The 115343-nt window shown below is 48.1% G+C and carries 98 protein-coding genes (2 of these 98 cut by a window edge); 55 read left to right on the forward strand and 43 right to left on the reverse strand.

All coding sequences use genetic code 11. From position 1 onward, the window contains the following. Both EWA64_RS14660 and nspC read left to right on the forward strand, forming a co-directional pair. Window positions 1-898, forward strand: partial view of a carboxynorspermidine synthase gene (locus EWA64_RS14660; RefSeq protein WP_061893932.1) — the 3' portion only. Its footprint begins 347 nt before the window's first position; only the last 898 of its 1245 coding nucleotides appear in the window; the start codon falls outside the window, past its left edge; the stop codon is at window positions 896-898. 77 nt (window positions 899-975) lie between these two features. Beyond that, window positions 976-2109, forward strand: a complete 1134-nt coding sequence (gene nspC / locus EWA64_RS14665) for a carboxynorspermidine decarboxylase (RefSeq protein ID WP_061893933.1) — start codon at window positions 976-978, stop codon at window positions 2107-2109. Between the two features lie 92 nt (window positions 2110-2201). Here nspC and EWA64_RS14670 read toward each other — a convergent pair whose 3' ends face one another. Further along, window positions 2202-2714 carry a glycine cleavage system transcriptional repressor gene (locus tag EWA64_RS14670; protein WP_061894098.1) on the reverse strand — a complete coding sequence of 171 codons (513 nt, stop codon included), beginning with the start codon at window positions 2712-2714 and terminating at the stop codon, window positions 2202-2204. A 195-nt stretch (window positions 2715-2909) separates the two neighbouring features. Continuing rightward, entirely contained in the window at window positions 2910-3821 is a 912-nt protein-coding gene (locus EWA64_RS14675; protein WP_061893934.1) for a DUF3943 domain-containing protein, read from the reverse strand. A gap of 172 nt (window positions 3822-3993) precedes the next feature. Between EWA64_RS14675 and EWA64_RS14680 the strand changes: the two genes are divergently transcribed. Next, window positions 3994-5229, forward strand: coding sequence for a CinA family nicotinamide mononucleotide deamidase-related protein (locus EWA64_RS14680; RefSeq protein ID WP_061893935.1), 1236 nt, complete (start codon window positions 3994-3996; stop codon window positions 5227-5229). Between the two features lie 102 nt (window positions 5230-5331). Here EWA64_RS14680 and EWA64_RS14685 read toward each other — a convergent pair whose 3' ends face one another. From EWA64_RS14685 to ubiG, 4 genes are all read right to left on the reverse strand, one after another. Continuing rightward, complete coding sequence (locus EWA64_RS14685) at window positions 5332-5610, reverse strand: 2Fe-2S iron-sulfur cluster-binding protein (RefSeq protein ID WP_039444250.1); 279 nt, start codon at window positions 5608-5610, stop codon at window positions 5332-5334. Further along, window positions 5610-6743 carry a class Ia ribonucleoside-diphosphate reductase subunit beta gene (gene nrdB / locus EWA64_RS14690; RefSeq protein ID WP_061893936.1) on the reverse strand — a complete coding sequence of 378 codons (1134 nt, stop codon included), beginning with the start codon at window positions 6741-6743 and terminating at the stop codon, window positions 5610-5612. The genes EWA64_RS14685 and nrdB overlap by 1 nt, the downstream gene beginning before the upstream one ends. Before the next feature lie 80 nt (window positions 6744-6823). Next, complete coding sequence (gene nrdA / locus EWA64_RS14695) at window positions 6824-9106, reverse strand: class 1a ribonucleoside-diphosphate reductase subunit alpha (RefSeq protein ID WP_061893937.1); 2283 nt, start codon at window positions 9104-9106, stop codon at window positions 6824-6826. A 467-nt stretch (window positions 9107-9573) separates the two neighbouring features. Continuing rightward, window positions 9574-10281: a bifunctional 2-polyprenyl-6-hydroxyphenol methylase/3-demethylubiquinol 3-O-methyltransferase UbiG gene (ubiG, locus tag EWA64_RS14700; RefSeq protein ID WP_061893938.1), complete on the reverse strand. Its 708-nt coding sequence runs from the start codon at window positions 10279-10281 to the stop codon at window positions 9574-9576. Between the two features lie 287 nt (window positions 10282-10568). On the opposite strand from ubiG, the gene gyrA reads away from it, so the two are divergent. The 11 genes from gyrA to EWA64_RS14755 all read left to right on the forward strand — a co-directional run bounded on the left by gyrA (window position 10569) and on the right by EWA64_RS14755 (window position 23465). After that, a complete protein-coding gene (gene gyrA, locus EWA64_RS14705; RefSeq protein WP_061893939.1) occupies window positions 10569-13247 on the forward strand; it encodes a DNA topoisomerase (ATP-hydrolyzing) subunit A in 2679 nt (892 codons plus the stop codon). Window positions 13248-13524: 277 nt separating this feature from the next. After that, a complete protein-coding gene (locus tag EWA64_RS14710; protein WP_061893940.1) occupies window positions 13525-13770 on the forward strand; it encodes a hypothetical protein in 246 nt (81 codons plus the stop codon). Between the two features lie 580 nt (window positions 13771-14350). Beyond that, entirely contained in the window at window positions 14351-14527 is a 177-nt protein-coding gene (locus EWA64_RS14715) for a hypothetical protein (protein WP_039444264.1), read from the forward strand. Between the two features lie 225 nt (window positions 14528-14752). Further along, window positions 14753-15352, forward strand: coding sequence for a GTP cyclohydrolase II (locus tag EWA64_RS14720; RefSeq protein ID WP_139045649.1), 600 nt, complete (start codon window positions 14753-14755; stop codon window positions 15350-15352). Window positions 15353-15531: 179 nt separating this feature from the next. Further along, a complete protein-coding gene (locus EWA64_RS14725; RefSeq protein WP_061893942.1) occupies window positions 15532-16794 on the forward strand; it encodes an imelysin family protein in 1263 nt (420 codons plus the stop codon). A gap of 86 nt (window positions 16795-16880) precedes the next feature. Next, a complete protein-coding gene (locus EWA64_RS14730; RefSeq protein ID WP_061893943.1) occupies window positions 16881-18263 on the forward strand; it encodes a di-heme oxidoreductase family protein in 1383 nt (460 codons plus the stop codon). A 22-nt stretch (window positions 18264-18285) separates the two neighbouring features. Continuing rightward, complete coding sequence (locus tag EWA64_RS14735) at window positions 18286-19323, forward strand: imelysin family protein (RefSeq protein WP_425315131.1); 1038 nt, start codon at window positions 18286-18288, stop codon at window positions 19321-19323. Next, window positions 19313-20386: a DUF1513 domain-containing protein gene (locus tag EWA64_RS14740; protein WP_061893944.1), complete on the forward strand. Its 1074-nt coding sequence runs from the start codon at window positions 19313-19315 to the stop codon at window positions 20384-20386. Before EWA64_RS14735 ends, EWA64_RS14740 begins: the two co-directional genes overlap by 11 nt. An 88-nt stretch (window positions 20387-20474) precedes the next feature. Further along, entirely contained in the window at window positions 20475-22025 is a 1551-nt protein-coding gene (locus tag EWA64_RS14745) for a L,D-transpeptidase family protein (protein WP_061893945.1), read from the forward strand. Window positions 22026-22186: 161 nt separating this feature from the next. Then, on the forward strand, window positions 22187-22741 hold the full coding sequence (gene mepK, locus EWA64_RS14750) for a peptidoglycan L,D-endopeptidase MepK (RefSeq protein WP_081946584.1): 555 nt from the start codon (window positions 22187-22189) through the stop codon (window positions 22739-22741). A gap of 67 nt (window positions 22742-22808) precedes the next feature. Next, the gene (locus EWA64_RS14755) at window positions 22809-23465 is read left to right on the forward strand and encodes an MBL fold metallo-hydrolase (protein WP_061893946.1); all 657 of its coding nucleotides are present in this window, start codon (window positions 22809-22811) and stop codon (window positions 23463-23465) included. A 16-nt stretch (window positions 23466-23481) separates the two neighbouring features. On the opposite strand, the gene EWA64_RS14760 is transcribed toward EWA64_RS14755, so the two are convergent. Then, window positions 23482-24147 (reverse strand): DUF2982 domain-containing protein, encoded by a 666-nt coding sequence (locus EWA64_RS14760; protein ID WP_061893947.1) that lies wholly within the window; start codon window positions 24145-24147, stop codon window positions 23482-23484. Between the two features lie 215 nt (window positions 24148-24362). On the opposite strand from EWA64_RS14760, the gene EWA64_RS14765 reads away from it, so the two are divergent. From EWA64_RS14765 to EWA64_RS14790, 6 genes are all read left to right on the forward strand, one after another. Further along, a complete protein-coding gene (locus tag EWA64_RS14765; protein WP_061893948.1) occupies window positions 24363-24776 on the forward strand; it encodes a hypothetical protein in 414 nt (137 codons plus the stop codon). 393 nt (window positions 24777-25169) lie between these two features. Further along, complete coding sequence (locus EWA64_RS14770; RefSeq protein WP_061893949.1) at window positions 25170-26258, forward strand: TRAP transporter substrate-binding protein; 1089 nt, start codon at window positions 25170-25172, stop codon at window positions 26256-26258. Between the two features lie 121 nt (window positions 26259-26379). Then, complete coding sequence (locus EWA64_RS14775; protein ID WP_061893950.1) at window positions 26380-26919, forward strand: TRAP transporter small permease subunit; 540 nt, start codon at window positions 26380-26382, stop codon at window positions 26917-26919. A 9-nt stretch (window positions 26920-26928) separates the two neighbouring features. Beyond that, entirely contained in the window at window positions 26929-28215 is a 1287-nt protein-coding gene (locus EWA64_RS14780) for a TRAP transporter large permease (protein ID WP_061893951.1), read from the forward strand. A gap of 99 nt (window positions 28216-28314) precedes the next feature. Further along, window positions 28315-29670 (forward strand): cache domain-containing protein, encoded by a 1356-nt coding sequence (locus tag EWA64_RS14785; protein WP_061893952.1) that lies wholly within the window; start codon window positions 28315-28317, stop codon window positions 29668-29670. Then, a complete protein-coding gene (locus EWA64_RS14790; protein WP_061893953.1) occupies window positions 29663-30301 on the forward strand; it encodes a response regulator in 639 nt (212 codons plus the stop codon). The genes EWA64_RS14785 and EWA64_RS14790 overlap by 8 nt, the downstream gene beginning before the upstream one ends. Window positions 30302-30306: 5 nt before the next feature. On the opposite strand, the gene EWA64_RS14795 is transcribed toward EWA64_RS14790, so the two are convergent. After that, entirely contained in the window at window positions 30307-30780 is a 474-nt protein-coding gene (locus EWA64_RS14795; protein ID WP_039425905.1) for a MarR family winged helix-turn-helix transcriptional regulator, read from the reverse strand. A 389-nt stretch (window positions 30781-31169) separates the two neighbouring features. On the opposite strand from EWA64_RS14795, the gene EWA64_RS14800 reads away from it, so the two are divergent. Both EWA64_RS14800 and EWA64_RS14805 read left to right on the forward strand, forming a co-directional pair. Beyond that, window positions 31170-32741, forward strand: coding sequence for a BCCT family transporter (locus EWA64_RS14800; protein ID WP_061893954.1), 1572 nt, complete (start codon window positions 31170-31172; stop codon window positions 32739-32741). Between the two features lie 198 nt (window positions 32742-32939). Then, a complete protein-coding gene (locus EWA64_RS14805) occupies window positions 32940-34823 on the forward strand; it encodes a methyl-accepting chemotaxis protein (protein ID WP_061893955.1) in 1884 nt (627 codons plus the stop codon). A gap of 89 nt (window positions 34824-34912) precedes the next feature. On the opposite strand, the gene EWA64_RS14810 is transcribed toward EWA64_RS14805, so the two are convergent. After that, entirely contained in the window at window positions 34913-35626 is a 714-nt protein-coding gene (locus EWA64_RS14810) for a 3'-5' exonuclease (RefSeq protein ID WP_061893956.1), read from the reverse strand. Between the two features lie 8 nt (window positions 35627-35634). After that, entirely contained in the window at window positions 35635-37518 is a 1884-nt protein-coding gene (locus EWA64_RS14815; protein ID WP_061893957.1) for a DUF294 nucleotidyltransferase-like domain-containing protein, read from the reverse strand. A gap of 226 nt (window positions 37519-37744) precedes the next feature. Here EWA64_RS14815 and EWA64_RS14820 point away from each other — a divergent pair, with 226 nt between their 5' ends. Then, window positions 37745-38383 (forward strand): hypothetical protein, encoded by a 639-nt coding sequence (locus EWA64_RS14820; RefSeq protein WP_061893958.1) that lies wholly within the window; start codon window positions 37745-37747, stop codon window positions 38381-38383. A 72-nt stretch (window positions 38384-38455) separates the two neighbouring features. Here EWA64_RS14820 and EWA64_RS14825 read toward each other — a convergent pair whose 3' ends face one another. The 4 genes from EWA64_RS14825 to EWA64_RS14840 form a co-directional block, all read right to left on the reverse strand. Next, window positions 38456-39646: an amino acid aminotransferase gene (locus tag EWA64_RS14825; RefSeq protein WP_039425939.1), complete on the reverse strand. Its 1191-nt coding sequence runs from the start codon at window positions 39644-39646 to the stop codon at window positions 38456-38458. A 334-nt stretch (window positions 39647-39980) separates the two neighbouring features. Beyond that, window positions 39981-41432 (reverse strand): HD domain-containing phosphohydrolase, encoded by a 1452-nt coding sequence (locus EWA64_RS14830; protein ID WP_061893959.1) that lies wholly within the window; start codon window positions 41430-41432, stop codon window positions 39981-39983. A 220-nt stretch (window positions 41433-41652) separates the two neighbouring features. Next, a complete protein-coding gene (locus EWA64_RS14835) occupies window positions 41653-41952 on the reverse strand; it encodes a hypothetical protein (protein WP_061893960.1) in 300 nt (99 codons plus the stop codon). Between the two features lie 190 nt (window positions 41953-42142). Then, a complete protein-coding gene (locus EWA64_RS14840; protein WP_061893961.1) occupies window positions 42143-42373 on the reverse strand; it encodes a hypothetical protein in 231 nt (76 codons plus the stop codon). Between the two features lie 160 nt (window positions 42374-42533). On the opposite strand from EWA64_RS14840, the gene EWA64_RS14845 reads away from it, so the two are divergent. Next, on the forward strand, window positions 42534-43940 hold the full coding sequence (locus EWA64_RS14845) for an aminotransferase-like domain-containing protein (protein WP_061893962.1): 1407 nt from the start codon (window positions 42534-42536) through the stop codon (window positions 43938-43940). A gap of 77 nt (window positions 43941-44017) precedes the next feature. Next, window positions 44018-44227 (forward strand): hypothetical protein, encoded by a 210-nt coding sequence (locus tag EWA64_RS14850; protein ID WP_039425957.1) that lies wholly within the window; start codon window positions 44018-44020, stop codon window positions 44225-44227. Between the two features lie 55 nt (window positions 44228-44282). Here the strand turns inward: EWA64_RS14850 and asnS are convergent, their stop codons facing one another. After that, window positions 44283-45683, reverse strand: coding sequence for an asparagine--tRNA ligase (gene asnS, locus EWA64_RS14855; RefSeq protein ID WP_039425960.1), 1401 nt, complete (start codon window positions 45681-45683; stop codon window positions 44283-44285). Between the two features lie 168 nt (window positions 45684-45851). Next, on the reverse strand, window positions 45852-47477 hold the full coding sequence (locus tag EWA64_RS14860) for a methyl-accepting chemotaxis protein (RefSeq protein ID WP_061893963.1): 1626 nt from the start codon (window positions 47475-47477) through the stop codon (window positions 45852-45854). Window positions 47478-47769: 292 nt separating this feature from the next. Here EWA64_RS14860 and queD point away from each other — a divergent pair, with 292 nt between their 5' ends. Next, complete coding sequence (gene queD, locus EWA64_RS14865; protein WP_061893964.1) at window positions 47770-48129, forward strand: 6-carboxytetrahydropterin synthase QueD; 360 nt, start codon at window positions 47770-47772, stop codon at window positions 48127-48129. An 89-nt stretch (window positions 48130-48218) separates the two neighbouring features. On the opposite strand, the gene EWA64_RS14870 is transcribed toward queD, so the two are convergent. The 7 genes from EWA64_RS14870 to pabB all read right to left on the reverse strand — a co-directional run bounded on the left by EWA64_RS14870 (window position 48219) and on the right by pabB (window position 57955). Continuing rightward, window positions 48219-49589, reverse strand: a complete 1371-nt coding sequence (locus EWA64_RS14870) for an efflux transporter outer membrane subunit (protein WP_425315132.1) — start codon at window positions 49587-49589, stop codon at window positions 48219-48221. Then, window positions 49590-51548 carry a MacB family efflux pump subunit gene (locus EWA64_RS14875; RefSeq protein ID WP_061893965.1) on the reverse strand — a complete coding sequence of 653 codons (1959 nt, stop codon included), beginning with the start codon at window positions 51546-51548 and terminating at the stop codon, window positions 49590-49592. Then, entirely contained in the window at window positions 51548-52735 is a 1188-nt protein-coding gene (locus EWA64_RS14880; protein WP_061893966.1) for an efflux RND transporter periplasmic adaptor subunit, read from the reverse strand. The genes EWA64_RS14875 and EWA64_RS14880 overlap by 1 nt, the downstream gene beginning before the upstream one ends. A gap of 162 nt (window positions 52736-52897) precedes the next feature. Beyond that, complete coding sequence (locus EWA64_RS14885) at window positions 52898-54259, reverse strand: L-serine ammonia-lyase (RefSeq protein WP_061893967.1); 1362 nt, start codon at window positions 54257-54259, stop codon at window positions 52898-52900. A 105-nt stretch (window positions 54260-54364) separates the two neighbouring features. Then, window positions 54365-55618, reverse strand: coding sequence for an aromatic amino acid transport family protein (locus EWA64_RS14890; protein ID WP_061893968.1), 1254 nt, complete (start codon window positions 55616-55618; stop codon window positions 54365-54367). Window positions 55619-55905: 287 nt separating this feature from the next. Continuing rightward, entirely contained in the window at window positions 55906-56538 is a 633-nt protein-coding gene (locus tag EWA64_RS14895) for a CoA pyrophosphatase (RefSeq protein ID WP_052072678.1), read from the reverse strand. A gap of 16 nt (window positions 56539-56554) precedes the next feature. Further along, complete coding sequence (gene pabB, locus EWA64_RS14900) at window positions 56555-57955, reverse strand: aminodeoxychorismate synthase component 1 (protein WP_061893969.1); 1401 nt, start codon at window positions 57953-57955, stop codon at window positions 56555-56557. 163 nt (window positions 57956-58118) lie between these two features. On the opposite strand from pabB, the gene EWA64_RS14905 reads away from it, so the two are divergent. From EWA64_RS14905 to EWA64_RS14955, 11 genes are all read left to right on the forward strand, one after another. Next, window positions 58119-59642, forward strand: a complete 1524-nt coding sequence (locus EWA64_RS14905; protein WP_039434323.1) for a fumarate hydratase — start codon at window positions 58119-58121, stop codon at window positions 59640-59642. 127 nt (window positions 59643-59769) lie between these two features. Next, window positions 59770-59955, forward strand: a complete 186-nt coding sequence (locus tag EWA64_RS14910; RefSeq protein ID WP_039434321.1) for a hypothetical protein — start codon at window positions 59770-59772, stop codon at window positions 59953-59955. A gap of 142 nt (window positions 59956-60097) precedes the next feature. Beyond that, window positions 60098-61474 (forward strand): YcjX family GTP-binding protein, encoded by a 1377-nt coding sequence (locus EWA64_RS14915; protein ID WP_061893970.1) that lies wholly within the window; start codon window positions 60098-60100, stop codon window positions 61472-61474. Continuing rightward, window positions 61471-62505 (forward strand): YcjF family protein, encoded by a 1035-nt coding sequence (locus EWA64_RS14920; protein ID WP_061893971.1) that lies wholly within the window; start codon window positions 61471-61473, stop codon window positions 62503-62505. The genes EWA64_RS14915 and EWA64_RS14920 overlap by 4 nt, the downstream gene beginning before the upstream one ends. An 86-nt stretch (window positions 62506-62591) precedes the next feature. Beyond that, complete coding sequence (tyrR, locus tag EWA64_RS14925) at window positions 62592-64130, forward strand: transcriptional regulator TyrR (protein WP_061893972.1); 1539 nt, start codon at window positions 62592-62594, stop codon at window positions 64128-64130. A 5-nt stretch (window positions 64131-64135) separates the two neighbouring features. Then, entirely contained in the window at window positions 64136-64711 is a 576-nt protein-coding gene (gene rimJ / locus EWA64_RS14930) for a ribosomal protein S5-alanine N-acetyltransferase (protein ID WP_061894101.1), read from the forward strand. A 2-nt stretch (window positions 64712-64713) separates the two neighbouring features. Further along, window positions 64714-65301, forward strand: a complete 588-nt coding sequence (locus tag EWA64_RS14935) for an HD domain-containing protein (RefSeq protein ID WP_061893973.1) — start codon at window positions 64714-64716, stop codon at window positions 65299-65301. A 9-nt stretch (window positions 65302-65310) separates the two neighbouring features. Next, window positions 65311-65784, forward strand: a complete 474-nt coding sequence (locus tag EWA64_RS14940) for a DUF2947 domain-containing protein (RefSeq protein ID WP_061893974.1) — start codon at window positions 65311-65313, stop codon at window positions 65782-65784. Window positions 65785-65995: 211 nt separating this feature from the next. Next, window positions 65996-67414, forward strand: a complete 1419-nt coding sequence (locus EWA64_RS14945) for an SLC13 family permease (RefSeq protein WP_061893975.1) — start codon at window positions 65996-65998, stop codon at window positions 67412-67414. Window positions 67415-67417: 3 nt separating this feature from the next. Further along, window positions 67418-68776: an ATP-binding protein gene (locus EWA64_RS14950; protein WP_061893976.1), complete on the forward strand. Its 1359-nt coding sequence runs from the start codon at window positions 67418-67420 to the stop codon at window positions 68774-68776. After that, window positions 68745-69221, forward strand: coding sequence for a response regulator (locus EWA64_RS14955; protein ID WP_061893977.1), 477 nt, complete (start codon window positions 68745-68747; stop codon window positions 69219-69221). Before EWA64_RS14950 ends, EWA64_RS14955 begins: the two co-directional genes overlap by 32 nt. Window position 69222: 1 nt before the next feature. Here the strand turns inward: EWA64_RS14955 and EWA64_RS14960 are convergent, their stop codons facing one another. The 3 genes from EWA64_RS14960 to EWA64_RS14970 form a co-directional block, all read right to left on the reverse strand. Further along, window positions 69223-70542: a GGDEF domain-containing protein gene (locus EWA64_RS14960; RefSeq protein WP_061893978.1), complete on the reverse strand. Its 1320-nt coding sequence runs from the start codon at window positions 70540-70542 to the stop codon at window positions 69223-69225. Window positions 70543-70670: 128 nt separating this feature from the next. Next, a complete protein-coding gene (locus EWA64_RS14965) occupies window positions 70671-72383 on the reverse strand; it encodes a putative bifunctional diguanylate cyclase/phosphodiesterase (RefSeq protein WP_061893979.1) in 1713 nt (570 codons plus the stop codon). A 290-nt stretch (window positions 72384-72673) separates the two neighbouring features. Continuing rightward, the gene (locus EWA64_RS14970) at window positions 72674-73549 is read right to left on the reverse strand and encodes an AEC family transporter (RefSeq protein ID WP_061893980.1); all 876 of its coding nucleotides are present in this window, start codon (window positions 73547-73549) and stop codon (window positions 72674-72676) included. Window positions 73550-73891: 342 nt separating this feature from the next. On the opposite strand from EWA64_RS14970, the gene EWA64_RS14975 reads away from it, so the two are divergent. The 4 genes from EWA64_RS14975 to EWA64_RS14990 all read left to right on the forward strand — a co-directional run bounded on the left by EWA64_RS14975 (window position 73892) and on the right by EWA64_RS14990 (window position 80577). Further along, on the forward strand, window positions 73892-75097 hold the full coding sequence (locus EWA64_RS14975) for a cyclic di-GMP phosphodiesterase (RefSeq protein ID WP_061893981.1): 1206 nt from the start codon (window positions 73892-73894) through the stop codon (window positions 75095-75097). Window positions 75098-75223: 126 nt separating this feature from the next. Then, window positions 75224-77977 (forward strand): EAL domain-containing protein, encoded by a 2754-nt coding sequence (locus tag EWA64_RS14980; protein WP_061893982.1) that lies wholly within the window; start codon window positions 75224-75226, stop codon window positions 77975-77977. Between the two features lie 152 nt (window positions 77978-78129). Further along, entirely contained in the window at window positions 78130-79677 is a 1548-nt protein-coding gene (locus EWA64_RS14985) for a YjjI family glycine radical enzyme (RefSeq protein ID WP_061893983.1), read from the forward strand. 3 nt (window positions 79678-79680) lie between these two features. Further along, window positions 79681-80577 (forward strand): YjjW family glycine radical enzyme activase, encoded by an 897-nt coding sequence (locus tag EWA64_RS14990; protein ID WP_061893984.1) that lies wholly within the window; start codon window positions 79681-79683, stop codon window positions 80575-80577. Here the strand turns inward: EWA64_RS14990 and EWA64_RS14995 are convergent. Continuing rightward, window positions 80560-81471, reverse strand: a complete 912-nt coding sequence (locus EWA64_RS14995) for a LysR family transcriptional regulator (protein WP_061893985.1) — start codon at window positions 81469-81471, stop codon at window positions 80560-80562. The two genes, EWA64_RS14990 and EWA64_RS14995, sit on opposite strands and share 18 nt — an antisense overlap. Window positions 81472-81675: 204 nt before the next feature. On the opposite strand from EWA64_RS14995, the gene EWA64_RS15000 reads away from it, so the two are divergent. Then, window positions 81676-82278, forward strand: a complete 603-nt coding sequence (locus EWA64_RS15000; protein ID WP_039426037.1) for a 2OG-Fe(II) oxygenase — start codon at window positions 81676-81678, stop codon at window positions 82276-82278. A 76-nt stretch (window positions 82279-82354) separates the two neighbouring features. On the opposite strand, the gene EWA64_RS15005 is transcribed toward EWA64_RS15000, so the two are convergent. Continuing rightward, window positions 82355-83620, reverse strand: a complete 1266-nt coding sequence (locus tag EWA64_RS15005; RefSeq protein WP_061893986.1) for an HD-GYP domain-containing protein — start codon at window positions 83618-83620, stop codon at window positions 82355-82357. A gap of 333 nt (window positions 83621-83953) precedes the next feature. Beyond that, complete coding sequence (locus EWA64_RS15010) at window positions 83954-84649, reverse strand: substrate-binding periplasmic protein (protein WP_061894102.1); 696 nt, start codon at window positions 84647-84649, stop codon at window positions 83954-83956. A 536-nt stretch (window positions 84650-85185) separates the two neighbouring features. Here EWA64_RS15010 and EWA64_RS15015 point away from each other — a divergent pair. From EWA64_RS15015 to EWA64_RS15030, 4 genes are all read left to right on the forward strand, one after another. Next, window positions 85186-86388 carry an aromatic amino acid transport family protein gene (locus EWA64_RS15015; protein ID WP_061893987.1) on the forward strand — a complete coding sequence of 401 codons (1203 nt, stop codon included), beginning with the start codon at window positions 85186-85188 and terminating at the stop codon, window positions 86386-86388. Between the two features lie 257 nt (window positions 86389-86645). Further along, the gene (locus EWA64_RS15020) at window positions 86646-87785 is read left to right on the forward strand and encodes an HD-GYP domain-containing protein (RefSeq protein ID WP_061893988.1); all 1140 of its coding nucleotides are present in this window, start codon (window positions 86646-86648) and stop codon (window positions 87783-87785) included. Window positions 87786-87935: 150 nt separating this feature from the next. Beyond that, window positions 87936-88412 carry a Dps family protein gene (locus EWA64_RS15025; protein WP_039444346.1) on the forward strand — a complete coding sequence of 159 codons (477 nt, stop codon included), beginning with the start codon at window positions 87936-87938 and terminating at the stop codon, window positions 88410-88412. A gap of 148 nt (window positions 88413-88560) precedes the next feature. Then, entirely contained in the window at window positions 88561-88782 is a 222-nt protein-coding gene (locus EWA64_RS15030) for a hypothetical protein (RefSeq protein ID WP_061893989.1), read from the forward strand. A gap of 56 nt (window positions 88783-88838) precedes the next feature. Here the strand turns inward: EWA64_RS15030 and EWA64_RS15035 are convergent, their stop codons facing one another. The 3 genes from EWA64_RS15035 to EWA64_RS15045 form a co-directional block, all read right to left on the reverse strand. Beyond that, window positions 88839-89387, reverse strand: a complete 549-nt coding sequence (locus EWA64_RS15035) for an MSHA operon transcriptional regulator (protein WP_039426052.1) — start codon at window positions 89385-89387, stop codon at window positions 88839-88841. Window positions 89388-89753: 366 nt separating this feature from the next. After that, on the reverse strand, window positions 89754-91529 hold the full coding sequence (locus EWA64_RS15040; RefSeq protein ID WP_061893990.1) for an ABC transporter transmembrane domain-containing protein: 1776 nt from the start codon (window positions 91527-91529) through the stop codon (window positions 89754-89756). Window positions 91530-91532: 3 nt separating this feature from the next. Next, on the reverse strand, window positions 91533-93275 hold the full coding sequence (locus EWA64_RS15045) for an ABC transporter transmembrane domain-containing protein (RefSeq protein WP_061893991.1): 1743 nt from the start codon (window positions 93273-93275) through the stop codon (window positions 91533-91535). Between EWA64_RS15045 and EWA64_RS15050 the strand changes: the two genes are divergently transcribed. The 3 genes from EWA64_RS15050 (at window position 93258) to EWA64_RS15060 (ending at window position 96551) form a co-directional block, all read left to right on the forward strand. Next, window positions 93258-93482, forward strand: a complete 225-nt coding sequence (locus EWA64_RS15050; RefSeq protein WP_061893992.1) for a hypothetical protein — start codon at window positions 93258-93260, stop codon at window positions 93480-93482. The two genes, EWA64_RS15045 and EWA64_RS15050, sit on opposite strands and share 18 nt — an antisense overlap. Window positions 93483-94242: 760 nt before the next feature. Next, window positions 94243-95250, forward strand: a complete 1008-nt coding sequence (locus EWA64_RS15055) for an ABC transporter substrate-binding protein (RefSeq protein ID WP_061893994.1) — start codon at window positions 94243-94245, stop codon at window positions 95248-95250. Continuing rightward, window positions 95247-96551: a sensor domain-containing diguanylate cyclase gene (locus EWA64_RS15060; protein WP_061893995.1), complete on the forward strand. Its 1305-nt coding sequence runs from the start codon at window positions 95247-95249 to the stop codon at window positions 96549-96551. The genes EWA64_RS15055 and EWA64_RS15060 overlap by 4 nt, the downstream gene beginning before the upstream one ends. Before the next feature lie 33 nt (window positions 96552-96584). Here the strand turns inward: EWA64_RS15060 and EWA64_RS15065 are convergent, their stop codons facing one another. The 4 genes from EWA64_RS15065 to EWA64_RS15080 all read right to left on the reverse strand — a co-directional run bounded on the left by EWA64_RS15065 (window position 96585) and on the right by EWA64_RS15080 (window position 100887). Beyond that, window positions 96585-97562: a cell envelope integrity TolA family protein gene (locus EWA64_RS15065; RefSeq protein ID WP_061893996.1), complete on the reverse strand. Its 978-nt coding sequence runs from the start codon at window positions 97560-97562 to the stop codon at window positions 96585-96587. Continuing rightward, window positions 97562-98887: a sphingomyelin phosphodiesterase gene (locus tag EWA64_RS15070; RefSeq protein ID WP_061893997.1), complete on the reverse strand. Its 1326-nt coding sequence runs from the start codon at window positions 98885-98887 to the stop codon at window positions 97562-97564. The genes EWA64_RS15065 and EWA64_RS15070 overlap by 1 nt, the downstream gene beginning before the upstream one ends. A 183-nt stretch (window positions 98888-99070) precedes the next feature. Continuing rightward, entirely contained in the window at window positions 99071-99757 is a 687-nt protein-coding gene (locus EWA64_RS15075; protein ID WP_061893998.1) for a DNA-3-methyladenine glycosylase I, read from the reverse strand. A 77-nt stretch (window positions 99758-99834) separates the two neighbouring features. Further along, entirely contained in the window at window positions 99835-100887 is a 1053-nt protein-coding gene (locus EWA64_RS15080; protein WP_061893999.1) for a helix-turn-helix domain-containing protein, read from the reverse strand. 187 nt (window positions 100888-101074) lie between these two features. On the opposite strand from EWA64_RS15080, the gene EWA64_RS15085 reads away from it, so the two are divergent. From EWA64_RS15085 to leuE, 3 genes are all read left to right on the forward strand, one after another. After that, window positions 101075-101407, forward strand: coding sequence for a DUF805 domain-containing protein (locus EWA64_RS15085; RefSeq protein ID WP_061894000.1), 333 nt, complete (start codon window positions 101075-101077; stop codon window positions 101405-101407). Further along, window positions 101404-101901: a hypothetical protein gene (locus EWA64_RS15090; RefSeq protein ID WP_061894001.1), complete on the forward strand. Its 498-nt coding sequence runs from the start codon at window positions 101404-101406 to the stop codon at window positions 101899-101901. Before EWA64_RS15085 ends, EWA64_RS15090 begins: the two co-directional genes overlap by 4 nt. Before the next feature lie 94 nt (window positions 101902-101995). Continuing rightward, window positions 101996-102637 (forward strand): leucine efflux protein LeuE, encoded by a 642-nt coding sequence (gene leuE / locus EWA64_RS15095; protein ID WP_061894002.1) that lies wholly within the window; start codon window positions 101996-101998, stop codon window positions 102635-102637. Between the two features lie 64 nt (window positions 102638-102701). Here leuE and EWA64_RS15100 read toward each other — a convergent pair whose 3' ends face one another. Genes EWA64_RS15100 through EWA64_RS15110 form a run of 3 tightly spaced genes read right to left on the reverse strand, consistent with a single transcriptional unit; the run spans window position 102702 to window position 108107 of the window. After that, a complete protein-coding gene (locus EWA64_RS15100; RefSeq protein WP_061894003.1) occupies window positions 102702-105509 on the reverse strand; it encodes an Hsp70 family protein in 2808 nt (935 codons plus the stop codon). A gap of 58 nt (window positions 105510-105567) precedes the next feature. Further along, window positions 105568-107475: an Hsp70 family protein gene (locus tag EWA64_RS15105; RefSeq protein ID WP_061894004.1), complete on the reverse strand. Its 1908-nt coding sequence runs from the start codon at window positions 107473-107475 to the stop codon at window positions 105568-105570. Then, the gene (locus EWA64_RS15110) at window positions 107475-108107 is read right to left on the reverse strand and encodes a DUF2760 domain-containing protein (RefSeq protein ID WP_061894005.1); all 633 of its coding nucleotides are present in this window, start codon (window positions 108105-108107) and stop codon (window positions 107475-107477) included. Before EWA64_RS15110 ends, EWA64_RS15105 begins: the two co-directional genes overlap by 1 nt. A 364-nt stretch (window positions 108108-108471) precedes the next feature. Here EWA64_RS15110 and EWA64_RS15115 point away from each other — a divergent pair, with 364 nt between their 5' ends. Next, entirely contained in the window at window positions 108472-109002 is a 531-nt protein-coding gene (locus EWA64_RS15115) for a 3'-5' exonuclease (RefSeq protein WP_061894006.1), read from the forward strand. Between the two features lie 259 nt (window positions 109003-109261). On the opposite strand, the gene EWA64_RS15120 is transcribed toward EWA64_RS15115, so the two are convergent. The 3 genes from EWA64_RS15120 to EWA64_RS15130 form a co-directional block, all read right to left on the reverse strand. After that, window positions 109262-109711, reverse strand: coding sequence for a tellurite resistance TerB family protein (locus EWA64_RS15120; protein ID WP_039426079.1), 450 nt, complete (start codon window positions 109709-109711; stop codon window positions 109262-109264). 92 nt (window positions 109712-109803) lie between these two features. Further along, a complete protein-coding gene (locus EWA64_RS15125) occupies window positions 109804-111732 on the reverse strand; it encodes an alkaline phosphatase D family protein (RefSeq protein ID WP_061894007.1) in 1929 nt (642 codons plus the stop codon). Window positions 111733-111753: 21 nt separating this feature from the next. Next, the gene (locus tag EWA64_RS15130; protein ID WP_061894008.1) at window positions 111754-112107 is read right to left on the reverse strand and encodes a VC1380 family protein; all 354 of its coding nucleotides are present in this window, start codon (window positions 112105-112107) and stop codon (window positions 111754-111756) included. A 148-nt stretch (window positions 112108-112255) separates the two neighbouring features. Between EWA64_RS15130 and EWA64_RS15135 the strand changes: the two genes are divergently transcribed. Then, window positions 112256-113539: a MipA/OmpV family protein gene (locus EWA64_RS15135; protein ID WP_244881439.1), complete on the forward strand. Its 1284-nt coding sequence runs from the start codon at window positions 112256-112258 to the stop codon at window positions 113537-113539. A gap of 149 nt (window positions 113540-113688) precedes the next feature. Here EWA64_RS15135 and EWA64_RS15140 read toward each other — a convergent pair whose 3' ends face one another. Then, window positions 113689-114276, reverse strand: coding sequence for an FMN-dependent NADH-azoreductase (locus EWA64_RS15140; protein WP_061894010.1), 588 nt, complete (start codon window positions 114274-114276; stop codon window positions 113689-113691). 159 nt (window positions 114277-114435) lie between these two features. Between EWA64_RS15140 and hrpA the strand changes: the two genes are divergently transcribed. Beyond that, window positions 114436-115343, forward strand: partial view of an ATP-dependent RNA helicase HrpA gene (gene hrpA / locus EWA64_RS15145; protein ID WP_170320328.1) — the start only. It continues 3046 nt past the right edge of the window; the window shows 908 of its 3954 coding nt (coding positions 1-908); the start codon lies at window positions 114436-114438; the stop codon falls past the right edge of the window.

Below are 115343 nucleotides of genomic sequence, written 5' to 3' on the forward strand. Positions count from 1 at the left end.
ATGCAGTGAGGGACAGCAAGTCCCTGAAGCGTACGACGAACAGTGGAAATACCGTGCGAAGTTCGAAGAAGCAGGTATCACCGGCATTCTTGGTGCGGGTTTTGATCCGGGCGTGGTGTCGGTGTTTGCTGCCTACGCGGTGAAGCATCTGTTTGATGAAATCGACACCATTGACGTGATGGACATCAACGCCGGTGATCATGGTAAGAAGTTCGCGACCAACTTCGACCCAGAAACAAACCTTTTGGAAATCCAAGGTGACTCGTTTTACTGGGATAACGAAGAGTGGAAACGCGTACCATGCCACAGCCGTATGATGGAATTCGATTTTCCGAAATGTGGGAACTTCAAAGTGTACTCCATGGCGCATGATGAAGTTCGCTCGATGAAAGAGTACATTCCGGCGAAACGCATCGAGTTCTGGATGGGTTTTGGTGACCGCTACCTGAACTACTTCAACTGTATGCGAGATATCGGCCTGCTCAGCCCAGAGCCGTTAACGCTGCAAGACGGCACTGTGGTTCAGCCGTTACAAGTTCTAAAAGCGATGCTGCCAGATCCGACATCTCTTGCACCGGGCTACACGGGGCTAACCTGTATTGGTACTTGGGTACAGGGTAAAAAGGATGGCAAACAGCGCAGCGTGTTTATCTACAACAATGCGGATCACGAAGTGGCTTACCAAGATGTGGAGCATCAAGCGATTGCTTACACCACGGGTGTGCCAGCGATCACCGCAGCGTTGCAGTTCTTCCGTGGTGAATGGGCGGATGCAGGTGTGTTCAACTTAGAACAGCTTGACCCAGATTCATTCCTCGAAACCATGCCAAGCATTGGTTTGAGCTGGGATGTCCAGGAACTGGTTCCGGGACAACCGACCATTCACACACTGAAATAAGTGTGCGTTAAGAATCTTCAGTAATGAACTCAAGCCGGTGCTTTGCGCCGGCTTTATTCCGTTAAAGTGATTGAACAATGAATAAAGAACAATTGAAGACGCCATTTTTCATGATTGACGAAGCGAAGTTGATCAGAAACTTGGAAATTGCCAAACAACTGAAAGAGATCTCAGGCGTTAAACTGGTTCTCGCTCTGAAGTGTTTCTCCACTTGGGGTGTGTTTGACATCATCAAGCCTTATTTGGATGGCACGACCAGCTCTGGTCCGTTTGAAGTGAAACTTGGCTATGAGAAATTTGGCGGTGAAACGCACGCTTACAGCGTTGGCTACAGTGAAGAAGACGTGCGTGAAGTGGCCGATATGTGCGATAAGATCATCTTCAACTCGCAATCTCAGTTAGCGGCCTATCGTCACATCGTGGAAGGTAAAGCGTCGATTGGCCTGCGTCTTAACCCCGGTGTCAGCTACGCGGGGCAAGATCTGGCAAATCCAGCACGTCAATTTTCTCGACTCGGCGTACAAGCGGATCACATTGATCCGGCGGTATTTGAGAACATCAACGGCGTTATGTTCCACATGAACTGTGAGAACAAAGATGTTGATGCGTTTATTGCTTTGTTGGATTCAATCTCACAGCGTTTCGGTCAATACCTAGACAAGCTTGATTGGGTCAGCATGGGCGGCGGTGTGTTCTTCACCTGGCCGGGCTACGATGTAGAAAAACTGGGCTTGGCACTTAAGGCGTTTGCAGAAAAACATGGCGTGCAGATGTATCTGGAGCCGGGTGAAGCGATCATTACCAAAACAACCGATCTGGTGGTGACTGTGGTCGATATCGTTGAGAACGGTATGAAAACCGCTATCGTCGATTCTGCTACCGAAGCGCACCGTCTGGATACCTTGATTTACAAAGAGCCAGCGTCAGTGCTTGAGGCATCGGACACGGGTTCACACGAGTACGTGATTGGTTCTTGCTCTTGTCTTGCTGGCGATCAGTTCTGTGTGGCTAAGTTCGATAAGCCACTCGAAATTGGCCAACGACTGCACATTCTCGATAGTGCGGGTTATACCATGGTGAAATTGAATTGGTTCAACGGTCTGAAAATGCCTTCGGTTTACTGTGAACGTGCCAGTGGTGAGATCGAAAAACTCAACGAGTTTGGCTATGAAGATTTCAAGCGTTCTCTGTCGTTGTGGTCGGTGAGCTAACTGGTTAAAGCCGATGGATCCCCAAAAAACAAAGAGCAGCTTTTGAGCTGCTCTTTTTGTACCTGTAGCAGGGTTATTAGAGAACGAAGTGATTATGACTCTACCATGACCCGCGTATCTTCACTCAGTGATTCAAGCTCGTTAGCAACGTCTTCAATGTCGACTTCACCCGGTAATTTGATCGCTAGGTTTGCGGTAAACAGACTCGAACTGACACCACCACCGCCAGCAATAAATACGCGTTGGCAGTCCATATCGAGAATACTAATACCTTGATTGTCGAGTACATGAGTAATCTCATTGACGATGCCCGCTCGGTCGTTGGAATCGACACGTAACTGATGGATCGTATCGCTTTTATTGGCTGTTAAATCTGTATCAACAAATTGCACAACCAACTCTGGATGGGCGGAAAAAGCCTCTTTGACCAAGGTTTCATTTTGTTTGGGTAACTCAACTTTGATCACTGCTGCTACTTGCTCTTCAATAAAGTTGACTTTGCTAATCAACCATTTACCACCATTCTCGTGCGTGATTGCCGCTAACTGTTTGATGGTCGTCGGTGACGCTTTGCCGATGAAACTCACGATGAATACACTGTTCATAATTTCCCCCTGATACATCAAACAACTCATTGATTCACAGAAATAATCCTTTTCAGATTCAGTGTAGAAGTTTTGCCAACCTGCCTGACTTGATGGAGGTCATATTTTCCAATGAATGTGACAAGCCATCCTAAAAACTCTGTAAAAGAGCACAAAAAAAGCGGCTCGTTAGCCGCTTTCTTGCAAAGTGTTTAGTTAAAACGTGACTTTAAAGTCCAGACCATAAAACTGATTGTCATAGGCGTAGCCTGCGTCTAAAGCAAATTTCGCCGCGTCTTGGTTACCAAACCAAGGGTTGGAGGTGAAGCTCACGTCCGCACTGCCACCCCACAGGTTTGATGCCCAGTGATGAATATGACCGACAGGGTTTAAGAAGAAAAGCGACACATCGCCAGCGGTTTTGGAACCGAGCACTTCGCCACCATCGGCTAAAATACTTTGTTCCGTTTCAAGCATCATTTCACCGACTACCGCGCCAAAAAAGGGTGTGATAAAAATGTCTTGCCAAGAGGGCACTTCCGCAAACGCTTCTACACCATATTCCCAGAAAAAAGTCGACATGGTGGCGGAATAAAGAAATGACTCAAATTCGTTGTAGCCTGCGTGGCGTGCTGCCGTATAGTACACGCCGCCAAAGTAGGGGTGCATGATGTAGTTCAAGACGTGTTCATCTCTATCCCAGACTGGCCCAGAGGTGACGTTGTCTTTCCACTTACTTCCTAAGTTGCTCAGATCGCGCGAGTCGTCATCCCATTTGGTGATGCTTTGCGGCAATAAGGTCATCAAGCCGACGGTTGCTACACTTAAGCCTAAGATGGTGTAGGTTTGGCCCATCAAATAATCCCAGTCTTTATCTTGCGGGACGATCAAATACTTAGGCTGGGTGTTGGCATCAAGATCGAGCTTGGGTTCACTCTCATCTAGAGAGAGAAGCTGGGCGTTGTTGAAGCTATACAAGCCATCGTTAACGCAGTACTCTTGAAGACAATCCGTTGCGTAGGTAGTTTCTGTGTGCTTACTGAAATCAAACTGATTAGCCTGGGCTGAAACAGAAGCGGTAAGAAGAAGTCCACTCAAAGCTTTTGTGAGAGGTAATGGCTTTGGCACGAATGTCTCCAGTATATATTCGTAAATAATTAAGCGCACGATTATCCCTGAATCTTCTGGGGATGGAAACAGTTGCCACAAATTTATCCGAAACAAAGTGCACCGCTTCGGGTCTAAAAAAAGAAAATTCATAGGGTTGCTTAACAAAGCAGCGAGAAAGAGGAAAAAGATCGTGAAAATTGCCATGTTGAGTACCGGTGAAGAAGTGCTTCACGGCGATATTGTCGACACTAATGCCGCCTGGCTCTCTAGCTACTTGTATGAGCATGGCTTTGCTATGGTGAAACGTGCCACGGTTGGTGATCAATTATCTGCTCTTACCGAAGAGCTTCTGATGCTGAGCTTTAACAATGACGTTGTGATTGTTAACGGCGGTTTAGGCCCCACTTCGGACGATTTGAGTTCCGCCGCGGCGGCACAAGCTGCTGACTGTAAACTGGTTTTGTTCAAGGAATGGCTACAGCGCATGGAAACGATGTATAGCCAGCGTGGTAGTAAAATGCCTGAAAGCAACTTGAAACAAGCCATGCTCCCTGAAAGTGCACAAATTATTGATAACCCAATCGGTACTGCCTGTGGATTTAAAATGCTGATCAATGACGCGGTGTTTTATTTCACCCCCGGTGTGCCTAAAGAGTTCAAAGTCATGGTAGAGCAGCAAATTTTGCCTGATTTGCAACGTGATTGGCCAAACAATGCTGCTTTCCAGTGCAGTCGTTTGTACACCTTTGGCCTGTCTGAGTCTGCGATATCAGACAAGCTAGACAGTTTGAAACTACCCGTCGGCTATGAGCTGGGTTACCGCTCTTACTTGCCCTTTATTGAAGTGAAACTGTTTGGTCCTCAGGATGCGTTAGAAGAACGCGTCAGAGTGATGCAACTTATCTACAAGTTGCTTGAAGCGAATGTGGTGAGCGTGGATGAGCCGATGCTTGAACATTTAGGGCATTTACTGGTGGAGAAAGGGTTGACGCTGGCAACGGCGGAACAGTGCAGTTTTGGCTATTTAACCAGTTGGCTGCAAAGCGATGAACAGATCAGTCGGCAAAGTGGTCATAGCTGGATTTTGTCGACCCGAGACAGTGAAGCGATTGATCACAGTAACCCACTGGCATCTACCTTTGCATTGGCTGGGGCGACGCGAGAAAAGTGCGCCACTGACATTGCCTTAGTCACAGGGCGAATGGACGAGAATCAATTCACCATCGCACTTTCTGCGCACGGGGGCGAATGGGGGATGGTACTGGAGTTTAACCGCCCATATGGACGAAAAGAAGCGGTGAAAATCATCAGTGCCGCTGCCGCCGATTTGCTGCGTCGCTATTTAGAACGCAAACCCATGTTTGGTGACTATTTTTCTTTGAAGAAAACCAAAGAGATGTTTTTGCCAAGTAGCGTGGTGAAATAAGCGCAGTAAGACGTCGTGTAAAAAAGAAGCCGGGTGAACAAACCCGGCTTTTTATCGTATCACCGCTGGCCAATATCATGGCTGGTGAGAAAGGACGCCCAACTAGGCGCGTTTCTCTTTGAGGCTGTAATTGACTTGGCTCAGCACCACATCGGTCTTGGCCTTGCAAATGCAGGGCAGGATTTCGTTGCCTTGTGTGTAAGCCATGGCAAAACCAACATACTCGACTTCGCCTGCGTCGAGCGTACAGCGACAGGCACCGCAGTGGCCATCACGGCAATTGTATTCCGGCAGCAGCCCTGCGCTTTCCATCGTCTCCAAAATCGTGTTGGAGCGGTTCGACTCGATGCTGACGAGTTTGTTGATTTTGATCCTCGGCATTAGAGTTCGAAGCCCTCGAAGTCGTCAATGCTCACTTCATTGTCAATTTGGCCAACCAAGTAGGAGGAGATCTCCGCTTCTTGAGGGGCAACTTGCACGTTGTCAGAAGAGAGCCAAGCATTGATCCAAGGAATTGGGTTCGACGTCGCTGCTGGGTAAGCAATCGGTAAACCGACTGCTTGCATGCGGATGTTGGTGATGTATTCTACATACTGACAAAGAATATCTTTGTTTAGGCCGATCATAGAACCGTCTTTGAACAGATATTCAGCCCACTCTTTCTCTTGCTCAGCGGCTTCTTTGAAGAGATCAAAACACTCTTGTTTGGCTTCTTCGGCGATCTGTAGGAAGGCAAAATCATCTTGGCCGTTACGCAGTAGATTGATCATGTGCTGCGTACCAGAAAGATGCAGCGCTTCGTCACGAGCAATCAACTTGATGATCTTTGCATTACCTTCCATCAGTTCACGCTCAGCAAAAGCAAACGAGCAGGCAAAACTGACGTAGAAACGAATCGCTTCTAGCGCGTTAACCGACATCAAACATAGGTATAGCTTTTTCTTCAGATCATACAGGCTAACTTTGACGCTTTCACCGTTGATGGTGTGCGTTCCTTCACCATAGCGGTGGTAGTCATTCGTTGACTGGATAAGGTCGTCATAGAAATGCGCGATATCTTTGGCGCGCTTGAGAATGTGTTCGTTTTCTACAATATCATCGAAGACGATCGCCGGATCGTTGACGATGTTACGAATAATATGGGTGTACGAGCGAGAATGAATCGTTTCTGAGAACGACCAAGTCTCAATCCATGTTTCCAGCTCTGGCAGCGAAACCAGTGGCAATAGTGCCACGTTTGGGCTGCGGCCTTGGATCGAATCCAGCAGGGTTTGGTACTTCAAGTTTGAGATAAAGATATGCTTTTCATGATCGGGCAGTTTGTTGTAGTCGATGCGATCGCTTGATACATCCACCTCTTCAGGACGCCAGAAGAAAGAAAGCTGCTTTTCGATCAGCTTTTCGAAGATCTCAAATTTCTGTTGATCGTAACGAGCAACGTTGACCGATTGTCCTAGGAACATCGGTTCTTTGAGTTGATCATTTTTTGTTTGGTTAAAAGTACTGTAAGCCATAGTGCCTCATTTCCTTTTATACCTCCCCCGCAAGGGAGGTATTCGATAATCTGTCTTTATGGATGGTGTTTTTACGCGGGTTAGATCTTACAACCGCCGCCCGCACAATCATCATCTTGTGGTTGAACCGCATCTTTTTGTTCGTCTTTCGCACCATCACGCGTGTTATGGTAGTAAAGCGTCTTAACACCAAACTTGTATGCAGTGAGCAGGTCCTGCAGCAGTTTCTTCATTGGCACTTTGCCGCTGTCGTAACGCGATGGATCGTAGTTGGTGTTGGCAGAAATCGCTTGGTCAACAAACTTCTGCATGATGCCCACAAGGTGTAGGTAACCATCATTAGCCCCAATGTTCCAAAGTAGTTCGTAGTTGTGTTTCAGCTCTGTGAAATCGGGAACAACTTGTTTCAAGATACCATCTTTAGACGCTTTGACTGACACATAGCCACGTGGTGGCTCGATGCCGTTGGTGGCATTGGAGATCTGAGAAGAGGTCTCTGAAGGCATCAGCGCCGTAAGCGTAGAGTTACGCAAACCATGCTCCATGATCTCAACGCGCAGTGCATCCCAATCGTAATGCAAAGGCTCATCACAGATAAGGTCGATATCTTTCTTATAGGTATCGATCGGCAGCAGACCTTTTGCGTAGTTGGTTTCATGGAACAGTGGGCATCGACCTTGCTCTTTGGCCAACGCCACAGAGGCTTTCAGTAGGTAGTACTGAATGGCTTCAAAAGTGCGGTGAGTCAAACCGTTGGCGCTGCCATCGGAATACTTCACGCCATGTTTTGCCAAATAGTATGCGTAGTTAATTACACCCACACCCAGAGTACGGCGGTTCATAGTTGACTTGTAAGCCGCTGGTAGTGGGTAATCTTGATAGTCGAGCAGTGCATCTAATGCACGTACCACCAGTTCAGACAGCTCTTTTAAATCATCCAGCGAATTAATGGCACCAAGGTTAAATGCCGATAGTGTACAAAGAGCGATCTCACCAGAGTCGTCTTCCACGTTGCTCAGAGGTTTGGTTGGCAGCGCAATTTCCAGACACAGGTTCGATTGGCGTACTGGCGCCACTTCGGCGTCAAATGGGCTGTGTGTATTACAGTGGTCAACGTTTTGAATGTAGATACGGCCAGTTGAGGCGCGCTCTTGCATTAGCAAAGAGAACATCTCGATCGCTTTGACGGTGGTCTTCTTAATCGAGGCATCGTTTTCGTATTTCACATACAGATGTTCGAATTCGGCCTGATCTTGGAAGAAAGCGTCGTAAAGCCCAGGAACATCGGATGGCGAGAACAGGGTAATATTGCCGCCTTCAACCAGACGTTGGTACATGAGTTTGTTCAACTGCACGCCGTAGTCCATATGACGAACACGGTTCTCTTCCACACCACGGTTGTTTTTCAGCACCAGCAGAGACTGCGCTTCACCATGCCAAAGCGGGTAGAATACCGTCGCCGCACCGCCGCGAACGCCACCTTGCGAACAACATTTTACCGCTGTCTGGAAGTACTTATAGAACGGGATACAACCTGTATGGAATGCTTCGCCACCACGAATTTCAGAACCTAGCGCGCGGATACGACCTGCGTTGATGCCGATGCCTGCACGTTGAGAAACGTAACGCACGATAGAGCTGGCAGTCGCGTTGATTGAGTCTAGGCTGTCACCACATTCAATCAGTACACATGAGCTGAACTGACGAGTTGGGGTACGCACGCCAGACATGATTGGCGTCGGCAGCGAAATCTTAAACGTCGACGTCGCATCGTAGAAACGTTTGATGTAAGACAAACGGGTCTCGTGAGGATACTTAGCGAACAGACAGGCGGCGACTAAAATGTACAAGAACTGTGCACTTTCGTAGATCTGACCTGTTACGCGATTTTGTACGAAGTACTTACCTTCGAGCTGTTTTACCGCTGCATAAGAAAAATCGAGATCACGTTTGTGATCGATGTAGCTATCGAGTTCAGCGAGTTCTGCTTGGGTATAATCTTGTAGAATGTGCTTGTCATACTTACCCAGTTCAACCATGCGCGTCACGTGGTCAAGCAGCGTTGGTGGCTCATATTGGCCATACGCTTTCTTACGTAGGTGGAACACCGCTAGGCGAGCCGCTAGGTATTGGTAATCTGGCGTCTCTTCGGAGATCAAATCTGCCGCAGATTTGATAATAGTTTCATGAATATCAGACGTGGTGATGCCGTCGTAAAACTGGATGTGCGCACGCAACTCGACTTGAGAGACAGAGACGTTTTGCAGGCCTTCGGCGGCCCAAGCAATGACGCGGTGGATCTTTTCCAGATCAATATTTTCTTTACGGCCATCACGCTTGGTGACGGTAAGTTGTTGGTTCATTCTGCTTTATTTCCCTAAGAAAACTGATTAAAGCCGCATTTTTGAATCTTTCTTCTGAAACGATTGTAAATATCGTTACGGCTTTGTGATCAAAGTCTATCTATATATTGTAGTACAAACACAACATATAGGGGCACTACGGTTTGCGGGTAACAAGATAGTGCTATTGGCAGGTCATTTCAAGTTATAGCCTTGGGATGACTTGTGGATAAGTGGTGAAATCGAAAAAAACAGTAAGTAAACACTTACCGATGACAAAAGAGCTCAATTGAGTAGAGAAAAATGACAATTTTGGATCGGTTCAATCTTAACCGTCTGCAAAAATATTTTTCTTGATCTTTCAGTCATTTTGTAAGCCGATATTGGATTGTTCAAATTGGAAGCAAAAGCACAAAAATGGCGCAGTGAACAACTAAAAAAGGCAGTAGATTTATGCTACTGCCAATGAAGTTATAGCGACATCGAGATCAGAATTTTTGCGTGTGGACAATGTAGTTGACCTCAACATTGCGTCCGAGCTTGTAGCTGTCAGTCAACGGGTTATAGTGCAGACCTGTGATGCCTTGTTCACAGAGATCGGTTTGGTCAATCATCTTGATGAGCTCTGAGGGACGAATGAATTTTTCATGGTCGTGTGTGCCCTCAGGGACGATCTTCAGCAGTTTTTCCGCACCGACAATCGCGAACAAATAAGACTTGAGATTGCGGTTGAGTGTCGAGAAGAAAACGTGGCCACCGGGTTTAACCAATGCCGCGCAAGACTGAATCACCGACAAGGGGTCCGGCACGTGTTCCAGCATTTCCATGCAGGTCACGACATCATATTCGCCAGCATGCTGTTCGGCGTGGTCTTCAATGGTGCTTTGCACGTAAGTCAGTTTGGTACCCGTTTCTAAAGCGTGCAAACGGGCAACTTCTAGTGGCTCTTTACCCATATCTAAGCCAGTGACAATCGCCCCTTCACGAGCCATGCTTTCGGCCAAAATGCCACCGCCGCAGCCAACATCCAATACCTTCTTGGCAAACAGACCTTGCGCTTTTTCGAGCACGTAATCGAGACGCAGAGGGTTGATCTGGTGGAGCGGTTTAAACTCGCCCTCTAAGTCCCACCAACGGGAAGCCATCTCTTCAAACTTTCTGATTTCATTTGGATCAACGTTTTGTGTTTTATTCATATGCTTCGTCCGCGCTGTGCTGCTTCCGTGAAAAGATGGCGCATTATAACGCCATCGTTCTTTTCCTCCATAGGGAAAGGCATTTTTGGTTGAATATGGCTAAATAATCACCTGCAATCAGCGTGATAGAGAAATAATGTGCAATTTCTCTGCAATTGATTCACAACCAACCTCACAACCTGATAAAAGGAAAGGGAAAGGGATGCCGCAACGGGGAATTGTGTGTTATATTTTTGCACCTTAAACGTATTGTACATACGATCAGAAAATAGAGGGATAATGGCTCTATGAGCGATCTAGCTAAAGAGATCACGCCCGTAAACATTGAAGATGAGCTGAGAGGTTCATACCTCGACTACGCGATGTCCGTTATCGTTGGTCGTGCTCTTCCAGATGTGCGTGATGGCCTAAAACCAGTACACCGCCGCGTATTGTTCGCGATGAGTGTGCTAGGCAATGACTGGAATAAACCATATAAAAAATCTGCCCGTGTAGTCGGCGACGTAATCGGTAAATATCACCCACATGGTGACAGTGCGGTATACGATACTATTGTTCGTATGGCACAGCCGTTTTCGCTTCGTTATATGCTGGTCGATGGCCAAGGAAACTTTGGCTCGATCGATGGTGACTCCGCAGCGGCAATGCGTTATACCGAAGTTCGCATGGCGAAAATTGCCCATGAACTTCTAGCAGACCTAGATAAAGAAACCGTGGATTATGTGCCTAACTATGATGGTACAGAACAGATCCCAGCGGTGCTTCCAACCAAAATTCCTAACCTGCTGGTCAACGGTTCGTCCGGTATCGCCGTAGGTATGGCAACTAACATTCCTCCGCACAACTTGACGGAAGTGATTGATGGCTGCCTTGCGTATATCAATAACGAAGCCATCACGATTGATGAGCTGATGGACTACATTCCAGGCCCAGATTTCCCGACGGCTGCGCTGATTAGCGGACGCAAAGGCATTGTTGACGCGTACAAAACAGGGCGCGGCAAAATCTATATGCGTTCGAAAGCGGATATCGAAGTCGAGAAGAATGGCAAAGAAACCATCATCGTTACTGAGATCCCATATCAAGTGAACAAAGCTCGCTTGATTGAAAAGATTGCAGAGCTAGTAAAAGAGAAGAAAGTCGAAGGCATTAGTGCACTGCGCGACGAGTCTGACAAAGACGGTATGCGTATTGTTATTGAATGTAAGCGTGATGCTGTGGGTGAAGTGGTTCTAAACAACCTTTACGCTCAAACTCAGTTGCAAACGACGTTTGGTATCAACATGGTTGCGTTGGACAACGGACAACCGAAGCTATTCAACTTGAAAGAGATGTTGAAGTGTTTTGTTGATCACCGTCGTGAAGTGGTTACTCGCCGTACCATTTTTGAACTGCGCAAAGCGCGTGAGCGTGCCCATATTCTTGAAGGTTTGGCGCTGGCTTTGGCCAACATTGATGAAATCATTAATTTGATCCGTCAAGCGCCAACACCGGCAGAAGCAAAAGCAGGCCTGATTGCACGTGGCTGGGAACTGGGTAATGTAGCGGCGATGCTGGAGCGCGCGGGTACCGATGCGGCTCGTCCTGAATGGCTAGAGCCTCAATACGGCATTCGTGATGGCCTGTACTTCCTGACCGAGCAACAAGCGCAAGCTATCCTTGATCTTCGCCTGCACAAGCTAACTGGCCTTGAGCACGAGAAGATCCTTGATGAGTACAAAGCACTCCTTGAAGAAATCGCTGAACTGATGCATATCCTTGCCAGCACTGAGCGTTTGATGGAAGTGATCCGTGAAGAGCTAGAAGCGGTTCGCGATGCATTTGGCGATGCTCGTCGTACTGAAATTACCGCGGCAACTCACGATATCGACATGGAAGAGCTGATCGCTCGTGAAGATGTGGTTGTGACACTGTCGCACGAAGGCTATGTGAAGTACCAGTTACTGAGCGACTACGAAGCTCAGCGTCGCGGTGGTAAAGGTAAGAGTGCCACACGCATGAAAGATGAAGACTATATCGAGCGTCTTCTGGTGGCCAACACGCACGATAACATTCTTTGCTTCTCCACTCGTGGTAAAACTTATCGCTTGAAAGTGTATCAATTGCCTCTCGCAAGCCGTACGGCTCGCGGTAAGCCGATTGTTAACTTGTTGCCGCTGGAAGAAAATGAACGTATTACTGCTATTCTGCCAGTAACAGAATTCAGCGCAGACAAATACATCTTTATGGCAACTGGAGACGGCACGGTTAAGAAGACCTCGCTTGATCAGTTCTCTAACGTTCGTGCAAACGGTCTTATCGCGCTTAACCTACGTGATGATGACTCACTGATTGGTGTGGATATCACTGACGGCGAAAGCGAAATTATGCTGTTCTCTAAATTCGGCAAAGTAGTGCGCTTTAAAGAATCTGAGGAAACCGCAGTTGTCGATGAACATGGTCAACCTGTGCTGGATGAAAACGGTCAGCCAGAGATCAAGTTCAAAGGCGTAAGACCTATGGGCCGTACTGCCGCGGGTGTACGAGGCATGAAACTGGCCGATGGTGACCAAGTCGTATCGCTCATCGTACCTAAGACAGAAGGTGACGTGCTAACCGTCACTGAAAATGGTTACGGTAAGCGTACCAGCCTGTCTGAATACCCAACCAAAGGTCGTGGTACTCAGGGCGTGGTTTCGATCAAAGTCTCTGAACGCAACGGCAGCGTTGTCGGTGCGGTTCAAGTTGACGAAGGCGACGAGTTCATGATGATCACCGATGCCGGTACACTGGTTCGTACCCGTGTAGCGGAAGTGAGCCAAGTGGGCCGTAACACTCAAGGTGTCACCCTGATCCGTACTGCAGAAGACGAATCGGTGGTTGGTCTACAACGTATCGAAGAAGTCGAAGAGGTGGAATCGCTAGAAGGCGATGAAGCGCAAGAGACTGATGTGGTTGTCGATGATGCTCAAGACGAGCAGGAATAACGCGCTCTCTTGTTGAGAAAACAAGCGTATATTGATAAAAGCCGGGTAGTTTTCTATCCGGCTTTTAATTTTTGCTCCCATTTTCCAGCGAAAAGTGAACGGCTTGGCAAAATACCAGTTATGCAACTGGACGCTTTTTCTTATTTTTGGAACCCAACCCCGTAATTCCGACATTTCTTGAGCTTAAAACCGCTCGCTCGCCTTTTAATCTGATAGCCTGCACTTATAGGAAAAAGCAGTAAGAGAAAGTAACTGCTTTTGCGCAGGAGATGTACATATGGAATTGCAAGCTGCTTCCTCACTATCGACCTATCTGGCAGTGATGATGGCACTGCTGATTGGTTACCCTTTTGCTTTGGTCGGGGTCAAATTAGCAAATAGTGGCTGTCGTTTAGCGAAACAGAAGTGGGTTAATCGCTTTAATTACTTTTTTGCTCTGATTTTATTGATCTTTATGATCGCGCATATTCATAGCGATACTTTTTTAGCCATTGAACTTTTGCAATGGTTTCAACCAGAGTAAGCTAATAATGCTATTTTATTGGATCGATAAAGATCTTATTTGATGATCTAATCTAATTTTCAGCGCTAAATAAGAAATACAATAGGGGAATTACGAGAAAAGATCATTCCATATGCGATGGAAGATCAATTCTTGCTGTCTTTTTGATCTTGCTATTGAGCTTGGTGAAACTGAGAGGGTGGCCTTTCTTCGTCCAGTAAGGGGCTAAATCGTCAGTCTAAATAGAGCGCTGGACCTGTATTTATTTGCTTGAATTAAATGATTTTTCCTCCGTAGGATTGCTTTAGTAAAGTGCAGAGAAGCAATTTAAATGACTCTTGTGGCAACGAAATTTCTTTTGTCTTAGGAAAATACCTCAGGGTTGAATGCGATCTTTTCTTCAGTAAAAGATCAAAAACATCGCACGCTAGATAGGGATCATTTGTAAGGAGAATAAGATCAAGATCGAAGTTGAAAAATAATGTGATGACTATTCCATTGTCGATAATTAATTGTACAATTATCATGCAAGCTGTTATTATTTTTGAGAATTAACGATTTTATTTCTGGTAATAGTACGTGTGCTGATAGGGTAGTCGCAGTGGATACAGTCAAAACTCAACTAAAAAAAGATTTCTATTCACAGATTTATTCTCTACAGTCTAGTGCTGTGTCTCAATCGACTTCAACGTTAGCGGTATTAACAGAAGAAGAACTCAGCGAGCTGGAAGCCGCATGGATAGAGTTGGTGGTTTGGAAGAAAAACCAAACTCACTAAGATAAAAGAAAGTAAGACATCAGATGAACCTCAAACTTTTGTTTGGGTTTTTTTTACGCCTAAGGGTTGCCACGAGGTTGAATTGTTATAATATAACAAAAAATTCATTTGTGATCCGTATGTTGAATTTCTCAGTATCAGACCTCATATTTGGCCTATAAGTGAGAGCAGATCATGTATGCAATATCAGATAGACAAAAATTAACAAATCAAGTGAGTGTAGGTATGGCGGAAGTTCGAGCCAGGGTCGATTTTAAAGTCGGCGCAAAAAGTGATATTGATGCGGAGATTTTATCGTTTCGCGGTCTTAACTCCGACAAAGAACATGTCGCGGTGATTTTTAAGTCAGCCGACAAGACTCAGTCGGTACCGTTAGTGAGAATGCATTCAGAGTGTCTGACGGGCGACGTATTTCACTCCTCACGCTGTGATTGTGGTGAACAACTCGAAGAAACGATCACTCGCATGGGGCAATCTGGTGGAATTATCCTCTACTTGCGCCAAGAAGGACGTGGTATTGGTTTGTACAACAAAATTGATGCTTACTTGTTGCAAAGCCAAGGGATGAATACCTACGAAGCCAATAATCATTTAGGCTTTGGTGATGACTTGCGTGACTTCACTGAAGCGGCACAAATGCTTGAAGCGCTTGGGGTGAAACAGATACGTTTAGTGACAAATAATCCGAAGAAAATTCGTGAACTGAAAGAATATGGGATTGAGATTGTTGAAGTGGTCAACACCTCTGCGCATATTAAAGATGGCAACGAAAACTACTTACGTGCCAAAGTCTCGCATGGCAAACACAACCTTAAAGTTGACTGAGACAAGCGCTGGTCATTGATTGATATCCAACTTTCTAACAAAAGCCTCACTAAATTGGGGCTTTTTTCGTTTCTGGCTTGCAAAAAAAATGTAAATTTGTATGATCAGCAACAAAAGTGCAAATGAGAATAGTTAGCACTACCAATAATATTAACAAATGCTCAACAAGGATGCTTTCAATGAATGCCAAGAACTTCTTGCTCCACTCTATTACCGCGTCAATCTTGCTTACTAGTGGCGGCGCGCTGGCGGCAAATGTCACTCAACAACAGGTCGTTGCACACTATGCTGACATTGCGCACGCGGTTTTTGCTGATTCACTAACCACGGCACAAGTACTTGAAAGAAAAGTAGAACAGTTCCTTTCTGCGCCGTCAGAAGCAAAACTCAACGAAGTAAAACAAGCTTGGTTTGCCGCGCGCGTTCCTTACCAGCAGTCAGAAGTGTTCCGTTTTGGTAATGCAGTCGTGGATGACTGGGAAGGCCAGTTAAACGCTTGGCCACTTGACGAAGGTTTGATTGACTACGTAGCAGCGGATTACCAACATGAACTGGGTAATGAAGGCGCCAAAGCCAATATTATTGCCAATACCATGCTGAAAATTGGCAACAGCACCTTGGATGCATCGAATATCACCCCAGAGTTGATTGCAGACTTAAACGAAGTCGGTGGCTCTGAAGCAAACGTAGCGTCAGGTTACCACGCGATTGAATTCTTGCTTTGGGGACAAGATCTCAACGGCACCAACGCTGGCGCGGGTCAACGTGCGTACACAGACTTTGTTGTGGGTGAGGCATGTACTAACGGCCACTGTGACCGTCGTGGTGCTTACTTAAAAGCCGCAGCACAGCTTCTAGTGCAAGATCTTGAGTGGATGGAAAAGCAGTGGTCTGCCGAAGGTAAAGGAAACTATCGCCAAGAGTTGCTTGCAGAATCGAGCGAAAATGGTCTACGTAAGATGCTGTTTGGTATGGGGTCTCTCTCTCTCGGTGAGCTAGCGGGCGAGCGTATGAAGGTGGCGCTGGAAGCCAATTCTACTGAAGATGAGCACGACTGCTTCTCGGACAACACGCACAACTCGCACTACTACAACGAACAAGGCATCTACAACGTTTATACTGGGCTGTACAAACGCGCTGATGGCACGTTACTCTCAGGTCCAAGCTTGCATGACTTGGTGAAGCAAAAAGATCCACAAGCGGCAAAAGAGATCCAAAAGCAGTTTGATGTGACTCGTGCACAAGTTGGTAAGTTAGTGACTTCAGCAGAAAAAAATAATCAGCATTTTGATCAACTGATTGCAGCTGGCAACACGCAGGGCCATGCGTTAGTCAATGCAACCATCATGTCACTCGTGGCGCAAACCTCAGCCATTGAACGTGCGGCAGGTATTGTGGGTATTGACAGCCTCAACCCAGATACCGCTGACCACGAATTCTAATCAGCACAGCATGATGTTTTTCAGGGCTCTTTTTTGGAGCCCTTTGCTATTTAAGAATAACAACCTGTTTTTTCAGGAAGTGATCGATGAAGTCTTATTTATTGAGCCTTTTAGTGCTGTCCATTTCAGGTGCTGTGTTTGCAGAGAACGAAAAATCGGGCGGCGACACTAGCGTAAGAAAAGAGGGGCCAAACGCTTTTTCCTTGCCAGCGGCAAATTTGCCGATGAGTGAACGTCTGGATTTTAGTGTAGGAAACAGTTTCTTCCGTAATCCTTGGGTTCAAGCGCCTGCTTCAACGGACGCGAGAGATGGCCTCGGTCCGCTTTTTAATACCAATGGCTGCCAAAATTGCCATATCAAAGATGGCCGCGGCCACCCACCTGAAGCCAGTGACTCGCACTCCGTCTCAATGCTGGTTCGGCTCAGCATTCCCGTACAGACGGATAAGCAAAAACAAGCCTTGCTCAAAGGGCGAGTGGTGCCAGAGCCGACCTATGGCGATCAATTACAAGATTTTGCCTTGCCGGATCAAAAAGCAGAGGGCAAGATCATAGTCACCTATTCGCCCGTGCCAGTCAGGTTCCAAGATGGCAGTGAGGTGGTGCTGCGTAAACCCCATGTGACAATCGGCGAGTTGGGATACGGGGCAATGCATCCTGCTGTCATGCTGTCTGCCCGAGTTGCGCCGCCCATGATCGGTCTTGGCTTGCTGGAAAGCATCCCGGAAGAGACACTGCGCCAATGGGCCGATCCGGATGACGCCAATCACGATGGCATCTCAGGTAAACTCAACCGCGTTTGGGATGTACAAAAGCAAGATTTCGCCATTGGGCGCTTTGGTTGGAAGGCGGGGCAACCCAGTCTGATGCAGCAAAATGCCGCCGCGTTCAATGGAGACATTGGCCTAACCAGTCGTCTCTTTCCACAAGAAAACTGCACCGCAAAGCAAGCACTGTGTGAAACACTGCCAAACGGTGGTGAGCCAGAGGTTAGCGATAATATCCTCGCTTTTGTTGAATTTTATTCACAGCATCTCGCAGTCCCAGTACGAAGGAACTTACTCGATCCTCAGGTTCAGCAAGGTGCAGCTTTGTTTGAGCGAGTGGGTTGTCAGATCTGCCATAAAAAAGAGGTGAAGACAGCCAAACGACCGAATTTACCGGCCTTATCGCAGCAAACCATCCACCCATACAGCGATCTGCTACTGCACGATATGGGCGAAGGATTGGCGGATAATCGCCCCGAGTTTCTGGCTAATGGCCGCGAATGGCGCACGCCGCCACTGTGGGGGATTGGTTATACGCAAGAGGTTAATGGCCATACCTACTTCTTGCATGATGGGCGAGCTCGCAATCTACTTGAAGCCGTGTTGTGGCATGGTGGTGAAGCAGAAGCCGCGAAACAAAAAGTATTGGCGATGAGCAAAGCGGAGAGAGACGCTTTGATCGCTTTCCTCAATTCGTTATAAGAATCGTTATAGGAATTTTAGTGTGAAATATTCTTTCATTGCGCTCATGACGGGCACGCTTGTCACCATGTCGGGATGCGAGTCGTTCGACTCGCAGATGGAGAAGAAAGCAGAGCAAACACATCATGCTAGCCAAGCAGTTTACGAAGTGGAGTTTGCCGCGGCTCAGCAGTTTTATCGCCAAACCGAACTGCTCTCTCAATCGTTTGCTGATTATTGTTCTGCGCCGACGCAGAAAGCCAGCGAAGTGCGCCAGCGGTGGCATCAAACCATGCTCAGTTGGATGGCTCTGCAAGGTCAGGAAAGAGGCCCGGCTGCGGCACTGGAACAGAGCTGGAACGTACAGTTTTGGCCCGACAAGAAAAATACCACTGGAGTAAAAATGTCTGCCTTGATCCACCGTGAGCAGAGTTGGTCGGTGGATGAGATAGCGGTACAAAGCGTGACTGTGCAGGGCTTGGGGGCGCTGGAATGGTTGCTCTACGATAGCCAATCTAACTTATCAAACAATCCGCAGACTTGCGACACTGGTGTGGCGATTGCCGATAATCTTAAGCGCAATGCAGCCAAAATCGCTACGGCTTGGCAACGTAATCCGTGGGTGGCTTTGGATGATAGAGAGTGGCGGTCAGAATACATTTCGCTGCTGTCGAATCAGCTCGAATACGCGATGAAAAAAATGGCGCGTCCACTGGCAAATATTGGTCAGCCACGACCTTATTTTGCGGAATCTTGGCGCTCTGAAACTTCGTTTTCTAACTTGAAAGCGAACATCGAGGCACTTCGTCAACTGTATGTTGCTCATGGGCATGGTTTGGATGCGATGTTGCGCGAAATGGGCAAGCAGGATCTGGCGGATCGTGTGCTGAATCAGTTCGATACTATGCTGGCCACTTGGCCGCAAGAGCGCAGCCTATTTAGTGCATTGCCGACGAAGGACGGCTACCGCCTAGCATTAGCGCAATATTATAAGCTCGAGCAGTTGAAGTACGTCATTCATGATGAGGTGGCGGTGGAGTTGGGCGTAGTGATAGGGTTTAACGCAACAGATGGTGACTGATTTACAACGCAGAAGCCTGCTGAAAGCCGCTTTAGCAGGCATAGTAACGCCCGTTTTGCCTTTTGGTTGTGCGTCTCTGGCTGCGTCAAAACCAGCCTTAATTGGCTGTGCCATTACCGGGCGTGAGCAGTTTAGTGCGGTGGTGGCGGATGAATATGGCTACCCTTTGCATCAATTGCCGCTTCCGGCGCGCGGACATGGCGTGGCGACGAATCGGGCGGGGCACGCGGCGGTTTTTGCAAGGCGTCCGGGCAGTTTCTTCATGGTGTTCGATTATCAGTGCGGGGAAATGCGTCATCTTAGTTTGGCAGCAGAAAATCGTCACTATTACGGACACGGTGTTTACTCTCTAGACGGAAACTACTTGTTTGCCACCGAAGGAGAGCGCGGCACCAGCCGTGGCATCATCGGCGTCTATGATGTGCAGCATAATTATCAGAAAGTCGACGAGCTGAGTGGGTTTGGCATTGGCCCGCACGAAGTGATCATCATGCCTGATGGCACCTTAGTGATCGGCGTTGGCGGTGTGCATACCAATGGGCGTGAGCCGCTCAACTTAGCGAGTATGCGACCCAGCCTCAGTTACTTAGCGCAAAATGGTGAGTTGCTCGACCAAGTGACTTTAGCCGATCCCAAACTGAGCATTCGCCATCTTGCGCATGACGGCCGCGATACGGTGCTGTGTGGTCAGCAATATCGCGGTGAGCCAGACGAGTACCCGTCATTGCTGGCCATGCACACTCGCGGGAGGGAGATGGTGTCGTTGTACGCAGAGCCAGAGCAGTGGGCGAGGTTCAACCACTACATTGCCAGTATTGCCGCCACGTCTGAGTGGATTCTTGCCACATCTCCGCCGGGCAGTTGCTACGGTATCTGGTCCAAACAGAGTGGCAAGCTGGTGGAACTGGGGGCTTTGCCTGACGCTTCCGGTGTGGTTGTGTATCAAGATCAATTTCGTGTCAGTTCAGGTGCTGGCACAGTTGTGACCACTTCGATTGAGCAAGGTCGAAGAGAAATCCAGTCGAATATTCAATGGGATAATCACTGGTCACAAATTGTTTAAAAAAAACTTCTCACTTTTGCGCTCGTAACCCGGACGAAATTTGCCATACTTAGCCTATGGCAAATTTTGATCTTCGGGAGCGAAAAAGGTGTCTAAGTCTTTGATAGTTTTGTTGCTAGTGTTCTTCGCTCCACCTTTGTGGGCATTAACCCAGCAGGAAGATACCCATTGGCGTATTGAAAATTCTGCTGCTCTTGCCTATGTGCAGTATCCTCATCAAGTGGAGCAGTTGTATCAAGAGCACGGGCACCAACGAATTTGGGCGGATGCGAGAGCGATTGAGCAATTTGAATTTCAACTGGAACTGCTCAAAACGGCCGGAGTGAGTCCTTATTTTGAACATCAAGTTGCTAAACTCAATCGCTATAAAGCGCAGCAACAGTGGTTGGGTTATGACATTCTCGCCACCGACATCTTGCTCTCCTACCTGAGTTATCTCGACAAACTGACGCGCAATGGCAAAGATTGGCTGTTTGCTTCGCCATTAAGTCAAAGTTTACCCGCGCCTCATCCACGATCACTTAGCAATCTCGTACAAGAAATTCGCTCAAATTCGCTTGCCGATTACATTGCCTCTTTGCGCTCTCCGTTACAGCTTAACCCTCAATTTGAGCAGCGTTATCGCAAGTTATGGAAATTACAGCACCAAGTTACGACGGAGTATCCTCCACAAGGTCTCAAAAAAACCGGTGACATCCTTACGGGTAAAGCTATTTTGCTCAGGCGTTTGCAAATAGTCGGTATTGATACCTCCGCAAGCTCAAGCACAGAGGGCATCTATGATGAGTCGCTCGCTAAGGCCATCAAGCAATTTCAAAAGATGCATGGTCTAGCTCAGGATGGAGTCATAGGTCCTGCGACCGTCAAATGGCTGAATGTCTCGCCAGCACAACGCTTGCACTCGATGGCACTGAATGCGGAACGTTCACGCTTATGGCCGCAAGAGCGAGACTTGCTCATTCTGGTCAATGTGCCTGGCTATGAAATGCAATTTTGGTACAAAGGCGAAGAGGTATTCGAATCGAAAGTGGTGGTCGGAAAAATCAGCCGTAAAACACCAATCATGGAAGGAAAAATGGATGGTATCGTGCTTAACCCGGTTTGGAATGTGCCGAACAAAATTATGGTTAAAGATATTTTGCCTAAGCTGAAGCGCGACCAAAACTATCTTAAAAAACAAAATATTGAGATTTTGCCAGCGTGGGACTCTGAGACGACCATCGACCCTGAAAGCATCGATTGGTCACGTGTTTCGCGACACAATTTCCCGTACAAAATGCGTCAGTTATCAGGCAGCACAAACGCCTTAGGCTTGTATAAGTTTAACATTCCCAATAAACGGGCCATTTTCCTACATGACACGCCCTCTAAGCGTCTGTTCTCCAGAGATCATCGGGCGTTTAGTTCCGGCTGTGTGCGGGTGGAAAATGCCGATCAATTTGCCCATTTATTACTGCAAACCCAAGGGCTAGAAGAAGAACTCACGCGACAGTCTGCTTGGCAAGAGCCTAACAACATGATCCCGCTCAAGACTCGCGTGCCTGTGCACATTATTTATCAAACGGTTTGGTTTGATGGTGAAGAGATCAATTATCGTGACGATATTTACCAATTCGATTTGATTCGCCAGCAGGGATGAAATTTGCCAGAAATTTACATAGGTGGAAAAGAGTAGTCACTTCAATCACTAACTTTCATCCCTGATGCAAATGGAACCCGTTACCAACCAGAAAGCTATTTGACGCTGAGCAAGGCATTCGCTATGGTGCCCCGCTGTTATCAATCAGTGTGGGAATTTGAGTGAAGTCGAAATTTGAGCCGCTTTCGCGTCGGCGTTTTATCTGTATGGCGAGTGCGACTGTCGCAGCGGTTTCGTGCATGCCCAGTCGAGCATTTGCTTCGCTGCCTGATGCACCTCGGGAATTGGCAATGAACAATTTGCATACCGGTGAGTGGTTGGAGAGTTGTTACTTCGATGGCGTGAGCTACGTTGAAGAAGAGCTGGCTCGCCTTGACCATTTATGCCGGGACTTTCGCCAAAACGAAGCACATCCGATGGACAGACGTCTGTTTGATCAACTCACGCAAATTCAAGCTCTGATTGGCACACAAAACGAGGTGCAGATCATTTCGGGCTATCGCTCACCCGTGACCAACGCGGCGCTAAGAGCTCGCTCTTCGGCGGTCGCTAAGAAAAGCTATCACATGCTGGGTAAAGCAATAGACTTTCGTATCGACGGCGTTGCCATCGCCACGGTCCATGAGGCCGCCCTAACGCTCAACGCGGGTGGTGTTGGTTATTATCCGCGCAGTGATTTTGTGCACATCGACACCGGCCCCGTTCGTCAATGGTAGCCGCTTCTTGTTTTTCCCCTCTTCAAGTGTCATAGTTCCGGCCAGATTTTCTTGGTCCGAGGTTACTATGGCACTTAAATATCAGATTGTTCCCGTTACTCCTTTCGCGCAAAACTGCTCGATTGTCTGGTGCGATGAAACCATGAAAGGCATTGTGATTGACCCAGGCGGCGATGAGAAACAACTGGCGGCACGTATCAAAGAGCTCGGCGTTGAGGTTGTGCAATTGGTTTTAACCCACGGCCATCTGGATCATGTTGGTGGAACGGAACGTTTGTCTGAACTCTTAGGTCAAGTGGAAATCGTTGGCCCGCACAAAGCCGATAACTTCTGGCTGCAAGGTTTGGAAGGGCAGAGCCAAATGTTCGGTTTTCCTTTGACACAAGCATTTGAACCGCATCAGTGGTTACAGGATGGTGACGAGATCCGCTTTGGACACCAAGTGCTGCAAGTGCTGCATACTCCAGGTCATACACCGGGCCATGTGGTGCTGTTTAGCGAACAAGCTCGTCGCGCTTTTGTCGGCGATGTCCTGTTTAATGGCAGCATCGGCCGTACCGATTTCCCACAAGGGGATTTCAACACCTTGATCGCTTCGATTAAACACAAGCTTTGGCCTTTAGGCAATGACGTGACGTTTATTCCGGGGCATGGACCAGAGTCAACCTTTGGCCATGAGCGCAAAACCAATCCATTCGTCGCTGACGAAATGCCACTCTACTGAGTCTCTCTTCACTCACTTAATCTGGTTCGGCGGCGGCTAAATAGCGCCGGACCAGCCCGACAAAATCGTCGGCTTCCCGGTCCAAATCTTGCGCCGAAATAAAAATGTCGTAATCAAAAAAACGCCGCTGATAACGCATGCGGTTGGCGAGCATCGCTTTTAATCCGGTATACAAACGCTCATCGCCAATGTGGACGGGATCTGAGTTGAGCACCATATCTTCAAATTGGTTTATACACTGATGTTGATGTGCGCCCAAGTAAAGTAGGGCTCGTTGACTGAGGAGAATGTCGCTGGCGAGTCGGGGACAAATTGCATCCAGATAGGGCGTATAGTCTTTGAGTTTAATGCCGATCCAAGGTAGCGGCTGATGCCAACCTTGTGTCTCAACAGTGCAGACGCCAATTTTTTCAATATTGCGCCATTTTACCACCCAACCACCCTTAAACAGATGTTGTTGGAAGTGAGTGGCGGTAAGGGTGTATTTCACTTGGCTGCGCAGCATTAAATAGATGCCAAGTAGTGCTAGAAAAAGCAGCAGCGTGATGGCGACAAAAGCTTGTAACCAACTGGTAGAGAGAGAAAAAAGCAGTAAAGCGGCGGCCAAGAATCCGCCAATCAAGCCCCGACCTTTAGCCGAGTTGAGACTGAGATCGTAGTTGCACAATTGCAGCGTTTGCATACTCACCCCTTTGCATTTTTAGTGATTATTACCACTGTATTTATACTCAGCATTCAATGCTTTGTGCTTGTTTAAATAGTAGTCTTTCTGCCCAAACCACGCATTTTTCATGACCTTTCGCCGCTTAAGCCTACAAATTACCCCTGAAATTTGCTATAAAACGCGCTTCAAAATTTTCATCCCTGCTGACAAGCAGTGAACTGGAGACCAATTCAATGAGACTTTCTCATAAGCGTAACGTGCAGGCAAAACTGCAAAAACGCATTCAAGCCGCTGTAGCAAACTTGGCGACGGCACCGAGAAAAGCGAAGCCAGTGGCGAGCAAAGCAACAGTATCTGCGCTGGTTGCTGAAAAGAAGGTTGCCGCCAGCGAAGTGGCTGAAGTGAAAAACGTTGCCGTTTCAGCGGTGAAAAGCAACCTCACGTTGACCCCAAAACAGCAGCAAGTGCTGGATATTGTCGTGGCCAACGTTGATGGCATCAATCCCAAAAGTATTGGTCTCGCCGCCGGGCAAGACGAAGCAAAAGCGGCTTCATGGGCCACTGGGGCGCTAAAAAAACTGCTTGAAGAAAATCTCGTCACCAAAGAGCAGCTAAGCGGTAATAAAGTGATCTACAAGCGTGCTTAACTTTACTTAGCAGCATACTACTTTGCCTCGGCTTGCCCGGGGCACTTTATCCCATTTCCCCCAATCTTGCGTCTTCTCTGTTGCTCTTAATCAGCCTTATTTGTCACATTTTTGCTAAAAACTGTTAATACTTGACTTGTTTTACTACGTAAGTATCTGTTCAGATCTAAATTTGTTTATAAATTCTTAATATTTATATTAATCAACTAATTAAACTGATAGGTGCCTTTACTCTTACGTACTAATACGTAATACATTGGTCGAGTTGCCTCGCCGAACACGATACAGCTTGCGTGTTCCTGCCGATTACATGTCGTTGGTTTTTGTTACATCTTTAACATGAATAACAAGTGTTCATTGATGTGACATACAATAAAACCAAGGACGTGAAACATGAGTCTTATCCAACAATCTTTAAAACGTGTGCTGAAAAGTACTGCCGTGGCGGCCGCTTTGGCACTGCTTGCGACATCGGCCAATGCGGCAGAAAAAGTGTACCGCCTGAAATTGGCAGAAACTTGGGGGCCCAACTTTCCCATCTTCGGTGATGCGACCAAGAATATGGCGAAAATGGCAGAAGAGATGTCCAACGGACGTTTGCAGATCCGTATCGACTCTGCCAACAAGCACAAAGCACCGCTTGGCGTGTTCGACATGGTGAAGTCAGGACAGTACGACATGGGGCACTCTGCGTCTTATTACTGGAAAGGTAAAGTGCCGAACACGCTCTACTTTACGTCAATGCCGTTTGGTATGTTGCCGATGGAACAATACGCTTGGTTCTATTACGGCGGCGGCATGGAGTTGATGGAGAAAGTGTACGCACCGCACAACATGCTGTCTTTCCCGGGGGGTAACACGGATACCCAAATGGGCGGCTGGTTCCAAAAAGAGATCAACTCGGTGGACGATCTGCAAGGGTTGAAGATGCGCATTCCCGGTTTTGCAGGCGAAATCTTAGCCGAGCTTGGCGCGAAACCGACCAACATTGCACCGGGTGAACTGTATACCTCACTTGAGCGTCGCACGATTGATGCACTTGAGTGGGTTGGCCCATCACTGGATTTACGCATGGGCTTTCACAAAATTGCCCCTTATTACTACACAGGTTGGCATGAGCCAGCGACTGAGTTGCAATTTCTGGTCAACCAGCGTACTTGGGAACGCTTGCCTGATGACCTGAAGGCAATTCTATTGGTATCAATGAAAACCGCGGCGTACGACATGTATACCCAGTCCAAACATGAAAATGGTAAGAACTGGGCATCGATCAAATCTGAATACCCCAATGTTCAAGTGAAAGACTTCCCGTCAGCGGTGATGTCTGCGATGCGTGCAGCCAACGACAAGTTGCTCAAAGAGCATGCTGAGAAAGATGCACTTGCCAAAGAGATCCAAGAATCGCAAGCGGCTTATCTCAAGCAGGTTCGTCCTTGGACCGACATTTCTACCCGCGCATACCTAAATGGTCAGGCGCAATAAAATTCGCCAGTGATTCTGGTGAGGAGCCCAAGAAAGCTCACTCTATCTTGAGATGAGCCAATAACAGAGCTCCGCTGGCTTGCCAAGCGGAGCCATTTTTCAAAATTCCATGGAGTAGGGAATGAGAAGTCTGATCTATATCGAGCGTCTGTTTAATCGTTTCGGGGACTTCCTCGGATGGCTTGCCAGCATATTGTTTGTGGTTCTGCTCGCCAACGTGGTGTACGACGTCATCATGCGTTATGCCTTCAACGATGTGTCTATCGCCTTTCAAGAGTTGGAATGGCACCTGTTTTCCGCGGTTTTCCTGCTGGGTATCCCTTATGCGCTGAAAGCGGGCGGGCATGTTCGCGTTGACCTCTTTTACGAAAATCTTTCTCATCGCGCGCAAGCGATCATTGACTTGCTGGGAACGATCGTTTTCCTCATTCCGTTTTGTCTTCTAGTGACTTGGTTTGGTATCGACTTTGCCAAAGAGAGCTATGCACTGGGAGAAACCTCCGGCGATCCGGGTGGGCTGCCCTATCGTTGGATAATCAAAGCGATGATCCCACTCTCATTTGCCTTCATGGCCATCAGTGGCGTCGGTTTGATGTTGCATTCGCTCAACAAGATCGTCAATCCGCACTTGTTGCACCTTTCAAATTCAGATAAGTCGTAGGAGCTCAGGATGATCGGAATTGTGATGTTTTTTGTCGCGCTGTTTGCGTTGCTGCTCGGCTTTCCTGTGGCGTTCACCTTTGGCGGTATCGCACTTCTATTTGGTGTGTGGGCGGAAGGAGTAGAGATCTTTGCCTTCATGCCATACCGCATTCAATCCATCATGGAAAATACCGTATTGATGGCGGTGCCACTGTTTGTCTTTATGGGCTTGGTGCTGCAAAAGACGCGCTTGGCGGAACAACTGCTGGAATCGATGGGGCGTCTTTTTGGTGGTGTGCGCGGTGGTATCGCGATTTCTACCGTGTTGGTGGGAACGCTGCTCGCGGCATCGACGGGTGTCGTTGGTGCGTCTGTAGTGGCAATGGGCCTTATTTCGTTGCCTGTCATGCTCAAATACAACTATGACAAAGGGTTGGCGTGCGGAACCATCTGTGCGTCGGGCACTTTAGGGCAAATTATTCCGCCATCGATCGTGCTCATTTTATTGGGCGATGTGCTCGGCGTGCCAGTCGGCGACTTGTTCCAAGCTGCCGTTTGGCCGGGCATCGTGCTGGTGGGCGTGTATGTGGTTTACATCCTTATCTACGCCAAACTCAATCCACAAGCAGCGCAGCCGATTGAACGTGATGAAACGATTAGCCGCCGTGAGGAAGTGATCAAAGCGCTCAAAGCGGTCATTCCACCCCTCGCGCTGATCGTGGTGGTTTTGGGGTCGATCTTTGCCGGGGTGGCGACACCAACCGAATCGGCAGCGCTGGGCGGTGCGGGTGCAATCGTCCTGTCACTGCTTTATCGCCAGTTCAGTTGGAAAATGGTGTACGAATCGGCCAAAGAAACGGTCAATGTAACCGCGATGGTGTTTGCGATTTTGCTTGGTGCCACCGCGTTTTCTATGGCCTTTACCTACACTGGCGGTGATCTGTTAGTCGAGGAGTGGATGCTCAATATTCCCGGTGAGAAATGGGGCTTTTTGATCGTCACCATGCTGGTGATCTTAATCCTCGGCTTCTTTATCGATTTCGTTGAAATCTGCTTCATTATTGTACCTATTTTAGCGCCAGTGGCTGAGACGTTGGGCATCAACATGACTTGGTTTGCTATTCTGGTGGCGATGAATTTACAAACCTCCTTCCTGACCCCGCCGTTTGGTTTTAGTCTGTTCTACCTCAAAGGGGTGGCGCCGGCAGGGGTGACCACGCGGGATATTTATCGCGGTGTTGTGCCATTCATCGGCTTACAAATATTAGTACTTGCCTCATTGCTGCTGTTCCCAGAATTTTATGGCATGGGCTAGGGCGCACAATCGTGAGGTAAATCTTGCTAGGTTTGAAACTTAGTTGCTAGAGTAAATGGCTGCCAAGGATGGGCAGCCATTGTTGTATAAGGACACGCTATGCCGCTGAAAATGAAGCTGATCTTGCTAACGCTACTGCCGCTGCTTCTGGTTTCAGCGAGTATCAGTTGGATCTCCATCTATCAGGCGAAAATGTTAGGGCAAAAAGAGGTGGAGATATTTCGTCAAAGCCTGATCCAATCTCGTGAAAATGCGTTGCAAGACAGCGTCGATCTGGCGTTTGACGCGATTGGGTACATCCACAATGATGCTTCTTTGAGTGAGGGGCAAGCGCAGCAGAAAGTAAAAGCCATGTTGACTCAGCTGCGCTATGGCTCCGATGGCTATTTCTTTGCCTACGATAAACAGGGAACCAATCTGGTTCACCCTATCCAACCTGAACTTGTTGGGCAAAATCTCCTCAATCTGCAAGATGAAAATGGTGATCATCTGATTGAAGCGCTGCTGTATCAAGCGCAAACGGGGGGCGGTTTTCATCAATATTTGTGGAAAAAACCCTCGACAGGCGAAACCGTGCCGAAACTTAGCTACGCAGCTTGGCTGAGTAAATGGGAGTGGATGATTGGCACTGGGCTGTATATCGAAGACATTCGCCAAGAAGTTGCCCAAATGCAGGCCGCGGTGAACAAAAACATCGAAACGACTTTTTTTTCTGTGGTGGTGATTTTGTTGGTCACGGTGGCGGTGATCATTGTGCTGACCTTAGCGATCAACTTGCATGAGCATCGTCTCGCAGATAAAAACCTCAAAGAGCTGGCTCATAAAACCGTGATGTTTCAAGAAGATGAGAAGAAGCATCTCGCCCGTGAACTGCATGATGGCATTAACCAGTTACTGGTCTCAAGTAAATGTCACTTAGAGTTATTGAGTAACAAGATCGATCAACCTTCACTGCGCCAACATCTGGAAAAGTCTCAACAATCACTGATGACGGCCATTAATGAAGTTCGGCACATCTCGCATCAATTACGCCCCAGTGCGTTAGATGACATTGGTCTTGAGGCTGCGTTGTCGAGCTTGTTACAAGATTTTCGCGCTCATTCGGGTATCGATACCGATATCCACTTTGATACCCAAGCGCACAAGCTCAAATCAGAAGTGGCAACGACCTTGTACCGTGTGGCGCAAGAGTCACTCAACAACATCGAAAAGCACTCGGCGGCGCGTAAAGTCACGGTGAGCCTGCAGCAGATGGGCAACATACTGCAACTGCTGATCCGCGATGATGGCTGTGGCTTTGCCGTAACCGATGCGCTGCGCAAACAAGGAATTGGCCTAAGGAATATGCGCGAACGGGTCGAGTTCTTAGGCGGAGATTTCGAACTGATGAGTGAACCCGGTTTTGGAACGGAAATTACCGTGTTACTGAATTTGGATGGATTGACCTATGGATAGACCGATTCGAATCGTGATCGTCGATGATCACCAAGTGGTACTCGATGGTTTTATGGCTCGCTTAGAGATAGAACCCGAGATTGAAGTGGTAGGAACGGCCAGCAATGGCTTAGAAGCATTGGATGCTGTTCGTCGACACAAACCCGATGTGGTGCTGATGGACATCAGCATGCCGATTATGAATGGCATTGAAGCCACTCGCTTGATCAAAGAAGAGTTTCCTGAGTGCAAGGTCTTGATGTTGACCATGCACGACAATCGAGAGTACATCATGAAAGTGATGCAGGAAGGGGCGGTTGGTTACATGCTGAAAGAGATTTCGGCAGAGAAAATGGTGCAAGCGATCAAAACCGTCAATCAAGGTTCGACCTATTTTTGCGAGTCGGTGACACAAACCCTTTTTACTCAGGAGATCGTCCCCGCAGCTCAACGGGCTAACCCGCTTAGTCGCCGTGAAGAGGCGGTACTCAAGCTGGTGGCACAGGGGCACAGCAGCAAAAAAATTGCCACCCTACTGGATATCAGCTATCGGACGGTGGAAACCCACCGCCACAATATTAAGCATAAGTTAGATCTGCACTCGACCGCGGAGCTGGCGAAATATGCGTTTGAGCAGGGGCTAGTGCAGTAAACGCCTTACTCTGGCTTGATGCTACCCAGTTCAAGAATGGGGGATACATCAATTTGCTCTGCACTCATCATGCTGGAGATTCGCTGCACAGACGAAAGTAGCAGTGACTGCTCCCAATCTTCCAATTTCTGAAACTCAGAGATGAAATTTTCCTGCAATGGCATTGGCGCTTGCTTGAGAATGCGCTCCCCGTCGGCAGTGAGATGGGCGTGTACTTTGCGTTTATCTTCTTTGCTGCGAACTCGCTCTACATACCCGTTTCTTTCCAAACGGTCCAGAATTGCCGTGGCGGTTGCTTGGCTCATATTGGTATGGTTGGCCAGTTGGCGAATGGTAACTTCGCCTAACTCTTTGATTGCACGCATCAAAATAAGCTGAGGGCCAGTCAGTCCAGAAATTTTATTGAGCTTCTTCGAATGTAAATCGATGGCGCGGATGATCTGTCTGATGGCGATGAGAACTTCTTCGTGTTTTTCCAAAATGTCTGCCCGTCGATGATTTGGTCCCAAAACTACCGCAATTTATCGGTGATTGAAAGCGCTGCAACGCATCAGTGGCTCGAATAGGTCAACAAACCAACGGCGACCCTGGGCCGCGAGTACAGGTTTGGTTTACACCGCGATGTTACCTTAGGATGAATATCGAATAATAATTTGATGACAAAAGATTTGTGAGCATTTTGTTTTGTTGCTTTTTTGTATTGCATTAAGCCATAAGTGCCGATTTAAAAGCCTTTTCTTTGCTGTCAATTTGCATTTATACGATGTTTTCTGTTAGTTTAATAACCGATATTTTGGAAATATGTGTCGTATTCTAACTATTTCCTTGATTGGTACATTTTAGAAAAAGCATTTTTAAGTGAGTGAGAATGACAACAGGTATAGATAAGTACAGTATTGACAGTACAGACTACACGGTTGGTCAGGATAATGTTCAACGATGGGGTTTTGATGTTCACAACCCAGTGTTTGGCATTAGCGCAGGTTTGGTGGCGCTGTTTCTGATTGCCGCATTGGTACTGGACGCCCACACCGCCAAGACGGTACTCGATGGCATCAAATGGCAAATTATTGGGTCATTTGATTGGTTGTTTATCTGGTCCGGTAATGTTTTTGTGGTGTTCTGTCTGGCATTGATCGTTTCACCTATGGGTAAGATTCGTTTGGGCGGTTCTGATGCCGTAGCGGACTACTCTTTTCTATCTTGGCTAGCCATGTTGTTTGCAGCAGGGATGGGAATTGGTTTGATGTTCTGGAGTGTAGCAGAGCCGGTGGCTTATTTTACCGGATGGTATGAAACCCCATTGAATGTTGCTGCGAATTCACCGGAAGCGGCCAAACTGGCTCTTGGCGCGACCATGTTCCATTGGGGTTTACACCCTTGGGCTATCTATGGTGTTGTGGCCTTATCACTGGCCTTTTTTGCCTACAACAAAGGCTTGCCGCTTTCGATGCGTTCGATCTTTTATCCTCTACTGGGTGATCGTGCTTGGGGTTGGGCAGGGCACATTGTCGATATTCTGGCGGTTGTCGCCACCCTATTTGGCTTAGCGACGTCGCTTGGCTTGGGGGCTCAACAAGCAGCAAGTGGTATTCACCATGTGTTTGGAATTGAAGCTGGCCTGACTTTACAGATCATTGTGATTGTCGCGGTGACGCTACTTGCAACCATTTCTGTCATTCGTGGTATCGATGGCGGGGTTAAGGTCATCAGTAACATCAACATGTTGGTCGCTTTTGCGCTGCTTGGTTTGGTGGGTTTGATCGGTTGGGCGGTGAGCCTTGGCTCTGTGCCAACAACATTCATGGCGTATGTTGAGAATATTATCCCGCTCAGTAACCCAATGGGGCGTGAAGATGAAGCTTGGTTCCAAGGCTGGACTGTCTTCTATTGGGCGTGGTGGATCTCTTGGTCACCATTTGTCGGCATGTTCATTGCGCGTGTTTCAAAAGGGCGCACTGTTCGTGAATTCATGACTGCGGTTCTCTTGGTGCCAACCGCGGTAACATTGCTTTGGATGTCGGTGTTTGGCGGTATGGCCATCGATCAAGTGATCAATGGCGTTGGTGAGCTTGGTGCCAAAGGACTAACCGACGTGCCTTTGGCGATGTTCCAGATGTTTGACCAACTGCCATACGGCACTATGTTGTCAGTGATTGCCGTGGTATTGGTGCTGGTCTTCTTCATCACCTCATCTGACTCCGGTTCTCTGGTCATCGACTCGATTACCGCCGGCGGTAAAATGGATGCGCCAGTCCTACAACGTATTTTCTGGGCATTTATGGAAGGCGCTATTGCAGTGGCTCTGCTCTGGATTGGTGGTACAGAGGCGATTCAGGCATTGCAAGCTGGGGCGATTTCGACGGCGTTGCCATTTACCTTTATCCTCTTGGCGATGTGTGTCAGCCTGCTTTTAGGTATGCGTACCGAAAAACAGTAATCGCTACTTTTTATTTGCTCATAAAGCCAGCTTATCAAGCTGGCTTTATTTTTGTCGTACGGTATAAAAATGACGCTAAAATTATCTGGAATACAAGGGGTTACTACTTGGTTGGCGAAGGATAATACGTGCATGTGATTGGGTTTGTGTGTAATATCGCGGGCGAAAATTTGTTCCCCCAACTGAAATTTGACAACAATGAAATTGACACTAAAGCAGAAGCTCATAGGCGCAAGCCTATCAGCGGTAGTGATCATGGCTGCCGCCTTAACTTGGCTGTCCGCAGGACAGCTATCCAATCAAACCCGCAATGGCGTATATGCCCGTGCGCAGAGCCTCGGTGAAGCGGCGGCGCAAGGTATTTCTGACTGGATTTCGATCCGTAAGAATATCGCCAAAGCCTTTAATGACTACAGCGAAGAAAGTGATGTTGTGCCGTATCTACAACAAGCGCGCAAAGCGGGTGGTTTTGACGATATTTTCCTAGGGACACCAGCGGGTGAAATGTACCGCTCACATCCAGAGCGTAACCGTGCCGATTACGATCCTCGCGTGCGTCCTTGGTATAAAGACGCCACTGCAGCGGGTAAGCAGATCATTACCACCGCTTATCAAGATGCGATTACCAACGCGCTGCTGGTGACGATTGCTGAACCTGTGCGTCACAACGGCAAACTGGTTGGTGTGGTGGGTGCCGACGTTCTGATTGATCAATTGATCAATGATGTCATCAGCCTAGATGCGGGCAAAAATGCTCATGCAATGTTGATTGATACACAAGATGGCACTTTCTTAGCACATCCCAATAAAGCGCTTTCGCTTAAGCCTGTGAACACTCTGCTGAAACAATTTACCATGCAGGATATCGAGCGTGCGGCCTCACAAGGCGCAATTGAAGAAGCGATCGTCAATGGCCAGCAAAAGCTGTTCTACTTCGTTAAAGTACCTCAAACCTCTTGGATGTTTGCGATTGAGATGGATCGCGCCACCGAAGAGGCCAGCTTGAGTCAATTGATGCGCGAAATGCTCATCACTGCCACTTTAATCACTGCCGCTGTGATTGCAGCTGTCTACTGGCTGGTGGGCTTTTTGTTCCGCGATCTTGGCCGCGTTTCTCATGCATTGGAAGAAATTGCCTCCGGTGAAGGGGATCTTACTCAGCGCCTAGAGCCGCGCAGTGACGATGAAGTGGGTAAACTGGCGGAGAACTTCAACCGTTTTGTTGGCAACATGCACACTATGGTCAGCAAGTTGAGCGAAGTCTCGGCATCACTGTCTGAACAAGCCAAAATGACCGCACAGCAAGCTGAGGAGCGCAGCCAGCGTATTTCATTGCAGCAAGATGAAATCAACATGGTCGCAACCGCAGTCAACGAAATGGCGGCGGCGACACAAGAAATTGCAGGCAATGCTGATCACACAGCGCAAAATGCGGAAGAAGCGGTGTCTGCGTGTGTTCACGGTTCTTCGCAAGTGACGCAAACGCAAGGCTCTATTCAGAACTTGTCAGAAGAAGTGCAAGTGGCGACCAATGTAATTCAAGAGCTGGAAGCGCACGGCAACAGTATTAATACCATTCTTTCAACCATTCAGGGTATTGCAGAGCAAACGAACTTGCTGGCACTCAATGCGGCGATTGAAGCGGCGCGTGCGGGTGAGCAAGGGCGCGGTTTTGCAGTGGTTGCGGATGAAGTTCGTGTGTTGAGTCAACGCACTCACGCGTCAACGCAAGAGATCCAGCAAACTATCGAGAAGTTGCAGGGCACCACGTCACAGGCGGTTGACATTATGGACGACAGTCGTGCACTGGCGCTGACCAGCGTTGATGATGCCAACTCGGCGGCGGTAAGCTTAACGCAAATTCATACGGCTGTTGTGCGTATTAGCGATATGGCGACGCAAATTGCATCGGCGGCGGAAGAGCAGGCATCGGTAACCACTGAAATCACGCGCAATACCGAAGGCATTCGCGATGTGTCAAACGAGCTGGCTGCCGAGGCGCATGAAGCGGCGGCGCAAGCCAGCATGTTGTCGGATCTTTCTCATGAACTTGAGCAAGAGATCAGACGCTTTAAGCTATAAGATAAAGTCTAATGAGAAGAGGAGCCAAGTGCTCCTCTTTTGTTTTGTTGGGCTTAAAAGCAAAAAACAAAAAGCAAAATGCAAAAAGTCTAAAGCCAGAACTCACCGACGGCACTTTGCGCATCGTAGTGATGGGCAAATTGCGCTTGCAATAGTTCAGCGGTGGCGATGGCATCGGTCAATGCATGATGGGCGCTATAGTCAGGCAAACCATAGCGTCGCCGAGTTTGGGCAAGACGCAGCGAAGGCAGTTTGACGCCTTTTAAGCGCCGCCACCATCCGCCCTTGGTTTGGCTAAGATAATCTGATTCGAGCTGTAATGTATCCAGCAGCGGAAACTCAATCCCTTCACCGATACGCTGTCTTAATGCGGCATCAAAGAAATCGCGTTCGATATGGCGATAATGAACCACCACCACTTTTCCGGCTAACTGTTGCAATACCTCGTCAAGAATCGTCTCGAGATCTGGTGCATGCTCAATATCGCTGTGAGTAATGCGATGAATGACGATCGACTCTTCGCTGAGGTTTTGCCGTGGACGCACCGTCCAATGGTGGGCTTGGTTTAGGTAAATGCGCTGCAGATCAAACGGCACTAAGCCAATCGAGAGAATATCATCACTGCGCGCGTTTAATCCGGTGGTTTCAAAGTCCAACGCCACCATCTCAAGTTCGTTTATGGGGGTGCAAGCGAGTGGCAGTGGCTGAGCATAGAAGCGTTGCAAGCGAGCATCCTGCACACGCTGGCATTTTTGGGCAAATTTTTGCTGCCATTCAAGGGGAGCAGGTTTAAATAACGACATATTTTCCCTTATTTAAAACTGTTGCCAGCTTGATAGCGAAACTTCAGGAAGTTCTGCGCATTGCTTAGGATCTGAAAGGCATCTTTGAGCGTTCTGCGTTCAAAATCCGACAGGTTTTCGGGTTCGATATTGTTATCAGGCTCAATACCGTTTTGCACATCCACTGCTTGGTGACGAATGCGCACCATGGAGATAAATTCCAACGCATCTTTGAGGTTTTGCGCGCGCCCTTTAGGCAGAATACCGGCATCAATCACATCGTCGAGCCTCTCAAATGAGTTTCTGGCACTCGACCCGACCGCCAATGCATGGACGCGAATGAGATCGGCCAATGGCGCAGTACCACGTCGTTTGAGGTTAATCGAATTGTTGTGACGGCCATCTTTCTCCATCACAAAATCTTTAAAAAAGCCTAGTGGTGGCGTGCGATTCAGGGCGTTACGCGCCAAACAGGCGAGAAAACGAGGGGTCTGTTTGGCTTTGTTGACGATAAAATCGGTCAGTTGTGATGCCCATGCGAGCTCTCCGTAAACGCCATCTAAATCAAAGAAAATTGAGGCGTTAAGTAGGGCCTTAGGGTTGGGGTCATCAATCCAGTCGGCAAAGCAATCACGCCACTGCGCACGTGTCATACGCCAAATCGGGTTAGTTGCCATAATATCGCCAGTACAATATTTGTAGCCACACTCGTTGAGTGCATCACACACTAGCTCGGCAAATTGGCTGAAATAAGCGTCGTGTTTTTCGGCTCGATAGCTGTCGGCAAGGATAATCGCGTTATCTTGGTCGGTGACCAACAATTGCTCGTCGCGCCCCATAGAACCCAATGCGAGAAAACAGTAGTCAATGGGTGGTGGGCCGAGACGTTCTTCGGTCAATTCAATGATGCGCTGCTTGAAACTGCGGCCAATTACCGACATGGCACTACCGACCATGTGTGAGTTGGCATCTTCGTTCACTAGGCGGACAAAGCTGTTTTTTACTTCTTGCGCCAGTTGCGCGAGATCCTCAAAGCTCTGCTGTTGAAAAATGCGGCTGACCAAGAGCAGCGAACTCTGAGATTCATAACGGACAATGTCTGTCGCTTCGACAATACCGAGCGGCTTTTTTCCCTGCATGATAGGCAGATGGTGCACATTGTGCCTCAGCATGGTCAACATGGCTTCATAGACATAGGCGTTGTGATCCAGTGAGATCACTTGGTCTGTCATCACACTACCAACGGCATCTTGCGGTGATTTTCCCTGAGCCAATACACGGGTACACAAATCGCGGTCTGTGATGATACCGACCACGGGGGCCAATGAGGAAGAGGCTTGTGTCTTGGAATCTAACACCAGCAGAGAAGAGACGTGTTCATTAGCCATCATCTCCGCGGCACTTTGGATCGACTGAGTGCTCTCAATGGTTGGTGCATCACGGGTCAACAAGGTACGAACTTTTGAGGTCGTGAGGTCGTTCGCTTCTTTAGTTTCAAGGACCGCTTGGCGCAAACGGGTGCTTTTTTCCACCTCAACAAAGTCTGCGAAGGAATCAAAGTGGTCGTAGAGCGATTGGAAAATGGTTTCCGGAATGCAATAGAGCAACGAATCTTCCACTGCTGTGACGGGAAATTTGACTCGGTTGTTGGTGAGTAATGCCATTTGACCAAACAGGGCGCCTTCGTCTAAACGGTTGTAAAGCTCGCCTTTGCGGCGGTAGACTTCCACCACGCCACTGCGCAGCATAAAAAGATCATGAATTTCATCACCACTGCGAATGATAGGCGTCTCTTTACGATAATAAGAAATCTCGATGTGTTGGATGACGTCGAGCAGAGTTTCTTCTGGGAGCTCGCTAAACGGCGCGTGTTGCGAGAGAAAGTTAAGAATTTCGGTTAATTCAGCATCCATATTCAAACCTTTTGGGTTTAGAGCCTATGGTGACCCGTAAACATTGATATGCAGGTGGACTGCTATCTTACCTCAAACTGACCACATTTTCTGCTTTCGTGGCTGAAAGGGAGCGAGGTCTCGTCTTAAGAGTCTGTTTTGAACTAAGATTACCAAAAGTCAGACGTAGGATACCGATGAGTAACCGCGTTGGAACTGGTTTATTACCAATTAAGAAGGATGTCATATGATAAAAAATAATTGGTTAGTATTGGCGATTGTTCTTGGTAGCGTTGGTGTTGCTAGGGCGGAAAGTGACGATGGTTCTGTCGAAGAAGAACAAGTGTATAACCATTTCTCTGCGTTCATTGGATCTGGCACGACAAATAAAAATTGGTTTGATGGCTCGAATGCCTCGTTTTTCGAGATCAGGTTCAACAAGCCGCTCTCTTCTGGTTGGTTGATGGAGGTAGATTACTCTGTGCAGTTTTTCCATCCAGACAACTTTACGGCAAGGGTGGATCGCGTGCTGATTTCCGGTGGGTATCACCATGACATCACAAGCCGATTAGATGTGTATGCGCTGTATGGTGTCGGGCTTCTGGGTTATGAACAACGAGACAATAAAACGGACAAAAAACTCGATTCTCAATCGGATTTACTCCAAGGTGCAAGGTTGGGGTTTAACTATCTGATTAACCGGGAAGTGACGCTCACTTTAGAAGGCGAGTTTACCCGCAGTGACTGGGTGGATGAGGACAACATCAAACTGGCATTCAACTATCAATGGAATGACGTCTTTGGCACAGGCATTTTTTACAAATATCGTGATGCCGGCAAAGATTACATCAGCGAGGGTGGTATCAGTGCACGCGTGATCTATTAGCGCTTTACTCAGTGATTGACATTAAAAAAGGCCGAGAAACTCGGCCTTTGCTTTTGTCTCTTTCGTCACTGATTACAGCACTTGTGTAAGAGCTTTACATAGAGGGCCCATGTTCTCTTTAGTCATACCCGCTACGCTGATACGACCAGAGCCGACGATGTAAATGGCAAATTCTTCTTTGAGGCGCGCTACTTGCTCTTTGTTTAGACCAGAGAAAGAGAACATGCCGTTTTGGCGTTCAATAAAGCTGAAATCAGCATCAACGCCTTCCGCTTTAAGCGTCGCCACGAACAGCTCACGCATCTCTTGAATACGGTCACGCATTTCTGCCACTTCCGCTTCCCACTCAGCACGTAACGCGGCATCACTGAGAATGTAAGTAACCACGGCGCTACCGTGCGCAGGTGGGTTCGAGTAGATAGAACGGATGATGGCTTTCACTTGAGAGAATGCGGTTTCGGCAACGTCTTGGTTTTCTGCCACTAGGGTAAACGCACCCACACGCTCGTTGTACAGGCCAAAGTTCTTTGAGAAGGAACTCGCAACGAGGATCTCTTTGTTGTACTTAGCAAAAGTACGCAGACCTTGCGCATCTTCCTCGACACCTTTAGCAAAGCCTTGGTAAGCGAAATCGAACATCGGCAGCAGACCTTTTTCAGCCACCAGTTTCGCCAGCACTTCCCACTCTTGCTCGGTTGGGTCGATACCTGTCGGGTTGTGGCAGCATCCGTGAAGCAATACCACATCACCAGCACTGGCTTTTTCTAGATCCGCAACCATGGCAGCAAAGTCTTTGTCTTTAGTTTGCGCGTTGTAGTAGCTGTATTCCGTCGTTTCAAGGCCAGCGGCTTTAAACACACCGTGGTGGTTTGCCCAAGTTGGGTTGCTGATCCAGATCTTTACGTCGCCCAGTTGGCGTTTGATGAACTCGCCAGCCACACGCAATGCACCCGTACCACCCGGCGCTTGGGCGGTTTTAGCGCGTAGAGAAGCGAGGATGTCTGAATCCTCACCGAAAAGTAGTTTCTGAACCGCCAGAGCGTATTCCGCGGTGCCTTCGATAGTCAGGTAAGACTTGGTTTTCTCGGTTTCAACTAAAGCAGCTTCTGCTTTTTTCACCGTTGCAAGAACAGGGGTCTCACCTTGTTCATTCTTATAAATACCAACACCAAGGTTAATTTTCCCCTGACGAGGGTCTTTTTTAAACTCTTCAGTCAGGCCAAGGATCGGGTCAGCCGGGGCGGCAACTACTTTTTCAAACATAATCTTCATCCATGTTAAATCGAAGGGGTAGGTCTGTTTATGTTTCAGTGCTAAGGCGCAGAAGTCAATGAAACATAATCAGACCCGCTCGTTTATCTGGAAACGCCTATGTCTGCGAGCATCTGGCAAAGTAGCAGCGAATGCTGACGAATAAGATTGGAGCAGACGGTGTATATTTATACCTTTCTGCCAGATCAGTGACAACACCTAGTGGCAGGAAAAGTTAAAATAATTTTGATTTGATCGCGAAGTGTCAATGAATTGCGAATTTTTATAATAAAACACCTTGGAAACAGCGACTTTCCAAGGTGTAAAAAGGCAACGACTGGTCTTATCAGTCTTGACCATCTTTATAGCGCGCCGCAATCGCGCAGAAATCTTGCTCTACGGCAAGAAAAGCGTCAACTACCTGCGGGTCAAAATGTTTTCCTCGCCCTTCTAAGATAATTTCTCGCGCTTTTTCATGGCTAAATGCCGGTTTGTAAACTCGTTTGGAGATAAGTGCGTCATAAACATCGGCCAGTGCCATCAAGCGTCCGGAAAGCGGGATCTCTTCACCGGAGAGTTGATTAGGGTAACCGGAACCATCCCATTTTTCATGGTGAGTGAGGGATATTTCCTTGGCGACTCGCAGAAAAGAGCTCGAACCCATACGTTTTTCGGCGATAGAGAGTGCATCTGCGCCGATCTGCGGGTGGCCTTTCATGATGGCAAACTCTTCATCGGTAAGCTTTCCGGGTTTGAGCAACACGCTGTCAGGAATGCCCACTTTACCCACATCGTGTAGTGGAGCGGACTTGTATAACAGATCAATGTATTTGGCTGTCAGTAGTGACTGGTGCTGTGGGCTTTGTGCCAAAAAAGTGGCGAGTGCTCGCACATATTCTTGGGTGCGAATGATGTGCGCGCCTGTTTCGTTGTCCCGAGACTCAGCAAGTGCGGCTAAGCTGACGATGGCAACGTCGCGGGTGGTTTGCACTTCATCCTGCGCCGATTTTAAGCTGTCGAGCATTTTATTGGTGAGCGAGGCCATGGCACCCAGTTCGTTGTGCTCAAAAACCGGCAAGCGCTGGCTGATGTCGCCTTGCGTCACGAGTTGTAACTTGCGCTCTTGGCTTAGTAGGACTTTCTTCATCAATTTGCTCCAAAGGAGCAAAATCGCAACAACATAACCGCCAAGAACTAAGGCAAGATAGGTAAACTCTTTGATAATACTGATTCTTCCGCTGCCATCGAGTAATCGCTCTGGGTTGTGTTCCAGCCAGAAAATGTCTTTGACTGCCACCATGGTCAGCATAATAGTTAATGCGCCGATTAAAATAATCATCATTACAATCAACTGTTTAACAATAGAGTGCCGTTGTCCGGTCAGCTCTAACGGGTAAGTATTATCAGACGATAAAGTGTCGAATTGTTTGGTTTTAGCTTCCAATTGCAATAAGAGGCCAGTAAAAAAGCCAAACAGCGTCATACCGAACAGTACCTTGAGGTTACTGTCGATAGTGAAGTCATATTGCAGATTGTAATAGATGGCCAGAGGAAGGCTGCCAACAAAAAACAAACTGGTGTCTAAGCGCGCGAAGAGAAGCGCCTGGCTCCAACGATGATGAATAAGCACAAAGTGGCGCAGGGCAAACAGCAGAGCAAAGACAGACGCGGTTTGTGCCAACACTTCTAGTGGGGTGAGTGAAGCCAGCATCGGGCAGACTCGGCCACCGTAGGTACCAAAAATGAGAGCGGCGAGAAAGTACAGCTTCAATGTAAGAGACGAGTTGTAGTAGGTCATGTGGCTGCCGTGACGGAAAAGGGATCTGTTTAGAGTAAAGCATCTTCTGCCAATAGCGCTAGCGTACCGTTATGCCTGACATGGCAAATAATGGGCACTTTATCGCGTCATGACGCTGACAGATAACGTATAGCTAGGAGTGACGCACAGAAAAACGCCCGTGATTTGGGCGTTTTTTTATATAGCTTGAGCGATTCGTTTCCGCTGGGCCGCTAGGTTGCTATTTTTTCAAGTCAAACTCAGATTCGATTGCGTTGGTTTCTATCTCTGGGTTGTCAGCCAATTTTTTACTCGCCCAATCATTGACTTGCTTTACTATGGCTTTAAGCGCGTGCGTTTTGGTCGCTTGAACACCGCTCTCTATTTCCAGCTTCTGTCTGGGGTGAGACCCTGTCGCATCTTCAGCAATATGCAGCCAATCTGGATGCCAGTAATACGGCTGACCTGAAGGGGTGCTCCAGCTATGTACACCATTCGATTCGCCTTTGTATTGGATATCATCTGCGTTATATTTCTTCATGTTTTCCATCTCTTGGTTAAGGGACAGCCGTGCTTGCTGTCACGCAAATCACAGTAAATGTAACAAAAGAGTATAAAAATAACGTGAAGATCATCTCGTTATTTTTAGGCTAGGCGACGTTAAACCTGCGAAGGTCTCAATTCAGCATTTTTCTCTCTCGAATTTGCATGAGCTATGGAAAAATCACGCCCTATTCGCCGTTGAGATGTTTAACAATCGCTTCTGCAGCATGTTGTTCTGTTGGAGTTTCTCCCTCTGGTATATCTAGCTGACGCTTGATATGCAAGCCAGTAGCGTCTTCGGCGATATGTAACCAGTCGGGATGCCAATAGTAAGGATCCGCTCCTTGAGGGTGATTCCAACTGTGAACGCCTTGGTGAGCTCCGTTATACGAGAGATCGTCTAGAGTAAATACTTTCATTTTGTTCTCCTTGGTTAGAATCAGTCTTTGAAAGTATGGAGTACAAAAGCCTATATTGCTGTTTAAAAAGGCGCTAAACCACGATGAATTAGATTGCAATATTGATAGGTTTTTTTCATTAATAGAGCAACGTTTTAGCACAAATCTACCTGAGGAACTTATGAGTCGTTACCGCCAACTTGCGGAGCTATTTAAAACACAGATCCAACAAAAAACATGGCGAGCGGGGGAGAAACTGCCCTCAGTCCGAGCGACCAGCCGCAGCCACGCTGTTAGCCCTGGTACGGTATTGCAAGCCTACCAGCTGTTAGAGTCGCAGGGGTGGATCAGTGCAAAACCGCAATCGGGCTATTTTGTGACTCCGGACTTAGCGCGTTTTGCCGATATGAAAGCGAGCAATCCTGCCATACGGCAATCGATTGACGACGAGCTGTATGATTTCCTCAAGCACCAAAGTAATAAAGCCTCGGTGCCTTTGGGCTCGGCCTTTCCTGACCCGAGCTTGTTTCCACTCGCGGCACTTAATCGCAACTTGGCCAGTTCGGGGCGCAAGATGTCGGTAGATTTGCTGGCTGATAACCTGCCGCCCGGTTGTGAATCGTTGCGTCGGCTGATTGCGCAGCGCTATATACAACAAGGAATGGACATCTCACACGACGACATTGTGATCACTTCAGGCGCGTTGGAAGCACTAAACCTCAGCCTTCAGGCCGTGGTCAATAAAGGGGATTATGTGGTTATCGAAACCCCGACTTTCTATGGTGCGGTGCAAGCGGTTGAGCGTTTGGGGCTAAATGCGATTGAGGTGCCAGTTGATGCCACTTCAGGGCTCTGTTTAGGCCGTCTTGAAGAAGCCTTTGCCAATCATCCAGTCCGCGCTTGTTGGTTGATGGTCAATTTTCATAACCCGACCGGAACGACATTGGATACAACGAAAAAGCAAGCAGTGCTGGACTTAGCAAACCGCTACGACGTGGTGGTGATTGAAGATGATGTTTACGCGGAACTTTCATTTGCCATGCCAAGGCCGCTGCCCCTCAAAGCGTATGATCAACAAGACCGTGTTTTGCTTTGTGGCTCGTTTTCCAAATGTTTATGCCCAGGTTATCGCATCGGTTGGGTGGTGAATCAAACCTACCACGAGCGCATTCAAAAGTTGCAACTGGTGTCAACCTTGTCAGGCAGTGCGCCTGTGCAACTTGGTGTTGCGCACTATTTGCAGCATGACAGTTATGACAATCACCTGAGAAAATTGCGCAAAAGTTTATCAGCGCGTCAGCAGAAAATGGTCGATGCCATTAAGGTTTCCTTTCCAGCAGAGGTCAGTTTTTTTGTGCCTCAAGGCGGTTATTTTCTATGGATCAAGTTACCCGATGGGGTAAATAGCCTTGAGGTCTACCAAAAGCTACTCGAAACTGGAGTGACTTCCGCTTACGGTGGATTGTTTGCTCGTGATGATCGCCATGACAACTATTTAAGGCTAAATAGCTCATTTTCTGAGCGTGATGACTTTATTTCAATCATGGAAAAAATGGCGCAGGTGATTCGCTCTCTAAGAACTGTTTAGCTATTTTCAAGCGAAACTGTACCAGAGTGATGGCCGTTTTTTGTGCTTCAATGTCAGCACGAACTGAGGAGGTAATCATGGCAAAACAGGCTGTGAAAGATGAAGTGAGATTGATCGGTATCGCTATTTTCAGTGCTTTGCTGTTGGTGTTTGCGCATTTGATCTTGGCGAAATCCTTCGCTCAATTGGTATGGACAGAGTACACCGCGGCGGTGATTCCATTTGTGCTGCTTGCTCTGTGTGTGGTGGGCGTCAGGTACGCACAACGAGCAGATCAAAATGGCTAGTTATGAAAAAGGCCTCCAAATTTGGAGGCCTTTGTGTATTAAGCTTCTGTTTAAATTAGAAGTTTGCAGAGCGTGGTGTGCGTGGGAATGGGATCACGTCACGTACGTTGCCCATACCCGTTACGTAAGAAACCAGACGCTCGAAGCCTAAACCAAAGCCTGCGTGTGGCACGGTGCCGTAACGGCGCAGGTCACGGTACCAACTCATGTGCTCAGGGTCGATACCCATTTCCACCATACGTGAGTCTAGGACATCTAAACGCTCTTCACGTTGAGAACCACCGATGATTTCGCCAATGCCAGGGGCAAGAACGTCCATCGCCGCTACAGTTTTACCATCGTCGTTGAGACGCATGTAGAACGCTTTGATGTCTTTCGGATAGTTCTTCACAATCACTGGCGCTTTGAAGTGTTCTTCTGCAAGGTAACGCTCATGCTCAGAAGACATGTCGATACCCCATTCCACAGGGAACTCAAACTCGCGACCAGAATCCAGCAGGATTTGGATCGCATCAGTGTAATCCACTTGGGCAAAATCAGAAGAGACAAACTGCTCTAGACGGGTGATGGCATCTTTGTCGATACGGCTGGCGAAGAATTCAAGATCGTCACGACGTTCCTCAAGTACCGCGGCGAATACATATTTCAGCATATCTTCCGCAAGCTTCGCGATGTCGTTGAGATCCGCAAACGCCACTTCAGGTTCAACCATCCAGAATTCCGCAAGGTGACGGCTGGTGTTTGAGTTTTCCGCGCGGAACGTTGGGCCAAATGTGTAGATCTTGCTCAGAGCACACGCATACGCTTCGCCGTTAAGCTGACCAGATACGGTTAGGAAAGTCTCTTTACCGAAGAAATCTTCGTTAAAGTCGACATCGCCGTTTTCTTTACGTGGCAGGTTAGCCAGATCCAGTGTGGATACACGGAACATTTCACCCGCACCTTCTGCGTCGGATGCCGTGATCAATGGGGCAGATAGCCAGTAGTAGCCTTGCTCATGGTAGAAACGGTGGATAGCCTGAGACAGCGTATGGCGAACACGAGCGACCGCACCGATGACGTTGGTACGTGGGCGAAGATGAGCCACTTCACGTAAGTACTCAATTGAGTGACGAGTTTTCGCCATTGGGTAAGTGTCAGCATCTTCAACCCAGCCAACCACTTTTACTTCTGTGGCTGCCAGTTCAAACGCTTGGCCAGACGCTGGGGACTCAACAACCTTACCGGTTACTTCAACAGAGCAGCCCGTGGTGAGCTTTAATACTTCGTCGTTATAATTATTCAGATTATTTGGGACCACGGCCTGAATCGGGTCGAAACAAGAGCCGTCGTAGATGGCAAGAAAAGAGATTCCAGCTTTGGAATCACGACGTGTACGGATCCAGCCGCGTACAGTGACTTCACTGTCTACTGCCAGCTTACCGCTTAATACGTCTTTTACAGGCGCGTAAGTCATGTTTTAAATAATCTCCATTGAGGTAAACATTCAACCCAATGCTTTGCTTAGTTGTTCAAAGATTAAGCGAAACATTGGGTTGGGTAGAATTTTACAGATTCAACGAAACATATTACCTGTCAAATCGTCAGCATCAACCTTTAATGTTCATTCCAACAAAGAAATTAGCTATTTTGCTCTGACTTTGTTCTCTGTTAAGGAGAATTGGTTGAGCAGAAGCTCTAAACGCTCAGACAGTTGCTCAAGCTCGATACTAATGTTTCTTGTTTCAGTGGCTGAGCGTGAGGTGTCGTCTGCGTGTCTGGCGATGGTATCGACCGTCGTCTGCACCGACATGCAACTCGCCCCTGCTGATTCAGTTTGCATTTGGATATGCTTGGCGTGTTCGAGCACTTGGTGCATCTCTTCTACCATGTTGCGGATGGTATCGGACAGAGCTTCGACTTCTAATGAACGTTGATGCGCATGCTCCGACACTTTCGCTACAGCTTGCAGCGATTCAGAGCTGCCTTGTTGGAAGTTGGTGATAATTGTGCCGATGTTGCCAGTGGCTTCTGAAGTACGAGAGGCGAGGTTACGTACTTCATCGGCCACCACCGCGAATCCACGTCCTTGCTCACCAGCACGCGCCGCTTCAATCGCTGCGTTGAGTGCCAATAAATTGGTTTGATCAGCAATGCCGTGAATGACGCTTAATATAGAGGACACCTCATCAGTTTGCGCGTTGAGTTGGGTTATGCGATCGCGCACTTTATCAATATCACCCACCAAGTTCTTAATATCTTCACTGGCGTTATGTGCCAATGAAGCGCTGTTGCTTGCAACATCGACAGTGTGGTTAACCAGTTTGGTCGTGTTGACGGTCGCTTGTTCGACTTCCGATTGCTGTTGCTGAACGCCTTCGATCGCCGATTGCACCGCGGTAGTTTCGCGCTGCTGGTTGTTAACCGCATCGTCGGTGGTTTGCGCGACCCGCGTCAAGCGGTTGGCGGAATCAGCCAACGAATGGGAGGTTTCTTGGACTTTATGCAGGCTGTCTGTAACGGTTTCCATAAAGGAGTTGATCGATGTGGCCAGCAAGCCCACTTCATCGTTTTGTTTGGTATCTAGTCGTTGTGAGAGATCTTTGCTTTCACTGACTTTGGTCATAAATTGAGAGGTGAATTGAATAGGACGGACTATGATGCGTCGGATAAGGCTCATGGTAATCAAAAAGCCGACGAAAGCGATCGAAGACATGATAGCCATCGCCAAAAGTGCTTGCTTGTTAATCAGTGAATTAACATGGCTGAGGTTGTATTCCAACCGGATTGCACCCAGCACTTCACCTTCCGGTGCCATGTGGCAGGCAACGCAGTTGGTACCACGATAGTTTTCACTGGATTTCATCGGCAGCGCCACCACAATACCTTGTCCCCAGCTCGCTTCAATCGGCTCTATGACCAATTCGCCCGCCAAGGCCCGTGCATCAATTTCATCGGTGGGCGTCTCATTGGCATTTCCCGGTCCATAGAGCTTGCTGACGGCGTCTGAGCGCAGCACTTTGACTTGCTCTATGCCTTCTTGCGCTAAGGCTTTTTGCCGCAACGTCTCTTTTTGTGCCATGGTGCCTGTCAGCATCATCATGTTGAGGCTGTCAAAATAGTTACTGGCTTTATCGTGCAGTTGTTCGCTCAACACGGAATTTATCAGCAGTTTCTGCTGATAGTATTGATACAGAGTAGACACCGCAAGGACGCAGCTGAAAACCGTAATGAGAGCTATCAGAAGTTTAAACGTAATGGTTGAGCGCATAGGTTTTAATTATGTATGGATAAGACTCTGTTATTTTAGAAGGGATTAGAAAATGTCGCGAATGTGAGATTGTACGAATGTGATGCCATACAAAGTGTGGTTATTGTAAATGTGATGTGAGTGCGTTGTGAATGTGTTATTGACTGTGTGTGTTATTTGACACTATGTGAGCATGTTGGCATTTTGTACAGATAATGGCTTATCGCTGCTTTAGCCAAACCACGAGGTATTTCTTGTCTGACAAGCAAGAAATCCTTAGTATTGCGTCTCTTTTGAAAGCCCGAGAATTACGATGAGAACCGAATTATACAAAGAGTTCATGTTTGAAGCTGCCCACCACCTTCCGCACGTTCCAGAAGGTCATAAATGTGGACGTTTGCATGGCCATTCATTCTTAGTTCGCTTGTATGTGGAAGGTGAAGTGGATCCGTATACAGGTTGGGTGGTCGACTTTGCTGAGATCAAAGCGGCATTTAAACCCATTTATGATCGTTTGGATCACTACTACTTAAACGACATTGAAGGGCTAGAAAATCCAACCAGCGAAGTGTTGGCAAAATGGATTTGGCAGCAGCTCAAACCATCTCTACCACTGCTGAGTAAAGTTGAGATTAAAGAAACCTGTACCGCAGGTTGTATCTACTCAGAATAGTTGAGATACGTTGATAGATAAGGCCTAGCGATTTGCTAGGCCTTTTTATCAAATCTCTCTGAGCCCAAACCCTGAAACCTCGAGAAACTCTACTCCTTGATAAGATCCGCACCGCCCAAACTTTGGTAAAGCGTGGCGAGATTGACCAATTGGTTGTAACGGTTTTCCAGTACGGAAGCCTTAGCGCTGCGCTCGTTCTCTTGAGCATCGAGTAGCGTCGCGATATCAATCGCCCCATATTGGTATTGGCTGCGATAAATTCGCGCCACTTCAGCGGCATTGTCATACTGACTTTGCAACTTTTCGGCTTGGAAATGGTAATTCTCTTTTGCCGAGAGCGCATTCTCTACGTCAGCGAATGCCGTATACAAGGTTTGACGATACGCAATGATCGCAGCTTGATACTTCACGTCTGCAATGTCTCGGTTGAGCTGCATCTCATTCCAGTTGAGAAAGGGTAAAGTCAGATCGGCCCCAAGCGTACCAAGCGGATCGCTTAGCAGTTTACGCAGTTCCGTCGAAGAGCCACCCAAAGCGCCTGTCAAGGTCAACGCAGGAAAGTAGCTGTTGTCACTGTAATCTTTTGTTGCGAGGGCGGACTTAAGCTCTAGCAGCGCTTGTTTAACATCGGGGCGACGGGCGAGCACATCGGCTGGCACGCCAGAAGCGATCTCGGGCAGGGCAGACTCAGGTAACGCGGGGATCTGCGCGGCCAGATCCTGTGGTGGCTGGTCGAACAACAGGCTGAAAGCATTCACGGCCTCGCTTCGTTGCTGCAAATAGTTGCGATGGGTCGCTTCTAAACCCGCCAAAGTTCGTCTGGCTTCCAGTACATGAATTTTGGACACAGAGCCGTGACGATACTGACTTTCACTTAGCGCAAGCGTTTCTTGTGCATCCTGAATGTCATGGCTGCTAAGTGCCACTCGCTGATTCAAATAGCCAATCTGCCAATAAAGCTGAGCGGTGGTCGAAACCAGGCTTTGCGCCGTTGCTTCGCGCTCCTCTTGTGTCGCCAGCGCGGTCCACATCGCGGCATCTTCCGCCGCCGCCAGTTTGCCCCACAAGTCCAGCTCATAACTCACGCCCAGTTTGGCTTGGTAGTTTGCCGAACTGTCTCCGCCTTCAAGGGATTGACTGCGACTGGCCGCAAGGTTGGCTGATAAGTCGGGGTGAGTGTCACTTACCGCCAACCCGGCTTGTAACCTGGCTTGTTTCAGCGTCAAAGTGGCCAAAGCTAAATCATTGTTGCTAGCGAGTACTTTCTCTACCCACTGTTCAAGCTGTGGATCTTGAAAACGCTGCCACCAATGGCTTACAAGTACGCTAGATGGCTGAGAGTGAGTTTGCCACTGCTCAGGGATGTGCAGATTTTGTTCTGGCAAGGTTGAACGAGAAGCGCAGCCACCGAGCAACAGCAGAGAAAGCGCCAAAGTGCAATAACGTGGATCCATCATCATTTACTCCCGTGCCAAGGCATCGATTGGGTTGAGCTGCGCGGCATTTTTGGCTGGTAAATAGCCAAACAGAACGCCAATGAGGGTGGAACAGGCAAACGCAGAAATAATCGACGCCGCGGAATAAATCATGTTGAAACTGCTGCCGAAGGTAGCAAACAGCACACCGATCAAATACGCCACGCCGATACCAATCGCACCACCGCATAAACAGACTAAAACCGCTTCAATCAAAAATTGACGTAGAATGTCGCTTTGCCTCGCGCCAACCGCCATCCGTACGCCAATTTCGCGGGTACGCTCGGTCACTGAAACCAGCATGATGTTCATGACGCCTATCCCACCGACAATCAGCGAAATCAATGCGATGGCTGAGATGAGCAGCGTCATAGTCGCTGTGGTTTTCTGAATGTTTTGCGCAATGGTGTCGGTGTTAATGGTAAAGAAGTCCTGTGTGCCGTGACGCATTTTAAGTAGGGCGATAATCGCCTGTTCAGCGGCATCGCTTGGGGTGTTATCGTTGACACGCACGGAAATGCGGTCGAGATAATTCTTACCAACCATGCGCGCACTGACAGTGGTGTAGGGCAGCCAAATGTTAAGAGAATCGCTGTTGCCAAAGGCACTCTCTTTCGCTTTCGTGACGCCAATAATGCGGATAGGCAAATTGCCGGCGAAGATCACCTCGCCAATCGGGTTTTGATTGGCAAACAGCGATTTCAGCGTGTTGCTGTCAATCACCGCTTCTTGCGCCATCGTGGTGATACTGGACTTGTCCCAAAATTGGCCTCGGCTGAGCTCATAGCCTCGCACACGAAAATAGTCTGGCCCGACGCCTTGCACCGATGCGGTGACGGCTTGATTGCCATACTTCAGAGTGACAGAGGTATTGAGCGACGGAGTGACACTGTCAACAAAAGACAACTGACTCAAGGCATCAGCATCGGCGGCGGTGAGGGTGCGCACTCGCCCAGAGCGCCGATCGCCAAAACCCTTGCCGGGCATCACATCAATGGTATTGGTGCCCATGGAGGAGATGCTATCGAGGATCGACTTTTGCGAGCCGTTGCCAAGAGCGACCACAGAGACCACAGACGCAATGCCAATGATGATGCCGAGCATAGTGAGAAATGTGCGTAGACGGTGGTTCGACATCGCCAGCAGCGCCATTTTTAATGCTTCCCAAATATCGTCAAATAGCCTGCGGCTGCGAGCAAGTGCCGTTGCGTTCTCTGCTTGCGCCAGTGTGTCTTGATTTTGGCTGATTTGTTGTTTTTTGGTGACGTTGTCACTCAAAATTTCGCCGTCTTTGATCTCGATGATGCGATCCGCGTGCTCAGCCACTTGCATGTCGTGGGTGACAAGGATAATGGTGTGACCGAGATGATGCAGTTCTTGTAAAAGCCGCATCATTTCTTCGCCACTTTTACTGTCTAATGCGCCTGTCGGCTCATCAGCGAGGATCACATCGCCGCCGTTGATTAAAGCGCGGGCGACGGAAACTCGTTGCTGCTGGCCGCCGCTGAGCTGGTTGGGCTTGTGATCTAGCCGATCAGATAAGCCAAGGCGACGTAACAGTGCCGCAGCACGCTCTTGACGAGCGTTTTTGTCATAGCCAGCGTAAATGGCAGGGATTTCAACATTACCAAGTGCGGTGAGATCGCCGAGCAGATGATAGCGCTGGAAGATAAAGCCAAAGTATTCGCGGCGCAGTCGGGCAAGTTCATCGCTGCCGAGCAACGACGTATTTTGCCCATTGATCCAGTATTCGCCCTCACTGGCTTGGTCAAGGCAACCCAAAATATTCATTAAGGTTGACTTTCCTGAGCCGGAAGCGCCCACAATGGCGACCATCTCGCCGCGCTCAATGCAAAGGTTGATGTTGTTGAGTACCGTCAGACTCTCTTCTCCGGCGGTAAAGCGGCGATAGACGTTACGAATTTGCAGTAATGGCTGTGACATCAGAAGCGTATCCCCTGTGGTCCCATGCGACGACCTGATGAGGTCGCGCTTTGCCCTGGCATGCCGAGAATCACTTGTTCGCCTTCCTCTAAGCCTGAGGTAATTTGTGCGTTGACTTTGTTGTTGATGCCGACAGTGACATCACGCAGAACCTCTTTGCCATTTTCCAAAACGGGCACTTGGTAACGAGCCTTGGCTCCGGGTTGTCGAATCAATACTTGCGAGGGGACCAACAAAGCATCGTTGGCTTGGTCCAGCACCACCGACACTTGCGCTGTCATACCAATACGCAGAACGCGATCCGGGTTATCAACCTCAAATAGGCCGTGATAGTAGATGGCTTCATCGTTGCTGACTGACAGGTCTTTATCGTCGCCATCCATTAGCGTAGGGCCCGGTTCAATCGCACGCAAAGTGCCGTGATAGCGCTTGTTCGGTTTGCCAAGAATGGTGAAATAGACGGGTAATCCGGGGTGGACATTGACCACATCGGCTTCGGAAATCTGTGCTTTGATGGTCATTTTGTCCAGCTTTGCCAGCTCAATAATGGTTGGCGTGGTTTGGTTGGCATTGACCGTTTGTCCCTCTTCCACCGCGCTATAAACAACGGTGCCGTCAAATGGGGCGCGAATGGTGGTGTAACCTAAATCCAGTTTGGCGTTATCGACGCTAATTTTTGCGCGTTCCAGTTCGGCTTTCAGTTGCTCCAGCTCCGCTTTATAGATGGTTAACGACGCTTCGGCGCTTTCGTAATCCGAGCGTGAACTGGCGTTTTCTGCCAGCATGCCTTTTTGCCGGTTGTACTCAGCTTGGGCTTGCTGGATTTGTGCCTGTTTGGCGCGTATTTGTGCATTGAGGCTGTTTAGTGCTGCATTGGCTTCTTTAAGGCTGTTTTGCTGAGTCAGGCTGTCTATCTGCGCGACCAGATCATCCTGTTTCAGTTCGTCTCCTAACTGGACGGCGAGCTTTTCGATCTGCCCGGAAACTTGCGCGCCGACAGCGACCAACTTGGACGCTTGCAGCATGCCGGTTGCCAGCACCGTTTGTTCTATGTTGCCGCGACGGACGGTTTCGGTCGCAAAGCTCAAAGGTGCTTGTTGCGGATAAAAAAAGTAGCCGACCGTGCTGGCGAGCAGGATGATTGCCAGAAATATCAGCAGTTTTTTCTTGAGGGTGGCTTGTGACATGGGCTTGTTTATCAACGTTGAGGTAGAAAAATCGTGAGCTCTATTTATAAGCCGATCACAAATTGAAACAAGCCGTTAGCAGGTAAAACTAAGTAAAGAAAAGTAAAGCACAAACAAAAAGCCCGACGTTTTCACATCGGGCTTGTGCATTAAAAGGGTGAATTAGCAGATCACTTTGATCGCCAAACCACCTTGTGAGGTCTCACGGTATTTCGCGTTCATGTCTTTACCAGTTTCCAACATGGTTTCGATAACCTTGTCCAGAGAAACGCGGGGTGCCGATGAACGGCGCAAAGCCATGCGAGTCGAGTTGATCGACTTGACCGCCGCAATGCCGTTACGCTCGATACAAGGAACCTGTACTTGACCTGCGACTGGGTCACAGGTGAGGCCAAGGTTGTGCTCCATGGCAATTTCAGCCGCCATACAGACTTGCTCAGGGCTACCGCCCATCAGCTCAGCCAGGCCAGCTGCCGCCATAGAACAAGCAACGCCGACTTCACCCTGACAGCCAACTTCGGCACCAGAGATCGAAGCATTACGCTTGTACAGACCGCCAATTGCGCCAGACGCGGCGAAGTAGCGAATGTAATCTTTCTCCGTCACGGTTTGGATAAACTTGTCGTAGTAAGCCAAAACCGCCGGGATGATACCGCACGCACCGTTGGTTGGTGCGGTGACGACACGGCCACCCGCCGCATTCTCTTCGTTCACGGCAAAGGCGTACATGTTGACCCAGTCAACCACCGCCATTGGATCGTTGGAGGTTTTTTCAGAGGTCAGCAGTTGTTGACGCAGCGCCGCCGCACGGCGTGGTACGCGCAGTGGCCCAGGCAGAATGCCTTCGGTATTCATGCCGCGTTCCATACACTCGCGCATCGTGCGCCAGATGTTGGCGAAGTAAGTGCGTGTTTCTTCATCAGAGTGCAGAGCGTGCTCGTTTTTCATGACGAGTGCGCTGATCGACAGACCGCTCTCTTTACACTGGTTGACCAACTCTTCTGCGCTGGTAAACGGGTAAGGGACTTTGATCGAGCTTTGGGTCTCTTTGCCAAAGTTCTCTTCGTCTACGATAAAACCACCACCGATCGAGTAGTAGGTTTTCGAGTAGACTTTTTCATCGTCAATCCAAGCGTGGATCTGCATGCCATTTTCATGCAGCGCGAGGTTAGTACGATGGAAGTTCATGCCGCCTTCACGAGGGAAGGAGACGGTATGACAGTGCATACCAACAGGCAGGCGTTCAGTTTCTTCTACACGAGCGATAAAGCCCGGAATGGCGTCGATATCGACTTTCTCAGGGGTATTGCCAGCAAGACCCATGATAATAGCGACGTCGGTGTGGTGACCTTTCCCTGTCAGTGATAATGATCCATAGACGTCAACGGTGATTTTAGTGATGTCGCGCAATTTTCCCATTGAACGTAGGTCATCAATAAACTCTTTACCCGCCTTCATTGGTCCAACTGTGTGTGAGCTGGATGGACCAACGCCGATCTTGTAGATATCAAATACACTAATCATTTTGATTACCTCAAAAGTAAGCCTCCCGAGGGAGTGGGAGGCTTGGTCTTATGGTTATTTTTGTCTCTTTATTCTCATCGCAATTCTGATCGTAGCAACGTGAGATTAAAGCGCGCCGTAGATTACAGAAGTAATAGACGCAAGACCACAGATAACTGTAAAAATCTGTACAGGCGCTGAAGTTTTGAACTTCGCCATTGCAGGCACTTTCTGCATTGCAAACACTGGCATCAAGAACAAGATAGCGGCAATCATTGGCGCGCCCATGGTTTCAATCATGCCAAGGATGCTTGGGTTAACAATCGCGACAATCCAAGTGGTGATCACGATGAACACAAGAGAAGCTTTTTCAATCTTGCTGATTGATGCGTTTGAACGAGATTTGAACAGACCAACCAAACCTTCATGTGCACCGAGGAAGTGGCCGAAGTAGCTAGAGGTGATCGCTGCAAACGCCACTAGTGGACCTAAGTAAGAGATCAGCGGAGACTCGTGCACGTTTGCTAGGTAAGAAAGTACCGAAATGTTTTGCTCTTTCGCGGACGCCAGTTGCTCAGGAGACATAGAAAGTACTACTGAGAAAACGAAGAACATCACAAAGCCCATCAGCATCATTGCTGCGCCGCCAGTGATAGCGTCGGTTTTCTTCACCGCTTCGTCACCGAACTGTTTGCGCTGCTCTTTAGAGAACTGAGAAATGATCGGGCTGTGGTTGAAGGAGAACACGATGATTGGAATAGCTAGCCAAACCACGGTAGGCATCGCTGACCAATCCGGTGCTACTTCCATCATGGAAGTGTTCCATTCTGGGATCAGGTAGAAAGAGAGCGCCAGCAGAACAAAAACCAGTGGGTAAACCATCGCGGAAGTCGCTTTGAGCATCAGTTCTTTGCCAAACACCACGCCGGCGGTCATCGCTAGGATTAACGCACCAGATAGCAGTGGACGTGGAATAGAAGCCATGCCCATTTGGTTGACGAGGAAAGAATCCACTGTGTTAGTGATACCAACACCGTAAATTAGAACGATTGGGTAGATAGCGAAAAAGTAGGCAAAAGTAATAAGGTTTGCGCCAGTCTTACCGAAATGCTCTTCTACAGTGTCTGTAATGTCTGCTTCAGGATTCTTAGAGGAAAGGACGAAACGTGCCAAAGATTTGTGCGCGAACCACGTCATTGGTGCGGCGATCAGAGCCAACATAACTAATGGCCAGAAGCCGCCTGCACCTGCTTTAATTGGCAGGAACAGTACACCAGCACCGACAGCGGTACCAAACAGCGATAGGCACCAGGTGAAATCTTGGTAAGTAAACTTACTAGACGATCGTACGGCAGAAGCCGTATTAGAGGTTGTATTCATTTGTAATACTCATTTTTGGGAACAGGAAATAAGTCGGGTGCAATTTTGCAATTTTTTCTTGCAAGAAAAGTAGATCTAAATCATGTATTGGTTGAGCTTATTGAATGATATGTCAAAAACCGGTTTTTTATCACGAAAATGATGTGCTACACCTGATTATTGCTAATGCAATCGATTAGAAAAAGTTATTCGAAGGGCGGTTTGTATAAATTTTTCTCACGTTAAACGTTTGCTTTATTTTTTCATGAGATAAATTAAGGCAACAAGATTAGCTGAGGTAATTTCGGTTAGCTTAATTTCACCAGTTGCTGCTGCATGGCGTGAATGATTTGCGCCGTCATTCCCCAGATGAAATGATGCTGGTAGGGAATGGCGAACACGCGATGATGCGACTGATTGACGCGAAATTTGGCACTTTTCAACTGTTGGCGATCAAGAAGATGGCGCACAGGCACTTCAAACACCTCCTCGACCTCGTTTCTGTCGATGCGCGTTTGGTAATCAGCGGCGACAAAAGCCAAGATTGGGGTCACTTTATAGCGGCTGACCGTCACCAGTTCGGGCATCTGGCCGAATACAGAGATCTGTGATGGCGCAATGCCCACCTCTTCAAACGTCTCTCTGAGCGCGGTGGCCACTAGCGACGAATCGTCGGGTTCAAATTTTCCGCCGGGAAAACTGATTTGCCCCGGATGATGTTTGAGATGCGAAGCGCGTTTGGTGAGGATCACATTCAGCCCATGGCTACGCTCGACAAAACCGACCAATACCGCGGCTTTTCTCAGCTGAGTGGGATTGAGATGGGCCACGCGGCCTAAACTTTCGGCATGGTAACCAACCGGAAGGTGCAACTGAAACTTTTGCAGTAGTGTGTCTCTATTTAGCTCAAGCAAAGTCGCACCTCGTGGTAATCGTTCGATGAAAATTTGACGGAAGTTACTCTAATATTGGCAGTATTTTTCCAAGTTTGTCGAGTGTCTCCTGATATTCCGCCTCACATTGGCTGTCTGCCACCACGCCACCGCCCGCCCATGCGTACAATTTGCCTTGCTCGGCCACTAAAGTGCGAATGGTGATGCTGGTATCCATGTGCCCATGACGACTGAGATAGCCAATGCTGCCGCAATAGGCGCTGCGACGATGCGGCTCCAGTTCCTCGATGATCTCCATGGCACGAATTTTGGGTGCGCCAGTGATGGAGCCGCCGGGAAAACAGGCACGCAGTAAATCGGCGGCCGTGTAGGGCGAATTGAGCTTGGCGCGGATCGTGCTCACTAAATGATGCACTGCAGGAAAGCTCTCAATGTCAAAGAGCTTAGGCACATGCACGCTGCCGGGTTGTGCCACGCGGCCGATGTCGTTGCGCAGAAGATCGACAATCATCAGGTTCTCCGCCTGATCTTTTTCTGCGCTGGCGAGCTCCTGTGCGGCCAGTTTATCTTGCGTTGCATCGAGGCTGCGCGGACGAGTGCCTTTGATCGGTTTGGTTTCAATCACGTTCTCTTTTAGCTGCAAAAAGCGCTCAGGAGAGACACTTAGGATTGCGGCATGCTGCAAACGAATAAACGCAGAGAAGGGCGCTTGGTTGCTCTTTTCCAGCTTTTGGTATGCCTGCCACTCGTTACCTTGATACTCGGCGCAAAAACGTTGTGCGAGATTGATCTGGTAGCAATCGCCACTGAGTAAGTACTGTTGCACTTGCTCAAACTTGGAGCGGTACTGGTCACGGCTCATATTGGAGTGCCATGCAGAGCGTAAGGCAAACGGCGTTTGCTTTGCTGCGCTTTGCTCACTGAGCCACTGCCAAGCGGCCTGCGGGTTGACGCCAACCAGTTGAGCTGTTTGAGTTTGATGATCCACTACCAGCGCCCAAGAGTAGAGACCAACCGCCATGTCGGGGGCGGTGATATCTTGGCTGGCCAGTGTTGGCATCTGTTCAATGCGCCGACCAAGATCATAGCTAAAATAGCCAAGCGCTCCGCCGATAAACGGCAAGTCTGCGTCAAAGCGCAGCGCAGGCAATAACTCACTTTGGTAGCGATCAAGCAATGCAAAAGGATCATCTTCATAGTAGCGAGTTTCGCCATCAATGCAGACGACGGTTTGTCGCCCTTCGGTCTGTAAGGTGGCCAGCGGATTGGCGACCAAAATATCAAAGCGGCTATCTATGTGCGTCTCGGACGCAGAACGCAATAGCATCGCCCAGGGAAGGTGTTGAATTGGCGAAAATAATGACTGAGCCAGATCGGATTGATAGCGTAATGCTTTGACCGCAATGGTATTGATATCGCTGTTGTTCATTTGTTTAATTTGTGACAAAGAGTTTGATTGCTGCATAGCGTGTGATGGAAAGCAAGGGTATCATAAAACGAAATAATTTCGCTTACTTAGTTCGCTCAGCATGAAACACTAAGTCGGATTGATTTTGTTCGATTTTCCGCTCAACCGGTGCTGAACACTAAATAAGTTATACGGAAGCATAACTATAACGAGGCATGCAATGACAGTAATTCGCACGCAGGACGTGATCAGCAGTGTTGCTGACGCACTCCAATACATCTCTTACTACCACCCTCTCGATTTCGTTCAAGCCCTTGAAAAAGCCTACCACCGTGAACAAAGCCAAGCCGCGAAAGATGCGATTGCGCAAATTCTGATCAATTCACGCATGTCGGCAGAAGGCAAGCGTCCTATCTGTCAGGACACGGGTATCGTGACCTGTTTTGTTAACATTGGCATGGGTGTGCAGTGGGATTCCACCGAAATGACGGTACAGCAGATGGTCGATGAAGGCGTGCGTCAAGCCTACACCAACCCAGACAACCCATTGCGTGCGTCGGTGCTGATGGATCCAGCAGGAAAACGTATCAACACCAAAGATAACACTCCGGCGGTGGTGCATATCAACATGGTTCCCGGTGATAAAGTCGAGATTCAGATCGCGGCCAAAGGTGGTGGCTCTGAGAACAAAACCAAGATGGTGATGCTCAACCCGTCAGATGACATTGCGGAGTGGGTGGAGAAAACCTTGCCGCTGATGGGCGCGGGTTGGTGTCCACCGGGCATGCTGGGTATTGGTATTGGCGGTACAGCTGAGAAAGCGGCGGTACTGGCGAAAGAATCCTTGATGGAGCACATCGACATTCAAGAACTGATTGAGCGTGGCCCACAAAATGCCGAAGAAGAGCTACGTTTGGATATTTTCAACCGTGTGAACCGCTTGGGTATTGGCGCGCAAGGTCTTGGCGGTTTGACCACAGTCGTGGACGTAAAAATCAAAACCGCGCCAACACACGCTGCTTCTAAGCCTGTGTGTATGATCCCGAACTGCGCCGCTACACGTCACGTCCATTTCACCCTTGATGGCAGTGGCCCCGCTGAGCTGACCCCGCCGAAATTGGAAGAGTGGCCAGACATCACTTGGGATGCGGGCGCAAGTGCGCGTCGTGTCAATCTCGATACCGTAACCAAAGAAGAGGTTCAGCAGTGGAAAACAGGGGAAACCTTGCTGCTGTCAGGCAAGATCCTCACTGGCCGCGATGCTGCGCACAAACGCATTCAAACCATGCTGCAAAACGGTGAAGGTTTGCCTGAAGGGGTTGATCTCAAAGGCAAGTTTATCTACTACGTTGGCCCGGTGGATGCGGTGGGTGATGAAGTGGTTGGCCCAGCAGGCCCAACAACGTCAACACGTATGGATAAGTTCACCGACATGATGCTTGATGAAACGGGCATTATGGGCATGATTGGTAAAGCGGAACGCGGTCCTGCAACCGTTGAATCAATCAAAAACCACAAAGCGGTATACTTGATGGCTGTGGGCGGCGCCGCTTATTTGGTGGCGAAAGCAATCAAGAAAGCGCGTGTGGTTGCGTTTGCAGATCTCGGCATGGAAGCGATTTACGAGTTTGACGTGCAAGATATGCCTGTCACCGTGGCGGTTGATTCCAGTGGTGCGAATGCGCACCAAATCGGTCCGGATACTTGGAAAGTGAAAATTCAGGAAATGGATTTGCACCAGTAAGAATGTGACAAAGGACGGATTTCACTGGGTCCTATTTGACACAAGTGCAGCGCAAGCTGCACTTTGTCTTACTAGCAAACGGGTCCATATGGCTTGGATATCCGCATCATCTGATCAGGAGAGCTCAATGCCTCGTTTTATTCAAATTCTACAAATCATTTTGGCTGTCGTTATCGGTGGTTTGATCGGTTACGATCTGATTCTTAACGGCATCAGCATTTTTAACGATAAATACGTTACCGTCACTTGCGTACTGTGGCTGATCTTAGAAATTGCTCTGTTTGTTATCTACAAACTGATCGAAGACGATTAAATCTTCGTGATTGTCTCTGTAAGCCTCTGATTGTTATCAGAGGCTTTTTTGTTCATTTGCGATTAATATTGATAACGTTATGGTGCGCAATCAGATTTTAATCGGCGTAAAGCCACGACTAATCGCGAGGAGCTAAAGAAAAATGAAGAACATTACCCGCGAAGTGAATGACCTCATCCATCGCAGCTTGGATTCACATTTGCGCGTCGCCGTGACAGGTTTGTCGCGTGCCGGCAAAACGGCGTTTATCACGTCCTTAGTCAATCAACTGTTGCACTCCTCGACTCACGACAATTTACCTTTACTGAGTTGCGCTCAAGACAAACGCCTGATCGGCGCAAGGCGCGAGCCACAAAGTAACATGATGGTGCCCAGATTCGCCTATGATGAAGCGATGGAGCACATTTGCCAAACGACGCCGCAGTGGCCGCAGCCTACGCGGGATGTGAGCGAAATTCGCTTAGCGATCAAATATCGCCCACAAAAACGCAGCCGGAAATTACTCGGTAAAACCTCGGTCTTACATCTCGACATTATCGATTACCCCGGTGAGTGGTTGTTGGACTTACCCCTGCTTGATCTGGACTTTAACGCTTGGTCAAACAGTCAATTTGTCGCTTTAAAAGGGCGACGTGCTGAACTGGCGCAAGATTGGCTCAATAAGCTGGCAGAGCTCGATCTTGAGGGAGACGTCAATGAAAAGCAGTTGCAGCAACTCTCCGAAAGCTACACCGACTATTTGCACCGCTGTAAAGAGGCTGGGCTGCATTGGGTGCAACCGGGACGCTTTGTTTTACCGGGGGAACTGGCGGGCGCACCTGTGCTGCAGTTTTTCCCTTGTCGTTTCGATGCAGCAGCCGAGGTGAAGAAAAACAGCAATTTAGAGATGCTGAAAAAGCGTTACCAAGAGTACCAGCAGAAAGTCGTCAAAGGCTTTTACAAGCACTATTTTGCCACCTTTGATCGCCAAATTGTGCTGGTGGATTGCTTGCAGCCACTCAACGCGGGGAGTGAGTCGTTTTATGATATGCGCGAGGCACTTGAGCAGATCATGAAGAGTTTCCGCTATGGCAGAAGTGGGCTGCTCAAACGTCTTTTTGCCCCCAAAATCGACAAAGTGCTGTTTGCCGCCACCAAAACAGACCACATAACGCCGGATCAACATGCAAATTTAGTCTCTTTGCTGCAACAGATGGTGCATCCAGCGTGGCAAACCGCTGCTTATGAAAACATTGAGATCAGCTGCATATCCATGGCGTCGGTGCGTGCCACGCAGGCGGGTTTTATCGCCAATGGCAGTGAAAGTGTACCCGCCATTCAAGGTCACACTCTGGATGGACGTTCACTGACGCTGTTTCCGGGTGAAGTGCCAAAGAAAGTCCCTGATGTCGATTTTTGGCAGCGCAGCGGCTTTGATTTCACCGCTTTTCGTCCCCTGTCTGCCGATTGGCAAGAGCCGCTACCACATATTCGCCTCGACAAAGCGTTAGAGTTTCTGCTGGGAGATAAACTGCAATGAGTGATTTCAAACCCAAACACGTTTTTGAGCAAACCCGCTTTTCTGCTGATCCTCAGCAGCCCGAGCTAACTGCGCAGCAACAGTTTACCGCGGCAGAAACATTTGTTCCTGCCGCCAATGAAACGGCACAAGAAGAGCAATCGGCTGAATTGCAATTGGCCGAGGTTATCCGTCCGTCATCGTCGCGTCGCTGGTGGTTTGGCGGGCTATTTAGTGCCTTCGCTGGCTTGGTGGGCTGGCAGGCGGTGGATACGTTGCTGACGGCACTACAAGCGGGGGACTGGCTTACCTTAGGCTGGTCAGCATTTCTCTCCTTAGTGGCCGGGCTTGGGTTGTCTGCGATCGCGAAAGAGCTATGGAAGCTGCGCAAACTGCGCCATCTTTTTAGCTCGCAACAGCAAGCCGAGCAATTGCTCTCCAGTGACGGTGTGGGCAAGGGGAAAGCGTTTTGTCAGGAGATGGCACGGCAAAGTGGTATCCCTGCTGAAAACCCCGCGTACGATCGTTGGCGCAACAGCGTCAACGCCACTCATAGCGATGCCGAAGTGTTGCAGATGTACGACGCAATGGTCGTTACCCAGCAAGATAAGTTGGCAATGCAACTGGTCTCGCGTCACGCCACCGAATCGGCAGCGTTGGTGGCGATCAGCCCTTTGGCTTTAGCTGACATGCTGCTGGTGGCTTGGCGCAATTTCAAGATGATTGATAACTTGTCGCAAGTTTATGGGGTGGAGTTGGGCTACGCCTCTCGCATCCAACTTCTGCGTCTCGTGCTGGCAAACATGGCTTTAGCTGGGGCAAGCGAGTTGGCGATTGATGCTGGCGTGGATCTGATGTCGATGGATCTTGCGGGTAAGTTATCTGCGCGCGCTGGGCAAGGCGTCGGTGTGGGCATTTTGACCGCAAGGCTTGGCTTAAAAGCGATGGCGCTGCTTCGGCCAATTCCTTGGCAGCCGCAAACGCAAGTGAAACTCTCGGCGATTCGCAAGGAGATTATCACTAAAGTCGCTTCTCTCGCTCTCAAACCTTAAGCTTTCTTTATGGTTAGCTTGACGGTAGACCAAGCTTGGTAGAAACTACTGTCAACTTTTCGTGACAGTATGAATTAGGATAATCTGTGCGTCTTGAAGTCTTTTGCGAAGACAGACTCGGCCTGACCCGAGAGCTGCTCGATATTCTGGTATCAAAAAATATCGACCTGCGGGGGATCGAAATTGATATCAGTGGCATCATCTATCTCAATTGCCCCGACATTGATTTTGATACCTTCAGCTTACTTATGGCCGAGATTCGTCGCATTTCTGGTGTGAAAGACGTGCGGAAGATCCAGTTTATGCCGATGGAGCGGCACAACACGGAACTGATCTCACTGGTTAACAATCTGCCCGATCCTGTGCTGGCGATGGATGTCAAAGGTGCGGTAGATATGGCGAACCGAGCGGCACTGGCACTGATTGGCAAAAACGAAAAAGAGGTGATCGGTGCCCCCATCAGCACCTTGCTGCCCAATCTCAAATTCAGCCGCTGGGCTGAAGGTAATCGCCAACGGGAAAGTATGGTGATTGATGGCTTAGATTACATGCTGGAATTTATGCCAGTGTATATCCAAGATGAAGCCAAAGAGTCTACCTTCGCCAGTACGGTCGTGATGATCCGCAGTGTTAAAGCAAACACCGTCGTCGGCGATACCCTACCGCTGCACAATGAGCTTGGCTTTGAACATTTTGTCGGTGTGTCGAATCGTCATAAAGCGCTCATCAGTCAAGCGAAGAAGTTAGCCATGCTCGACCAACCACTGCTCATTGAAGGTGAAACAGGCACGGGCAAGGAGATGCTGGCGAAAGCGTGCCACAACCGTTCCAATCGCGCAGGCAAGCCATTTCTCGTGCTCAGTTGTGCTTCGATGCCCGACGATGTCGCGGAAACCGAACTTTTCGGTCACGCACCTGGCTCGTTTAACCACCAACAGGGGCACAAAGGCATTTTCGAGCAAGCCAACGGTGGTACGGTTTTTTTAGATGAAATTGGTGAGATGAGCCCTCACTTGCAAATCAAGCTGCTGCGTTTTTTGCAAGATGGTAACTTTCGCCGTGTTGGTGCTGAAGATGAAATGCATGTGGATGTACGCATCATCGCTTCAACCAAGCATCAATTATCAGCGTTAGCCGAAGCAGGTTCGTTTCGTGAAGATCTCTTCTATCGGCTGAATGTCCTCACCTTGACCATTCCGCCTTTGCGTAGCCGTTCAAATGACATCGCTGCTCTGCTGGATCTGTTTGTTGCCAAACATGCGCAGAAGCTGGGTATTCGCAAGCCGAACTATGAAGAGGGGCTATTGGATGAGCTAATGGCTTATCAGTGGCCTGGCAATATGCGCCAGTTGGACAACATGGTGCTGCGTGCCTTGACCGAAATGGAAGAGGAAGAGCTGAAAGCGGAATATTTCCACTTACCTCAGCCGCAAACGGTAGCAGGGGCGGCGACACAACTGAACTTAGATGGCTCTCTTGATGACATTATGCGCGATTACGAAGCTCAGGTGCTTGAGCGTCTCTATCAATCATTCCCATCCAGTCGCAAACTGGCAAAACGACTGAATGTGTCACACACCTCGATTGCCAACAAACTCAGGGATTACGGAATAAGAAAAAATTAACCATGATGGAAGAGAGTCAGTTAGGTCTACATAAAACAGAACAAGAATTTACGTTACGCACGGCGACGATTGCGGACGCGCAGATGATTACCCACTATTTTCAGAATAACCGTGCATTTCTCAAACCGTGGGAGCCAGTGAGAGAAGAGGAGTTTTTCACTGTCGAAGGGTGGACAAAAAAGCTCATCAAACTGGAAGAACTGCATCGGATGAATTTGGGCTTTTACTGTTTGTTAATCGATGTTGAAACGCAGCAAATGCTTGGTACCATCTCTTTTAGCAATGTCTCCCGTTTCCCCTTTCACGCCTGTTCTGTCGGCTATTCACTGGCCGAAAGTGCACAAGGGAAAGGCTACATGCGTCGAGGGCTCAAACTCGCTTGCGAGTACATGTTCAAAATACAGAATATGCATCGTATTCAAGCGGCTTATATGCCTCATAACCAGCGTAGTGAAGCGGTACTCAACGCGCTGGGTTTTGTCAGAGAAGGGTACGCGCAAGACTACTTGTTGATTGATGGCGAATGGCGCGATCATGTTTTGATGTCGCTGACCCACCAAGATTGGTCGCCAAGGAGCTAAGCATGCAAAGAATGGAAAAACAGTTGGCGCTGCTGATGGAGTTAGACAAGCTCAAAGCGGTTTTGCGCCGCATACGGGTGAAAAGCGCGGATAAGCGGTTAGAAAACAGCGCCGAACACAGCTGGCATGTTGCGCTAATGGCATTGCTGTTTGCAGAACACGCTAATGAGCCAGTGGACATCAGTCGCGTGGTAAAAATGTTGCTGCTGCATGATGTGGTGGAGATTGATGCGGGCGACACCTTTGTTTATGATGCCGCAGCTTCAGAGCAGCAAGCAGAAAAAGAGTTGGTTGCGGCGCAGCGTCTTTTTGGCATGCTGCCTGACGATCAGCGCGATGAGCTCTCAGCGTTGTGGCATGAGTTTGAAGAGGCGCAAAGTGCCGACGCCAAATTTGCCAAAGCGTTGGATAGGCTGATTCCCATGTTGCTCAATTTTCATAATCAAGGGCAGAGTTGGCGTGAACATAGCGTTACACGCGAGCAAGCCCTGACGATTAACCGGAAAATTGAGCTTGGTTCTCACGCTTTGTGGGAAAAAGCGCAAGAAATTATTGAACAAGCGACCCAAAACGGGTGGTTAAAAGCGTAAGGAAGATGAATGTCTTATTTAGCTTTGGATGAATACCAAAGGAAATGGATTTTTACTCACCAGTCGATGCCAGTGCCGCAAGACGAGCTGATGCATATCCGACCAATGAGTCAGGCAAGAGCGGCACAATTTTGGAAAGAGAATATCAGCCCGCAAAGCCCGGACGCTGAGCGTCTTAGTAGCCAAGATTGGCCAATGAAAGCCAGCAACTGGCGAGAGGAAATTGATTGGATGGCAGCTTGGGAAGCGGATGATCCTCAATTACCTGATGCTATTTTGCAGCATATCGATTGGCAAGATGATGTTACCGTCTATTTTTGTTATGAGAAGTACAACATTATTGAGACTAAGTGGAGTACTTTCCGCAAACATTGGAAGAATTTTCTTTTTTACGACGATGGCCCAATTTTGCTCGGGCGACGCCGAAACCAAGCGCTGTGGTTTTCGACTGATGGAACGGTCAAACTGGGTGAGCGCAAATAGACTTCATAGGAGAAAGCAGTGTGAAAACGCTGCTTTTTTTATGCAGATAGTGAGCACTGACACATATGTAACAAGTTTTTAGCAAGGATTTGTTATTCATTGATCTAACCCCAAAAACCTCGAGTCAGAAAAAGGCGATAATTCAACTTCGGTCCTGATAGAGTTTAAACTCTAGCGGTGGTTGTCGAAATCTCAGGAAGAGAAGTTGTTTATGCGTCAATATCTTAAGTACATTATTCCGATCCTCATTCCGGCGATTATTTTGCTTTTGCCACTCTCCGCTTTCCCCTTTGAAGGCATGACGTTGGTGCAACAGCGCGTCATTGCCATCTTCCTGTTAGCGGCTCTATGTTGGGTATTTGAGCCGATCCCTATTTACGCCACCTCGGTTGTGATCATCGTGTTAGAACTGTTGTTGGTCTCGAACAAAGGCTTGTACCTGTTTCGAGTGGGAGAAGGGAGCGCTCAGTTTGGTAAGCTACTCTCCTACAACGAGATCATGGCGACCTTTGCCAGCCCGATCATCATGTTGTTTTTAGGTGGCTTCTTCTTAGCGATGGCGGCAACCAAATACCGTTTAGACGTCAACCTCGCTCGGGTGCTGCTCAAGCCTTTTGGTCAAGATCCTAAGTTCGTGATGCTAGGGCTTATGTTGATCACCGCCATTTTCTCGATGTTTATGTCAAACACCGCCACAACAGCCATGATGCTTTCCATCTTAACGCCGGTCATCGCCGTGTTTGGGCCCAAAGATCCGGGGCGGATTGCGTTTGCGCTGTGCATTCCGGTCGCCGCCAACATCGGTGGCATCGGTACTCCGATTGGAACACCACCTAACGCCATCGCCTTGAAATACTTAGTTGGCGATAACCTGATCACTTTTGGGGAGTGGATGATGTTTGGCGTCCCTTTTGTGGTGATTATGATGGCGTTAGCTTGGCTTTTGATCAGCCGATTGTTTCCGGCAGAAATGCCAAAAATCGAGTTATCGATCAAAGGTAAGTTTCTGAAAACGCCGAAAGCGATTGTGGTTTACGTGACTTTTGGCCTAACCATTTTACTCTGGCTGATGGGCTCTGCGCATGGTATGAACTCATACACAGTCGCGCTTATCCCTGTCGCTATTTTCTCTATCACAGGCATTATCAACAAAGAAGATCTGAAAAAGATCTCTTGGGATGTGCTCTGGTTAGTTTCGGGTGGTATCGCGCTTGGCCTTGCATTGGACAAAACTGGCCTTGCTGCGCTGGTGGTGCAGAGCATTCCGTTTGACCTGTTCTCACCCTTGGTAGTGCTGTTTGGCGCGGCTTTCCTTTGTCTTGCGATGGCGAACTTTATGTCGCACACCGCCACGGCCAACTTACTGATGCCAATTATGGCGGCGCTTGGCACGTCGATGGCATCACTCAATGAACTCGGCGGCGAAGTGACTTTAATTCTGGTAGTGACTTTCGCGGCATCTCTGGGGATGTCTTTGCCAATCAGTACACCACCAAACGCGCTGGCACATGCGACAGGCAATGTGCAGAGTAATCAAATGGCTAAAGTCGGTGTGATACTCGGAGTTGTCGGGGTATTGCTCAGCTTTGTCATGGTTTGGGTACTCCACGCAGTCGGACACATTGGTTAAGCGATGTACATGACAAAGCTTGAAGCCTTAGTTGAACGCTATTTCACCGATCCGCTACGTCAGGTAACTGTCGGCGCAGGGTCGGTGATCATTATGCAAAATGGCCATAATGACCGCCTCTATCTGGTTAAGTCAGGTGAACTGGAAGGGTTTTACACTGAGCTAGGTGAAAATAAGCAGACGCGGATATTCTCTGCCTCTCCCGGTGCGTTTATTGGCGTGCACAGTTTTTTCTCTGGAACGTGGACGGCTTCTTCAACGGTGGTTGCAAAGACAGATTCTACATTGGCATGGATTGACCGGCGCACCACGGCCATCGACAGCGAACAGCATGGTCCGTTAACCAGCCAATTTATGCCTGTGATTGTCAATGAGTTGTCACGCAGGCAAAGACGGTTGACACAAGAGGCCGTGGCTAAAGAGAAAGCCTTGCAGCGGCTGCATATGGCAGAGCAAATGACCACCTTAGGCCAGTTGGCGGCAGGTCTTGCTCATGAGCTAAACAACGCGATTGGCGTGGTTAGCAGTAAGTCGCAGCGCCTTGAAAACATCATCATGCAATTACTGCAAGAACTGCATCCCGAGGCGAGCCAGTTTTTTGATTTTGGCTTATTACAGGGACAAAGTGTCCCCACCAGTGAGGCGAGAAACTGCGCCAAGCTGCTAGAGCAAACATACTCGATTGAGCGCAATCAGGCTAAGGCGCTCGCCAAAGCGCTGCCTTATGGCATGCTGAACGCCCATTGGTTAAACAACCCCGACGAGGCCATTCGTTACTGGAGCATTGGCTGCGATTTGCATGATCTGCGTTTGGCTTCGCGTCATGCGGTGGGCATTGTCAAATCGGTGAAACAGCTTGGCCGTACCGATGCCGATCGCATCACCAAAGTGAATGTGAATGATACAGTTAACCAGGCATTGGCGCTGTTGCAAAGTGAGTTACGTCGTGTGGATGTTCGTCTGCGCCCATCCAATGTCGACACAATTTGGGCCTCCGATACAGAATTGGTGCAAGTGTGGGTCAACATCATCAAAAATGCCTGTGACGCTATGGCGATGACGCCAGTGCCTGCGCTTGACATCCGTGTACGCCAGGATGGCAACAAGATTTTGGTGACAATTGCAAACAACGGCCCCGAGTTGGATGAAGCGACTCGGCGCAAAATTTTTCAGCCGAATTTCACCACGAAGAAAGGTGGACTGTCGTTTGGTTTGGGCCTAGGGTTGGCAATTGTGCGGCGAATTGTGACTGGGTTAGGTGGGTCGATTGCGGTAAAAAGTAACCAAGAAGCGACCATTTTCAGAGTGAAACTGCCAGTGGAGGGAAATCATGGAGAAACTGAATCTCATTTGCGTGGATGATCAGCGTGAGGTATTAAATGCCGTGTCGCAAGATTTAGAAACGCTGTCGGCTTGGTTGAATATTGAAGAGTGTGAATCGGGAAGCGAAGCGTTGGATCTGATTGATGAGTTGGATGCCGATGGCGAGTTTGTTGCCGTAGTGATTTCTGATCACGTGATGCCCGGTATGACAGGCGTAGAACTGCTACGGGAAATGCACGGTGATGTGCGCTTTCGGCAGACAAAAAAAATATTGCTCACCGGGCAAGCAACTCATAGCGACACCATTGCTGCTATCAATTCCGCTGGGATTGTGCGCTACTTTGAAAAGCCGTGGCAAAAAGCGGATTTGGTCAACTGTGTGCGCACGTTAGTCACTGAGTTTATTTTTGACCAAGGTTTGGATTACAGCGCTTGGCAGGAAGAACTCGATCAAGCAGTGGTGTTGCAGCGCTTGCACCAATGAATTAGGTCGCTGGTTGAATATTATTGCGTCCGGCATGCTTTGCTTCATAAAGTTTACTGTCTGCCAAACGCAATGATTCTTCCAGTGAGCCGTTTAGCAAGCAAAAACCACCGGAAATGGTGACATTTGGTGCTTGGTTGGCTTGCGCAATATCGGTGCGAATACGTTCTAAGACAACCCGTGCATCTTCCGCAGTATTGGTCTGAATCAGCAGGAGAAACTCCTCTCCGCCAATGCGAAATGCATAGTCGCTTACTCGGATACGGCTTTTGATCACGTTGGCGACGCGACGTATCACCTGATCGCCGATGTCATGCCCGTAGCGATCATTAATCAACTTAAAGTGGTCAATATCCAACATGCCGACAAAGTAGCGGCTGCTTGACGTGATTTTCTTTTCTATTTCCAGCAGATAGTGACGATTGTGCAGCCCTGACAGAGCGTCTAAATAGGTGATCTTTTTCAGTTCTGATTTGTCTTTGCGTAGCCGATACAAGTAGTAAGACACGCCAAGTGTTAAGGTGACAAGCAGCAAAAACAGATAGAAATATTTGGGGAGCAGATCTTCATTACGAACGACTTTCAACAGCAAGTTTTCCTTACCATTTAATACACCGATATTTTGATAGACCACAGTAAAGTCGTCATACTCCACGGTACCGGAATGTTTGCGAGTGCGATTGAGCTCTTGCTGCAAAAGCGGGTGGGTATCCTCCAAATAGCTGTAGGGGGGAATGCCCAAATAGGAACTGGAATAGACAAAGCCATCCAAACCAAGCAGTAGCATGTCTTTTTGATCGACACTAGCCAATAGATTGAGATTGACAGTCAGAACGAGATAGCCCTGTAAAATACCGTCGGCGTAGATGGGGGCAAATTCGAGAAAATGGCCTTGTTCTGCTTCAAGTAAAGTCTGCACTTGGGACTGATTGAGGTTACTGGTATAGAACCGATTGTAAGCAAGAATACGATCGTAATAGCGATAGTCTGGCTCTGGGATTTTGCTCACCACTTGCATAGCAACCACCAGATCTTGCTCACTGAGTAGGTGCTGAGCCAAGTCATCAAACAGTTTAGGATAGGTTGCATATTGCTTCACCACTTCGCTGTAGCGAAGCGAAAGGTAACTGGATACCAACTGCTTACGTAAGATTAATGTTTCCGCGGTTTCACCAAGCTGGCTCGACAAGCTCTGCAACTTTTCTTGTTTGATGTAGTTCATTGGCGTGTTAAAGAGAAAAATCACCGCCACCATGAGTAGCAGGCTTCTGAATTCAACCGTCGCTTTAGAAGGGGAGACCCCTGAATAATAGAGAACCATAATGCCTGTGGACCAAGTATAACAGGGTCATAGTATCTGCCTAAAAAAACGCCAGCCAGACACGTTGAATTAAGTTTTTATGACAAGAGGGAAAAGTTAGATTGAGCTCACGGCTCATTTATAACGTCTTAGTCGACAGGTATCGGGGCGAGCGTGTAGCGGCTGGCAGAGGCAATCGATAGAGGTTTGGAGAACCAATATCCTTGCAGATAGGTCGCGCCCATCTTGCGAAAGGTTTTGTACATTTCTGGCGTTTCGATCCCTTCAATCACCACATCGATTTTGTTTTTCTGGCATAGGTTGATTAAAAAGGCCAAATACTGTTTTGAATCACTGTTAGTGACCGTTCGCCATGCCATTGACTTGTCGATTTTGATTTGGCTCATTGGTAAGTCAAAGAAGGTGTTGAGTGAGCTGTACCCAGAGCCAAAATCGTCGAGTGAGAGATTAAACCCTAATTCTGCCAGCTGCTTTAGCTGTTCGATGGCCAAAAGATTGTTATCGAGGATCAGTGTTTCAGTCAGTTCGATGACTAAGTTTTTAGGCGCGATTTGATATTCGCTGACAATCTCGTGCACCCGGCTTGGAAAATTGCTGTTGAGCAGTTGCAGCACGGAAACATTGACGTTAACTCGAGTATTGCGCTGATGGCGTTGATTGTAATCGCGAATGAATTGGCAAGCTTTGCGCAAGACAAAGTAACCAAGGTCGACAATGAGCCCCTTGTTTTCCGCAACCGGAATAAATTCGTCTGGGTATATTTCGCCAAATTCTTCGCTGCGCCAGCGAACCAAACTTTCAAAACTGGCGACGTCTAAACTATTGGCACAGACAATCGGTTGAAACTTCACCGCCAAAGATTGCGACTCAATCGCCGCTTTAAGTCCTTGCTCTATATAGAAAAAGCGATCCACCACTTGTTGGGTGGTTGCGCTGTAAACCGCAATGCGATTGGCTTTTTTCTTGCTGGCAAACTGGCTGGTGCGGGTGGCTTTGCGCAGGATCTCTTCGGCACTGAGAGCGGCGTTTAATTTGGGATAAATTCCCATACTGATGCCACAGCCAAGCAATTGCCCTTGCTCCATCACCGCATCGTGATAACGCGCTTTGATCTTCTCGCAGATATTGGTGAGTTGTCGATCGGTAAAATTGCCTTCTATCATGATGGCAAAGTCATCATCGCTGACCCGATAAAGCTTGCTGACTTGTCCGGGAAGATGGCTTACCGCAGTGAGCATACTGTGCACTACGTGATTGAGAATTTCGGTACCGTAGTGGCTTAAGTACGATTTGATCTCTTCAATTTGTATGTAGATCAAAGAATAGGGAAGAGTGGTTGCCCGAGAAAACTCGTCAATGTCCAGCAATAAACGGCTGCGATTGGCCATGCCTGAAGCATTATCATGAAAGGCCACTTGATGGATGTAACTTTCCATCAACTTGCGCTCTGAGATGTCTTTATGGCTACCAACCATAAAACTGCCATGTTCAGAGTGACGAGTTACCGCTGTGCCTTCAATCCAAACGTATTGGCCATTGGGCTTACGCACACGATATTCTGTCGTTACACGTGAATCGACCGATTCTAGATGCTCATCCACTTTGGATGAAAGGCGAGCTCTATCTAGCGGGTGAACGATCTCGAGCCAAGCCCCGAGTTCAATCACGCCAACGCTGATCCCGAATTGCTCGTAAAATTGATGATTGTAAAACACCATCACGCCTTGTTCGTCCATATGGAATAGACCCTCACTAAATACATCAAAAATATGCATAAAGCGTCGTTCAAGAATATGATCAAAATCATCGCTGATTTTGTCTGGAGTTGGTGTTATATCCATAATTTGAGTACTGCTCAGTCTGATCTCTCGTTAGGACAGAAAAAGGCATTCAATCTCGTTTAGTATTGATTTAATTACACTAAAGCCGCGCTGACTACTAGTGAATTTTTTATAAATTGTGTAAAAGCGCACGAGGTGATGAAAGAGCCATCAAGAGGATGATTATAAATAGAGTATTTAGCCTATTCAATTCATGTTAACGATTAATGACGAATGTACGGCTAATTTAAATAGATGGCAGGTTATCTATGACTTTATTATCAATATAATTGAAATTTACTCGCTGAATTTTAAATTGTCAGTGCAAACCACAACAGTGCAGGCAAACTAAACAGACTGAAAAAGTTACCAAACAACACAATGGAAGCCACTTTATCGGGCTCGATATGAAACCGCTCTGCAAATAAGTAGTTCATTACTGCTGCAGGCAGCATAGTAAACAGAACCATCATTTGCATTTGTAGGGCTGGTAGCGGAACAAAATAGTAGATAATCAAGAAAGCGATGAGGCCTGTGAGCAAAGACTGCAATGTGGCAATAACGCCGACTTTGAGCCCGTCAAGCTTAAGATTGACCATTTGTGCACCGAGTGACAGTAGCATAACTGGAACGGCCGCTTGCCCGAGTAAGGCGGAGGCTTCGAGCAGTGGCTGCCAGACGATCACACCGCTCAGATTACACGTGACCGCAGCAAAAGCGGCGATAAATACTGGCATTCGGAAAATGTGCAGCAGGGAACTGCCTTTACTTAAGAGCGCCAGTCCAAGGCTAATGTGGATGCATGCCGACATCACAAACAGCAGTACGGCACTGGATTGAGCCGCCGCGCCAAAAGTGTAGCTAAACAGTGGGATGGCTAGATTGCCACTGTTACGAAACATATGCGGTGGTGCCCAGGTTTTAAAAGGCAAGTGGTAAAAGCGGCACACAGGGATCATCACTAAGCCTGGAACCAAAACGGCGATGACGGACGCATAAATTAGTGGCAGTTGGTTTGCATCCAGCGGCATGGTTGCTAGTGAAGAGAAGACTAAAGCGGGCAGGAAAACATCCATATTAATGCGGTTGATCGGCTTAAAGTCCGGTTTTAGAAAGTGACCAACGGCAAAGCCCGCGCCTGCTAAAGCGAACACGGGAAAGAGGATGCTAAAAACTTTGACAAGCATTAAAGGCTCTCGAATCGGTATTTTTACCAAGCTAACAGCCCGAATACTGTTCGTCATGCAAAAAAGCAAAAAAACATGATGTAAAACCACGATTAATTGCACTATTTATTTGTGGTTATTTTTTTTCCTTACATTGGCGTTGCTACTATTTACCCATTTCAATTAGTTGATTATATCCACTTCAAAATCTCTTCTCGCTGAGGTTGCAAAACTCTTGTTTATTTGTAAGCTCAAAATAAACAACTCAGAACTGGCAATGACTATTCTATTTTTCCTCCTTAACTTTCGCTTGATTTTGGCAGCAGAAGTGGGAGTTAGACAGTAGCGAGAATCGCCTTAACTATGCAGTACAATCCTGAAAATTCAGTCAAAATCGACATCGCCAATTTAAGTATTGGGATGTTTGTTACCGCGATTCAAAACAGTGAAAAAGTGAATCTAGCGCATCCTGGTCGGGTGCAGTCGCAAACAGCGATTGCTCGCTTGTTCGAAAGTGGCGTAAAGTTTGTCTGGGTCGATAAAAGCTTATCGGCGCGTAATTGTGTCATCACACCATCCATTGAAAGGCGCGAAGAGCCGCCCGAAGAAGAACCTGTCGCCTCTATTCCCGCTCGAACTCGTCATGGGCGAGATTCAAGACAGAAGAAAGCCAAAAAGCTCATTGCAGAGGCAAAGGGCTTAGCACAAAAACTGCTGAATCAGACTTTCGAAGGTAAAGTCATTCTCGTCGATGAGATTGACGATTGGGCAGAGGAGATGATCGAATCGGCTTTGGTTGATTCTGACGCGTTGCACTGCGTTTCAGCGCTACGGCAAAAGGATTCCTATTTGCTTGAACACTCAGTCAATGTTGCTTGCCTTCTGGTTACTTTTGGCAAGCATTTAGGTCTTGATCGTGACACCCTCAAACAAATGGCGATTGGCGGGATTATTCACGATATTGGCAAAATTAAAGTCGATGATGCTATTTTGCACAAGCCCGGAAAATTGACGCCAGAAGAGTTTGAACACATGAAATTGCATCAAGTGTTTGCGGAAGAGATCATCGTGCACGTTGAGGGACTGAGTGACATCAGCCGCGATGTTTGCTTAATGCACCATGAGAAACTGGATGGTAAAGGCTATCCGAAAGGGCTTAAAGGTGATGAGATTCCGATGCATGGTCGAATGAGTTGCATTGTTGATATCTATGATGCGCTTACTGCCGATCGCTGTTATAAGCAAGGCATGAGCTCGGCGGAGGCATTTAAGATCATTCTCAGTTTGACGCCATTTCATCTCGATGCTGACCTTGTATACAAATTCATTAACTGTATCGGTATCTATCCGGTAGGCTCGATTGTGGAGCTAAGTGATGGTCGTGTTGGCATCGTTTGGAGTTCTAATGCGACTCAGCCACTTAAGCCTGAAGTGAAATGTTTCTACTCGCGCAAATACAAACGTTATGTTGATGTTGCGATGGTGGATATTAAAAACAGTACACTCAAGATTGAAAGGGCAGTCGCTCCTTCTTCGTTAGAAGTGGACGCAAAGCCCTTTTATAACTGATTTCTGATGCAAGTAACAAAGCTTAAGTGGGATCAATTCATTAAATAGTTGAATATGGGTCAAATCATACGCTAAATGTTTGGCCTACACTCACCACAGAATCATATTAAATGACGATGAGTTTGTATGCCTCGATTTCGTTTGTTTCACTTAACACTGCGCCGTCGCACGGCTTTGTACTTTAGCATCGGCTTGACTGCCGTTATCCTCAGTACCTTATTGATTACACGTTATTTTTTCTTATACAGCATCAACGAGCTTGAAGATTTGGAGCTGGAAAGTGCTAACAAACAAGCGCTGGCTGTTATCCAAATGATGGCGAGGCAGTTAGAAGAGCGCTCCTACGATTGGGCGTATTGGGATGATACTTATCAACTCTTTACTGAGCGGAATATTGAAGAATATCGTGAACTCAACCTCTTTCAAGGTTCACTTGATACGCTTGGGCTTGATTTGATGGCCTTTGTAACGGTGCAAGGGGAGCTCATTGAGTCACTTGTACGGGATGATTCTGCGGCAATCTCACCTGATTTAGTCACACAGGCGGTGCAAAATCAAAATGTTCAAAGCCATCTCCATGAGATGCGTCGTCAACTGGATGGAAAACAAAAAAGCCTTGCGGGTTTAGAACGAATAGGGGACAGAATATGGCTTTTTTCTCTTACTCCTGTGCGCAATAGCGAAGGGTCTTCTGCGGTCGCGGGTTGGCTGATCTGGGGGCAAGATCTTTCAAGTCGGTTTCCCGGGGGCTTTGCCGACATTTTATCGTCGGACAATGAGCTAGATGTGGTGATGGAGGGGTTTGCTGTTCCCACGGAAGCGTACGCTGTCGCCACGGATAGGTGGTTGCAGAAAACGGCTCAGCATCTGGCAATGTGGTCTCCAGTAACGGATTTGGCTAACCGCAAGATTGCCTATTTAAAAACCCAGCAACCAAGAGTGTATTACCTCAAAGGGAGCAACCTCTTTGTCTACTTGATCGTTGTTGTCGCGATAGTCACAGGACTGATAGCGGTAGCCACCTTCTTTCTGTTCAACAACCGTATTTCGACCCGCTTTGCTAATTTTGAACAGGCGGTCATGCAGTTATTTGCCAAATACCAGCTTGAAGATTTGTCGAATCGTCGTAGTGATGAGCTGGAGCGAATGACACAACTGGTGGAAGTATTGGCCGAGAATACCTCGCTGACCGAAGGCAAGCTGAATGACACATTACAGAAGCTGGATGCCTTGTATCAAAACCGTTCTATCGGCATGTTGCTGGTGGTTGACGGTGAAATCATCGATGCAAACCAAGCGGCCGCCCAGCTTCTGGGCTACGCCAAGCAGGAGCTGATTAACCAAGAGTTAAGGTGTATTTGCGCAGAAGATCAGCAAGGATGTAGTGAAGAGAAGATTAAGCACGCTGCTGAGAATGGCAAGACCCGTTTTGAAGCCTTGATGCAAGCCAAAGGCGAGCGAAAAATTGAATGCTTGGTCGAGTTGACGCCAATTCATCACGAGAATCAGCAAGCCTTGATGATTTCGCTCAGTGATTTGAGTGAGCAGAAAAAGCAAGAGCGAATGATTAAGGATCTGGTTGGACGTGACCCACTTTCAGGTTTGTACAACCGCCCGGCAATTTTGACCAAATTGGATAAACTGATCGAAACCGAACCCACGCGTTTTTCGTTTTTGTACATTTCGATTGAAAAATTCAAACAAATCTCAGAAGTGTACGGGCATTTGGTTTTCGATGATGTGGTAAAGCATGTTGCCTCTGTGTTTGGCAAAGCGCTGAATGGGTTTGACGTTGGCCGCATTAGCGAGTTTGAGTTCATCGCCATTATCCCCGAGGGGGAACAGTATGATGAGGCGCTAATGGGCGCCAATCGATTTATGGATATTCTGGCCAAAACCCGTGAAGTCTCAGGGATTGAACTTGATTTAAACAGCAAAGTGGCCGTCATCGACCCCTCTCTTAGCGATCAGCCATTAGGCTATCTACTCCAAGCGGCGGCCTATACCATCCAAACCTATCACCATGATCGCGTCACTGAGGTGATTCAAATTACCAAAGCGACGGCGGACAAGGCGCAGCACGCGCTGATGATCAGCCGAGATATTGTTACTGCGGTGCGAGAAAATTCGATCATCGCCTACTACCAGCCTATTGTTGATACTGAAAGTGGTAAAGTTGGTGGATTTGAAGCGCTTGCCCGTTGGATTCATCCTGAGTTGGGTTTTGTCTCGCCAGAGATCTTTATCCACTTAGCAGAACAAAACCAGCTGATTGTGGAGTTGGGAGAGTCTATTGTGCGCCAAGCGTGTCGCTTCCTTTCTACCCTCAATCGTCAGCGTGAGGAATTGGGCTTGTTACCGCTTTCCGTACATGTGAATCTCAGTGCTATTCACTTTTATCATGCGAGGTTACCTGCCTATCTGCGCCAAGTTATGGCGGAGTTTGGTATTGCCCCAGGACAATTGGTGGTCGAGATTACCGAAAGTACCCTGCTTGGTATTGAATCCGAAACGCTGGAGAGAATGACAGAGATTAAATCTTTGGGCGTTCAATTGGCATTGGATGATTTTGGCACAGGTTACTCTTCGTTTAGTACCTTATGTTCTTTTCCGCTGGATATCGTGAAGTTAGACAAATCGTACATCGACCAACTGGAAAATAACGATCGGGCCAGAACGCTGATCCGCAGCATCGCAGGGATGGCCAAAGAGCTTGGTTTGACCACGGTGGCAGAAGGCGTAGAGACAGCAAGCCAACTGCGTAAGCTGAAAACGTGGAATATTGACGAGATCCAAGGCTATTACTTCTACAAGCCGCTGCCAGAGCAAGAGGCAATGGAGAAGTTTTGTGGTGACTCAAGAAATCAAGTTGCCAGTTAAATAGCTTCATTTGCTGTTGTCGGCGGCAGGCTACCGCAGCCATCCTAAACAAAGAGAAATTTCCAAAACGGAAATATCTCTTTGTTTGTTTTTCAATAGTGGAAATTATTAATAAAAGCTAATCTACTGAAAAATAAACAGGATAAGCCTTTATGAGCCACAGTGAAGCGAGTCTGCGCCAGCGTCTACGAACTATAGTTAATGATGCCAAATTATCGGTAAAGCAGAAAAATCAGTTTCTTGCCTTAGAAGCCGAAGCGATGCTGGAGTACGTGTCAATTTCGCCCGCGCTGCAAGAGGCGATGGCGCAAGGGATCATTTGCGATATGTTTGAAGGGCATGCGCCGTTCAAGCCTCGTTACGTATTGCCTGACTATGCTCGTTTTCTGCGTCAAGGCAGTGAATATCTTGAGCTTAGTCCAGCACAAGACTTTGATGATGCACTCAATATGCTGACCATTTTGTATCATCACGTTCCTTCTGTGACTAATATTCCGGTTTATCTTGGCCAATTGGATGAATTGCTGCTGCCTTACCTTGGTGATCTCAGTGAAGCGCAGCTGTATAAAAAAATACAATTATTTTGGATTATGCTCGATCGCACCCTGCCGGATGCGTTTATGCATGTCAATGTAGGACCAACAGACAACATTCTCTGCCGGACGATTTTACAGGTGGATGCCGAACTTAAGCAGATCGCGCCTAATTTGACCTTCCTGTACGATCCGGCTGTCACGCCAGACGCTTTGCTGCGACAGGCAACGGACAACATTTGCCAATGCAGCAAACCGCACATCGCCAACTATCCTTTGCACGCGGCGGCATACGGCGACAGGCAATTTGGCATCGTCAGCTGTTATAACGCGCTGCCTTTGGCGGGTGGAGCGAACACCTTGGTTCGTCTCAACTTAAAAGAGGTGGCGCAGCGCTCTGAGAAGCAAGAGGATTTCTTCTCTCAACAACTGCCCCAGTTTGCAGAGTTGATGTTTGAACTTATGGATGCGCGATCCTCGTATCTTCATGAGCAATCGGGCTTTTTTGATAGTTTCTTGGTGAAAGAAGCACTGATTGATGAAGCCAAATTTGCCCCGATGTTCGGCATTTATGGCATGGCGGAAGCGGTAGAACTTCTGCTCAATAAACAAGGCAGCGTGCAAAAATATGGTCACAGCGAAGAGGCGAACACACTTGGCCTTGCCATTTCTCAGCGCTTAGCGGAGCTGGTCGAAAGTCGCGAGGTCAAATATGGTTTGGCGGGGAAAGCGTTACTGCACGCACAAGGCGGCATCAGTTTAGACCGTGGCGTGACACCGGGCGTGCGTATTGCTTATGGTCACGAGCCCGATCCGGTCAGTTATGTTTTGGCCAATGCAGCGCATCACGCTTTTTATACTGCGGGCGTTAGTGACATTCTCACCATTGATGAGACGGTGAAAAATAATCCTGAAGCAATGTTTAATCTGTGCAAAGGGGCGCTGGCGGCGGGTTATCGCGAGTTTACCGCCAACGTGGCAGGCAACGATCTGGTGAGAATCACTGGTTATATGGTGCGCCTATCAGATATTGCCCGCTATGCACAACAGGGTTCACGCAGCAATACCACCTTTTTAGGTGCCGAAGCGGCAAGCAACACTGAGGTATTACAAAGAAAAGCGCGTGTCGTCAGCATGGAAACGACGCCACTTTACGACGCGCAATAACTCATGTCAGCTGTTCAGTTCAACAAGAAGGGGAAAGTGAGTCGTATCTTACCTTTCTCCTGTGTTGATGGGCCGGGAAATCGCCTGGTGATCTTCTTGCAAGGGTGTAATTTCCATTGCAAGAGTTGTCACAATCCTCACACAATCAACCACTGTCATCATTGCGGTGAGTGTGTTGAGCATTGTCCAACCGGGGCCTTGACCCAAGATGCCAACAACCAAGTTGTTTGGCGAGAAGAGGTATGCACGCACTGCGACACCTGTACCGACGTTTGCTCTTTTCACTCCAATCCAAAAATCAAAGAGTGGAGCGTCGCGCAAGTGATGGAGAGGATTCGGCAGCAACATCTGTTTATCAGTGGTGTGACCGTATCCGGTGGCGAGGCAACCTTACAGCTTCCGTTTGTTTTAGCGCTGTTTCAAGCGATTAAAACCGATGGGGAACTGGCTCATTTAAGCTGTTTTATCGACAGTAATGGTTCACTAACAACTCATGGCTGGGAAAAGTTAGCCCCGTACACCGATGGTGTGATGATTGACCTAAAAGCTTGGCAATCGGAAACCCATCAATGGTTAACAGGGCGCAACAATCATAGAGTCATACAGTCGATAACGCATCTTGTTGAACTGAACATGCTACATGAACTCCGTTTGCTACACATCCCAGGTAAAAGTGATTTAGACAGTGAACTAGCCGCGCTGTGCGAACTGCTGCAGACCTTGCCTAACAATGTGCAGATCCGCCTCAATGCCTTTCAAACACATGGAGTGAAAGGTGAAGCGCGAGCTTGGGCAAAATGCGATTACGCTGAGATCGAACGCTTTGCCGCGCGTCTTCGTCAGCACATCGCTCATCCGATTATCTTGCCAGCGAAAACGGTGCTAGATCATCTCCGTTAATCGCTGCTTAAGCCACACCAACGCCGGATCATTGAGGCTCTGCTTGTTGTACACCAAACTGTAACCGACTTGTCCGTAATCAAAAGGCAAGGCTTTTTGCACCAATCCTTTTGCCTGCAAAGCCGTTTCTGCCCAGCGTTTTGAGCAGGTAAACAGTAGCGGAGAGTGATGGCACATGACTGCGGCTGCACCAAAATCCGCCAGTGAAATCACAATATTTCTGGGTTGGTGACATTGAGTCAAAATATGCTCAAAGTAGGGAACGGCTAACTCTTTCTCATGAATACCAATATGTTGGCAGGCAAGGTAACTGCCTATAGTCAAGTTTTCTCCAACTAGCGGATGAGCAGAGTTCATCAAGCAAACCATTTCATCGTCTAAAATTGCTTGCCAAACCAGTTCTTTATTCATCGTCGGTGGCTGACTGATGTCATGCGGCAGCAAAAGAAAATCCACTTGGCCGCGCAACAAAGAATCAAAACCGTGCTGTTCCTTGGCATAGATGCTCATATTTACTTGCGGAGTTTGGCTTAGGATCTCGCTAAACAGGGGGGCAAACACTTCGAAAGTGCTCTCACGCATCGCCAGTGAAAACGCGCCGCTGTAACTGTCGGGCTGAAAGGTTCCCTGGTGAATCACGCCGTTCATGCTGGCTAAAATGCCATGAACCACAGGAGCGATACTTAGCGCATATGGCGTGGCAATCAGTTGTGTGCCCTCGCGATAGAAAAGTTCATCTTTGAGTAACGCGCGAAGCTGAGCGAGGATTTTGCTGACGCACGAAGGGGTAACACATAATTGTTGCGCTGTGCAGGTCACGCTGGTGGTGGTGAGCAGCACATGCAAAACCGTTAAATGCTTCAAACTGATGCGAGAAAGAGAGATGTAATCCATAAAATACGGGCTTGAATAGGATATCGGGCATTAGAGCAGAATTTTCTGCGACTGCCAATGCGTGAATTCCCTCCCTAAGTACAGAAAGTCAAGCGTTTGGAATAACAAGATAATTTAATCTAGACGACAATAAGGCTCAGTTGTCTCTCAGCCCAACACTGACTATAAACAGCGCACCAAATTTGATGTCAAAATAGAGCCTAAATGGACCCGTTGATCGATGCGCTAATTACTCAAGGCTATTTTATCTGGGATGATTTCTTAGAAAGTGAAGAGGTATTGCGTTTAAGAGACGCCATTCCAGAGAAATGGAAAGAAGCCCGAATCGGGAGAAACGATGATTTGATCAAAGTCGAACGTATTCGCAGCGACAAAATTCAGTGGCTACAAGCAGGGAAGTCGCAAGCCGTTGATGAATATCTTGCCAAAATGGAAGAAATTCGCCTCGCGGTCAATCGCTATCTTTATCTTGGTTTGTTTGAATACGAAGCGCATTTTGCCAAATATGAGCAAGGCGATTTTTATCAAAAGCACCTTGATAGCTTTCGCGGGCAGGAAAACCGTAAACTGACCACCGTATTTTATCTCAATGATACTTGGCAGGAAGGCAACGGCGGTGAGTTGGTGATGTACGATTTGCAAGATCAGCATTTACAGACGGTTCAGCCCAAAGGTGGGCGATTGGTGGTCTTTCTCTCGGAACAGTTTCCACACGAGGTACTAACCAGCCATGTTGATCGCTTCAGTATTGCTGGCTGGTTTCGCATAAACGGTGTGCGAGACAATATGTTGGACATCTCTCGTTAGACAAAACGTGAAGTGAATCTTCTCAAAACGCCAAAGACCGAAAAACGATGGTCTTTGGCGTCTTCAATCTGGCTTGCTAGTGGCTTTGAATCGAAATCTGATAGCAAGTATGCATATGTTTTTTAAGGGTCTTAAATACGGCTGGGCACAGTTTGCCGTCTTCGACCATTTGCGTCATTAATGCCTCTATTTCCTCTTGTTGCATCCGACCACGATACGGCCTGTCTTGCGACAACGCCTGAAACACGTCTGCCACTGCAATAATGCGTGATGGCACATCCAACTCAGCTTCCGTTTTATGGTATGGGTAACCGGAACCATCCAAACGTTCGTGATGGTTAGAAGCCCATTCGGCAATCTTTGATTTTGGGAAAACTTTGTGCAATGCCAGCTCGGTATCAATCGTATGTCGCTTGATGCGAGTGTACTCTTGATCGGTTAAGCGCCCTTGCTTGTGCAAAATTTCATCTGGTGTTTTCAGTTTACCGATGTCATGCACCAGTCCGGCGATGAAAATCATCTCTTGTTCGTGTTCGGTCAAAGCGCTTTTTCCGGCCAGGAAACGGGCCACTTCCGCGACTTTCTGTGAGTGTTGGTAGGTAAACGGACTTTTGGCGTCGACAATGCGAGCGAGAAATAGCCCGAGCGTCATTAAATCTTGTACCGTCAACTGCTTTTGCAACCAGTCGATGTGATCAAAACCCAAGCCAATCGTCTCGATGTTTTCCGATTCCATGGCAAACCAGAAACCATCTGTCATGATAAGCGGCACCATCGCTTGGCACATATCAGGGTTAAACAGCGTTCCTGCATGAGCCATGACGCTATCGGCGATCATCTCTTCGTGTAGCGTGACGAGATCAGAATGGCAGTCGGTCGCGTAGTGGGCACGTAAAAAATCCAATCGATCGGAAAGATAGAGAAGTGCGGCAATATCTTTGTCAAAGGGGTCAATATCGAGCTGTTCCAATTCATCCCAGCGGGTGTGGTGGTAAAGAATCGGTTTGGCAAATTGAGCCAAAATGTTGCATTGCTGCAGCGACTGATACCCCCGTATACAGTGTGCTTGTGCATCTTGAGGCATGAGTTTTTCTAGCAGCATCAAATGCTCTTTGGTTTCTGAAACACCGCAATCGTGCACCATTCCAGCGAAGTAGCTGAACTCTGCTTTGCGAATATCCCAGCCCATTTTTAATGCGCATTTGTAGGCGATGTAGGCGACACGGTGATTGTGATGGGTGTCATCGACGCCAACGTAATCTAAGGCCCTAGCAACCCAGATCAGCGCTTGTTTTAGGTCTACTTCGAAGTGTGCAGTGCCTAAGGAGCATGTCTCGTTCATGATTTTTCCGACGTTACTTTGTAGTTATTATTTTTTGCGGCAATGCGTGTAAGCTTTGCGCATTTATCTTAACGATGATACAGGGAAGTGTTTGGAATTATTATCCTTGACAGGCGCTATTGTTGATTATTTTGATATGAGTAGTGTTTTATCAGTAGCTAAGTGTATCTTAGTTGTCACATTTCATTCATATCATGCAATAGTGCACGAGATTTCATAGATGATAAACGTCATGCGTCTCAGCGCAAAGGGATGAAAAGCGCAGAATAGACAGCTCGGATGAGTCGCACAAATAAGGCTGCCGCATTGGGTGTAGACTCGGCCGCAAACGAGCTATTCGGGGCAAGGATTGTTTTCAAGCATAATTTCGTAACATCCCGACTGCTTCAATGCGTGGATCCCTTTTTCATAGATAGTTTGCAATTTTTTCCCCCGTTTTGTGGGTTGAAAAAGCACATACATAGGGTCGCTGAGCAGTGGCTTTGGGTTGACCAAAATAACTCTTGGGTCATTTTCCGTTACCCGGTTGACCATATAGCGGCCAACTCGCTTTTCTGCAGGAATCGCCTCGACGCGCGCTCTGTGCAGTTTGAGAAAGTTTTCTTTTAGATCAGAGGCGATCACAGGCGTCAATCCGTTCTCTTGCATAAGTTGCGTGACGGTGTAGCCATCGACAGCGCCGAGTCGGTACTTAGCGAGATCAGCAAGCTCATTCCATTCTAAGTTGACCGAGTTGTGGTAAAACATCACAGTATCGGCGTGAAGCAAAGGGGTCGTAGAGAGCAGGTAGCTTGCTCTTCGTTCCTCGGTGGCATACCAAGGGAATGTCGCATCGGCTTTGCCGTATTCGACCAGTTTGGCGCTGCGCATCCAAGGGTAGTAGGCAAACTCAACATCCAAGCCCTGATCATTGTAAATTTTAAGCACTATTTTTTCTAAAATGCCGTCGTCAGCAGAGGTATAAGGTTGCCATTCACCCAATGCAAAACGCACGACATCCTTCTGCTCGGCGTGCGTACTTGTGCTCATACTGGCTGCGAAGAAAACGAGTGAGGCTAAAAGTGAGTTACGTAGCATGGTTTTGGATAAACCTCGTGAACACGAGCTTAGAAGCTGCCATATCCCAATCCAAAAGCGATTAAATTGTTATTTGAGTCTAGCAGTTATCTGTTTTTTTACTTATCGAGTTGACACTCATAATCAGGACAAGAAAAGAAAACAGAGAGCTTGCTCACAAACCGTTAACATTCTGATTAGACAACCTTGTTTAGCAACAATGCGACTTTGCTTAAAACGCTGCACGCTTATTCTGGCCTACCTGTACAAGTGAGTTGGCTGACTACCCATCGAAATTTATATGCAGCCTCATACGTTTCTTTTCTCAGTTATCTCTGTGTGTAAAAATAAAATTACACCATTGGTTTGAAATCATTACATTTATCTTGATCTCTAATCATAGATACTACAGAATCACCATTAATCTAGCGTTTTGCAAGGTTGACTGGCGTTTTTTTACCATCAATCTCTGCAAGATATTCCTTATGTGTAAATAAAAGAATACACCCATGCATAGCTCAAAGATTTTTGGTAGTACTTTGATTATTGCCGGCACAACCATTGGTGCGGGTATGTTGGCTTTGCCACTGGCTTCCGCAGGTATCGGATTTTCCATCTCGTTGATGATCATGGTGTCATTGTGGGCGCTGATGGCTTTTACCGCTTTGCTAATGGTTGAAGTCCATCAAGAAGCGCAAAGTAACGCGACCTTGCATACCTTGGCAAAGCAAATTCTCGGCCCTAGGGGCAAATTGATTGCAAGCTTCTCGATGTTGTTTCTCTTCTATGCGCTTTGCGCTGCCTATATCGCAGGGGGCGGGGCACAATTTGCGACCCGAGTGACTCAGTGGTTTGGCGTGCAAGTTGATGGCGCGCTGGCGACTACGCTGTTTACACTATTGGTTGCAACCATAGTGACGATTGGCACCAGTGCGGTAGATAAAGTCAACCGGGTGCTCTTTACGCTCAAAATTGTTGCCATGGTAGCTGTGTTGTTTTTCCTAGCGCCGAATGTGAGTCAGGCTTATTTGCTGAGTATGCCGCTCGAACAGGGTTTGGTCGTTGCGTCGATTCCGGTCATTTTCACCTCGTTCGGTTTTCATGGCAGTATTCCGGCGATTGTCCGTTACCTCGATGGTGATACAGGCTCTCTGCGTAAAGCGGTTTTGTTTGGCTCTTTGATCCCATTAGTCATTTACATCTTCTGGCAGATTGTGACGCTTGGGGTAGTAAAGCAAGATGATTTACTTGCTAACTCTGCGCTTAGTGGCTTGATTGCACAGCTAGCGATCACCGTACATCAGTCGCAACTGGGCACATTGGTGGGAGTATTTGCGGATCTTGCGCTTCTGACTTCCTTCCTTGGCGTTAGTCTGGGTCTGTTTGAGTTTCTTGGCGACACGCTGAAAAAGCAGCAGGGAAACTCCAATCGTGTGATAGCCGCGGTTGTGACCTTTACGCCACCGCTGGGTTTTGCACTGTTCTATCCACAAGGATTCATTACCGCGTTGGGTTATGCTGCGATTGCGCTGACCATATTAGCTATTTTCCTGCCAGTGGCTATGGTCAATAAAGTAAGAAAGCAGAATCCACAACGGGCATATCGCGTTGCTGGTGGCCAAGTTTCTCTGCTGCTGACTGGCGGGGTAGGTGTGTTGATTGTGACGGCACAACTTTTAATCAGCCTCGGTCTGTTACCTTCATTGGGATAGCAGAGCGATGAGGGGCGGTTAAGTGGATACTTAACCACCCCGTTATTGCTGCTCTCCACTGCGTCTCTATTCTTTTGCATGAGGAAAATAGATTAATTGCCTTCTAATTCACCCATTTGATTTAACCGCGATCAAATATCTTTGATTTTACCTTAATTTCTTCAGGATAACCTTCTAGTTAGCGCCTAGACTTATCCATGTGGGGAAATACAAATTGGTGCTTGGCGTCAATTTGTGTATGGCAAAGGAGCAAAGAGATGGACTTGTGGAGTGAATCAGCAAATTGCGCGTATTTTTATAATGCTTCATCATTAAATGATCAGCTCAAAGGCATACTGCATAGAATGCAAGTTCATGATGCCAGCATTGAGCGTATATCCTTTGCCGTCTTCGACGAAGAGCATGGGCTGCTAAAAACGTATGCTGACAGCAGCGCTTTAACGGAACTGGCTCACTACCGCGCACATTTGGACGATTTCCCCGCCTTAACTCGCTGCGTCAACGAGAAAAGCTTCCGCATTATTGATGATCTTAACGAGCTCTCCCCGAGCGTGCATGTCAAAGCCTTGATCGATTCCGGTTACCGCTCTTCGATTGCCGCGACCTGTTTTGAACAAGATAAATTTATCGGCTTTCTGTTTGTCAACTCGAGAAAGGTGGCGGCGTTTACCCCAGAATTGGTGGAAAAGATGAAGCCCTATTTTGACATCATCCAATTTGCCATTTTCTCCGAATATCAAATCGTGCATGCGATTGCTGAGTGCGCGGAGAAAACCCAAGCCTTATCACCTTCTTACAACAAAGATTCTCTGGCGCATAAAGAAAGGATCAGTCGGTACACTCGCATTATTGCCAGTGAAACGGCAGAGGTATGGGGGTTTGATGATGAAACCATCGAGCATTTGTGCCTTTTTTCTCGTTTCCACGATATTGGCAAGGTAAACCTCGCCATCGATCTTTTGTGTAAAACCGCCAATCTGGATGGCAGTGAAACGTCGAAAATGCGCAACCACATCGAAAGTGGCGTTGAGATAATGGACAAGATCATTGAGTCTCTGGGAAATCCGCACCATCCGAGCATCACACTGTTGACGCAAGTGATGGCTTATCATCACGAGTTCCTTGATGGCTCTGGTTATCCATTTGGCTTGCAGGGTGAGCAAATCCCGCCAGTGGCACGAGTCGTGTCGGTGGCTAATATTTTTGACGCATTAACCACTCATAGGCCCTATCGGCAAGCTTGGTCTATCACCCATGCGTTGCTGGAAATGGAAAAAATGGTCGCGGAAGGAAAACTCGACAAGGCTTGTGTCAACGCTTTGAGAGAACATCAAGATAAACTAAAGCAGATCGTGGCACGTTTTCCTGAGCACGATCCCAAAGATGGCTTTTATTGATTCAGCGCGCACGCAAAACAGGCTCTTTAAATAGGCAGAAACGATTAAATGAATAGATTTAATCGCTTTTGCCTTTTTTATTGGTCAGCATAGAATAGTCGTTAAAGAGGAAAAGATTTCTCATTCAGCTCGGATAAGAAGGTGATTACTATGACTGACAAAACAAATTTAATTGGGCTTGAACAACAAGCAGCGCTGAATCTAGCCAAACAACTTAACACCTTACTGTCAAACTATCAGGTGTTTTACATGAATACTCGCGGGTATCATTGGAATATTAAAGGGCCGCAGTTTTTTGAATTACATGCAAAGTTTGAAGAGATCTACACTGATCTACAAACGAAAATTGATGAACTGGCTGAGCGTATTCTGACATTAGGTTTTACTCCCGTTCACGGCTTTAGTGACTACCTTGCGTACAGTGTGATCAAAGAGCATAAAAATGCCTTAACTGGTGAAGAGTGCGTCGCGGGTCTACTCAATGGCTTCACGACAATCGTGCATCAGCAACGTGAACTGCTTAAACAGGCGAGTGAAGCGGATGACGAAGGGACCGCCTCGCAGATGAGCGACTACATTCGTGAGCAAGAAAAACTCGTTTGGATGCTTAATGCTTACTTGCAATAAAAAGCCATAAGAGTAAGCGACAACTAGTGCAAGCTGGTCGCAAACGGCTTGCACAAAAAAATGCTGTATAAATGACCAGTGTGGGTTGACGAAGTCGCATTAAGCACTATACTGGATGTATGAACAGGTTCTTGGAGGAGGTAACGCTATGTTGTGGGAAACCTTAGAACGTGTAAACAGGCTGCGTCAACAAGCCATGTCTAATCCTGATTTTGTTCAATCGGCAAAAGAGCATGAACAAGCTCTCAGTGAACAAGAGCAGGCAGTTTTTTGTCCTAAAACGAAACGCCGGATAAACAAACCGAAATCTCTGGCAGATATTTATCAACAAACAGAATTTGGCCATCGTGAACATCAGCAACAACATTAACGTCAACCCTAACTTTAGCTAGAGCCGCAAATTAAATTGCGGCTTTTTTATGGCTGTTAGAAATCGGCTTTCTTGACAAAATAGGGATTATTGTATTTTTTCTCTGGTCCGAACTCTTTTAACACCAGACGGTTCCAAAGCGCCTTATCGAATTTCTCTTTTGGAATGGAAGGGTAGAGCGTCTCGACTTCTTCCCAAGCGAAACTCATGAACTCTTTCTTCTTGATCTGATTGTATTTTCTCGCAACTTGGTTGTGTTTCTTGATCCACTCTTTTTTATATTGGATGAGCAGTTCTTGTGCCTGATCTAGTGGAAAGCGTGATAAAAATACTCGCTTATACGAGACTTTTCGATCCACCATGGTACGCATCGCCGTTTGAATATACTTACCATGATGTGTAATGGAGATTTCCGCTTCATCGACTAAAGGAATACACCATCCTTTAGGAAAAAAATCGGGCTTTTGATACTGCTGGTTGCGCACTGTTAGAGCGTTATGCAACACCAGATCGGACGTACCGCGGAAAGTTTGTTGCCATTTAGCAATGCGAATTTGCAGTGAGCCAGGCAAGCGATATATATGAGTAAATTTGTCTTCGTTCATGGACACAATACACACTAGTTGTTGATGTGATTGAAAATGAGAGTAACAACCTGTTTTTCATTGTAGTCAGTATTTTGCGAAAAACATTTTACCTCACGCGACTAAACCCAAAATTTAGCGGCAACTTAAGCCGTATTGCCACGTGTTTAAATCGTTGAAGCTCAACTATTGTACAATAGTCGCCTGTTAGATGGCGAGAGAAAAGATGTTTCCAAGTATCAGCGGGATTGGATTGCGATAGGCAGAACTCCAGTGGGCAGGTGCAGTTTTAATGCGAAGATAAGCGGTCGCTTCGATGAAAGATGCAAGTGCATCAAGCAAGGTGCCAAGAGCCCTCAAGTGACTCTTGGCGCGCTCGTGATAGTTTTAAGAGGCTTGTTCGAGTTGCTCCTCTTCCTGTTTCTCTATCTCTTTGATGTGTTGGTTCGCTTGTTGTAGTTGGTACATTTGCGCATAGCGGCCTTTCATTGCAAGCAGTTGTCTGTGGCTACCGGACTCGACTAAATCACCATGATGCAGCACGACTATCTGATCGGCATCGAGTATGGTGGAAAGACGATGGGCGATAACAACCAGCGTCATATCATGACGCAGTGCCGCTAAGCTGCGTTGAATCAAAGCTTCGGTGCCTGAGTCAATGTTGGCGGTTGCTTCGTCCAAGATGAGAATTTTTGGCTTCGCAATCAACACTCTCGCCATAGCCAACAACTGCTTCTGACCTGCAGAAAGATTGGTTTCACCTTGGCCCAGTTGGGTGTCAATACCTGCCGGGTAGCGTCGTACCTGTTCAGCAAGGCCCACTTGCTCTAGAGATTGCCAAATCATTTCATCGCTCACGTCGCGCCCTAGGGCAATATTCTCTCTGACGGATGTGGGCAAAATGTGCGGTTCTTGCTGCACCATCGCAATGTCTCTGCGTAGTACTTCCTTACTGAGCGAAGAGAGCGGGCGGCCATCAATCTTTAATGTTCCCTCGCTCAGCGGATAGAATCCCATCAGCAAGGAAGCCAAAGTGCTTTTCCCGCTACCAGTATGGCCGACTAAAGCGACAAAACTTTGATGAGGGACGTCAATATTGATCTCTTTGAGCACTTGCTGTTTGCCATCGTAGCTAAAATTGAGCCCTGCGATCTGGATGCTTCCCGTAGCAAGTGCTTGGTTGTCACTGCCGTAGGTTTGTTCCGGTGCGTCAATCATTTCAAAAATTCGCTCACTGGCCACTAAGGCTTGCTGAAGCAGTGCAAGTTGCTGCGTCATCTCAATCAAGGGTTCGGTGATACGGCCAAGATAGCTAATGAAGGCATACAAAACCCCGACACCAATCATTTCAACGCCGCTGTAACCGAAAATCGCCACCAGAGTAAGAAGAGTAATGCCCGAGAGTAAGTCCATTAAAGGGCGTAGTAGCACACCGTTGAGTGTGATGACTTTTTTACCTGCTTGCAGGTGCGCCTCAGTCAGATGGTTGAATTGCTGATTAAAACGTTTCTCTTGGCGCATCAGTTGAATCACGCCCATGCCTTGAATCGATTCGCTGAGGTTGCCGTTGATGTCGGTTTGCAAATCGCGCATCAACCGATATGAACTCGTACTAAGTTTTTGAAATAAAGCCATAAAGGCTACGACGATCGGCAGCAGTACTAAAACCACCAAGGTGAGTTTCCAGCTTAAAATAAACATGACCGCCAACATCACCACAATCATGACCAAGTTTTTCACCACCGAGGCGATCAGCAGTTCGTAAAATTGTTGCAGGGATTCGGTGTCATTGGTTAAACGGGAAACCAGTTTGCCAGTCGGTGTATAGTCAAACGCTGACAGCGGCTGACGAATCACTTTATTGAACGCCTGACGTCGGATGGTCTTGATGATATGCGTGGCCACAATGTTGAATTGCAAGCCTTGCAAATATTGAAAGAGCGCCGAACAGATCAACAGCCCGAGATAGCTCGCGATCAAGGTCAGTAAAACGGATTGGCTATAGTTATCTTTGGTGATGTGTTCATCAATAAAATATTGAATTAACCAAGGACCGCCTGCATTGGCGAGTGCGGCAATAAACAAAAACAGCAGCCCAGTTAGCATCGCTTTGGGCTGAGCCAACGGATAAGCAAACAGACGTTTTAAGGTAGTGGATTTCATTGCTTATGCCTCCTCCATGGCTTGTTCTAATTGCTGGTAGCGGTACATTTCGGCATACCAAGCGTGATTATCCAGCAGTGCTTTATGCGAGCCCCTTTCCACAATATGGCCATGGTTTAGCACCACAATCTCATTGGCTTTTTCTAAAGCAGTCAGACGATGGGCGATCACGATCAGCGATTGGTGGCGATAATGTTGCTCCAAGTTGCGGAGAATTTGATGCTCTGTGCGCCCATCGACCGCAGAAAGTGCGTCATCTAAAATCAGAATTTCCGCATTGAGTAACATGGCGCGAGCGATGGCGATACGCTGTTTTTGCCCGCCAGAGAGTGTGATGCCTTTTTCACCCACTTCAGTGTCGTAACCATCAGGAAACTTAAGGATGTCGTCATGGATACAGGCCAGTTTTGCCGCGCGAAAGACCTCTTCTTTAGAAGCATTGGGGCTGCCCAAGGCAATATTTTCAAAGATAGAACAGGAAAACAGAAACGGTGACTGGCTGACCACGGCAAACTTGCTGCGCCACTGTTCAAGATCGGCGTTTTTCAGCGCGACTTGCCGATAGTGAATATCACCGTGTTTCATCTCTTGCTGGCGTAGCAGCAGCGAAAGTAAGGTGGATTTGCCACTGCCAACGGGGCCAGCAATGCCAAGCATTGAACCCGGAGTGACAGTAAAGTGGCATTGGCTGAGTACGGCAGGGAGATCCGCGCTCCAATGGTAGCTCTCAATGTTGACATGCAGAGGCTGAGGCTCTTTCGAGAGCGATTCATTACCGCTCACGATCTCCGGCTTCTGCGCAAAGATCTCTTCTAGACGATTCCAAGCTGCAGAACCACGTTCGAGAATATTGAACAAGAAAGCAAATGCCAGCATTGGCCAAATCATCAAGCCAAGATACATGGTGAAGGCGGTGAGATCGCCGAGCGTGATTTCTTGATGATGCACCAAGTACGCGCCGACGCTGATACTGAGGAAAAAAGAGAGGCTGATCGTCAGTTGGATCGCTGGATCAAAACGGGCGTCGACACGGGCGACGGCAATATTTTTGTTGCCTGTATCTTCCACAACGGCGTCAAAGCGTTGCTGCTCTTGATTCTCAAGACCAAACGCGCGCAACATCCTCATGCCGTTTAACGACTCTTGGGTTAAATCCGACATATCGGAGAAGGCTTCTTGGGCGACTTTAAAACGTTGATGGAGAATGCGCACAATGTAGAAAATCGCAATGCCAAGAAAGGGCATGGGTAGCAGGGCGACCAGCGTTAGCTTCCAACTGATCTGGGTGATCATGATGATCAATACGGCGATGCCGGTAATCAGTGAATCGGTGGCGGTGAGCACCCCTTCACCGGCGGTCACCACCACGTTTTTCACATCGTTAGTGCCGCGCGCCATTAAGTCGCCCGTTTTATAACGTTCGAAGAAGCGAGGCGGCTGAGTGGATAAATGTTGATAAAGACGATTGCGCAATATGGTACCGAGCTCAATGCTGGCGCCAAATAACCAGACACGCCACAAAATGCGGCAAACGTAAATAGCTAGCCAAACCAGCAGCAGCAGACCCAGCCACTGCATCATCTCATCAGTAGACATGGTATCGGCAACAATCCCGTCAACGATATTGCCCACCGCTTTTGGGGTGATCAATTGCATTGCCGAGATCAGCATAAATAACAGTATTGAGCCGCAATAGTGTTTCCACCTGAGCCTAAAGAACCATCGTAATTGCCAGAAAATTTTCACCTGCGCCTCCTGCACCTGCTGTTGTTATTTGTACCAGATTTCCCTAATGGCAAAGCTTGCGTCGGCGTCTTGCAAAGAGTGCTTGGTGATCAGGCGATGCCGTACAAGATCGCGTTGAGCTTGGCACTCTCAACCGATTTCCGTTCAGAGAGTCTGGACGTTGACCCGGAGCTGAAAGTAGATCGAACAGCTTTTAAACCGGGATAAGAAAATGTTGAGTTGTGTGGCTATGAGACAAAAATGGCGTTGAAAGCAATTTTATACACAAAAATGTCTCTAATTTATTGTTATGTTGAAATTATTTTTGCCCAGTACGACAGAAACAATGCGCTGTTTTGGCGTAAGTCGTTCGGTTTATATTGCATTCTCTGCAAAAAATGCCATTGAGGATGATGGGCTGGAACCTTCAATTATTGTGTTTCATCCATCGAATACAAGATGATTTTTATCTTGAGCAAAAAAACGACACAATGTTACTTATTGATAACATCAAAGGGTCAGAATATGTGATCAAATTCTGATAATCGATGAGGTTTAAGGAAAATATAATGAAAGCGAACTGAAGTGGCGAAGAGACAACTGAGGAAGGCAACAGAAAAACGCAAAGATAGAGAGTCAATAGAGAGAGTAAAAAGCAGCGAGGTGATCGCTGCTTTTTTTGGTCACTTCAGCGAACGATTTGATATCGTCGATGCTTACAATAGCGACAGAATAGCTGGTGATTTCATTTATAAAATGTCGCAAAAGTGAATCAGATAAGCAAAAAAACTGCTTAGCTTGCTCTTTTTATCCATTTGCAAGTTTACGCTTCAAAAGGTTAAAAAATAGTACTATTACTATATCTATCTGATAGTTAATTATTAAATACTTAGAGCCAGCCTCTCCTCTGTGGGGAAAATTTTAATTCACAGCAACAAAAAAGCAGCTAGGATTATATTAAACGAATTGTATAAATGTGGCTGCAAAGATGATTTTGAGAAAACACGTGCTCATTGCCGTTTTACTCGTTGTACTTGCTGTTGTGGCTATCGCAGGGGTGCGGTGGAAACATAGTGAGTCGATCTCGTCTACTCCTGTGGTATTAAAAATCGGTGTGTCGCAGACACCATTATCTGCCCCTTTGATTATTGCCCAGCAGCGTGGGCTGTTTGCAAAATATGGTGTGAAGGTGGATGTGGTGCCCTGTTACGGAGGGGTGGAGTGCGCCCGTTTTCTGTTTGAGCAAAATGTCGATTTTGCCACGGCGTCAGAATCGGTAGTGATGTTCGAAAGCTTTAAACGTGACGATTTTGTCATGTTGGCCAGCTTCGTTGAGTCGGGATTTGATCTTAAACTTCTCACCTTAGCTGAAAACGACATTTATCAAATCTCAGGTTTGAACGGGAAAAAGGTTGGGGTGGTAAAGGCCAGTGCCAGTGAGTTTTTCTTGGACTCTATGCTCATGTCCAGTGATGTCCCCGGGACAAAAGTGGAAAAAGTGTACGCCCCTTTCACGAGATTGGATGACATTCTGATCAGCGGTGAGGTCGACGCGGTTTCAGTGTGGGAGCCACTGGGTTACCAATTGCAAAACAACCCACGGGTTGATGTGGTCGATCTCAGTATTCCCGGCATTTACCAGCTGTCATTTAACTTATTGACGACAAGGGAGAATGTTACCCGTTATCAGGATGAGAGCATCAGGATTCTACTGGCGCTGGAAGAAGCCGAAGAGTGGATTCAAGCTCACCCGTTGGAGGTACAAAAACGGGTGGCCAATTCCTTGGATATCCCTCTTGGACAACTGTCTTGGTCTTGGAATGATTACATCTACCGACTCTCTTTGGGTAATGGGCTACTCTCTAATTTACAAGTTCAGGCTCGTTGGGCGCTTGAAAAAGGTTTAGTCACAGGGCCAATGCCCGATTATCGTAAGATTGTTGATCGGCATATATTAATACAAGCGCAAAGGCGTAAAGGATTAGACGTGAAATGACGTTAGGTTCGTTTTCATACAAACTCACTTTGCTTTTCTTCTCCACCGTGCTGTTGGTCGGAGTGGTGACTCATTCATTGTGGAATGTGATTGAAGAGCAAAAGAACATTGAAAACGAAATGGAGATTATTACTCAAGCTCAGTTCAACTTGGAACTTCTGCGCAATCAACTCTCGCTTTATCTGCAATACAAAGACGATGAAAGTTTTACGCAACTGACTCTTGCGCAGAACAAAATGACGGAGCAAATCCACAATACTAAGCGTTTTCAAAAGGTCATGACTAATTTAGAACGCATGAACAACACTTTGGAAAGGCTGCTACTGCATGAGAAAAATCTCGCTGGAGCCAATCTGCAGGCGAAAGAACTGCTGCACTCCCGTTACAACATGATAGTGCAGAGTATGGACGAGGAGTTATCTGCTTTGCAGCGCAATGTTCTCGAAGAGCGACTGAATAAGTTGCGCAAAGCGGTATTTACCAGTGGTTTTTCACTGGCTTTTTTTACCCTATTGATCAGCAGCGTCACTTACTTGATGCTAAAGCGCTTTCGCAAAGGCTTTAAGGTACTGCGTTTAGGGCTAGATGAGATGCGCAGCGGAAATATGGAGAGCCGGATCACCTCGACAGAACTGGATGAGGAGTTCGCGGTCATGGCAAATTGTTTTAATTCGATGAAAGATTCCCTACAACAGAGCACCGTTACTCGTGAGCATTTAGAGCAAGAAGTGTTGCGGCAAACGGCGGAGCTCCGTGAACAGAAAGAGCAGTTGATATACCTATCAGAGAAAGACCCGCTGACTGGTTTGAATAATCGACGCGCCTTTATGGCGGCGGTAGAAAATGCCACAGCGAAAGCGAATCGTACCGGATTAAAGATGGCCTTGCTGTTTATTGATTTAAATAAATTTAAAGAAATAAACGACACCTTCGGCCACTATGCGGGAGACGAAATACTACGCCAAGTGGCGCGCCGAATGGAGGTTTGCTTTCGCAACACCGACATTTTGGGGCGTATTGGTGGTGACGAGTTTGTCGTGTGTCTCGATTTACTGAAAGACTTCAATGGCGTACTGCCAAAAACAGAAAAGTTTGCTCGCATGGTCAGTGAACCGATCGATTTCAACGGAGAAAAGCTGCACGTTTATCCAAGTATTGGTATCAGCTTTTATCCTGATCAAACCCGCTCCATCAACCACTTGGTAAAGCTGGCTGATGAAGATATGTACCGCGCCAAAAATAGTGAGTCGGTGCTCATTTGGAGCAGTTATCTCTTCCCAGAAGAAAAGCAAATTTCTTAGCAGCGCCAGAGCGCGTTGCCGCACAGTAAGGCGTTATGGTGTAGCAAAAAACTCACGGCGAAAACGGGCGATTTGCTGCTGATAGTAGCTTTGCCACTGCGGCTCATCCCAACTCGCGTAGCGTCTGGCTCTTTGCTCTTCCAAGCTGGCTTTCAGTTGCGCCAAGGCTCGTTGGTAATCTTCCGCTTGTTTCTCTTGTTCACGCTCCTGCTGCGCTCGAAAAGCAATCTCGCTTGATTGCTCATCGCTAAGATATTTTTGGGCCAAAGTTTGGCGGATCTGTTCTCTTTCGTCGGCAGAATAGTGGCTAGGAATCAAACTTAGTGCTCGCTCGTAATGAGTTTGCTTATCCTCAAACTCAAGCACGTCGCCCTGTTGTTGCCAGCGCTCGATCAAGCTTTGATATTGCTCAACAAACTGACTGGCTTCGATTTGTGTCAGTGGCACACTGTCTAAGCGAAACTCCAATATGGCAAATTGATCGGCCAAAAGGACAGTGCTCAGTGGGCCCCAAATCTCCAGCGCATTTTGCTTAAACATCTCGATCCGCTGGGAGAGGCTATCGAGCGACTCCAGTGGCATGTTTGCCTGTGCATCCTGCCATTGTCGGCTGCGTTGGCGGAAGTTTTGAAGCAGTTGAAACCACTCGACAGAGAGCGAGGTTTGAAGTTGAGCAAGCTGCTTTTCACAATTCTGTTTATGCACACATTCGCGCCAAAAACTTTCTAATTGTTCACGTAAAACGCGGCCTTGTAGTTCGCGTAGCTTGTGAGGATCAAGCAGCAAATTTGCGGGTTGAGCGGCTTTCGCTGCAAAAGCCAAAGGCAGATTTGTCTCTGCGATGTTGTGGGGAACTGAGTTTGCGCTGCTTTCCGGCGCGGCGTCAGTAGGGGAAATGAGAGCAGGTGAGGCTAGCAGCTCACTTTGTTTTTTGCTCTGTGGCCAAAGTTGCCAGCCGACAATCAAGCTCGCCACAAGGGCGAGCAGGAAAAAAGCACGTTTTCGATTCATTACTTAATCACCGCGCTCACCGGAAAATGGTCGGAAAGATTGTAATGCTGCCACAATCTGGCATCGGTGGAACGGGGCACGTCAACGCGGTTATCATTCGATGTTTTGCTCGCATGTTCTGTGCTAAGCAACACATAATCAAGATACTCGACATTCTCACCGCCAGAGAGTGCTTCACCAGCAAAATCATTGATGCGCGGATCGAAAGTCGACGCCGTATAGCCTGAGTATTGGGGCTCCAGCGCATTCAAGTACATTAACATCTGTTGGTAATCGCCCGGGAACTTCAGTTTGTTGACATTGAAATCGCCGCTGTAAACCACAGTTTCATTGGCAGGAATGTTCAGTGATTGTGCCAATGCACGGATCTGTTTGAACTGGCGCTGACGATATTCGCGCGCAGTATCGGTATCAAACGAAGCTGTGTGGGTGGCGAACACATGATACGCCTGACCGTTTTTGATCACTTCTACATAATTTACCCCTTTGTCCGCAAAGCAATCAGTGCCACTGCAATCAGGGAAGACGTACTGTGCTTGATTGACAATAGGATAGCGACTCACGATCACCACACCGCCATCGTAGATATTGATGCCATCTTTATCGAGCATCTTGCTTTGATAAGGATATTCTTTGGCCAGTTCTCGTAAAAAAGCGCTGCGGCCGCTGGCAAACACTTCTTGCAAGGCTAAGACGTCGTAGCCTTTCACGTGATCGGGAATAATTGAAAAACGATCGCCGATATGCGATGCCACGCCGGGCAACGCCCAAATATTGTAGGTCATCATTTTTAAGGTGTTCCCGTCTGGCTCGGCTTGCTCGTCCACTTTGGCGGGCGTGATGGTGTAGTAGAGATCATCATAGCGGGCAGTGGCGTCGGATTTGAGTCCCAGTTCGGTGTTGGCTGTGCCAAAGGCATCACTGCGAAAACGGTGCACTTCTCTATCCTGTTGTAAGGAGAGCGGAACATCGGCCGCACTCACGCCGTATTCAATGGAAGAGTTGTACCAGTGCCCATTCATGGTTTGGTGTAGTGTGACGCTTTCGCCTTGCAAGTTGGTGACGACGGTATCAAATTGGTAGTGCTCGCCCGCTTTGACGCCCGTCCAACGATTAAAACTGATCACCGCTTTGGTTTCCCAAGGACCAATTTGGTCTGTGTGTTGCAGCCACTCGTCGCCTAAAGTGAGGCGATCTGAGCCGCTGTGTTGTACTTGAATCGTCAAGGTTTGGTCGCTGTTATTGGTTAGGTAGACATCGGTATCGGCCAAAACAGGAGCGCTGCACAACAAAGGCAGTAAGGTTCGCCAAGTGAAAATATCCATTTACATTATCCTATCTGTTTAAAATCGGTGGATAATCTAGAAGATAGTGATGACAGGCATGTTATAAAGTTGTGACAACTATAAATAATTGCTTGAATCGGAGTGATTTATAAAACAAAGGGCGGCGTTAGCTAAGCGCGAAATAGCCACCGCGCTTAGCTAGGAGGGGATAACTTGGGTTATCTAAACGCGGTTATCGCCAGTACTAAAGGCGATAGTCTGACTGATAGCGGTTAAGCTGCGACCACTCTCTTGCTGCCACTTGGCAAATGCGAGGTTGACGGCTTGCTGGCTCTTTTTTGTCTCTTTGCCACCTTCAATCACCTTACAGTTGCGCAGATACGCCTCTACATCACCAGAAAGAATAAAGGTGTCGACCCCGAGTTGACGAAGGCTGTACGGCCCAGTGTTGCCGCCCAGTCGACTGCCGTGTTTTTTCAAAAACGACCATAGCCCCGTGATGTCATCTTTGGGCCAGTTGGCGACCATTTGACCGAATGAGCCGTGCTGCGTTGAGACACTATGGATCATTTGCGCGTTTTCGCGAATCGAGATCACTTTCGCATGGTGACGGATAATACGTGTGTCACTGGCTTTGTCGTCCCACTGTTCGTCGGAGAGCATCAGCAGTGGCTCAATCCGAAAGCCGAAAAATACCTCCTCGAAATTGGGCCATTTATTGCGCACCACCTGCCATGAAATGCCGCTTTGAAAAATCTTCATACTGAAAGCGGATAACCAGCGATCATCACTGATGGCGGTGATCGCTTCGGTATTGAGCGGTGTGGTCAGTAGTGCTTCGAGCTGCGCTTCGCCTCCTTTGCGCTCGGCAGCGCGCTGATAAATATCGGCAAATTTTTCTAAAGGCATAATCGATTCTCCTTTGCATGTTGAGCGTATGGTATGACGAGCTTCAATCCGTTCGCGAAGGCTTGCAAAATCTCGAGTTACTCAGCAAGTGTCGCCGTTTTTCGGTACTGACTGGGTGTCATGCCAGTGAGGCGAGAGAACTCGCGATTAAAGTTGGACTTGGTCTGAAAGCCACAGTTCATAAATATTTGTGTGATCGGAGCATCGCTGCTGTGCAGCGCCTGTTTGGCGTGTTCGATACGGTATTCGTTAATGACACGAGAGATGTTTTTCTGCTTCACTTGGTTCACCGCGCTGGAGATCTGTTTGGCAGGAACACACAATTTGCGAGACAGCTTTGACAGCGTCAACTCAGGATCTAGGTAGGCGTGTTTAGTTTTCATCAGTTCATCGAGTGCGATGACAATGGTTTGCGCTTGCTGCGCGCTGAGGCTGGAGATGCTATTCAGCGGTGCTTCGAGTTTGCTTTCTTTGTCCGAAAGTTCATCGGCCTCATCATGGTTTGCGGTGTTCATTGCGACCAGAATCACCGCCAAAGAGAGAACAGGGAGCAACACCAAGTGCCCGATGCTTAAGATAAACGGAGCCAACGCGCCTTGGTTGTAGGTAAAGTCGAGCGACATGGCACCGTCAATCAGCGCGGAAAAAAGCAGCATCCAGCCCGCAATATTCTCGGCTCTTTTCACGCTTTCCCAACTGCTGAGGGAAACGTGGATCAGCACTGACTCCTTGGTGGAGTAACGCACCAACGCGATGCCGTAAACCAGATAAATGGCGGTGAGAATTTCATCCAGCGGTAAATACCAATGCGGCTGAATGGTCACGCTGACGAGTACCAAAAGTGGTCCAGCCGCATGCTTGGCGGCAAATTGAGTCAGTGTTTGCGTGTGGCTGAGATGGGTAAAGGCGTACCAAGCAAATACCGGAATGCAGGAAGCAAATAGGGGCTGGAGCAGAGCAAAAAGCGGCAGGTTGGAACTCCAACGCATTCCAACCAGACCCGTTGTCAGAGCGCAAAGGATGAGAAACCAGCAGGCGGTTTTAGCTTGCTCGGCAAAGCGCACATATAAGGTGATCGCGAGTAACGCGAGCAGCAAAGAGACAACAAAAGGAATAGGAATGGCGAGCATGAAATGTCCTGTTTTGGCTTTGCGCAGTGCCAGTCAATAGAGTGTTTTAGCATAACGCTTTGAATCTGAACAATATAGCCCTAAAGAACCAATACCGGTTTTGCCACGTGCTAAAACCGGATTTAGGACGCTTTCGCCCAGCTCATTGGCCACTATAAGCACATCACAGATTAAAAGGAGATGCGTGATGCGGTTCTATATTTTGGCTTGGCAGAAGTACGCGGACTTTGCAGGGCGAACATCGAGAGAAGAGTTTTGGATGTTTATGTTGTTCCATCTATTACTGACGTTGTTGTGCATTGGCTTGGATATCGCTTGGCAAAATGGGAGCTTGTTTGACCTGCTGTACAGCGTCGCAACATTACTGCCGTTACTCGCGATTACGGTGCGACGTTTACATGACATAGAGCGCTCTGGCTGGTGGTGTTTGGTTTTTCTTTTGCCCATTTTTGGCCCTTTACTACTGCTGTATTGGCTAACGCTGAAAGGGCCTTTTGCGAGAGAGAGGAGCGCAGGATGAAGCCTTATCTGACTCTGCTGTTATTGCTCGCTCCGCTAGCATGGGGACAAGATGAAATGACACACAACTTACCGCAAGGCGCACTCGGGGTTGTTTCTGTCGGGAAAATGAACCAAGGCGAGTTGATCTGGCTGCGTGGCCGTGTCGGGGATGGACGCTACACACATATGAATGAGCAAGGTCAGCATTGCACGCTCTCAGTGCCCGTCGCAGTGGGGCAGATAGGCGACAGCGGGCTTGGAATTGAGGAAGCTGCTGGGCTGTCAATTATAGTCATGAGCGATAAGCTCAATCACGCTTTACTCAGTGGTGAAAGGATACTGAGCGATCAATGGCAGTTTGTTTTTTGGCCGCGAAAAGGAGCAGCGAAATTACCGCAGGCGGATGGCTATATTGTGCAAGGGATTGAGGCCAAAGAGAGTTTTGTGCTCAATTCCAAGCGGCGTTGGGTCTCTTGGCTGACCGGAGATTCACGTTTGCTGCGCTGTTGGTGAGAGAAGCGATGTGAGGAGACCATTGGTGGATAGACTTTAATGATACTTTGCGTTATACAACATGCTTCCCATAATCGTTTTTGCGAGGCAGCGCATGTTTGAGAGTTTTGGTGTGATTAATATTTGGACCTATATGCTGGGGCTGCTGATGATCATTTTGGCCCCCGGTCCCAACTCTATCTATGTGCTCAAATCTAGCTCAACTTTTGGCATCAAAACCGGCTACAAAGCGGCGATGGGTGTACTGGTTGGTGATGCGATTTTGATCCTGCTCTCTTATTTAGGTGTGGCGTCTTTGATCCAAACCTCACCGCTGCTGTTTACCATCATTCGTTATCTGGGCGCGGCTTATCTGCTCTATTTGGGTTTCAAACTGATCCAACAATATTGGCAAAAGCCGATGTTAGATGATCAAGGTGTTGCGCGTCCGCGCAAAGTGGAAAAGGTGTTTGCTAAAGCGCTCACCTTGAGCCTCACCAATCCGAAAGCGATCTTGTTTTATGTCTCCTTCTTTATTCAGTTTATTGATTACACCTATGAGCACACTTGGATTTCGTACCTGATCCTTGCCACGATTTTGGAGGTGTTCAGCATTGTCTACCTGAGCGTGTTGATTTTTGTCGGTACCTCGCTCACGCAGCTGTTTAAGAACAATCAGACACTGAGCAAATTAGGCAACGGATTGCTTGGGCTGCTGTTTATGGGGTTTGCAGCGCGACTTGCCAGTTTAAGTTAAGCACCTAAAGATAAAAAACAGCCAGCATTTCGCTGGCTGTTTTAGTTGCGAGATAAGCGACAGCTTAGTGACTGACCAAATGAAGACCGCTAGGAAGAGCATCGCCAAACACGCGTTTAGACTCGCTTTCAGAAAGCGCTTTGACCTCTTCGACCAAGCTTATCCACGCATCCGGCACTCGGCTCTGTTTCAGTTTTGTGAGCACTTGTTGGCGGAAATCTTCAGAGATATCAAAGAGACGATCACCTGTTTTACGACAAATCATCACCGCAGCGAAGGCGATCATCGGTTCTTTTTGCCAGTTTTGATCCAATAGCTTCGGTAACCATTGTTCCGCTTGCTCACGTGGAATGACACGATGTTGGCTTGCGTAGAGCGGTGTACGAGAGGCCAAACGGCCGATTGCCCACCAGTGTGCTTGTTCAAATTGGTTTTGATTCAGTGCTTTGCTCAAAAACCAACTGGTTAGCAAAACTTTGTCTTCCACTTCAAGATGCTCTAGAGACGCGGCCAGTCGAACCATGGCTTCGTAGCCCATATCTTGAGCGGCTTTTGCTGTTTGTGGGTTTTTCATCGCGCCAGGGTGCAAGTACTTGGCAATGTCGGCAAGCAGCGTTTCTTGTTGCTCTTGGTTCAAACCACCAGCAATACGGCGCCAGAATACCCACCAATCGGTCCAACCTTGATGATTTTGGAACTGGATTCCTTGTTGGTAGAGCCCCCACACTTGCTCGATACGCCAAGAATCCGTGGCATCACCAAAACCCGGGCGAAGAGAAAAGCCCGCTAAGCGCAGCCAGTTCTTTTCGTGTTGTTCAGAGCGGCGACGACGTTTTCGGCCTTGTGCAAAGGCATCAAACAAGTGGCGTAGGGTGGTGAAGTCCCATTCATCTCGCTTGCCAAGTTTGCGTTCAAGCTCTTTGGCTAACACTTTGATCTCATTGCCTTCGCCACTTTTCTTGTTGCCACTATAGAGGCGAGTAATGAGTTCTTTGCACTCATTCAATCGTGGGTGAAGTGTGGCGTGTTCTTGTTCTTCCGCTTTTTTGTTGCGAACTTCAAACTCCAGTGCCCAACGTTTGTCCTCTTCTTCGACACTGACGCACTCCATCTTCAGGGTGCCGACTTCGGTCAATTGACAGGCGAGTTGAACTTCTACACGCTCTTTCTGGTTTGCTTCCAATTCTGCGCCTTCCCCCTGCAATGTAACGATATACGGGGGAAGTGGGGTGAAGATATCAGGGTCGATGTCCGCCATGACGCCGTTTTGAATCGCCACATGGTGCGACAAGGCATCGTGCGTTGAAGTCAGCAGGTTAAAGCGTACGGGTTCACCAAGGGTGAGCGAGAAGCGTCGTCCAGTGAGACGAATTTCTTGTCCTTCTTCGGTGCCTTTTGCAAGCAAACAGAGCGCTTTGCCCATTTTGTTTTTTTCTTGCAGATGCAAAAAGTAAGAGCGAGCAGAACCGCCGCCGATTTTTAGTTGTGCACCGCGGCGGGCTTTGGCAAAGGCTACGGCCCCTAATGCCACCGACCAATCGGGATGCGGGTTATCAAGGACGGTGACCGGTGCGCCGCGCCAGCGACCGAGCAACTCGGTCATCCGCGCCGTGACGAGGTCACTGTTAAACACACCGCCGTTCAACAACAGACCTACCGGAATGGCAGGTTGCTCACCCTCTAACTCTCCTAACGCAGCATGAGAGACTTGTTGGTGCTGAGATAAAAACTCGGCCACGTGTTTGCTCACTGCAGGATCGGCAACATAAGGCAAACCAAATTCGACCACGGCGCTGCGGCGTTTATCCGGCGTTTGAGTAAAATCAGAAAGCGGGAAGAAGCCGTCGAGGGCGATTTGATGAACTTCTTGTTTGTTCAAAGCGATGCTCTTGGTGCCGCCAAGCAGTTTGGAACCGCTGCCCAGCATGGTGATCTTCACTTCTTCCGGTGCCTTACTCGAGAGGAGTTGCTCTTTGGCTTTGCGTGTTTGTTGAATCAGTTTGGTGAGGCTGGCAGCATTGAGTTTTTTGCTTTGATTAAAGCGCTGCTCCGCTAAATGCGCGAGGGCCAAATCTAGGTTATCGCCGCCGAGCATGAGGTGTTCACCCACCCCGATGCGATCCAAGGCGAGTGCATCTTGGTTAAATTTTGCTTCAATCAAGCTTAAGTCGGTGGTGCCGCCGCCGACATCGCACACTAAAATCAGCGGGATTTCTTTTAATAACTCTGCGGCGCTGTGCTGGTGGCGCGCATACCAGTCGTAGCAAACCGCTTGAGGTTCTTCGAGCAGAAGCACTTGGCTTAAGCCTGCCAGTTGAGCGACTTCTAAGGTCAGCTTACGTGCGGTTTCATCAAATGATGCCGGTACGGTGATCACCACCTCTTGGTCTTCAAGCAGATTGCCCGGGTGGCGATGATTCCATGCCTGGCGAATGTGATTAAGGTAACTGGCACTGGCAATAACAGGGGAGACTTTCTCAACATCGCTGACCCCGGCCCAAGGCAGTATTTCTGAATGGCGATCAACCGCTTGATGAGAAAGCCAGCTCTTAGCGCTTGAAACCTGACGCCCTTCCACCTTCGCGCCCAGTTCGCGTGCCCATTCACCAATGATCACATTAGCAATGTCGCCAGGCACATTTTGGTTTTCCCACGGTAAGGTGAGATCGGCAGGCGCGATTTGCCCGTTGGCAGGGTGGTAGCGAAAAGAGGGAAGCAGCGGTTTACGAACCACTTCACCGGGGCCGATAAGCTGGTCAATATCGAAAAGGGAGACGTTGGATTGTTGTAAGTTCTCGGTCAGTTCGCAAAACGCGACCACCGTGTTCGTGGTGCCTAAGTCAATGCCGACAAGATAGCGAGGAGATGCCATGACAAACCCTTGATTGATTTAAAAACGGCACCCTTCGGATGCCGTTTGTTTTGTTCGATTATTCTGCCAGAGAGACATCGTCACGCACGTCAAATTCCACGTGCCATTTTTGACCATTGTCCACTGCAATCGCTTCTAAATACAGCGTGCCAAGTTCAGTCACGCGTGAGGCCAATGTCACAGGCACCACTTCGCCTTCACGGCGACCTTCGGAAACCGGTAACGTTACTTGAATTTCTGGTAACTCTTCAAGCTCATCTTGGCCCCAATGGTCCAAATGTGTTCCTGCAAGATCGTCGCGACGAACCGTTGAGCCAAAGAATTGGAAGTTCACTGGTTGGCCGATGATCAAACCAAACTGCTGGCTTGGTACGTCGACGCTGGTGCCTTCTTCCATGCCAAACGGAGCCACACACAGTGCTTCCATTGGAGGAGCCATACCCGGAATGGCAGGCATTGCGCTCTCGATACCGACATAATAGCTTGAAGCAATACCACCGCGGATACGTACACCTTGACCACGACGCACTGCGCCATAGTAAGCCGCGCCGCTCGCCACCGCGAGATCCAAATCGACGCCGGTGAGTCGTTTTGCCATCTCTGCATCAGCGTCAAGCAACCATTCGTTGATGGTCTCTTCCAAACGTTCTGCCAATAGCGATGATTTCAGCACACCACCATTGAACAAAATCGCGGTCGGTTTGATGAAATCGACAGCAGCTTGTTGAGCCATGCCCGGCATTCCACCAACAAACGGGTTGTAATCTTGTCCAGGTAGCGCTTCACCGTTGGCATTGGCTTGCTTCGACAAGAAAGCCGCAATGTGGCGAGTGATGCCTGCGTCTTGTGCATAAGGCAAGCCCATCTGGGTTAGTGCACCGCGGTTACGTTGTACTGGGTGTTCGGTGATCGCGACTTTAGGGAAGAAGCCATCGACGAGCATTTGCTGCACTTCTTGCTGCGTCAGCTCGGTTTTCAGTGTTGCGCCGAGCAACTTAGAACCGCGGCTTGGCACGACAATCGGTACCGATTGCAGTTCGGCATCATTGAGCAGCGCTTCTTTCGCGTCACGACAAGCGTGCGTCATGGCTTGTACTTGCCAAGGTTGCAGTTCTTTGCCTTCCTGAGCCAGCTTCATCTTCAAGCTGTAGGCGAGGGCAAGATCCATGTTGTCACCGCCCAGCAGAATGTGTTCACCGACAGCGATACGTTTGAGGGTCAGATTACCTTCTTCTTCGGTCACTTCCACCAAAGAAAGGTCAGTGGTACCACCGCCGATGTCCACCACCAGCACGATATCACCAACGGTGACTTCATCGCGCCATTTGTCATTGCTGTTGTCGATCCAGTTATAAAGTGCCGCTTGAGGCTCTTCCAACAAGGTAAGATGGACAAAACCCACATTGCGCGCTGCTTCTGCAGTCAGATCGCGCGCCGCAGGATCAAACGACGCTGGTACCGTAATGGTCACGTCTTGCTCTGATAGCGGGTGATTTGGTTGTGCGTGATCCCACGCCTGCTTTAGATGCTCTAAATAAAGCTCGGTGGCGCGCAATGGTGAGACTTTTTCAATCTCTTCTGGGCTGCCTGCAGGCAAAAACGCATCACGGCGATTCACGCCACCATGGCAAAGCCAAGATTTCGCACTGGCCACCAAACGCAAAGGCGTTTTGCCGCCCAGATTACGGGCGATCGCACCGACAAGGGCAGTCGGCTCTGTCGTCCATGGCAACACGCGTGATGCAGGGTTCATCTCATGCTCATGCGGCTGGTAAAGAAAAGAACCAAGCTGGTTGCGAGACTCAACGGTGCCCGGCGCCGTCAATTGTGGAATAGCCATCACTTGTACGCGAGCGTGCTCGTCTTGTGTATCGAGGAAAGAGAGCACGCAGTGGGTGGTGCCAAGGTCAATACCGATACTGAATTTGGCGGCTTGCTCAGCCGCAGGTGTATTATGCATTTCCATTACAGCTCAACCTCTGCGGGTGCGATGATCGAAGCGTCGTAGTTTTCCGCCAGTTTAGGTAGCGACATCGCAGAAGCCTTCCAACCTTTGTGGATTAAGGTGCCGTTAAATGGCGCATTACCCGTTACGTTTCCGACTAAACGGATCGCTTGAGGGTTAAAACCTTCTTCAACCACAATGCGGCTCTCTTCGTCTTCGTTACGGATCGCTTCGAGCGTCACGTACTCTTTCAGTACTTTTTGGCCACCGTTATGAATAACACGCGCTGCAGCGCCCACTTCTTCATCAGAGAATGTGGTGAGATCTTCTTGTAGGAAGTCAATCAAGCGAGCTTCTTGCTGCATGATGGAAAGCAGTTGCATCGCAGAATCGGTGGATGCGGTGGCAAGCTTAGATTGCACTTCCACCACTTTTTCAATCACTTTTTCAACTTCAACGACTTTCTCTACTTCGACGATTTTTTCGACCGGCTTTTCCACTTCAACGATCTTTTCAACCGGTTTCTCAACCACTTTTTCGATCACTTTGCTTTTGCGCGAAACGGCAACCAAGAGAAGCAAAACACTCGACGCCGCAAGGCCTGCATGCAGCATATCGAATGTTTGAGGAATAAGGTTTAAATCAATGTTCATGCTATTTTTTCTCTAATCGATTGATTTAAAGGTGCGTGGATTGGCTCATTTGCCGCAAATTCAAGGGCGATTTTGCGACGTGCACCTAGTCTAGACATAAAAATGGTGGCTGATAGTAGCATATTCAAGTGAGGAGATTGTATTAAAACCGCTTGCAACCCCTGAATTTACGGCGGCTTTGCTGAAAATATCGTCAAATGGCGGCCTGTTTTTGGCGACGGATTTTCGCCAACGTGCACAAGGCACAAAGAATCTTGAACAGTTGGGGTGAAAATAAGCAAACAACCGCGCTTAGGTCGAGTTTCTGCTTTCTCTGGGGTACAATTTCGCCCTTTAACAATCAACCGCGAGAAAAAGGCAATCTATGAACCATAACCGAATTGTTTGCTTTGATTTGGAAATGTGCTGCTGGAACGAGGATGGCGTCGGGCGCACTGGTGAAATCATTGAAATTGGTTTGGCGGAAATTGATTTGCTCCGAGGTGAGATTGTGAAACGCGCGCAGTATTACGTTAAACCGGAACACGACGAAGTGTCGCTGTTTTGCGCCGAACTGACGGGCATTACGCCGCGAAAAATTGAGAAGCAAGGGCGGCCGCTCGCCGAAGTGGTGAAGTCGATGATCAAAAATTTCGGCGGCAGCAATAAGATCTATACCTCCTGGGGCAGAGACGACCAGATCCTGTTCAAAGAGTGCCACGCGAAAGGGATTGAGCCCCCGTTTAGTGAGTTTATCAACTTGGCTACTTTATACCGCATTCAAAGTCGCCTCAAAGATAAGCGCATTGGCCATCGTCAGGCGCAAGAAGCAAAAGGCATCGATTGGGAAGGGAGGCAGCATTCGGGCTATGTGGATGCCTACAATTTAGCCAAACTCGCTTTAACCATGTTTTAGGCTCAGATGAAAAGCGAGCGTCATTAAATCTTCATCTCGCTTTTCATTTTTGTTCATCTTGCGCCACTAAACTTGCTACAAATCATAACAACTCAGTTGGCAAATAAAGATGTTACTTTCCGTGCTTTGGAGTGTGGTATTTGTGTTCGGTAGTGGAGCAGTCTACCGTTGGCATCAAAAACCCGTCCTGTAATCTTTGAATAAGGTAAAAACGCGCCGAGTGCGCGTTTTTTATTGCATTTTGATTGGCGAATTCGCTTTACGACTTATCGATCACTTGCAGTTTGGCGCGGATAAACTCGCGGTGATCCACATAGAGCAGCTCGGCCGTTTTGCGGATCACTGAGTCCTCCAATGGGTCAATATCGCCATCGGCGTGCGCCACCTCCCACATACCTTTGATCAACTCAAAACGCGTCTCTTGCGAAAGCTCTCTTAGTTGTGATGTGAACTCATACAGCGACGCGGCTTGAGCAACGCCACTTTGCGCCTGAGTAAGTAACGTTTCTACTTCGTCATCACTTAAATTGAGCAGGCGCTTAAGTAACTGACGTTTGACCGCTTGCTCGCGCTCGTCGATTTGATGATCGGCGCCAGCAACTTCACACAATAAGCTGGCAATGGCCAGATTGGGGTTGTTGGCGGCGTTTTGGCTCAAATCTGTGCCATCAAGCAACTGTTTAAAGAGAGTGGTGAGTTTGTTAAACATGTCGGTGACCTTTTCAATCGCAATACTCTTTTAACATGATAGCGTTAATGCCGTTTCACAACCGCTATCAATAATTTTATTCTGCCGCGCTGTTACTCTTCTGCACTGGTCGCTGGAAAATCGACACAACGGCCATCACTGGAGAGCAAGCTGACTCGCTTTGGCTTTCCGTCAGCATCAAGATAGAGCTCGCCAATGGCGCTGTGGTTAACTAAACGGTAAAAGCGTTGGTTGTCTGGGCTACGCTTTTTGATTTTCAAGCGCTTACGTTTGGTGAACCAGTTAAGCGGCGAACGAGGGCTGTAAAGCAGTCTATCCATCGCATCACAAAAGCGCAGCAGTCGCGCAGGAAAATGATTTTTTAATCCGCTGCAGGTGATTTGGTAGATATTGGGGCTGGATTTGCGAAAGCGCAACTTGATGTCATAGACGAACGAGTAGTGCACATCTCCCGAGAGAATGACAAAGTTGGTTGGCGTTTTGGTGTGGGTAAAAATGCTGATGAGCGTATTGGCGCTGCCCGGATGCGCCATCCAGTTTTCGGCGTCGATCAGTAAAGGTTGACCGAGCTGGGTCATGATGCGTTGCAGCATTTCGATAAACTTGACACCAAACATCGGCGCGGCAGAAACGATGATCACTTTTTCTTGATGCATCAGCTCCTGTTGCAGTTCGACCAGAGCTTCCCAATCCATCAAACCAGACGGCTTATTCATGCGTGATTCCGAGCGCCAGCGTCGGGTTCGGGTATCCAGCACCACCACTTTGGGTTCGGTAGGTATGGTGTAGTGCCAATCTTCAAAGCGATAGAGCAGTTGAATAAACGCGTCTTGATGCTCCGCAGTCGGGGAGTGAAAATAGCGCTGCGCCGCGAGGAAAAAGCGCTCGTCAAACTTTTCCGGCGCGTTGCCCCAACCCTGACAGAGCCAATAAGAGAGCAACCCGTTACCAATTATGCGGCGAGAAAACGGATGTTGATAGGCGGCCGTCTCCCAGCCAATGGTGAGGTTCCAGTCGTCGGTCACGTCGTGATCATCAAAAATCATGTAAGTCGGCAAGTGAGCGAGCAAGCGTTGCACACTCGGCAAACCGGCAACAAAATCGTCAATCTGTTTGATTTCTTTGTGCCACAACTGTTGCCATTTCTCGCTCAGTGTCTGCCCAGCCCACTCAAACGCTTGCTCTTTCAGGCGCTCTCGGTTAACCAGTTGCCACGCCTGCGGCGACCACACCAGCAGATACATGGCAAAAAACTCGGCAAAGCTGATGAGATGGTTTTCGCTTTCAGTGGAACTGAACACCGGTTGGCGGCGAAAACGCGTTAAACGAGCAAACAGGGTGGATTGGTCGACATAATCTGGAAGAATCTGATCGCGAGCATAAAAGCAGCGCGGATCTTGATAGAGCGCCAAGCTGTCTTGAAAAGGCGCGTCGACAAACGTTTCGTTGGCTAAACCGAGCCGCTCAATGAGCTGCGTGATGGCGTCCAACGTTGGTCCGGCGACATGGTCAGCGTAAATTTGATCGCCACTTAGCAGCAAGAGATCAGGGCGCTCTGCTGGCGAAAGCGAGGCAACTTTTTTATCCGCTGCGATCAAGGCATCAGCGCTGCGATGGTGCGGGTTACGACAGGAGCCATGCAGAATGTAATCTGCGGTTGTTCGCACAGAAAATGCAATCCCTTTTGTTTCATCTCCCTCGTAGCAAAGGTGCGGCACAAGCTCAGTGATCGCTCCCGCTTGAGTATGAATTTGATAAAACAGCGCGCAGTTGGTTGGGTATTCGCCAGCAAAATGCCACAGCGCGACAAAAGCATGCTCACCCACTTGTTGTTGCTGAGAAAGGCTCAGCGGCGCTTGATAGAGTAATTTTTCGCCGCTTTCATCGAAGACCTGAAAAGTGCCCTCAATCGGTTCGCTGCTCACCAGCCAAAGGTTGATTTCGCTTGCGGTCGTTTTCCTGAGAATTGGGCCTGCCAGAATCAGCGGCAGAGAAGAGTGCGGCGGGTTTGTCTGGGTCAATCCTTACTCCTAGCGGTGTAACTAGTTATCGTTAGTGTCGTCTTCAAGCACTTCGATCACTTCAGCGCTGGAAAGTTCGTGTCCCATGAGAAAAATCGCCAACATCGCATCGGCTTTGGTTTTGGTGTCGCTGGCTTCGGCTAAAATCTGTTCGAAACGATGGCGGATCATGGCGATTTCATGTTCAACAAAGCCGCGTCCTTCCTCTTCACCTTGCAGATCATCGGGCGCGTTATCAAATTCAAGAAACAGCAAATCGCCGTCTAAGCGAGTGTTCACCAGCCTTTCGGGTAGCCATTCCTCTCCCATCACAAGGTCAGGATCGCAATCATCGGGTAATGAGATGAGGATGTTTTTAAGTTCGGAAGCTTTCACATTCAATTCAAATCAAAGGCAATATCTATTATTGTAACGGCTAAATATCGATGAGCCTAAACCGTTTTTCATGGTTTTGTTAATTATTTACGCTTGACGCACTGTCATTGATGGAATGTGTATATAGATGAAGAAAAAGTTATTCATTATGGGGCTTGGTGCAGTTTTTTTTCTGCCTAGTCAGACGGTTAAAGCTCAGCAACCGGATTGGGGGATCGCGGCTATGTATCGAGTTGCCTCGATTCCATTTGATACTAGCGGCGGCGACCAATCAGTGAGCACCTTTGTCCCGATGATGTTTTACAACGATGACAACCTGTTTATTCGTGGCACCGAAGGCGGATTTTATCTACTCGAATCCGAAAATCAAAAGTGGCAGCTCAACGCGTTAACTCGACTGCGCTTTATCGATATCCCTAAAGTGGCGCAAAATTCGATTGAAGGCGACAAAGCGGATTTCGGTCTGCAGCTAGCGCATCATTGGGACGAAAACTGGCGTTTGGAAGCGGAAATTATGGCTGACAACGAGTACCGTTTTCACTCCAATTATCGTTTGGCGGCCAAATATGATTGGGGCGATTGGGAATTGGAGCCGTCGTTTACGCTCAGGTATAAAGAAGCCGATTTCAACAGCACCTACTTTGCCTTCTCTGATATCACTCAGCAGCACATTGGGGCAGGAATTGATGCGAACTTGGGTTTGAAAACGCGCTATCACGTGGCGTCAAATCTCTATCTGCTCGGGCAAGCCAGTGTGACTCGTTTAGACAGCAATGCCTACCATAGCCACGCCGTGGAAGATCGCTATCAAGGCGAGTTTTTTGTCGGGTTTGGATTTTTCAACGACAAGAACAAAGAACGCAAGTCGTCTTTGAGCAATAAAGCTTACGTACGTGTGGCTCACGGTTGGGCAACGCCGTCCAATATTGGCGAAATCTTTAAATTTGAACAAGAAAAAGATCCGTACAACAACCAAATGAGCTCATTTTTTTATGGTCATCCTTTAACCGATGAGCTATTTGGCCTGCCTTTGGATATCTACCTGCATTCGGGAATCGGCCATCATTGGGCATCGCAAGTGCAGAGCTCGAGTACCGAAACAGTTGTGTCCATTAAAGCTTATTACACCTTCAATTGGCCGACTAAGTGGCGTTTTGGTTTTGCCGAAGGGATGTCCTACATCGACAACATTACCTATATCGAACAGACCGAAATGGATGAAAAAGGCTACACGCCAAGCCATTTGCTCAACTATCTCGACTTTTCGTTTGATGTGAATGCCGGAGAGTTGTTTGGTCAATCAGAATGGAAGAATGTCTGGTTTGGCTACTCGCTTCACCATCGCTCGGCGATATTTGAAAATGCCTCGCAATTTGGCCGGATTAAAGGCGGCAGCAATTACAACACTGTGTATCTGCAGTTTGATTTTTAAGCCCTGATGCTTTACTCGGTACGCAGTTGTAAAAAGGCCCTCACATCATGTGAGGGCACAAACTAACCGGCACGAAAGTGGGCAAAATGCGTTCAGTCCATTGGTGTACCAGACAGTGGATATGGTGCGCTCGTGACTAGGCGCAGTGATTAGGCGCTCAGCGTCGCCAAGTGCTGCGTTGCTGAAGCGATGCCTCTGCTGGCAAATTCGTCACCCATGTTGAGCGCTTCTGCGTAGACAAATTCAACCTCAGTGATACCGATAAAACCCAATACGGTGCGCAGATATGGTGTGACGTTATCGCTGGCGGCGTCTTTGTGGATCCCGCCGCGTGTGGTGATCACAATTGCTTTTTTGCCTTCAATCAGACCTTGTACGCCCGCTTCGGTGTATTTGAACGTCACACCAGCGCGCGCAATCAGATCAATCCAGTTTTTCAACTGAGTCGGTACCGTGAAGTTGTACATTGGGGCCGTGATAACCAGCGTATCTGCTGCTTTCACTTCGGCAATTAGCGTGTCTGAAAGCGCAACAATCGCTTGTTGCTCCGCGCTCAACTCGCCGCTGGCACGCAGTGCTGTCGCCACTTGGAAGTCCAATACAGGCAGAGGTTGCTGCGCTAAGTCACGCACCGTAATTTCTTGTTGGTCGATATTTTTGACCAATTCATCGACCAGTTTATTGGATTGAGAGTAGTCGCCAAGAATGCTGGATTTAAGAACGAGAAGACGAGACATAGGAGATTCCTTAAGCTTTGTTGCAAAGTATGTGGCCATTTTAGTCCCTTTTTGTTGAGTGAGAAGTCAAGGAACTTGGTAATCTCATTCGAAAAATTAGAATAATGCTCGTTGGTGGCTTTTCTTGAGGCTGTGGTACAATCCGCGCAGTTTTAAGTCATGAAAAGAATAGGAAATGCTTTGACGTCGTCACAGCCCAATACACAATCCAAGCCGCCGGAGCAAAAGGCTCAGGCGAATACCGCCGCCTCGTTACGCCAAGCGCTCAGTCAGTGCTTGATCAAAGATCGCTTCCGTCTCAGTAAGCGCATTTCGGGTGCCAGCAAAATCAAAAAAGAGTCAGCACGTCACGCCGTGTTTGATGAGATAGCACTAGATATCGCTAAATCGATGATGGAAGTGGAGCAGCGCTGTCGTCTGCAACCAAAAATCGACTACCCTGAAATCCTGCCTGTTAGCCAGAAGAAAGATGACATCGCGAAAGCGATCGCTGAGCATCAGGTGGTGATTGTGGCCGGGGAAACAGGGTCAGGGAAAACCACCCAGCTACCGAAAATTTGCGCCGAGTTGGGCCGAGGTAAATTTGGCCTGATCGGTCACACTCAGCCACGCCGTTTGGCCGCTCGTTCTGTCGCCAGCCGCATTGCCGAAGAGATGGAGACCCAGCTTGGCGATTTCGTCGGCTACAAAGTCCGTTTTAACGATCAAATCTCTGAAAATACCCAGATCAAACTGATGACCGACGGTATTTTGCTGGCGGAAATTCAGCACGATCGTTTTCTCAATCAGTACGACACCATCATCATTGATGAAGCGCATGAACGCAGCCTCAATATCGATTTTATTCTCGGCTACCTCAAAGAGCTGTTGCCGCGTCGTCCAGATCTCAAAATCATCATTACTTCCGCGACGATTGATCCGGAGCGTTTTTCTAATCATTTTAGCGGCGCACCGATCATCGAAGTTTCTGGCCGAACCTATCCGGTTGACACTCGCTACCGCCCACTAAGTGGCGAAGATGAAGACGATCGCGATCAACTCGAAGGTATTTTTGAAGCCGTTGATGA

It is taken from the genome of Vibrio cidicii, from assembly GCF_009665415.1.
GTDB lineage: Bacteria > Pseudomonadota > Gammaproteobacteria > Enterobacterales > Vibrionaceae > Vibrio > Vibrio cidicii.

What these genes read in the sequence shown, in the direction of transcription:
- nspC (WP_061893933.1), top strand. Translation starts at nt 976, where the DNA reads ATGAATAAAGAACAATTGAAGACGCCATTTTTCATGATTGACGAAGCG.
- EWA64_RS14670 (WP_061894098.1), bottom strand. Translation starts at nt 2,714, where the DNA reads ATGAACAGTGTATTCATCGTGAGTTTCATCGGCAAAGCGTCACCGACG.
- EWA64_RS14685 (WP_039444250.1), bottom strand. Translation starts at nt 5,610, where the DNA reads ATGCCGAGGATCAAAATCAACAAACTCGTCAGCATCGAGTCGAACCGC.
- nrdB (WP_061893936.1), bottom strand. Translation starts at nt 6,743, where the DNA reads ATGGCTTACAGTACTTTTAACCAAACAAAAAATGATCAACTCAAAGAA.
- nrdA (WP_061893937.1), bottom strand. Translation starts at nt 9,106, where the DNA reads ATGAACCAACAACTTACCGTCACCAAGCGTGATGGCCGTAAAGAAAAT.
- ubiG (WP_061893938.1), bottom strand. Translation starts at nt 10,281, where the DNA reads ATGAATAAAACACAAAACGTTGATCCAAATGAAATCAGAAAGTTTGAA.
- gyrA (WP_061893939.1), top strand. Translation starts at nt 10,569, where the DNA reads ATGAGCGATCTAGCTAAAGAGATCACGCCCGTAAACATTGAAGATGAG.
- EWA64_RS14710 (WP_061893940.1), top strand. Translation starts at nt 13,525, where the DNA reads ATGGAATTGCAAGCTGCTTCCTCACTATCGACCTATCTGGCAGTGATG.
- EWA64_RS14720 (WP_139045649.1), top strand. Translation starts at nt 14,753, where the DNA reads ATGGCGGAAGTTCGAGCCAGGGTCGATTTTAAAGTCGGCGCAAAAAGT.
- EWA64_RS14725 (WP_061893942.1), top strand. Translation starts at nt 15,532, where the DNA reads ATGAATGCCAAGAACTTCTTGCTCCACTCTATTACCGCGTCAATCTTG.
- EWA64_RS14730 (WP_061893943.1), top strand. Translation starts at nt 16,881, where the DNA reads ATGAAGTCTTATTTATTGAGCCTTTTAGTGCTGTCCATTTCAGGTGCT.
- EWA64_RS14740 (WP_061893944.1), top strand. Translation starts at nt 19,313, where the DNA reads ATGGTGACTGATTTACAACGCAGAAGCCTGCTGAAAGCCGCTTTAGCA.
- EWA64_RS14755 (WP_061893946.1), top strand. Translation starts at nt 22,809, where the DNA reads ATGGCACTTAAATATCAGATTGTTCCCGTTACTCCTTTCGCGCAAAAC.
- EWA64_RS14760 (WP_061893947.1), bottom strand. Translation starts at nt 24,147, where the DNA reads ATGCAAACGCTGCAATTGTGCAACTACGATCTCAGTCTCAACTCGGCT.
- EWA64_RS14765 (WP_061893948.1), top strand. Translation starts at nt 24,363, where the DNA reads ATGAGACTTTCTCATAAGCGTAACGTGCAGGCAAAACTGCAAAAACGC.
- EWA64_RS14770 (WP_061893949.1), top strand. Translation starts at nt 25,170, where the DNA reads ATGAGTCTTATCCAACAATCTTTAAAACGTGTGCTGAAAAGTACTGCC.
- EWA64_RS14775 (WP_061893950.1), top strand. Translation starts at nt 26,380, where the DNA reads ATGAGAAGTCTGATCTATATCGAGCGTCTGTTTAATCGTTTCGGGGAC.
- EWA64_RS14780 (WP_061893951.1), top strand. Translation starts at nt 26,929, where the DNA reads ATGATCGGAATTGTGATGTTTTTTGTCGCGCTGTTTGCGTTGCTGCTC.
- EWA64_RS14785 (WP_061893952.1), top strand. Translation starts at nt 28,315, where the DNA reads ATGCCGCTGAAAATGAAGCTGATCTTGCTAACGCTACTGCCGCTGCTT.
- EWA64_RS14790 (WP_061893953.1), top strand. Translation starts at nt 29,663, where the DNA reads ATGGATAGACCGATTCGAATCGTGATCGTCGATGATCACCAAGTGGTA.
- EWA64_RS14800 (WP_061893954.1), top strand. Translation starts at nt 31,170, where the DNA reads ATGACAACAGGTATAGATAAGTACAGTATTGACAGTACAGACTACACG.
- EWA64_RS14805 (WP_061893955.1), top strand. Translation starts at nt 32,940, where the DNA reads ATGAAATTGACACTAAAGCAGAAGCTCATAGGCGCAAGCCTATCAGCG.
- EWA64_RS14810 (WP_061893956.1), bottom strand. Translation starts at nt 35,626, where the DNA reads ATGTCGTTATTTAAACCTGCTCCCCTTGAATGGCAGCAAAAATTTGCC.
- EWA64_RS14815 (WP_061893957.1), bottom strand. Translation starts at nt 37,518, where the DNA reads ATGGATGCTGAATTAACCGAAATTCTTAACTTTCTCTCGCAACACGCG.
- EWA64_RS14820 (WP_061893958.1), top strand. Translation starts at nt 37,745, where the DNA reads ATGATAAAAAATAATTGGTTAGTATTGGCGATTGTTCTTGGTAGCGTT.
- EWA64_RS14825 (WP_039425939.1), bottom strand. Translation starts at nt 39,646, where the DNA reads ATGTTTGAAAAAGTAGTTGCCGCCCCGGCTGACCCGATCCTTGGCCTG.
- EWA64_RS14830 (WP_061893959.1), bottom strand. Translation starts at nt 41,432, where the DNA reads ATGACCTACTACAACTCGTCTCTTACATTGAAGCTGTACTTTCTCGCC.
- EWA64_RS14835 (WP_061893960.1), bottom strand. Translation starts at nt 41,952, where the DNA reads ATGAAGAAATATAACGCAGATGATATCCAATACAAAGGCGAATCGAAT.
- EWA64_RS14840 (WP_061893961.1), bottom strand. Translation starts at nt 42,373, where the DNA reads ATGAAAGTATTTACTCTAGACGATCTCTCGTATAACGGAGCTCACCAA.
- EWA64_RS14845 (WP_061893962.1), top strand. Translation starts at nt 42,534, where the DNA reads ATGAGTCGTTACCGCCAACTTGCGGAGCTATTTAAAACACAGATCCAA.
- EWA64_RS14850 (WP_039425957.1), top strand. Translation starts at nt 44,018, where the DNA reads ATGGCAAAACAGGCTGTGAAAGATGAAGTGAGATTGATCGGTATCGCT.
- asnS (WP_039425960.1), bottom strand. Translation starts at nt 45,683, where the DNA reads ATGACTTACGCGCCTGTAAAAGACGTATTAAGCGGTAAGCTGGCAGTA.
- EWA64_RS14860 (WP_061893963.1), bottom strand. Translation starts at nt 47,477, where the DNA reads ATGCGCTCAACCATTACGTTTAAACTTCTGATAGCTCTCATTACGGTT.
- queD (WP_061893964.1), top strand. Translation starts at nt 47,770, where the DNA reads ATGAGAACCGAATTATACAAAGAGTTCATGTTTGAAGCTGCCCACCAC.
- EWA64_RS14870 (WP_425315132.1), bottom strand. Translation starts at nt 49,589, where the DNA reads ATGATGATGGATCCACGTTATTGCACTTTGGCGCTTTCTCTGCTGTTG.
- EWA64_RS14875 (WP_061893965.1), bottom strand. Translation starts at nt 51,548, where the DNA reads ATGTCACAGCCATTACTGCAAATTCGTAACGTCTATCGCCGCTTTACC.
- EWA64_RS14880 (WP_061893966.1), bottom strand. Translation starts at nt 52,735, where the DNA reads ATGTCACAAGCCACCCTCAAGAAAAAACTGCTGATATTTCTGGCAATC.
- EWA64_RS14885 (WP_061893967.1), bottom strand. Translation starts at nt 54,259, where the DNA reads ATGATTAGTGTATTTGATATCTACAAGATCGGCGTTGGTCCATCCAGC.
- EWA64_RS14890 (WP_061893968.1), bottom strand. Translation starts at nt 55,618, where the DNA reads ATGAATACAACCTCTAATACGGCTTCTGCCGTACGATCGTCTAGTAAG.
- pabB (WP_061893969.1), bottom strand. Translation starts at nt 57,955, where the DNA reads ATGCAGCAATCAAACTCTTTGTCACAAATTAAACAAATGAACAACAGC.
- EWA64_RS14905 (WP_039434323.1), top strand. Translation starts at nt 58,119, where the DNA reads ATGACAGTAATTCGCACGCAGGACGTGATCAGCAGTGTTGCTGACGCA.
- EWA64_RS14910 (WP_039434321.1), top strand. Translation starts at nt 59,770, where the DNA reads ATGCCTCGTTTTATTCAAATTCTACAAATCATTTTGGCTGTCGTTATC.
- EWA64_RS14915 (WP_061893970.1), top strand. Translation starts at nt 60,098, where the DNA reads ATGAAGAACATTACCCGCGAAGTGAATGACCTCATCCATCGCAGCTTG.
- EWA64_RS14920 (WP_061893971.1), top strand. Translation starts at nt 61,471, where the DNA reads ATGAGTGATTTCAAACCCAAACACGTTTTTGAGCAAACCCGCTTTTCT.
- rimJ (WP_061894101.1), top strand. Translation starts at nt 64,136, where the DNA reads ATGGAAGAGAGTCAGTTAGGTCTACATAAAACAGAACAAGAATTTACG.
- EWA64_RS14935 (WP_061893973.1), top strand. Translation starts at nt 64,714, where the DNA reads ATGCAAAGAATGGAAAAACAGTTGGCGCTGCTGATGGAGTTAGACAAG.
- EWA64_RS14940 (WP_061893974.1), top strand. Translation starts at nt 65,311, where the DNA reads ATGTCTTATTTAGCTTTGGATGAATACCAAAGGAAATGGATTTTTACT.
- EWA64_RS14945 (WP_061893975.1), top strand. Translation starts at nt 65,996, where the DNA reads ATGCGTCAATATCTTAAGTACATTATTCCGATCCTCATTCCGGCGATT.
- EWA64_RS14950 (WP_061893976.1), top strand. Translation starts at nt 67,418, where the DNA reads ATGTACATGACAAAGCTTGAAGCCTTAGTTGAACGCTATTTCACCGAT.
- EWA64_RS14955 (WP_061893977.1), top strand. Translation starts at nt 68,745, where the DNA reads ATGGAGAAACTGAATCTCATTTGCGTGGATGATCAGCGTGAGGTATTA.
- EWA64_RS14960 (WP_061893978.1), bottom strand. Translation starts at nt 70,542, where the DNA reads ATGGTTCTCTATTATTCAGGGGTCTCCCCTTCTAAAGCGACGGTTGAA.
- EWA64_RS14965 (WP_061893979.1), bottom strand. Translation starts at nt 72,383, where the DNA reads ATGGATATAACACCAACTCCAGACAAAATCAGCGATGATTTTGATCAT.
- EWA64_RS14970 (WP_061893980.1), bottom strand. Translation starts at nt 73,549, where the DNA reads ATGCTTGTCAAAGTTTTTAGCATCCTCTTTCCCGTGTTCGCTTTAGCA.
- EWA64_RS14975 (WP_061893981.1), top strand. Translation starts at nt 73,892, where the DNA reads ATGCAGTACAATCCTGAAAATTCAGTCAAAATCGACATCGCCAATTTA.
- EWA64_RS14980 (WP_061893982.1), top strand. Translation starts at nt 75,224, where the DNA reads ATGCCTCGATTTCGTTTGTTTCACTTAACACTGCGCCGTCGCACGGCT.
- EWA64_RS14985 (WP_061893983.1), top strand. Translation starts at nt 78,130, where the DNA reads ATGAGCCACAGTGAAGCGAGTCTGCGCCAGCGTCTACGAACTATAGTT.
- EWA64_RS14990 (WP_061893984.1), top strand. Translation starts at nt 79,681, where the DNA reads ATGTCAGCTGTTCAGTTCAACAAGAAGGGGAAAGTGAGTCGTATCTTA.
- EWA64_RS14995 (WP_061893985.1), bottom strand. Translation starts at nt 81,471, where the DNA reads ATGGATTACATCTCTCTTTCTCGCATCAGTTTGAAGCATTTAACGGTT.
- EWA64_RS15000 (WP_039426037.1), top strand. Translation starts at nt 81,676, where the DNA reads ATGGACCCGTTGATCGATGCGCTAATTACTCAAGGCTATTTTATCTGG.
- EWA64_RS15005 (WP_061893986.1), bottom strand. Translation starts at nt 83,620, where the DNA reads ATGAACGAGACATGCTCCTTAGGCACTGCACACTTCGAAGTAGACCTA.
- EWA64_RS15010 (WP_061894102.1), bottom strand. Translation starts at nt 84,649, where the DNA reads ATGAGCACAAGTACGCACGCCGAGCAGAAGGATGTCGTGCGTTTTGCA.
- EWA64_RS15015 (WP_061893987.1), top strand. Translation starts at nt 85,186, where the DNA reads ATGCATAGCTCAAAGATTTTTGGTAGTACTTTGATTATTGCCGGCACA.
- EWA64_RS15020 (WP_061893988.1), top strand. Translation starts at nt 86,646, where the DNA reads ATGGACTTGTGGAGTGAATCAGCAAATTGCGCGTATTTTTATAATGCT.
- EWA64_RS15025 (WP_039444346.1), top strand. Translation starts at nt 87,936, where the DNA reads ATGACTGACAAAACAAATTTAATTGGGCTTGAACAACAAGCAGCGCTG.
- EWA64_RS15030 (WP_061893989.1), top strand. Translation starts at nt 88,561, where the DNA reads ATGTTGTGGGAAACCTTAGAACGTGTAAACAGGCTGCGTCAACAAGCC.
- EWA64_RS15035 (WP_039426052.1), bottom strand. Translation starts at nt 89,387, where the DNA reads ATGAACGAAGACAAATTTACTCATATATATCGCTTGCCTGGCTCACTG.
- EWA64_RS15040 (WP_061893990.1), bottom strand. Translation starts at nt 91,529, where the DNA reads ATGAAATCCACTACCTTAAAACGTCTGTTTGCTTATCCGTTGGCTCAG.
- EWA64_RS15055 (WP_061893994.1), top strand. Translation starts at nt 94,243, where the DNA reads ATGATTTTGAGAAAACACGTGCTCATTGCCGTTTTACTCGTTGTACTT.
- EWA64_RS15060 (WP_061893995.1), top strand. Translation starts at nt 95,247, where the DNA reads ATGACGTTAGGTTCGTTTTCATACAAACTCACTTTGCTTTTCTTCTCC.
- EWA64_RS15065 (WP_061893996.1), bottom strand. Translation starts at nt 97,562, where the DNA reads ATGAATCGAAAACGTGCTTTTTTCCTGCTCGCCCTTGTGGCGAGCTTG.
- EWA64_RS15070 (WP_061893997.1), bottom strand. Translation starts at nt 98,887, where the DNA reads ATGGATATTTTCACTTGGCGAACCTTACTGCCTTTGTTGTGCAGCGCT.
- EWA64_RS15075 (WP_061893998.1), bottom strand. Translation starts at nt 99,757, where the DNA reads ATGCCTTTAGAAAAATTTGCCGATATTTATCAGCGCGCTGCCGAGCGC.
- EWA64_RS15080 (WP_061893999.1), bottom strand. Translation starts at nt 100,887, where the DNA reads ATGCTCGCCATTCCTATTCCTTTTGTTGTCTCTTTGCTGCTCGCGTTA.
- EWA64_RS15085 (WP_061894000.1), top strand. Translation starts at nt 101,075, where the DNA reads ATGCGGTTCTATATTTTGGCTTGGCAGAAGTACGCGGACTTTGCAGGG.
- EWA64_RS15090 (WP_061894001.1), top strand. Translation starts at nt 101,404, where the DNA reads ATGAAGCCTTATCTGACTCTGCTGTTATTGCTCGCTCCGCTAGCATGG.
- leuE (WP_061894002.1), top strand. Translation starts at nt 101,996, where the DNA reads ATGTTTGAGAGTTTTGGTGTGATTAATATTTGGACCTATATGCTGGGG.
- EWA64_RS15100 (WP_061894003.1), bottom strand. Translation starts at nt 105,509, where the DNA reads ATGGCATCTCCTCGCTATCTTGTCGGCATTGACTTAGGCACCACGAAC.
- EWA64_RS15105 (WP_061894004.1), bottom strand. Translation starts at nt 107,475, where the DNA reads ATGGAAATGCATAATACACCTGCGGCTGAGCAAGCCGCCAAATTCAGT.
- EWA64_RS15110 (WP_061894005.1), bottom strand. Translation starts at nt 108,107, where the DNA reads ATGAACATTGATTTAAACCTTATTCCTCAAACATTCGATATGCTGCAT.
- EWA64_RS15115 (WP_061894006.1), top strand. Translation starts at nt 108,472, where the DNA reads ATGAACCATAACCGAATTGTTTGCTTTGATTTGGAAATGTGCTGCTGG.
- EWA64_RS15120 (WP_039426079.1), bottom strand. Translation starts at nt 109,711, where the DNA reads ATGTTTAACAAACTCACCACTCTCTTTAAACAGTTGCTTGATGGCACA.
- EWA64_RS15135 (WP_244881439.1), top strand. Translation starts at nt 112,256, where the DNA reads ATGGGGCTTGGTGCAGTTTTTTTTCTGCCTAGTCAGACGGTTAAAGCT.
- EWA64_RS15140 (WP_061894010.1), bottom strand. Translation starts at nt 114,276, where the DNA reads ATGTCTCGTCTTCTCGTTCTTAAATCCAGCATTCTTGGCGACTACTCT.